Below are 107,687 nucleotides of genomic sequence, written 5' to 3' on the forward strand. Positions count from 1 at the left end.
GGACATGTACGGCACCCCCGGCCCGTACGAGGACGCCGTCCAGGGCCAGCCCGTCTTCGAGGAGAACGGGCCGGACGACTTCAAGGGCGTCGACATCATGCGCACCGTCCGCAGCTTCGACCCCTGCCTGCCGTGCGGTGTGCACATGTACGTCGGCAAGGGCAAGACGCTGACCACCCTGCACTCGCCCACCTACGGAGCGAACCATGGCTGAGGCCGCCGGAACACGGCTGGCCGACCCGGACGTCGAGGCCCGGCTCGCCCGGCTCGACGAGGTGCTGGAAGGCCTCGAACCCCTCCCCGGCGCCGCCACGGAGGCGGTCCGGCTGCTGACCGAGGTCTACGGCGAGGCCCTGGCCCGCGTCCTGGACGAGGCGGACCAGCAGCTCGCGGAGCGCCTGGCCGACGACGAGCTGCTGGGCCACCTGCTGGTGCTGCACGACATCCACCCCGAGCCCCCCGAGCGCCGGGCGGCCCGCGCGGTCGAACGGCTGCGGCCCGCAGTACGGGAACGGGGCGGCGACGTGGAATGGGCCGGTATGGAAGGGCAGGTCGGCCGGGTGCGCCTGAAAACGGGCGGCGGCTGCGGCTCCGGCTGCGGCGGTGGAGGCTCCGACGTCACCGACGCGGTACGTGAGGCGGTGCTCGCCGTCGCTCCCGACCTGACGGCGGTGGAGCCGCTGCCGAGCGCGCCGGCTCCCGCGTTCGTCCCCCTGACCACGCTGACGCACCGAGGCGCACGGTGACCACCGATGGGGCGCTGGCCCGGCTCATCCGCTCCGCGGCCGACCGCACGACGGCGGCCGTGGCGGAGGTGTGCGACCTGTGCGCCGCACCCGTCGCCGACGAGCACGCCCATCTCTACGACATCGGGCAGGACGAGGTGCGCTGCGTCTGCGGCCCCTGCTCGGTGCTGTTCGCCGGGGCCGGGGCGGGCGCCGGGCACTACCGGCTCGTGCCCCGGCGCCGGGTCCGGCTGCCCCACGTCGACACGACGGTACTGGGCGTCCCGGTCGGCCTGGTCTTCTTCGTGCCCCGGATGGACGGCACGGTCACCGCGCAGGGCCCGAGCCCGGCCGGAGCCATGAGGTGGGAGGTGGACGCGGCGGCCTGGCAGGAGCTGGCCGGGACGTGTCCGCAGCTCGCCACCGTGGAACCCGAGGTGGAGGCCCTGCTGGTGAACACCGTCCACGGCCTCGACCACCACTGGATCGTGCCGATCGACGACTGCTACCGGATGGTCGCCGTCGTACGAAGTGAGTGGCGCGGACTGTCCGGCGGAGGCCGGGTCTGGCCGGCCGTCGAGCGGTTCTTCGAGGAGCTCACCGAGCGGCCATGAACACGCACTCCGCAGGTCGGAGGCGAGGAAGGAGAACACCCCATGGGCAGCATCAGAGTGGGCCGTGCCCAGGCGAAGCCCGACACCCCCGCGCACGTCGCCGGGATGCACCAGGGCAACAAGGGACGGTACGACGAGCAGAAGGGGCACCACGAGGACGGCACCGCTGACGCGCGCCGCTCCACGGGGATCCACTGGAAGCGGCATGACGCCCTCGCGGAGACCATGCCGAACATCTCGCCGGGATGAGAGCCGTGATGAGAGAGCAGGGAGTCGCCGCAATGAAGGTCCGACGAGCACGCAGACCCGTCGCGCGCAGGCGAGGCGGAATGAGCGGACAGCGGGTGCTGAAGGCCGAGGCCGCCCTGGTGGGCGGTGTGGCCCTGGCACTGTTGTGCTGGGAGTTTCCCAGCCTGAGGCGGGAGGTGCGGATCTGGCGGATGGCCGGCGGTTTCCGCGCCGGCCACCGCTACCCGTGAGCCGGCCGTGCACGAACTGTCGATCGCGACCGCGATCATCGAGCGCGCCGGCGAGCTGGCCCGGGCGGACGGGACGGGCGCCGTCTCGGCGGTGACCGTCCGGGTCGGCGAACTGGCGGGCGTCGTCCCCGACGCCCTGGACTTCGCCTTCGAGGTGGCCCGCGACGGCACCGCCCTCTCCGGGGCACGGCTCGTGGTCGAGCAGGTCTCCGCGCAGGCCTGGTGCGGTCCGTGCGCAAAGGAGTTCCCGGTGGGCATGCCCCCGTTCTTCTGGTGCCCGAGCTGCGACCAGCCCTCCAGCGACCTGCGCAGCGGCCGGGAGCTGGAGATCGCCGGGATCGAGCCGTCACCGGCCCCGGCATAGCGCGAGCGGACCCCGCCGAGCAGGTCGGCGGGGTCCCACTCGTGTCCGGACCGGATCAGCAGATACGCGGCAACTGCTCGCCGAGCGGCAGATCCACCACCCGCGTGCCGCCCAGGCCGGTGGCGGCCACGACCATGCCGGGATGATCGGCGACGCACTCGCCGATCCGCGTGGCCCCGGCACCCTGCGGGTGGTTGCGCATCGCCGCGAGGACCTCGTCCGCCGCCGACGGGGGCACGAAGGCGACGAGCCGCCCCTCGTTGGCGACGTAGAGGGGGTCGAGCCCGAGGAACCCGCAGGCGTTCGCCACCGCGTCCGGCACCGGAATGGCGCGCTCCTGAAGCCGGACCCCGGTCCCCGAGGCGCGGGCGATCTCGTTGAGGGACGCCGCCAGGCCGCCCCTGGTGGGGTCGCGCAGCACATGGATGTCGGAGGTGACGGCCAGCATCGCGGCCACCAGATCCGCAAGGGGCGCGGTGTCGCTGGCGACCTCGACCCCGAACTCCAGCCCCTCCCGTACGCTCATGATCGCCACCCCGTGCAGACCGATCGGCCCGCTGACGATCACGGCATCCCCGGGCCGCGCACGCTGGGGCCGGATGTCCACCTCGTCGGGGACGAGCCCGACACCGGCGGTGGTGACGTACACACCGTCGCCGTGCCCGGACTCCACCACCTTGGTGTCGCCCGTGGCGATGGTGACCCCGGCCGCCTCGGCCGCCGCCCCCATGGAGCGTGCGATCCGTTCGACGACCGTCAGCTCCACGCCCTCCTCCAGGACGAACGCGGCGGAGAGATACGCGGGCCGCGCACCGCTCATCGCCAGGTCGTTCACGGTGCCGTTGACCGCGAGGTCCCCCAGGCCCCCGCCGGGGAAGAACAGCGGCCGGACCACGTAGGAGTCGGTGGAGAAGGCCAGCCGCACGCCGCCCAGTTCGAGGACGGCGGAGTCGGCGAGACCGGCGAGCGTGGCATTGCCGTAGGCGGGGGTGAAGACCTGCTCCATCAGCTCCGCCGACAAGGATCCGCCCCCGCCGTGCCCCATCACCACGACACCCTGGTCGCGCAGTGGGGCGGGGCAGGTCCAGGCGGCCGGGTCGACCACACCGGCGCGTTGTTCAGGCAACGGGAGCCACCTCTTCCTGTGTGGCCCGGCCGGCTTGCGGCGTCGGGGCGTTCATCCGGCGGTACAGGTAGTAGGCCGCGCAGGCGCCCTCGCTCGAGACCATGGTGGCGCCGAGCGGGCTGCGCGGGGTGCAGGTGGTGCCGAACGCGGCGCACTCGGTCGGCTTGATCAGCCCCTGGAGCACCTCCCCGCTGCGGCACTCCGCCGGCTCCTCGGTACGGATCCCCGTGACGTCGAAGCGGTGCTCGGCGTCGTACGCGCGGAAGGCGTCGCGCAGCCGCCAGCCACTGGCCGGGATCCGCCCGATACCGCGCCAGGACCGGTCGGTGACCTCGAACACCTCCTCGATCATGCGCACGGCGGCCGGATTGCCCTCCTCGCGCACGGCACGCGGATACGCGTTCTCCACCCGGTGCTCGCCGCGTTCCAACTGGCGGACCGCCCGGCGGATGCCCTCCAGGATGTCCAGCGGCTCGAACCCGGTCACCACCATCGGCACACCGAACCGCTCGGCCAGCTCCGGGTACTCCGTCGTGCCCATCACGCTGCACACATGCCCGGCGGCCAGGAAACCCTGCACCCGGCAGGCCGGAGCCGTCATGATCGCCTCGACGGCCGGGGGCACCCGCACATGCGACACCAGCAGGCTGAAGTTGCTCAGACCCAGCCGGCGCGCCTGGTGCACGGCCATCGCGTTGGCCGGGGCCGTGGTCTCGAAGCCGATCGCGAAGAACACCACCTCCCGGTCGGGGTGGCGACGGGCCAGCTCCAGGGCGTCGAGCGGCGAGTAGACCACGCGCACGTCGCCGCCCTCGCCCTTGACCCGGAACAGGTCGCGGCCGGTGCCCGGCACCCGGAGCATGTCGCCGAAGGAACAGAAGATCACCCCGGGCCTCGAGGCGATCTCCAGCGCCTTGTCGATGACCTCCAGCGGTGTGACGCAGACGGGGCAGCCGGGGCCGTGGATCAACTCGACCTGCTCGGGGAGCAGTTGGTCGATGCCGTGCCGGATGATCGAGTGGGTCTGCCCGCCGCACACCTCCATCAGGGCCCACGGCCGGGTCACGGTGGCCTGGATCTCGTCCAGCAGCCGCCGCGCCAGATCCGGGTCGTTGAACTCGTCGATGTACTTCACGCCGTTCCCGCCTCCTTCGCCGCCTGCTCCCAGGCGTCGCCGAACTCCTCCTCCAGCAGCCCCAGTTCCTCGAACAGCTTCAGCGAGGCCAGGGCCGATTCCTCGTCCAGGCGCTGGAGCGCGAAGCCGACATGCACGATGACGTACTCGCCCACCCGCACGTCAGACACGTACTCCAGACACGCCTGTTTCCGCACTCCGCCGAAGTCGATCAGTCCGGTGAGCGGATCCGCGCTGTCGTCGATGGCCACGACCTTGCCGGGCACTGCCAAACACATGGGTCACTCCTCCTGTCGTCGGTGCGCCGCGACCACCAGCTGGCCGAGGGCCAATCCGCCGTCGTTCGGGGGGACTTCGCCGTGGCGGAGCACGGAGAAGCCGTCGTCGGCCAGCAGCCGTGTGCACTCCTCCTCCAGGAGCGCGTTGGCGAAGACCCCGCCGCTGAGGGCGACGGTGGCCAGGCCGGTGTCCCGGCGCGCACGCCGGCAGATCTCCGCGACGGCCCGTGCCACCGCGCGGTGGAAGCGGGCGGCGAGCACGGGGGCCGGGGTGCCGCGCCGCAGATCGGCGACCAGTGCGCCGAGCACGGGCGCCGGGTCGAGAGGGTCGGCGAAGGCGTACGCCGAGGTCTCGGCGTCCCAGGCCGAAGCGGCCGCGGCCTCCAGTTCCAGGGCGGCCTGGGCCTCGTACCCCGCGCGATGGCACACGCCGACGAGCGACGACACGGCGTCGAAGAGCCGGCCCATGCTGGAGGTCGCCACGCAGGCCAGGCCACGCTCCAACTGCCTTTGAAGAAGCGTCAGTTCATCAGGCGCACAGGCTTTGACGCAGGGCAGGCCCGGGTCCCACGGCAGGCCCGCCGCCCACAGCCGGGCCAGCGCCGAACGGCACGGGTTGGCCACTCCCGCGTCGCCGCCGGGCAGCGGGGCGGGGGCGAGGTGGGCGTAGCGCCGGAAGCCGCTGTAGTCGGCGAGCAGCATCTCGCCGCCCCAGACGGTGCCGTCGTCGCCGTAGCCCGTGCCGTCGAAGGCGACGCCGATCACGGGTGCGGTGCCGTCGAGGCCGTGCTCGGCCATCGCGGAGGCGATGTGCGCGTGGTGGTGCTGGACCAGCACAGGGGCGTGCCCGGCCAGTCGGGCGGCCCACCTCACCGAGTGGTATCCGGGGTGCCGGTCCGCGGCGACGACTTCTGGGGCGACGCCGGTCAGGCACCGCATGTGCGCCTCCGCCCGACTGGCCGCCTCCAGAGTGGTCAGATCGCCCATGTCGCCGATGTGCGGGCCGAACCAGGCGTGGTCGCCCTCGCCGAGACACAGGGCGTTCTTGAGATCACCGCCCACGGCGAGCGCGGGCCGCACCGGGACCGGCAGCCGCAGCGGGCGGGGCACGAACCCCCGGGAGCGGCGCAGCACCTGCTCGCTGCCGTCGGGGCGCACCCGCAGCAGGGAGTCGTCGCACGGCGAGGCGATGGGCCGGTCGTGGGCGAGCCACGCGTCGGCCAGCCCGGCGAGCCGGGTCAGTGCCTCGTCGTCGTCCGTGACGATCGGTTCGCCGGAGCGGTTGCCGCTCGTCATGACCAGCACACGCGGTCCCGGCGGATCTCCGGGCAGGCCGAACAGCAGGGTGTGCACGGGCGTGTAGGGCAGCATGACGCCGAGGTGGGGGCTGCCGGGGCAGACGCCGGGCGCGAGGCCCGCCTGCTCCGCCCGTCGGCGGAGCAGGACGATGGGGCGCCGGGGGCTGGTGAGGGCGGCCAGTTCGGGCGCGGAGAGCGCGGCGATCCGCCGTACGGCGTCCAGGTCCGCGCACATCACCGCGAACGGCTTGCCGCCGCGCGCCTTGCGGGTGCGCAGCGTCTCGACGGCCCGCGCGTCGGTCGCGTCGCACGCCAGGTGGTAGCCGCCGAGGCCTTTGACGGCGACGATCCGCCCGGCGGCCAGCAGTGCGCGTGCCGTCGCGAGTGCGTCGGCGTCCCGTGCCGGGCGGACGTCGCTCCCCGGCGTCGGCAGCAGGCGCAGCCGGGGACCGCAGCGGGGGCACGCCACGGGCTGGGCGTGGAAGCGCCGGTCGAGTGGATCGCCGTACTCCCGGGCGCAGTCGGCGCACATCGGGAAGCCGGCCATGGTGGTGACCGCCCGGTCGTACGGCATGCCCGTGGCGATGGTGAAGCGGGGCCCGCAGTGCGTGCAGGTGACGAACGGGTGCCGGTGCCGGCGGTCGGCCGGATCGGTCAGGTCCCGCAGACAGTCGGCGCAGGTCGCCGTGTCGGGCGGGAGGAGGGTGCGGCCGGGGGAGCGGTCGGTGGAGCGGATGGTGAAGGTGCCGTCGGCGCCGCTGACGGGCAGGTCCTCGAACCCGACACCGGTGAGGGCGGCCAACGGCGGAGGCTCGGTCGCCAGCCGGTCGCAGAAGTCGGCGACACGGTCCGGCGGACCCTCCACCTCGATGAGGACACCGTTCGCCGTGTTGCTCACGAACCCCGCGAGCGAGAGACCGGTGGCCAGGCGGTGCACGAAGGGCCGGAAGCCCACCCCCTGCACGGTGCCGCGCACGGTGACGCGGCGGCGCACCGCCTGTGTGGCGGGCGCTGTCACGAGACGAGGCCGGCTTCGGCGCCCTCATGGGTGTGGGTGTGCGGGCGGGGCGCCAGAGGAGGCCGGTGCACCGGGGCCCCGTCCCGTACGGCGAGCACCCGCTCCAGAAGAGCGTCGACGCCGGCGCCGGTGCGCGCGCAGGACCGCAGCACCTCCACCCCGGGGTTGACCCGCTGGACGTGGGCGTCGAAGGCGGTCTCGTCGAACCCGGCGGGTCCGGCCAGGTCGGTCTTGGTCAGCACCACCAGATGGGCGGACCCGAAGGCCGTCGGGTACTTCAGCGGCTTGTCCTCGCCCTCCGTCACCGCCATGAGCACGATCCGCAGACTCTCGCCGAGGTCGTAGGACGCCGGGCAGACGAGGTTGCCGACGTTCTCCACGAACAGCAGCGAGGTGTCCTCGGGCAGCCAGCTCTCCACATGGCCGCGCAGCTGCCGGGCCTCCAGATGACACAGCCCGTCGGTCAGCAGCTGCTTCACCGGGGCTCCCGAACGGGCCAGCCGGTCGGCGTCGTTCTCGGTCGCCAGGTCGGCGGTGAGCGCGGCCACCGCAAATCCCCGCTCCACCGCCCTGGCGAGCACCCGCCCGAGCAGTTCCGTCTTCCCGCTGCCCGGGCTGGACAGCAGATTGACCACGCTCACTCCCCGCCGGGCCAGCTCGTCGCGCAGGCCCGCGGCCAGACCGTCGTTCTTCGCCAGGACGGCTTGAGTGACCTCGTCCACGGAATCGCACATGGGCGCCGCTCCTCGCGGTCGGTGGGGAAATCGGTCCGCCACCGATCCTCGGTGCCGTCTCTCACGGTGCCCGGCAGCCCGGCGGGGACAGGGCGGGGGATTCGTCCGGGCGGCTCAACGGGGGCATGGCAGCCGGGTCGGCCAGCAGCACCGGAACCATGGCGTGCAGGGCCGCGGCGGCCCGCCCGACCGCCTCGCGCACCGTCGCGCTGATACCCGGGGCGATGTCCTCGTCGGCGGGTGCCCGCAGCTCGGGCTCGCAGGCCAGGACGAGGACGCGCGGCAGCGGCTCGTCACCCAGGTGGGCGGCCAGGGCGAGGACCTTCGCCGGGTCCATGCCGTGCGCCTCGGGCGGGGCGCCGACCGCGGCGCGGTCGGGCAGGTTCGGCTCGATCAGCGACAGGGTGCCCGGCTCGTGCCCCCGCACGGCGGCGTCGACCAGGACGGCCGTGTCGTAGCCGTCGAGCAGTGCGTACGCGAGGTCCATGCCGCGGATGCCGAAGTCCCGTACCCGCACCTCGGGCGGCAGCGGGCGCCGTCCCAGGGCGCGGATCACCTCGGGGCCGAAGGCGTCGTCCGCGAGGAAGATGTTGCCGACGCCCGCCACGAGGAGCCGCGCACTCATCGCGCACCTTCGGTCGCCAGCGGCCGGGCGGAGCCGCTCGGGACCTTGCGGACGAAGGCGGACCGCAGCGCGTGGTACGGGGCCTGCGGGTCGAAGAAGATGGCACGCATGCGGGCGAGTTCGGTCCGCCGGTACTCGGCGAGGGGGCGCTGGAGCTCGTCCGTGTGACGTGCCGTGGCCTTGGCGGTGATCCGGCGGTCGATGTCCGGGTCGCCGGCCACATCGGCAGCCAGGCGCTCGACCTCCGTGGCGAACTCCCGGGAAGGAACCTGCACCGGACGATCCACCAGCCCGATCCGCGCAGCCGTCGCGGCGCTCACCGGCAACGCCTCGCTCGTCAGCCGCTCGGCCGTCTCGGCTCCCACGCGGCGCGGCAGCGAGTACGTCCAGAACTCCGACCCGTACAGGCCCATGTTCCGGTAATGCGGGTTGAGGACGCTGCCCGTGCGGCACCACACCTCGTCGGCGGCCAGGGCGAGCATGACACCGCCTGCCGCCGCGTTGCCGCCGAGCGCCGCCACCACCAGCCGGTCGGTGGTGCGGAGCACGGCCTCGACCAGGTCGTTCATGGCGACGAGGTTGGACCAGGACTCGCCCGCCGGGTCGCTCGACGCCTCGATGACGTTGAGGTGGATGCCGTTGGAGAAGAAGTCGCGGGCGCCGCCGAGCACCAGCACCGAGGTGGAGCGGGTGAGCGCGTACCGGTAGGCGGCGAGCAGCCTGCGGCAGTGGTTGGTGCTCATCGCCCCGCCCGGGAACGAGAAGGACAGGAAGCCGATGTCGTCCCGCTGCCGGTAGCGGATGTCCGACCAGGTGGTGCGGTTCGGCGGCAGTTCGAGCGGGGCGGCGATCTCCGGCAGCCAGTACGGGCGGTCGTTCGAACCCGGCATGCCCGGGCCGCTGCCGGGCGGCGCCGGGAAGGAGGCGAGGACCGAAGCCGCCGGGCGGCGGAACGGCGCCGGGTCGCCGGAGTTCTTGCGGGGGCGCAGTTCCGGGATCCACACCGCGCCGTCGCGGGTGGCCCGGCAGAGAGCGCCGGACCGGGTGGCGAGCAGTTCGCCGGGCCGTCCGCGCAGCCGGTCCTCGGGGTGCCCGCCGTGCAGGAACACCTCCCGGCCGCACATCTCGTCCAGGACGCCGGGCTGCGAGTCGGCCCCGCGGAGCTTGCGCAGTACCGTTTCGGTGCTGTCTTTCTCCCAGTCGATCCGCCGCTGCTCCTGGCGGAAGAAGTCCCGCCACACCACACGGATCCCGGGATCGCTCTGCGGCCGCGGCTTGAACGATCCGTCGGCGAACCGCCGCACGGCCAGCAGCACCGCGCCCGCGGCGGCGTCGGCCACCTCGCCCCGGTACACGTCGCTCTTGCCGGCCGGCGGCACCGGGAAGGACGCGTCCGCCCAGATGTCCCCCGCGTCCATCGCCGCCTCGGCCTGGAGCACCGTCACGCCCCACTCGGGTGCCTCCTCGGCGATCGCCCAGTCCAGCGACGACGGGCCCCGGTCGCCGGGCGGTCCCGGGTGCACGATCAGGCAGGTGTGCTCCTGCCACACGTCCTCCGGCAGGGCCGACTTCAGCATCGGCGCGACGATCAGTTCCGGGCGCACCTCGCCCACGGCGGCCCGGACCGCGTCGGCGCCGTGCGAGGCCAGGACGACGTCCACGTGGTGCCCTTGGTCCGACAGTTCCGCGTACACACGCTGGGACAGGCTGTTGAACGCGCTGACGACGAGCAAGATGTCCATGACATGGCATGCTCGCCGGTCGGGGGAGGCCCGAGAAGAACCGCGGCGGCGTTTCGCCGGTCTTCACGGGCCCCTTGCTCCATCCGGATCGCCTGCGCGGTGCCCTGGCCGAGCGGTTCGTGTCGCAGCCGCCGCTCGCCGAGATGTTCGCGTGGTACGCCATCCAGTTCTCCGTGCCGTCCGGCGACTTGAAGAATCCGTTGTGGCCGGGGCGACGCTCGGCGTCTTGACGCGGCTCGTTTCCCTGCGTACGTATGACTCCGCAGTCCGCAGTCCGCAGTCCGCAGTCCGGCAGGACCCAGGAAGACACCCATGACGTCAGCAGGAGGACGGCCCGGCGGAACCGCGCCGCGCAGCCGGGACGTGGCCCGGCTGGCCGGCGTCTCGCAGAAGACGGGGTCGCGGGTCCACAACGGGGAGCGGTACGTCTCCGGCGAGGTGCGCCGGCGGTGCTGGACGCGGGCGGGGAACTCGGCTACCGGCTGAACACCGCGGCCAGGGCACTGGCCTCCGGGCGGACCCGCTCCATCGGCGTCGTCACCCTCGGCACCGCCCTCTACGGGCCCGCGTAGCTCCTGATCGGCGTCGGGCGGGCCACGCGGGGCGCGGGATACGCGCTCCGGGTGGTCAACACGCTCGAAGGCGACCCCGGAGGTGTCGTCGGCGCCGTGGAGTCGCTGCTGGAGCAGGGCGTGGACGGCATCGTCGTCTCCGAGCCCATCGCTGAGGGAGCGGTCTCCCTCAGCGTCGACGTGCCGGTCCTCGTCCTGGGAGTACCGGCGACCTTCGGCGGCACCCGGACCGTCGCCACCGGCGTCGGCGCCGAACTCCTCGCGCGCACGGCCACCGAACACCTGCTGGACCTCGGCCGCACGACGGTCCACCACCTCCCGGGCCCGAACGGTGGTTCGCCGCCCAGGACCGCCTGGAGGGCTGGCGCAGCGCACTCACCGCGCGGGGCCGGGAGCGGCCGACCGTGCTCGTCGGCGACTGGTCGGCCGCGTCGGGCTACGCGGCGGGCCGCGCACTCGCCGCCGACGGTGACGTCACCGCCGTGTTCGCCGCCGGCGACGACATGGCCATCGGCGTGATCCGCGCCCTGACGGAAGCCGGACGGCGCGTACCGGACGACGTCAGCGAGGTCGGCTTCGACGACATCCCCGTCACCGCGTACGTGAGCCCACCGCTGACCACGGTGCGCCAGCCGTTCGGCGCCGTGGCGCGCGAGGGACTCTGGCTCCTGGTGCGGGCCATCGAGAAGCCTGACGTGGAACCCGCACCGGCGAACGACCCCCCGGCCGAACTCGTGGTCCGCGCCTCGACCGCACCTCCGCCGTCCCGATAGACGCCCCTGGCCTTGCCCGTGCCGTACCGCTGACGCACGCTGGTCCTATGGGTGCGCAAGACGGCCCTACGCTCATCGGCTCCGTCCAGCGGGCCATGCGGCTGCTGGAGGCGGTGAGCGCACACCAGAACGGCGCGCCGGCGAAGCAGCTGGCGCGTGAGACCGGGCTGCCTCTGGCCACCGCCTACCACCTGCTGCGCACGCTGGTGCACGACGGCTACGTGCGGAAGCTGGACGACGGCGGGTTCGTCCTCGGCGACAAGTTGCAGAGCCTCCAGACCACGGGGCGGGCGCAGGCGCTGCTCAGCCGCGTCCGGCCCACGCTCGCCGCGCTGCGGGACGAACTCACGACCCCCGCCTATCTCACCTTCTACGAGGAGGGCGAGATCCGGGTCGCCGAGATCGTCGACGGCCCCGGGACGCCCCGCGTCGATCTCTGGGTGGGCTTCGAGGACGCGGGGCACGCGACCGCACTGGGCAAGTCCGTGCTCAGGGAACTGGGCGAGGAGGACCGCAAGGACTACCTCTCGCGCCACCACCTCGCCGACCTCACACCGCGGACGATCACCAGCCTGCCGGAACTGCTCCGGCGGCTGGAGACCTCGCCCCTGGCCCCGGCCGTCACGGACCTGGAGGAGTACGCCCTGGGCACGGTCTGCGTCGCCGTCCCTGTCTACAGCGGGGACACACTCGGCTCCCTCGGCGTGTCACTGCCTGCGAACCGGCTCTCCCGGCTGCCGGAGATCAGCGCGCGGCTGCTCCCGACCGCGAGCCGCGTGACGAGGAGCCTCTCGCTCACTATCTGAAAATCCGCTCCTTGCCGGTGTCCCTACTCACCCCGTTTTCTGGATGAAACAGACATTTCAGGGGTGCGCGCCCAGCCCGGCGCCCCGCTCACAGGTGAGGACCACGGATACAGACATGAGCCACCCCCGAGACCTTGGTGACGACCACTGGGCCGTACGGCCGTTCAGAAACCGAGTGGCCGGTACCCGGGCCTCGGCCCGCAGACGCGCATTCGCGCAGCTGGCCGCCGGTACGCCCGTCCTGCCCGTACTGATCGTCACCGTCATCGCGCTCGTCGACCTCGCCGGCGGAGCGGGGATGATCTGGCTGCCCCTGCTCGCGGCCGGTCCCGCCCTCGCGGCCACGACCAACGGGCCGCGCGGAGTCCTCTCGGTCGGGCTCCTCGCCGTCGCACTGGGCGCGACGCTCGGCATCCGGGACGGCATCCCGGGCCGCGAACTGGCCGCCGTACTGTCCGCCCTGGTGGCCGTCACCCTCGCGAGCGGCCTGGCCGGCGTCCTGCGGGGGCGCCGGGAACGGGTGCTCGCGGCCGTCCGCTCGGTCGCGGAGACAGCCCAGCACGCGCTGCTCAAGCCCGTTCCATCGACCGTCGGACCGTTCCAGGCGGCCGTCCGCTACAGCGCCGCGGCGGCCGAGGCCCGTATCGGCGGGGACCTCTACGCCCTGATACCCACCCCGCACGGGGTGCGGCTGATCGTCGGTGACGTGCGCGGCAAGGGGCTGCCCGCCGTGGGGACCGCCGCGCTGGTGCTCGGTGTCTTCCGCGAGGCCGCCCACGACGAGCCCGACCTCCTCGCCGTGGTCGACAGGATCGAGCGGAGCCTGGCGCGCAACCTCGGTCACGACGACTTCGTCACGGCCGTGGTCGCCGGGTACCCGCAGGCCGCCGGGCATCTGGAGGTGGTGAACTGCGGGCACACGCCTCCGCTGCTGGTGCGCGCCTGCGGTCGCGTCACGCCGGTGGAGCCCGTCCACCCGTCCCCGCCGCTCGGCCTGCGCGGCCTCGCCGGTCACGCGCCCAGCCTGCACGCGCTCCCGTTCGCCGACGGTGACCAGCTGCTGCTCTACACCGACGGGGTCACCGAAGCCCGCGACCACGGGCGGGCCTTCTATCCGCTCGCCGAAGGACTGGAGCGCCACGTGTCCCAGGAGCCGGCCCGCACCCTCGACGCGCTCCACGACGAGCTGCTGGCCCATGTGGGCGGCCGGCTGCACGACGACGCGGCACTGCTCCTGATCCGCAAACCGGCCGCGTCCGAATCAGGGGTGCCCGCCGAGGTGACCGCTCCCGGCGACGCTGCCGGGGCGCGGTGCTGCCCGTGAGGGCGGTGTCACCGCTCCTCGCGCAGGTCCTTGACCCGGCGGAGCTTGCCGACGGAGCGCTCCAGGGTCTCCGGTTCGACGATCGTCACGTCGACGGTGACACCGACTCCGTCCTTGACGTCCTTCGCGATCGCGCGGGCGGCGGCCTCGCGCCGCTCGGCGGGCGTGCCGGGGCGGGTTTCGACGCGGACGGTCATGTGGTCCATGCGGCCGCGCCGGGTGAGCTGGATCTGGAAGTGCGGGGCGACGCCGGGCGTGCGCAGCACGATCTCCTCGATCTGGCTGGGGAAGACGTTGACCCCACGCAGGATGATCATGTCGTCGCAGCGGCCGGTGATCTTCTGGATGCGGCGGAAAGCGGGCCGGGCCGTGCCGGGCAGCAGCCGGGTGAGGTCGCGGGTGCGGTAGCGGACGACCGGCAGGGCCTCCTTGGTGAGGGACGTGAAGACCAGCTCGCCCTCCTCGCCCTCGGGCAGCACCTCGCCCGTGACCGGGTCGACGACCTCGGGGTAGAAGTGGTCCTCCCACACGTGCAGCCCGTCCTTGGTCTCCACGCACTCCTGGGCGACACCCGGGCCGATCACCTCGGAGAGGCCGTATATGTCGACGGCGTGGATGTCCATGCGCTCCTCGATCTCGCGGCGCATCTCCTCCGTCCACGGCTCGGCGCCGAAGACGCCCACGCGCAGGCTGCTGTCGCGCGGGTCGATGCCCTGGCGTTCGAACTCGTCGAGAAGCGTGAGCAGGTAGGAGGGGGTGATCATGATGATCTCGGGCTGAAAGTCCTGGATGATCTGCACCTGGCGTGCGGTCATGCCTCCCGAGGCGGGGATGACGGTGCACCCGGCCCGCTCGGCTCCGCAGTGCGCGCCGAGGCCCCCGGTGAACAGCCCGTAGCCGTAGGAGATGTGCACCTTGTGCCCGGGGCGGCCACCCGCGGCGCGGATCGAGCGCGCGACCAGGTCCGCCCACATCGACAGGTCGTTCTCCGTGTAGCCGACCACGGTGGGGCGGCCGGTGGTGCCGCTGGAGGCGTGGACGCGCCGGACCTGGTCCATGGGGACGGCGAACATGCCGAACGGGTAGGTGTCGCGCAGATCCGCCTTGGTGGTGAAGGGGAAGCGGGACAGGTCCTCCAGTGAGCGGCAGTCGTCAGGTACGACGCCGGCGTCATCGAACTTCTTCCGGTACGTCTCCACGTTGTCATAGGCGTGCCGCAGGCTCCGGCGCAGCCGGTCGAGCTGGAGCTCGCGCAGCTCCTCGCGCGTCAGGCGCTCACCGTCGTCCAGCAGGTCGTGGGGGAGGGGCTCGCCCCGCCGCCGCCCAGCCGCCGGGGTCGTCGTGGCCGTCGTCTCGCTGGTCATCCCCACTCCTTCGACGTCGTGCCCCGGATGCTGCGGCTGCGGTCCCGGAACTCCGCGATCACCTCGTCACCCCGCAGGACCGTCACGTCGTAGAGGCCGCTGCAGCCGTTCCGCGTGCGCTCCTCGGTCCGCGCCACGAGGACGTCGCCCTCGTACGCCGGAGTCACGAAGGTGATGTCGGCCCCGGCCGGGGTCACGGTCATCCGGAGGACGGCGGTCCCCTCACCGCGCTCCAGCAGCTCGACGCCCAGGCCACAGGAGGCCTCGTCCGCAGCGAGCATCGCCTCCGCCGCCGGCGTCGTGTCAGCGGTATGGGTCACTTCTCGCACCACCTCGTGGATCGATCGCATCATCTTGTGACCCGACCGAACATTCGGTTAGCTTCGGCGTTGCCAAGTAATCCAGTCGCCCCGAGGCCTGTCAAGAGTTCGAGGGCTTACCAAGGCGCGCGGCGTCGTTCTATGATGGACCGAACGAATGGTCGGTTGGGAAGTGGGACGGATGGACACGACACACTCCAGCCCCCCGGGGGCGGACGGCGCCGAGCCGGTTCTCCAGCGGCATTTCGAGGCGACGATCGCGCGGGACCAGCGGATCGAGCCGCGTGACTGGATGCCGGAGGGCTACCGCAGGACACTCGTCCGGCAGATCGCGCAGCACGCGCACTCGGAGATCATCGGCATGCAGCCGGAGGGCGAGTGGATCACGCGTGCCCCGTCGCTGCGCCGCAAGGCCATTCTGTTCGCGAAGGTCCAGGACGAGGCCGGGCACGGGCTGTATCTGTACTCGGCGGCGGAGACGCTGGGCGCCGACCGCGCGGATCTGACCGAGCGGCTCATCGAGGGCCGCCAGAAGTACTCCTCGATCTTCAACTACCCCACGCTGAGCTTCGCGGACGTCGGGGTGATCGGCTGGTTCGTCGACGGGGCGGCGATCTGCAACCAGGTGCCGCTGTGCCGGTCGTCGTACGGGCCCTACGCGCGCGCGATGGTGCGGATCTGCAAGGAGGAGTCGTTCCACCAGCGGCAGGGCTACGAGCTGCTGATGACGATGATGCGCGGCACCAAGGAGCAGCGGGAGATGGTGCAGGACGCGGTGGACCGCTGGTGGTGGCCGTCGTTGATGATGTTCGGCCCGCCCGACGACGCCTCGCCCAACTCCGCGCAGTCCATGGCCTGGAAGATCAAGCGGCACAGCAACGACGAGCTGCGTCAGCGCTTCGTCGACATGACGGTCCCGCAGGCCGAGAAGCTCGGTGTGACGCTGCCCGACCCGGAACTGCGCTGGAACGAGGAGCGCGGGCACCACGACTTCGGCACCCCGGACTGGGACGAGCTGATGCGGGTCATCAAGGGCGACGGCCCGTGCAACGCCCAGCGGACGGAGCGGCGCCGGACGGCCCATGAGGAGGGTGCCTGGGTGCGTGAGGCGGCCACCGCCCACGCGGCCAAGCAGGCCGCCCGCGCGCAGAAGGGAGCGGTGGCATGACCGACGGGAAGCAGAACTGGCCGCTGTACGAGGTGTTCGTGCGCGGCAAGCGCGGGCTGAACCACGTCCATGTGGGCTCGCTGCACGCCGCCGACGACCGCATGGCGCTCACGCACGCCCGGGACCTGTACACCCGGCGCAACGAGGGCGTGAGCATCTGGGTGGTGCGCTCCGAGCACATCGCCGCCTCGACCCGCGACGAGAAGGACCCGTTCTTCGAGCCGAGCGCCGACAAGGTCTACCGGCACCCGACCTTCTACGACATCCCCGAAGACGTCCCGCACATCTAGTCCCACCGAGGCCATCGAGGAACAGGCATGAGCGACGACCACGTCTACATGACCCTCGCCGAGGGACACGAGGACGACACCCGCTGGGCCTACGGCACCGGCTTCGAGGACCCCCTGCAGGGCGTGGACACCGATGTCCCCGACGGCGTGGACGCCCAGGAACTGGCCGCCCTCTGCGTCACCCTGGCCGACGACGCCCTGGTCTCGGCCCAGCGGCTGGCCGAGTGGACCACCCGGGCGCCCGAGCTGGAGGAGGAGGTGGCGCTGGCGAACATCGGCCTCGACCTGCTCGGCCAGGCCCGCCTGCTGTACTCCCGCGCGGGCCAGGTCGACGGGACGGGCCGCGGTGAGGACGCCTACGCCTACTTCCGCGACGCCGGCGAGTTCCGCAACGTACGCCTGGCCGAACTCCCCAACGGGGACTTCGCGTTCTCGATCGTGCGGCTGCTGGTGTTCTCCAGCTGGCGCCTCGCGCACTTCGAGCGGCTCGCCGCCCACCGCGACCCGGTGCTCGCGGCGATCGCCGCCAAGGGCGTGAAGGAGCTGGCCTACCACCGGCAGTACGCGGCCGAGTGGGCGGTACGGCTGGGCGACGGCACCGAGGAGTCGCACCGCCGGACGCGCAGGGCGCTGGAACAGGTGGCGCCCTACCTCGGCGAGTTGTTCACGGCGTACGACGTACGGGACGAGGTCGTCGCCGTCCTGAGCCAGGTCACCGAGGCGGCCGGGCTGCCCATGCCCGTCTACCGGCCGCTGCCCGGCTCGGGCCGCGCCGGGGAGCACACCGAGCATCTCGCCCCGCTGCTGGCCGAGTTGCAGGGCGTGGCCCGCGCCCACCCGGAGGCGACATGGTGACCACGCTCCTGGACGCGCGACGGGCCCGGCGCATCGCCGAGCAGGTGCCCGACCCCGAACTGCCCATGCTCACCCTCGCCGACCTCGGAGTGCTGCGCGAGGTGTCCATGGATCCGGACGGGACGGTGGTCGCGAGCCTGACCCCGACCTACTCGGGCTGCCCCGCCATGGCCGAGATGCGCGCGGGCGTGGCCGCCCGGCTCAAGGACGCCGGCTACCCGCGCGTGGAAATCCGCACCGTCCTCGACCCACCGTGGACCAGCGACTGGATCACCCCGGAAGGCCGCCGCAAGCTCGCCGAACACGGCATCGCCCCGCCCGGGGCGGCCCCCGCGCGCGCTGCCGGACCGGTTCCGCTCGTGCTGTCGCCGATCCGCCGCTCCGTGACCTGCCCCCGCTGCGGCAGCGCGGACACCGAGGAGACCTCCCGCTTCGCCGCCACATCCTGCAAGGCGCTGTGGCGCTGCCTCGCCTGCCGCGAGCCGTTCGAGTACGTCAAGGAGATCTGATGGAGGACCTGATGGAGCCGGCCCCCGCCCCGGCGGCACGCGCGCGTGCCCGCCGCCGTCCGGTCTTCCACCCTCTGCGGGTCGCCGCCGTGCAGCCGCTGTGCGAGGACGCGGTGGCCGTCGGCTTCTACATCCCGGCCGAGCTGGCCGAGGAGTTCGCCTTCGCCCCCGGCCAGTCGCTCACCCTGCGGCGCGAGGTCGACGGCCGGGACGAGCGCCGTTCGTACTCGATCTGCTCACCCGTCGGCACGGCACCGCGCATCGGCGTCCGGGTCGTGCCCGGTGGCCTGTTCTCCTCCTGGCTGGTGCACGAGGTACGCCCCGGCGACACCGTCGAGGTGATGGCTCCCACCGGCGCCTTCACACCCGACCTCACCACCCCCGGCCACCACGTTCTGATCGCGGCCGGCTCGGGCATCACGCCCATGGTGTCCATCGCCGAGTCCGTCCTGGCCGCCGACTCCCGCTCGACGGTCGCGCTCCTCTACGGCAACCGCCGCACCGGCACGGTGATGTTCGCCGACGAGCTGGCCGACCTGAAGGACCTCTACCCGACGCGGTTCCAGCTCGCGCACGTCCTCTCCCGTGAGCCCCGTGAGGCCGAGGTGCTCTCCGGCCGCCTCGACGCCGACCGGCTGTCGGCGCTCATCGACGCGCTGGTCGACGTGGAGTCCGCCGACCACTGGTGGCTGTGCGGCCCGCACGGCATGGTCCGCGCCGCCCAAGAGGTCCTGGCCGGCCTCGGCGTACCGGGCGACCGCGTCCACCAGGAGCTGTTCTACGCCGACGACGAACCCGTACGCGAGGTCCACCACGCCGAGGCAGGCCCCTCCGGCCCGGTCAGCCAGGTCACCGTCACCCTCGACGGCCGCTCCACCACGTCCGCCCTGCCCCGCGAGCGGACCATCCTGGAAGGCGCCCAGCAGACCCGCCCCGACCTGCCGTTCGCCTGCAAGGGAGGAGTCTGCGGCACCTGCCGCGCCCTGGTCACCGACGGCAAGGCCGACATGCGCCGCAACTTCGCCCTCGAACCGGCCGAGGTCGACGCGGGCTACGTCCTCACCTGCCAGTCGTTCCCGGTCTCCGACGCGCTGACGGTGGACTTCGACACCTGAGTCAGCGTCAGGGCGTTCCCGCGCCGAGGTCTTCGAGTTCCTCCGCGCACGCCTCCGGCACGGCCACGTCCCCGACGATGACCGACTGGTACCCCGTGGTCGGCGACGGCCCGACCGCTTCCAGGTGCTCGCGCCTCGCCTCCGCCCGGGCCTGCGCGATGTGGTCGGCGATCTCCTGGCAGTCGACGGCATACGTGCCGGTCGGCGCCGGCTCCCCGGGGGAGCCCGAACCGCCCGTGGACGACCCGGTGTTGAGCGCATAGGTGCCGACGAGACCGGCCAGGCACACTCCTGCCCAGGCGGCGACGATCCGCCTGCGGGCACTCAACGGCCGGCCCTTCCGCAGTCGGCCCTTCCACTGCACGCGTCCTTCATCGAAACCCCTCCCTCGACAGATGGTGCCGGAGTCCGGACTGCGGCGCGACACCGCCCACAGACTCCCGTCTGACTGCACAGTCATACGATGCCGCCTACCGCGACGAGAACAACTACTTCTGCTTTGACCCCGTCACCGGCGTGCCCACACCGGATCCCGCGAACGACACCGCGCCGGACCCGCACGGCCAGATCCTCGTCCACAAGACCTGGGACGGACGCGCCGCCGGGTGGAACGAGCCCGCCGTGGACGGCGCGGGACACATCCAGGACGTGGGCGGCGGCAAGACGGAAACGACAACGCCGCCGGCACCTGGAACGTCGTCAGGACCGACGACGGTTACTGCAGGTTCCGGGCGGCGCAGAACCCGGACCTGTTCCTGACCGGTGCGTCCCGAGGGGCGCCGCTGACCCTCCAGAGCGAGGCTGCGGACGGCTCGCAGGAGTGGCGGCCGGCCGGCAGGCGGGGCCTCGGCCCGACTGATGCTCACCCGGCGCGCAGCACGCGCAACGCCGAGAGCGCCACGTGGAGCTCGGTGCGCCGTTCACCGGATTCGAGGTCGGTGTCGAGGAGGCGTTCGATGGTGCGCAGACGCTGGTACATGGTCTCCCGGGACAGGCCGCCGCGGCGGGCCGCGGTGGTCTTGTTGCCGGCGGCGTCGAGGTAGTGGCCGAGCGTCGTCAGCAGGTCGGTGCCGTGCCGGGTGTCGTGGTCGATGAGCCGGCCGAGCCGCCGTTCGGTGAAGTCCTGGATCCGGGTGTCCTCGCGCAGGGCGTACAGCAGGCGGCGCAGGTCGATGTCCGGCAGCTCGTGGAAGGAGCGGTCCGGGGGAAGGGGCTGGCCGGGCGGGGTGGCCTCTATGACGCGGGCCGCCTCCCGGAAGGAACGGGGGATGTCGGCGAGGTCCGCCACCTCCGAGCCGACACTCACGAGCGCCTCCGGGGACAGCCCCAGCGCTGTGCGGCTCAGACGCTCGGCCACCGGACGCCAGGGCTGGTCGGCGCGCAGGGCCGGCAGGACACCGAGGCGGCCGGGGGAGAGCTCCCCGACCAGCGCCGGGATTCCCGCCGCCCTGAGCTCCCGGTGCAGTCGGGACTCCGGCTCGGTCCCCGACGCACCAGGGCCCAGGTCGACGAGGAGCGCCAGGTATCGGCTGTCCTCGGTGGGCAGGCCCAGCGCGGCGCAGCGGGCACGGGCGTCCGCGGGGGAGTGGTGGCGCTGTTCCGCCAGTTCCCGCAGGGCGTTGCGGTGGGCCGTGTGTTCCCACGGAGTGGCGTGGATGAGGCGGGCGACGGTCAGCGCCATCGCCGTCCTCTCCAGGACGGTGACGTGCTCCGGCCCGAAGGCCGGCCCGTCGTCGGGAGCCCGGAGCATGGCCAGACGGCCCCAGCGTTCGCCCTGGTAGGAGACCGGCGCGGTGAGCCAGCCCTCCGGTCCGCCCACCTCGGTGTGGTCGCCCGGCTCGGTGGCCCGGGACCGCTGTTCCCAGCCCGTGAGCGCCTCCTGCACGGTGCTCCCCGACGGCTCGCAGATCAGTGCCTGGTGCGCCAGGTTCTCCAGGACGACCGTGCGGCCGCTCATCTCCGCCGCCGCGTGCACCACCTCCTCCGGCCCCGCGCCGCGCAGCGTCAGCGCGGTGAACGCCTCGTGGATCCGCTGGGTCCGGCGCATTGCGTCGGCCTGGTTGCCGAGGATGAGCGCGTGGACGACCTGGGTGACCTCCAGGAAGTTGACGTCCCGGGCGAGGGTGACCAGCGGGAGCCCCCGGGCGCGGCAGGCCTGCACGAGGGCGTCGGGTGGACGGTGGTAGCGCCGTACCAGCTCGATGACCAGGGCGGCCGCTCCCACCTCGGTGAGTTCGTCGACGTACCGGCGGACCCCCGCGGCGTCCTCGGGCAGCGGCATGCCCGTCGTCAGGACCAGCTCCCCGCCCTTGAGGAAGGACGCCGGATCCGTCAGCTCGGTGATGTGCACCCAGCGCACCGGCCGGTCCAGATGCGGCAGCCCGGTGACGACCTGGGGCTGTCCGGCGGCCAGGACGGGCAGGGCCAGTACGTCGGCGACGGTCGGCGCGCGGCCGGCCGGGGCCTTCGGGTCGTTCTCGTTCACGGTGACTCCCTGCTCGCCCGGTCACTCTGACAAGCGGCACTGACCTGCGCAAGAGCTGTCCACGGCAGGGGAAGGCGGGACCCGAGGGGTTCGGAGGTTGACACAACGTCCGAACAACGCGTTCCGGCTGGACACATCACGCGTTGTCGCCCCTCGCGGGGGCTTGGATGCTCGGTTACCGGAGCTGAGCCAAGCAACCACACCTCGACGTACGGCCGGGAGACACCATGACCGCACTGTCACCGCACCTTCGCCAGGCCACACCCGTGGTGGCGGCTCGGGGCGAAGGCGTCCACCTCTACGGTGAGGACGGCCGCCGCTACCTCGACTTCACCGCCGGCATCGGCGTCACCAGCACCGGGCACTGTCACCCCAAGGTCGTGGCGGCGGCGCAGGAGCAGGTGGGCACGCTGATCCACGGCCAGTACACCACCGTCATGCACGAGCCGCTGCGCCGGCTCGTCGACAAGCTGGGCGAGGTACTGCCGGCCGGCCTCGACAGCCTGTTCTTCACCAACTCGGGCAGCGAGGCCGTCGAGGCGGCACTGCGGCTGGCCCGCCAGGCCACCGGTCGGCCCAACGTCATCGTCTGTCACGGCGGCTTCCACGGCCGTACCGTCGCCGCCGCCTCCATGACGACCTCCGGCATCCGCTTCCGGTCCGGTTTCTCCCCGCTGATGAGCGGCGTGGTCGTCACTCCGTTCCCGACGCCCTTCCGGTACGGCTGGGACGAGGAGACCGCCACCCGCTTCGCCCTCAAGGAGCTCGACTACACCCTCCAGACGATCTCGTCGCCCGCCGACACGGCCGCGATCATCGTCGAGCCGGTGCTCGGCGAGGGCGGCTACGTGCCCGCGAACCGCGCCTTCATCGAAGGGCTGCGCGAGCGGGCGGACCGGCACGGCTTCCTGCTGATCTTCGACGAGGTGCAGACCGGCGTCGGCCGCACCGGACGCTTCTGGGGACACGACCACTTCGGCGTCGCCCCGGACATCCTCGTCACCGCCAAGGGCCTGGCCAGCGGCTTCCCCCTCTCCGGTATCGCCGCCTCCGAGGAGCTGATGGCCAAGGCGTGGCCCGGCTCGCAGGGCGGCACGTACGGCGCCAACGCCGTCGCCTGCGCCGCGGCCTGCGCGACCCTCGACGTCGTGCGCGACGAGAAGCTCGTCGAGAACGCCGAGGCGATGGGCAAGCGGCTGCGCCACGGCCTGGAGGCGGTGGCCGACCGGACCCCGGGCATCGGCGACGTCCGCGGCCTCGGACTCATGCTCGCCACCGAGTTCGTCACCGAGGACGGCAGCCCCGACCCCGAGACCGCCGCTCAAGTGCAGCGCGCCGCCATCGACGAGGGCCTGCTCCTGCTGCTGTGCGGCGCCTGGAACCAGGTGGTCCGCATGATCCCGGCGCTCGTCATCGACGAGGCGGGTGTGGACGAGGGCCTCCAGGCCTGGGCGAACGCCGTCGAGGCCGGCACCTCGGGAGCGGTGGACCGATGACCACCGCCACCCGCGACCTGGCGGGTCTGACGGCCCGGATCGCCGAGATCGCGCCCGGTCTGCGGGTGGAGACCGGCCCGGGGGCGACGGGCCCCTACGCCTACGACGCCTCCAACTACCGTGTGCTGCCACGGGCCGTTGCCTTCCCGCGCACCGCCGACGACGTGGTCGCGGTGCTGCGGGCCTGCCGGGAGGCGGGTGTTCCGGTCACGGCCCGGGGTGGTGGCACCAGCATGGCGGGCAACGCCGTCGGCCTCGGAGTCGTCCTGGACTTCTCCCGGTACATGAACCGGATCCTGGACATCGACGTCGAGGCGCGCACCGCGCGCGTGGAGGCCGGTGTCGTCCTCGACACGCTACGTGGCGCGACCGCCCTGCACGGGCTCGACTTCGGTCCGGACCCGTCCTCGCACAGCCGCTGCACCCTCGGCGGCATGATCGGCAACGACGCGTGCGGCAACCGGTCGGTGCGTGACGGGCGGACCAGCGGCCACGTCGAGGCCCTGGAGATCGTGACGGCCGACGGCGTGCGGGCCGTCGCCGACCACTCCGGGCTGCGGGCCGCAGAGCCGGGCGACGCGGAGGCCGTGCGGCGCGTCGCCCGGCTCGAATCCGGCCTCAGGCGGCTGGTCGAGGACAACCTGGCGCTGATCCGCACCGAGCTGGGCCGGATCCCGCGTCAGGTCTCCGGCTTCCAGCTGCACCACCTGCTGCCGGAGAACGGGTTCGACCTGGTCCGTGCTCTGGTGGGCACCGAGGGCACCTGTGCGGTCGTCACCGCCGCGACGGTCCGCCTGGTGGCGACCGCACAGGCCTCCACGCTGCTGACACTCGGCTACGAGGACGTGGTCCAGGCGGCCGAGGACGTGCCGGAGATCCTGCGCTTCTCGCCCAGCGCGGTGGAGGGCATGGACGAGGCGATCGTCGCCACCATGCGCGCCCGCCGCGGTGCGGCCTCGGTCACCGGCCTGCCCGAGGGGCGGGCCTGGCTGTACGTCGAACTCGAAGGCGACGACCAGGCTGCGGTGAACGCCCGCGCCGCTGAACTGCTCGACGCTCTCAAGGCCCAGGGGCGGATGACCGGCGGCAGGGTCGTGGAGAGCCCGGCCGAGCGGCGTTCGCTGTGGCGGGTGCGTGAGGACGGGGCAGGGCTGGCAGCCCGGCTGGTGGACGGCGGGGAGTCCTGGCCCGGCTGGGAGGACGCGGCCGTGGCGCCCGAGAACCTGGCCGCCTACCTGCGCGACTTCCGCAAACTGCTGACCACCCACGACCTGACCGGCGTGCTCTACGGGCACTTCGGCGCGGGATGCGTCCACGTACGCATCGACTTCGACCTGGCCACCGAGGCCGGCCGGACGGTCATGCGCCGCTTCCTGACCGAGGCGGCCGCGCTGGTCGTCGGGCACGGCGGCACGCTGTCGGGTGAGCACGGTGACGGGCGGGCGCGCAGCGAGCTGCTGGAGGTCATGTACAGCCACCGCATGATCGCCGCGTTCGCCGCGTTCAAGAAGACCTTCGACCCCGAGAGGCTGCTCAACCCCGGTGTGATCGTCGATCCGGCCCCGCTGGACGCCGACCTCGCGCTGCGTGAACTCCCGCTGCTGGAGACGACGTTCGGCTTCCCGCACGACGAGGACGGCTTCGCGGGCGCCGTGCGCCGCTGCGTCGGTGTCGGCCGTTGCCGCAGTGACACGGGCGGCGTGATGTGTCCGAGCTACCGGGCCACGGGCGAGGAGAACGACTCCACCCGCGGCCGGGCCCGCATGCTCCAGGAGATGGTGCGCGGCGAGGCCGTCACCGACGGCTGGCGCTCGACCGAGGTCAAGGACGCCCTCGATCTGTGCCTGTCGTGCAAGGCCTGCTCCAATGACTGCCCGGTCGGCGTCGACATGGCCACGTACAAGGCCGAATTCCTCCACCAGCACTACAAGGGCCGCCTGCGCCCCCGTTCCCACTACTCACTCGGCTGGCTGCCCAGGACCTCCGCCCTGGCCGGATACGCCGCCCGGCCGATCAACGCACTGCTGCGCGGGCCGGTCGGGCGGCTGCTCGCCCGCCTCGGCGGCGTCACGACGAAGCGCACCATCCCCGCCTTCGCCTCCCGCCGCACCCTGCGCAAGACCCTGCGCGCGGCCAGAACCGCGGAGCCGGCGAAGGCCGTGCTCTTCGTCGACAGCTTCACCCGCGCCTTCCGTCCCGAGGTCGCGGGAGCCGCGAGCCGTGTGCTCGCCGACGCCGGTGTCTCCTGCGCGCCGAAGGACGGACTGTGCTGCGGCCTGACCTGGGTCAGCACCGGACAGCTGAACGTCGCCCGCAAGATCATGGCCCGCACGGTCGCCGCGCTCGACGACGGTGACGACAGGCCGATCATCGTCGCCGAGCCGAGCTGTGCAGCCGCGTTGAAGCGTGACGTCCCCGAACTGCTCGGCACCGAGGCCGCCCAGCGCGTAGCGAGCCGCGTCCAGACCTTCACCGGGGCCCTGGCCGACCTCGCCGACCAGGACTGGAGCCCGCCGCCGCTGCCCGAGAGCGTCGTGCTCCAGACCCACTGCCACGAGTACGCCACCTTCAAGAGCAGCCGCCCCGCCGACCTCCTGCGCCGGCTCGGCGTACGCAGCGTCGACGAGGCCGAGGGCTGCTGCGGACTCGCCGGGAACTTCGGCTTCGAGGCAGAGCACTACGACACCTCCATGGCCGTCGCCGATCTCGCCCTCAAACCCCGCATCGACAACCTCGACGGACGCACCGTCGTGGCCGACGGCTTCAGCTGCGCCACCCAGATCGACCACCTCGCCGGTGAACGGGACATCCGCGCCCTGCACCTCGCGGAACTCCTCGACCCCGCCGCCGATCACACAGGAGAGACATCATGACCGAGGTACTGACCCAGTTGTTCATCGGCGGTGCCTGGGTGGACGCCGCGGACGGCGCCACCATGCCCGTCGACGACCCCGCGACCGGCGAGATCCTCTGTCACGTCGCCGACGCCGGTCCGAAGGACGCCAAGCTCGCGGAGGAAGCGGCCGTTCAGGCCCAGGCCGAGTGGGCACGTACCGCGCCCCGGGCCCGCAGCGAGATCCTGCGCCGCGCCTACGAGCTCATCCTCGAGCGCACGGACGAGCTCGCCCACCTGATGACGTCCGAGATGGGCAAGCCGCTCGCCGAGGCCAGGGGAGAGGTGGCGTACGCCGCCGAGTTCTTCCGCTGGTTCTCCGAGGAAGCCGTCCGCATCGACGGCGGCTGCGGCACGCTGCCCGACGGACGCAACCGCATGCTGCTCTCCCGCCGCCCGGTCGGCCCCTGCCTGCTGATCACGCCGTGGAACTTCCCGCTGGCCATGGGCACCCGCAAGATCGGCCCGGCCATCGCGGCGGGCTGCACGATGATCCTCAAGCCGGCCCCGCAGACCCCGCTGTCCAGTCTCGCCCTGGCCGGGATCCTCAAGGAGGCCGGGCTGCCGGACGGTGTGCTGAACGTCGTCACCACCTCCCGCGCCGGCGAGGTCTGCGAACCGCTGCTGCGCGGCGGCCGGATCCGCAAGCTGTCCTTCACCGGCTCCACGGGCGTCGGCCGCATCCTGCTCGCCCAGTGCGCCGACACCGTCGTACGGACGTCGATGGAGCTGGGCGGCAACGCGCCGTTCATCGTCTTCGACGACGCCGACCTGGACGTGGCCGTGGACGGCGCGATGGTCGCCAAGATGCGCAACATGGGCGAGGCGTGCACCGCCGCCAACCGCTTCTTCGTGCACCGGTCGGTCGCGGAGGAGTTCGGCCGGCGGCTCGCCGAGCGCATGGGTGCGCTCGTCGTGGGCCCCGGTACCCGCGACGGAGTCGATGTCGGCCCGCTGATCGACAGGACCGGACGCGGCAAGGTCGAGGAACTCGTCGCCGATGCGGTGGAGCGCGGCGCCCGGGTCCTCGTGGGCGGCCGTACGCCCGAAGGGCCGGGCTGTTTCTACCCGCCGACCGTGCTCACGGATGTCTCCCCCGAGAGCCGCCTGATGGACACGGAGATCTTCGGTCCCGTCGCGGCGATCCTCACCTTCGACGACGAGGACGAGGTCCTGCGCCGCGCCAACGACACGCCCTGGGGTCTGGTCGGTTACGTCTTCACCCAGGGTCTGGACCGAGGGCTGCGCGTCAGCGAGGGTCTGGAGGTGGGCATGGTCGGCCTGAACACCGGCCTCGTCTCCAACCCGGCCGCGCCGTTCGGCGGGGTCAAGCAGTCCGGCCTCGGCCGCGAGGGCGGCCGGGTCGGGATCGACGAGTTCCTGGAGTACCAGTACGTCGCGGTGCCCGTGCGATGACCGTGTTCTCGCCCTGACACACACCCCGTCGCGCACCGCGCGGGCAGCCCCCGCGTGCGGCCCACCCCCCGGGGCGCACGCGGGTCGCCCCGTGCCCGGCCTCCCTCTCCCCCCGGCCGGGCACGGGGCTTACGGCCGACACGCCCGGTGCGAGGGCGCGTGCACGGTGATCCGCTGTGCCGGGCTCTCACGCACCCAGTCGGCGGTCGCTGATGCCGGACGCCGTGTCGGCGACCAGGCGGCCCCACTCGGGGAGCCGGTCCGCGTCGTAGCGGGAGTCCGGCATGGAGACGGCCACCGAGGCGAGCGGTGTGCCGTCCTCGTCCAGGACGGGTGCGGCGATCGCGCAGACATCGGGGCGGTACTGGTTGCGGTTGACGGCGTAGCCGTCCGTGCGCACCCGCTTCAGCTCGGCGCGCAGCTCGGCCGGGTCGACCGTCGTCGCGTCGCTGTAGCGCTCCAGCCTGTGCGCGACCAGTTCGTCCACGTCGGCGGGCGGCAGGTGGGCCAGGATCGCGCGCCCGGTGGCCGTGGCGTGCAGGGGAGAGGTGTCGCCGATCGCGTAGTACGTCCGCACCGCGTGAGCGCAGTCCACCCGGTCGACTACCACCATGCACTGCAACGCGTCAGGCACCGACAGGTGGATCGTCTCGTTCAGCGCGTCCCGCAGCCGGATCATGGGCTCCCTCGCCGCCGCGAACAGGCTGGAGCCCTGAAGAGCCGCCGGACGCACGGCGAGCACCCGGGCGCCGATCTCCCAGCGGGTGGTGTCCTGGCGGTTCGCCCGCAGCCATCCCGCTTCGTTCAGGCTGACCAATGTGCGCTGCACCGTCGACTTGGGCAGGCCGAAGAGCTTCGTCAACTCGCCCACCGTCACGGGCTGGTGGTGCGCGACCGCCTCCAGGATGCGCAGCGACCTGGTCACGCTCTTCATTTCCATCGGGGCCCCGTCAGTTCTCGTTCGCCGGTCTCACCTCTTGACTCCCTCCCGGAGTCGCGGGGATGATCGTGCCGGATTCTAGCATAGCGTGCCACGATACGGCACGATTGCGGGATCCCAGTACCTCGCGGTGATGGACGGTGGTAGCGCCCTGACTGCGCCTGCCGCCCGCGAGGCAGCCCCCTGCGCCCGGCCTTCCCCCGGGCCGGGCGCAGGGTGGTGGCTGTTGCCCGACGTGGGAAAGGGGCCGGCCCCCACGCCGGTGCGTGGGGGCCGGCCCTTTGCCGGTGCTCGTTCAGGCGCCCTGGCGGCGCCCCGTGATCTCCGCCGCCGCGTCGGCGACCAGGCGGCCCCACTCGGGCAGCCGGTCCGCGTCGTAGCGCGAGTCGGGCATGGAGATGGCCACGGTGGCCAGCGGTGTGCCCTCCTCGTCGAGGATGGGTGCGGCGATCGCGCAGACGTCCGGCCGGAACTGGTTGCGGTTGACCGCGTATCCGTCGGTGCGGATCCGGTCCAGCTCGGCACGCAGTTCGTCCGGGTCGGTGGGCGTCGCGTCGCTGTAGCGCTCCAGCCCCTGCGCGATGAACTCCTCGACGTCCTGCTTCGGCAGATGCGCCAGAACGGCGCGCCCGGTCGCGGTGGCGTGCAGGGGTGAGGTGTCGCCGACGGTGTGGAACGTCCGTACGGCGTGACTGCAGTCCACGCGGTCCACCACGACCATGCACTGCAACGCGTCCGGCACCGACAGGTGGATCGTCTCGTTCACCGCGTCCCTCAGGCGGACCATGGGCTCGCGTGCGGCCGCGAACAGGCTGGACCCCTGAAGGGCGGCGGGCCGTACGGCCAGGACGCGGGCGCCGATCTCCCAGCGGGTGGTGTCCTTGCGGTTGGCCCGCAGCCAGCCCGCCTCGGCCAGCGTGACCAGGGTGCGCTGCACGGTCGACTTCGGAAGGCCGAAGAGCTTCGTCAGTTCCCCCACGGTGACCGGCTGATGCTGGGCGACCGCCTCCAGGATGCGCAGCGACCTGGTGACGCTCTTCATTTCCATCCGGTTTCCCCCTGTTAATCCTCAGAATCTCTTGTGGACACCTCTTGACTCCCCTGGGAGCCACTGTCATTCTCTGTGCCAGATACTAGCACAGCATTCCACAATGTGGCACGGCTCGCCGGAAGATCCCGAGGACGCAGCCGGAACTCCGAGACAGGGCGTTCGTGAGCCGAGGTCCCCCGAAGGACCCGCCCCCTCCGCCCAAACCGCCTCGAATCGAACAGCCTCACGCAGGGGCTCAGCATGCGCCCCGGCGAAACGAAAGGAAAGCCCCGTGTCAGCTGCCAGGAAGCGAGTCGCCGTCGTCGGCGTGGGAACCATGGGCAGCCAGGCCGCCTGGCGCCTCGCGGCCCGTGGCGCGGAGGTCGTCGCCTACGACCGCTTCGCCCCCGGCCACGACCGCAGCGCCGCCGGCGGCGAGACCCGCATCTTCCGCAGCGCGCACTTCGAGGACTCCCGGTACGTCCCGCTCCTCAAGCACGCCGACACCCTGTGGGAGCAGCTCCAGCAGGAGACCGGCCGCGAGCTGCGCCGCCTGACCGGATGCCTGCTGATGGGATCCACCGAGCACCAGCAGATGGCCACGGTCCTGGAGTCCATCGCCGAGCACGGCCTCGACCACGAGGTGCTCGACGCCGAGGCCGTGGCCAAGCGCTTCCCGCAGTACCGGCTGGAGGACGGCGACGCGGCCGTGCTCGACCGCCGGGCCGGCTTCATCCGGCCCGAGCTGACCGTCCAGACCGCGGCCCGCCGCGCCGAGCAGCTGGGTGCCCGCATCGAGCGCTACACGCCGGTCCGCGAGATCACCCCGGCCGGCGGCGGGGTGGAGGTGCGCACCGACTCCGGCAGCGAGCGCTTCGACGCGGTCGTCGTCACCGTCGGCCCCTGGGTGAACGACCTGCTTCCCGACCTGCCGTGGGAGGTGGACATCCGCCGGCTGATCAGCGCCTGGTACGTCCCCACCACCGACGCCTGGTTCGGTGAGGAGCGCCCCGCGTTCATCCGCACGACCCCTACGCACTGCTACGGACTGCCCTCCCCGGACGGCGTCTCCGTCAAGATCGGTCTCTCGCGCGACCTGCATGCTCCGGCCGGTGACCCCAACGCGCTCGACCGCACCGTCCGGCCGGAGGAACTGGAGATCTTCACCGAGCTCGTCCGCCGCCACCTGCCGGACCTGCACCCGGACCCGACCCGCCTGGCCGTCTACATGGAGGGCTACACCGAGAGCAGCCGTCCGCTGATCGGCCCGCTGCCCGGCGCCGAGAACGTCGTACTGCTCGCGGGCTTCTCCGGCCACGGCTTCAAACTCTCGCCGGCCTTCGGTGACATCGCCGCCGACCTGGCGCTGGACGGCACGTCCTCCCAGCCCATCGACTTCCTGTCGACCGTCGGCCGCACCACGGCCTGAACGGGCCCCGACCACCATCCGGCACACCCGGCACACCGGCACACCCGGCACACCGTCACATCCGGCAAGGAGAACCACATGGCGAGGAAACGCGTCGCGGTCGTCGGCACCGGCACGGTCGGCAGCCAGGCCGCTTGGCGGCTCGCGGCCCGCGGAGCCGAGGTCGTCGCCTACGACCGCTTCGCCCCCGGCCACGACCGCAGCGCCGCCGGCGGTGAGACCCGGGTCTTCCGCAGCGTGCAGACCGACGACGGCCGGTACGTGCCGCTCGTGCGGCACGCCGACGCGCTCTGGAAGCAGCTTCAGGCGGAGACCGGCCGGGAGCTGCGCAGGCTCACGGGTTGCCTGTTCATGGGGCCGGCCGACGACTCCGAGATGCGTACCGTCATGGGCATCGTCGCCGAGCACGGCCTGGACCACGAGGTCATCGACGCCGAGGCGGTGGCGAAACGTTTCCCCCAGTTCCGCCTCGACCACGGCGACCTGGCGGTCCTCGACCGGCGCGCGGGTTTCGTCCGCCCGGAGCTGACGGTCCAGACCGCGGCCCGCCGGGCCGAGGAACTGGGCGCGCGGATCCGCCGCTACACCCCCGTGAGGGAGGTCAGCCCCGTCGCCGGGGGAGGAGTCGAGGTCCGTACGGACTCCGGCACGGAGCGGTTCGACGCCGCGGTGGTCACCCCCGGGCCGTGGGTGGGCGACCTGCTACCGGACCTGCCGTGGGAAGTGGGTGTCTACCGTGCGGTCAGCGCCTGGTTCCTGCCCGACGAGGACCACCAGGCCGGCGAGGAGCGCCCCGCCTTCATCCGCAGGGGCGGTGCCGTCCCCTTCTACGGGATCCCGTCCCCGGACGGCCTCTCCGTCAAGCTCGGCGTGTCCCAGGCCCACCACCGGCCCGTGGACGACCCGAACCGGCTGGAGAGGACCGTCGCGCCGGAGGAACTGGAGATGTTCAGCGAGATCGTGCGGCGCCACCTGCCCGGTCTGAACCCCGACCCGGTACGGCTCGGCGTCTTCATGGAGGGCTACACCGACAGCACCCGCCCGCTGGTCGGCCCCCTGCCGGGCTCCGACGACATCATCCTGCTGGCCGGCTTCTCCGGCCAGGGCTTCAAACTCTCGCCCGCCATGGGCGACATCGCCGCGGACCTCGCCCTGGAAGGCCGCACCACCCAGCCGATCGACTTCATCAGCACGCTCGGCCGCACCGCGGCCTGAACGAGGAACGACATGACACTGACCATCGGGCCGCTCCAGGCCCAACCGGGCCGCAAGACCCGGGGCACGATCCCCGTGGACCTCGGCATCACGACCGTCGAGATCCCCCTCGTCCTCGTCAACGGCTCCCGCCCCGGGCCCCGGGTCGTCATCACCGGCGGCGTCCACGGCGGCGAGTTCGTCGGCACCGACGCAGCCGCACGACTCGGCGGACTGCTGGAGCCGGAAGAGGTCGCCGGCCAGGTGGTCATCTGCCCCGTCGCCAACCCGCCCGCCGTCTACGACGGCCGCCTCGGCAAGTCCCCGCTGGACGACGTCAACATCAACCGCGTCTTCCCCGGCGACAAGGACGGAGGCCCCACCGAGCGGCTGGCCGCCTGGCTCTTCGAGAACGTCGTCTCAGGCGCCGACGCCTACGCCGACCTGCACAGCGGCGGCATCGACGAGACCCTGCTCGACTTCGTCGGCTACCGTCTGACCTCGGACGACGAGCTGGACGCGAAGACGCGGGGCATGGCTCACGCCGTCGGCTACGAGCGTGTACTGTTCGGCCGCAACGCCCAGGGCGGAAACAGCCACGCCGCGGCCGCACGGCAGGGCATCCCCGCCATCCTCATCGAGACCGGCCAGCTCGGCGACCGGGACCCCGCCCAGGCGAGGACCCTGCTGGACGGCCTCCACCGGCTCCTGCACCACCTCGGCGTCATCGAGGCGCCCCAGCACGTCGCCCCGGTGACCGTCCCGCCGCGCGACTGGGTCTGGACCGGCTCCGTTGTCTCCCCGGCCACCGGCCTCTGGTACCCGGACGCGGCCACCGGCGACGAGGTGACCGAGGGGCAGTCCATCGGCCGCGTCATCGACCCGGCGGACGGCAGCGAGCGCAAGGTCACCGCCACCGCCACCGGACAGATCCTCTACGGCATGAACGGGCTCACCGTCGCCCCCGGCGCCGAGCTCGCCGCCATCGCGGTGCCGCACGACTGACCGGCATCACCCACAGACCCGCCCCCCCGAACCACCACGCACCCCGAACAGCTGGTCCCCACGCGCTAATTTCAGGAGATTTGTCATGAGTGATCCCATGATCGGTCGCAGAGCGCTCCTGCGCGGAGCAGGCGGCCTCGCCGCCCTCGCCGCCGTGCCCTCCCTCGCCGCCTGCGGCACCGGCACCAGCCGGGCCTCGTCCGGCAGCGCCAAGGGCGGCGGCAAGTCGGTGGTCGTCCGCGACAGCGGCGGTTCCTTCGGCGCGGCCCTCCAGAAGGCGATCTACACGCCGTTCACCCAGGAGACCGGCATCAATGTCCAGGTCGTGAACCTCCAGGGCACCCAGATGCTGGCCCAGATCAAGCAGGGCCGCCCCCAGTTCGACCTGATCAACAACTCGATGATGGACCACACCAAGTTCGTGGCCCAGGACGCACTGGAGCGGCTCGACACCGACCGGATCAAGAGCCTGAAGGCCGCCAAGATCCCTGCGAACCAGATCACCGACCATGCCGTCGCCAACGGCTTCTACGGCGCGTGTATCGCGTACCGCACCGACGCCTTCGGAGGCAAGAAGCCCGAGTCGTGGGCGGACTTCTGGGACACCAAGGCATTCCAGGGCAGCCGCTCGATGTGCAACCCGGACGCCGACCTGCCCGAGCTTGAATTCGCGCTGCTGGCCGACGGCGTCCCGATGGACAAGCTGTACCCGCTCGATGTGGACCGCGCTTTCAAGGTGCTGACCCGGCTGCGGGGCGACATCAAGAAGTTCTGGGACAGCGGCCCGCTCCCCGGTGTGCTCCTCAGCCGCCAGGAGGTCACGATGTCCACCGTCTGGGACGGCCGGATCGCCGATCTGCAGAAGCAGGGCGTCCCTGTCGCGCGGCAGCTCAACGGCATGCGCCGCCAGTTCCAGGGCTACGCCATCGCCAAGGGCGCGGCCCACGTGGACGCCGCCTACCAGCTCATGGACTTCGCGCTGCGTCCCGAGGTCCAGGCCGCCCTGGCCAAGGCCTTCCCGTCGAACCCGTCTTCCCCGGTGGCCTACGAGAAGCTCACCAAGGAGGAGCGCAACGCGCTCGCCGGTGCGCCGCAGTACTACGACAAGGGCTTCGACGCGAACCTCGACTGGTGGATCAAGAACGAAGCCACCGTCACCAAGCGCTGGCTGGAGTGGGCTCGTGGCTGAATTCGGAGTAGTCACACCGTCCGTCGAGGTGGCCGGTGTCAAGCAGCCCACCGCGACCGGCAAAGCGCTGTCGGTAGTGGCCTTGCGCAAGACGTACGGGGACGTCGTCGCGGTCGACGAGGCGTCCATGGAGATCGCGGCCGGGGAGTTCGTCACCTTCCTCGGCGCCTCCGGGTCAGGCAAGACCACGACCCTGATGATGATCGCCGGTTTCTGCGAACCGGACTCCGGCACCATCACCGTCGGGGACCGCGACGTCACGAAGCTCGCCCCGCAGAAGCGCAACCTCGGGTTCGTGTTCCAGCAGTACCTGCTGTTCCCGCACATGACGGTCAGTGAGAACGTCGCCTTCCCGCTCACGCTGCGCGGGGTGCCGAAGGACGAGATCCGCCGCCGGGTGGGGGAGACCCTGGAGATCGCCGGCCTGTCCGGCTTCGGCAGTCGTCGCCCCCGGGAACTGTCCGGCGGACAGCAGCAGCGCGTCGCCCTGTGCCGCGCGCTGGTCTACCGCCCGCCGGTCATCCTCATGGACGAGCCGCTCGGCGCCCTGGACAAAAAGCTCCGCGACCAGCTCCAGATCGAGATCAAGACGATCCAGCAGGAACTCGGCTTGACCGTCATCTACGTGACCCACGACCAGGAAGAAGCACTGGTCCTGTCGGACCGCATCGCGGTGATGCGCAACGGCCTGATCGAGCAGTTCGACACGCCCAGGGAACTCTTCGAACGCCCCAGGACTCCCTTCGTCGCGGACTTCCTCGGCGCGGCCAACTTCCTGCCCGGCCGGGTTCTGCAGAACACCGACGCGCACACCGTGGTGCGCCTGGACCAGTCCGGCGGCCTGCTGAAGGCACGGCGCCACGACCTGGCCTCCGGCACCCCGGTCAAGGTCGCCGTCCAGCCGGGCCGGCTGCGGGCCTGCGCCCCGGACGACGGTTTCTGTACCGGCACGGTCGAGATCGCCACGTACGTCGGCACCCTGGTCCGCGCGGGCGTGCGCATCGACGGCGGTGACGCGCCACTGCTGCGCCTGGAGGTACCGGCCGGCCGCGGCCCCGTCACCGGCGAGCGGGTCGGCATCACCGTCGACCCGGAGGACGTCAACCTCTTCCCCACCGAACAGGGCGGGTGAGCCATGGCCGCCACCCTGACCGCCCACGCGCCCGCCCGTCCGCGCAAGCTCCTGGCCTCGCGCAAGACCCGCGTCGGGATCCTCTACGCGCTGCCGGTCGTCGTCTACCTGCTGGTGCTGTTCGTCTACCCGATCTTCAGCACGCTGTTCCTCAGCCTGAAGAACACCGACGGCTCGCTGACGCTGCACTGGTACGTCGACGCGCTGACCGGCGTCAACCTGTCCGTGCTGTTCACGACGCTGCGGATCTCCGCGGAGACGGCGCTGTTCAGCCTCGTCTTCGGGTTCATCCTGGCGAACGCGATATCCCGGCTGAAGCCCCTGTGGGCGGGCGTGGCCATGCTGATCGTGGTCGTGCCGCACTTCATCAGCGCCCTGGTGCGCACCTACGGCTGGATCATCCTGCTCGGCGACAAGGGCCTGGTGAACCAGGCCATGGCCGACCTGTGGGTCCCCGGGGCGCCGTACCAACTGCTCTACAACGAGATCGGCGTGGTCATCGGCACGACCTCGGTGATGCTGCCCTACACCGTGCTGCTGTTGTACGGCGTGATGCGCGGCGTGGACCGCCGGCTGCTGGCCGCCGCGGCCAGCATGGGCGCCGGACGCCTGACCATCTTCCGCCGGGTCTACCTGCCGCTGGTCACCCCCGGGCTGGCCAGTGCCGGACTGCTCAGCTTCATTCTCTCGCTGGGCTACTACATCACCCCGGCCCTGATGGGCGGCCCGAAGCAGACGATGATCGCCTCCCTCATCAACCAGCAGGTGATGAAACAGAACCAGTGGAACGGGGCCGCTGCCGAGGGCGTCATCCTGCTGCTGCTCACCTTCGCCGGACTGCTGCTGGTCAAGGTCATCACCTCGCTCGGCGCGAGCCGTAAGAAGAGGAGCGCGTCATGATGGAGCTGCGCAGAACCCTCGCCGGGCGGATCGCCCTGACCGTCATCGCCACCATGATCATGCTGTTCCTGGCGCTGCCGATCATCGTCATCATCGTCACCTCCTTCAGCAACAACGCCTTCGCCGCGTTCCCGCCGGACTCCTGGACGCTCGGCTGGTACAAGGCGCTGTTCGCCGACGGCAGCAAATGGCCGGCCGCGCTCTCACTGAGCGCACTGGTCGCCGCCCTGAGCACCGTGTTCTCGCTGATCATCGGCGTGACCGCGGCGACCGCCCTGACCCGCAGCGAACTGCCGCTGCGCTCGGCGGTCTACGCTCTGGTCCTCGGGCCGCTGCTCATCCCGCAGATCGTCACCGCGCTGGGCCTGTTCCTGCTCTTCGAACCGGCCTCGATGCTGGGCAGCCCGCTCGCCATCGCCCTCGGGCACACTGTGCTGGCCTCGCCGATCGCGGTGCTGATCCTGGTGGCGACTCTGCGCGGGATCGACGAACGGCTGGAGGACGCCGCCGCCAGCATGGGCGCCGGCCGCCTGACCGTCGCCCGGCGGATCACGTTCCCCCTGGCTGCCCCCGGGATGATCGCGGCGGCGATCTTCTCCTTCATCACCAGCTTCGACGAGTTCTACATCTCGCAGTTCCTGTCCTCGGTCGACACCGTCACCCTGCCGGTGCAGGTCTACAACTCCCTGACGTTCGACATCGATCCCAGCGTGACCGCGATCAGCGCGATCCTGATCGCCTTCGCGATCCTCGCCCTCGCCCTGGTGGCCCTGGTGCGCTGGCTCGGCTCCGGACGGCAGGACTCCCTGCTGTCGGTCGAGAACACGGCAGGGATCGCCGCCCCCGGAGGTGAGGCCGTATGACCGCCACCGCTCAGCGGCACCTGCTGCTGAACATGACCGCCAACGGATCGCTCGCGAAGCCCGGCAAGGACCTCTTCGTCGTGCGCCACGGCGAGGGCCCGTACGTCGACGACGCGGCCGGCAACCGCTACATCGACGGCCTGTCCGGGCTGTACTGCTGTCAGATCGGCTACTCCTACGCCGACGAGATCGCCGAAGCGGCCCAGAAGCAGCTGCGCGAACTCTGCTACAGCCCCCTGTGGTCGGATTCCGCGCACCCCACCGGCCTGGCTCTCGCGGAGCGTCTCGCCGCCCTGGCCCCCGACGGCATCGAGCACGTCTTCTTCAGCGGCGGCGGCGCCGAGGCGGTGGAGACCGCCTGGAAGATCGCCCGCAGGTACCACACCCTGCGCGGCGAGGCGGGCCGGATCAAGGCGATCGCCCGGCGCGGCGCCTACCACGGCCTGACCCTCGGGGCGCTGTCCTTCACGGACGACCCCGGCCTCACCGAGCCGTACGGGCCGCCCGCCGTGGAGACTCACTTCGTCGCCAACACCAACCGGACCGCCCTGCAACAGCCCCTCGACGAGGCGGCCTTCACCGCGTACCTGCTCGACGACGTGGAGGCCACGGTCCTCGCCGCGGGACCGGAGAGCGTCGCCATGCTCATCGCCGAGCCGGTGCAGAACCGGGGCGGCTGCATCACCCCGCCCACCGGCTACTGGGAGGGTCTGCGCCGACTGGCCGACCGGTACGGCTTCCTGCTGGTCGCCGACGAGGTCATCACCGCCTTCGGACGGCTCGGAGAGTGGTTCGGCGGCGAGTGCTACGGCGCCCGGCCGGACATCGTCACCGTCGCCAAGGGCATCACCGCGGGCTACGCCCCGATGGGCGCGACCCTGGTCTCGGACCGCGTCGCCGAGGTGATCAACCAGCCCGGCGAGGTCCTCAACCACGGCTACACCTTCAGCGGCCACCCGCTGAGCGCGGCCATCGCCCTGCGCAGCCTGGAGATCATGGAGCGGGACCGGATCCTGGAGAACGTCCGCGGCCACCAGGGCCACCTGGCCCGGCGCATGGCCTCCCTCGGCGAGCTGCCGATCGTGGGTGACGTCCGCGGCGCCGGATACTTCTACGCCCTCGAACTCGTCGGCGACCTCGACGGCGGCGGCTTCAGCGACACCGCCCGCGCCGCGCTCGTCGCCGACCTGATCCCGCGCCGGCTGCGCGAGGCCGGGCTGCTCGCCCGCGTCTACAACCGAGCCGCCCCGCTGGTGCAGATCGCGCCTCCGCTGATCAGCGACCGCGCACTGCTGGACCGTATCGCCGACATCATCGCGGACACCCTCGCCGAGGCCTCCGCCCGCCTCTGATCGACCATTTCGAAAGGAACGACATGTACTCCATCGGCCCCCTGACCGTCGCCCCCGGCGAGCGCGCCCAGGGTCTGATCCCGGTCGGCACCAGCAGCTACGGCGTGGAGCTCGGCATCCCGCTGATCGTCGTCAACGGCACCGAGGACGGCCCGGTCCTGTGCGTGGACGCCGGTGTCCACGGTGACGAGTACGACGGCCAGGAGGCCATCCGCCGCGTCCTCGCCGCGATCGACCCGGCCGGCCTGCGCGGCACCCTCGTCGGCATCCCCTGCATGAACACCCCCGCCTTCGAGGCGGCGGCCCGCACCAGCGGCCTGGACTACCTGAACCTCAACCGGATCTTCCCGGGTGACGCGGACGGCTCGTACTCGCTGCGCCTGGCCGCCACCTTCGTCGAGCAGGTCGTCCCCGCCATCGACGCCCTGGTCGACCTGCACACGGGCGGCACGTTCGGCGAGATCGCCCCGCTCGTCATCCTCCAGGGCGGCTACGAGGACCTGGCGACGGACCTCGCCCTCGCGGCCGGGCACGAGCTGGTCTGGAAGGGCGGCAAGTGGGGCGGCACGGTCCGCCACCCCACCCTCGCGGCCGGCAAGCCCGCCGTCACCATCGAGGCGGGCGGCGGCACCTACCGCGAGCAGAACGTCGCCCTGCACGTCCACTCGATCCGCAACATCATGCGCCGGCTCGGCATGATCGACGGCGAGGCGGAGCTGCGTGACAGCTACACGACCGTCTCCGGCACCTTCGCCCGGTCCGCCGCGGGCGGCTTCTTCCTCGGCCACGCCGAGCCCGGCGAGACCTGCAAGGAAGGCGACCTGATCGCCCAGATCGTCGACCACTACGGCAACACGCTGGAGGAGGTCCGCGCCCCGCAGGACGGCATCGTGCTCTGGGTGCGCCGGATCCGCACCGTGCGGCCGGGCGACGAGGTGGTCATCTTCGGTGAGGTGCAGGGAGAGATCCAGCCATGAGCGGTGAACTCCCGCTGACCGAGCTGCTGCTGATCGACGGCAAGCGGGCTCCCGCCGCCGACGGCCGGAGCTTCACGGTCCTCGACCCGTCGGACGGCACGGCCCTCGCCGAGGTCTCCCACGCCGGCCCGGCCGACGTCGACCAGGCGGTGGCGGCGGCGCGCGCGGCGTTCACCTCCCCCGAGTGGGCGCGGATGCGCGCCGCGGACCGGGGCAGGCTCCTCCTGCGCATCGCGGAGGCGATCCGGCGCGAGGGCGAGTGGCTGGCGCGTCTGGAGTGCCAGGACGTCGGCAAGCCGCTCAGCCAGGCGAAGGCCGATGTCGAGTCCGCCGCCCGCTACTTCGAGTTCTACGCGGGCATCGCCGACAAGCTCGGCGGCTCCACGATCCCCCTCGGATCCGGTCTGATCGACTACACCGTGCGCGAGCCGATCGGGGTCTCCGGCCAGATCATCCCGTTCAACTACCCGCTCCAGAACACCGCGCGGGGCTCCGCGCCGGCACTGGCCGCGGGCTGCACGGTGGTGCTCAAGCCCTCCCCGGAGGCGCCGCTCACCCCGCTGGAGATCGGCCGTATCGCACTGGAGTGCGGGCTGCCGCCGGGCGTGCTGAACGTCGTACCCGGCGACGGCGAGACCGGCGCCGCCCTCGCCGGGCACCCCGGCATCGACCAGGTCACCTTCACCGGCTCGGTGCCGACCGGCATCAAGGTCGCCCAGGCGGCCGCCGCCAACGTGGTGCCCTCGGTGACCGAACTGGGCGGGAAGTCGCCGTTCGTCGTCTTCGCGGACGCCGACTTCGACCTGGCGCTGAAGGCCGTCCTGGGCGCGTCGTTCAGCAACGCCGGGCAGATGTGCTCGGCGGGCACCCGGCTGCTGCTCCAGCGCGGCGCCGAGGAGTTCCTGGACCGCCTGGTCGAGAAGATCGCGGGCCTGCGCGTCGGGCCGGGTCTCACGGACCCGGACATCGGCCCGCTGGTCGCCGCCCGCCAGCGCGACCGGGTCCTCGGATACCTGGAACTGGCCCGGCAGGAAGGCGCCGTGGCGCGGGTCGGGGGAGGCGCCCCGGCGGCCCCCGAACTCGCCGACGGCTACTACGTCGAGCCGACCGTCCTCACCGGCCTGACCAACCAGGCCCGGTGCGCCCGCGAGGAGATCTTCGGCCCCGTCGTCACCGTCATCGAGTTCGACGACGCGGACGAGGCGCTGGACATCGCCAACGACAGCCCGTACGGCCTGTCCTCCTACGTCTGGACCCGCGACATCGACAAGGCGATGCGCCTCGCGGAGGGCATCCGCGCCGGCCAGGTCTACGTCAACGCCACCGGCGTCGGCACCGGCGTCGAGCTGCCCTTCGGCGGCTACAAGCACAGTGGCTGGGGCCGCGAGAAGGGCCTCGAAGCGCTGGCGAGCTACACGCAGACGAAGAACGTCTGCATCGGATTCGGAGACCGGTCATGAGGTATCGCACGCTGGGCGAACGCGGCCCGGCCGTCTCCGTGGTCGGCGTCGGCGGCAACAACTTCGGCTCCCGCCTCGACGAGGACGGCACGAAGGCCGTCGTCCACGCGGCCCTCGACGCGGGGATCACCCTGTTCGACACCGCCGACATGTACGGCGGGTTCGGCGAGAGCGGCGGTGCCCGCGGCGACGGTGAACGCCTCCTCGGCGCCGCTCTCAAGGGCCGTCGTGACGACGTCGTCCTCGCCACCAAGTTCGGCATGGAGATGGGCCCCGAGGCCGACCTGTACGGCCGGCGCGGAGCCCGCCCCTACATCCGGTACGCCGTCGAGTCCTCCTTGCGCCGGCTCGGCACCGACCGGATCGACCTGTACCAGTACCACGAGCCGGACGGCGTCACCCCGCTGGAGGAGACGGTCGCCGCCCTGCGGGAACTCGTGGCCGAGGGCAAGATCGGGTACATCGGCTGCTCCAACCTCCCGGCCGGGCAGCTCACCGACGCCTTCGTCAGCACCCAGGCCCGCTACCACCTGCTCGACCGCAGCGTGGAGAACGACCTGATCCCGGCCTGCCTGCGCCACGGCATGGGTCTCCTGCCGTACTACCCGCTGGCCAACGGCCTGCTCAGCGGCAAGTACCGGCGCGGTCAGCAGCCCCCGCCCGGCAGCCGGCTGTCCTGGCGTGAGGGCTGGCTCACCGACGCGGCCCTCGACCGCGTCGAGGCACTCACCGCGTACGCCGCCGAGCGCGGCCTGACCCTCCTCCAGGTCGCCGTGGGCGGACTGGCCGCACTCCCCGCGGTCGGCTCGGTCATCTGCGGCGCCATGAACCCAGCCCAGGTCACCGCCAACGCGGCGGCGGCCGACTGGATCCCCGACGCGGCCGACCTGGCCGCCCTCGACGCGATCGTCACGCCCGGCGAACGCGTCGTCTGAAGCCACCCCGTCCCCTTCTGAATCCGCGAATTGAGGCTAGACACCATGCGAGAGATCGTCACCTTCGACGCCTATGCCACCCTGGTCGACTTCCAGCTCGGCCCCACCACCCTGAAGGCCTTGGAGGACCGGCTGGATCTGGACAACCTCGATGTCGACGAGTTCCTCGACGACTTCCGCGTCATGCGCTTCCAGGCCGTCCTGGAGGCCTACCGCCCTTACCACGAGATCCTGCACTCCAGCCTGCGCAACGCCATGCGCCTGCACGGCCTGGAGTACCGGAAGTCCGACGGCGACGCTCTCGTGGAGGCCGTCCCCACCTTCGGCCCGTTCCCGGAGGTCCCGGACGCCCTGCGGCAGCTCAAGACCAAGTACGAGATCGCCATCATCTCCAACACCGACGACAACCTGATCGCGCGCAACGTCGAGAACATCGGCGTCGAGTTCGACTACGTCATCACCGCTCAGCAGGCCGGCGCCTACAAGCCGGACCGGCAGACCTTCGAGCACGCCTTCAAGACCATGGGCGTCGAGCCGTCCCAGGTCATCCACACCGCCCAGGGCTGGGAGTACGACCACATCCCGACGCGCGACCTCGGCCTGAAGCGCCGGGTGTGGATCAACCGCTACGGCCGCAAGGGCAGCGCCGACTACCAGCCGTACGACGAACTGCCCGACATGACGGGTCTGCCGAAGCTGCTCGGCTGCTGACAGCCCGGCGACACGGCGACACAGGACCGAGAACACGACAGGACGCACGCCATGAAGCAGATCCCCTACTGGCTCGACACCGCTCCCGCCCTGCCCGACCGTTCCGGCAAGGACCTGCCCGACGAGGCGGACGTGGTGGTCATCGGCGGCGGCCTCACCGGCCTGTCCACCGCCTACCACGCCGCCCGCAAGGGCGCCCGGGTCGTCCTCGTCGAGAAGGACAAGGTCGGCTCGGGCGCCTCCGGGCGCAACGGCAGCATGTGCACCCAGGGCCTCACCATCAGCCCCGGCGAGGCCCGCAAGCGCTACGGCCAGGAGCGCGCCCGCGAGCTGTACGACTCCTTCCGCGAGGCGGTCGACGTGGTCGAGGAGATCACGCGGACGGAGGAGATCGACTGCGACTTCCACCGGGCGGGCCGGCTCGGAGTGGCCTTCAAGCCGCAGCACTTCGAGTCGATGCGGGCCACCCAACGCGATCTGGCCGACAACTTCGGCCACGAGACGCAGCTCCTGACCCGCGATGAGCTGAAGTCGGAGCTGGGCTCGGACTACTACCACGGCGCCCTGCTCGACCCGCTGAGCGCCGCCCTGCACGTCGGCAAGTACGTCCACGGACTGGCAGAGGCCGCCGAACGGGCCGGTGCGGAGATCCACGAGCGGAACGCGGCCACCGGCCTCACCCGCCTGCCGGGCGGCGGTTTCGTGGTCGAGACCCTGAACGGCACGATCCGTGCCAAGCAGGTCATGGCCGCCACCGACGCCTACACCGACAAGGCGCTGCCGTGGTTCCGCAAGCGGCTCATCAACGTGGGCAGCTTCATCATCGTCACGGAGCCGCTCGGCGAGGCACGCGCCAAGGCGCTGATCCCGAACGGCCGCTTGGTGGTCGACTCCAAGAACATCGGCCACTACATCCGCCTCACGCCCGACAACCGTCTCGCCTTCGGCGGCCGGGCCCGCTTCGCCCCCTCCGACCCGGCCTCCGACGTCAAGAGCGGCGACATCCTCAAGCGGGAGATGACCGAGATCTTCCCGCAGCTCGCCGGGGTGCGGATCGACTACGTGTGGGGCGGCATGGTCGGCTTCTCCTGGGACCGCCTCCCGCACGCGGGCGAGGCCAACGGCCTGTACTACTCCATGGGGTACTGCGGCCATGGTGTCCAGATGGCCACCTACATGGGCCGCGCGGTCGCCGAGATGATGGACGGCCGCCCGGAGGCCAACCCGCTGCGCGGCCTCGGCTTCCCGAAGGTGCCGGTCCCCTTCTACAACGGCACCCCCTGGTTCCTGCCGTTCGGCGGCGCCTACTACAAGGCGAAGGACCGCCTGCGCTGAACAGCTCCGACACGGGGGACACAGCGGGGGCTTTCCTCCCAGCAGGGCGGGAGGCCCCCACGGTGTCCGCGTCTGACGCCCGGGTGTGGATCGATGTCAACTGATGACCCGCCAGTAGGTCACCTGTCCCGGGCCCTTGACTCGTGACACGGCAGTGGCCATTCTCGTCGCAGCTTTGGGCGAGGTCATGACAACCCGGCTCGTTCCCCGGCCTACGGGCCCCGGACGGCCGGTACGTCGTCCCCCGCCATCCCGCCGACCGAGGGACGTGGGCTGTGACCAGTGCCGGACGCCTGTACCGCGGACGCAAGAACGTCACCCTTGCGTCGCTCCTCCTGCTCGTGCTGGCCGTCGCGTTGGGCCCGACGCCGAGTTCGGCGGCCGGAGACGACTGGTGGAACCCGACCGCACGGCCCGCGCCGGACTCGCAGGTCAACGTCACGGGCGAGCCCTTCACCGGCACCGACGCCAAGGGCGAAGTGCGCGGCTTCGTCGACGCCCATGACCACATTTTCTCCAACGAGGCCTTCGGCGGTCGTCTGATCTGCGGAAAGCCGTTCTCCGAGCAGGGCGTCGCCGACGCGCTCAAGGACTGCCCCGAGCACTACCCGGACGGCTCGCTCGCGGTCTTCGACTTCATCACCAAGGGCGGCGACGGCAAACACGACCCGGTCGGCTGGCCCACCTTCAAGGACTGGCCGGCCCACGACTCGCTGACCCACCAGCAGAACTACTACGCCTGGGTGGAGCGGGCCTGGCGCGGCGGCCAGCGGGTGCTGGTCAACGACCTCGTCACCAACGGCGTCATCTGCTCCGTCTACTTCTTCAAGGACCGTGGCTGCGACGAGATGACGTCCATCCGGCTCCAGGCCAAGCTGACGTACGACATGCAGTCCTTCGTCGACAAGATGTACGGCGGGCCCGGCAAGGGCTGGTTCCGGATCGTCACCGACAGCGCGCAGGCCCGTGAGGTCATCGAGCAGGGCAAGCTGGCGGTCGTCCTCGGCGTCGAGACCTCCGAGCCCTTCGGCTGCAAGCAGATCCTGGACATCGCGCAGTGCAGCAGGGCCGACATCGACAAGGGCTTGGACGAGCTGTACGCGCTGGGCGTGCGCAGCATGTTCCTGTGCCACAAGTTCGACAACGCGCTGTGCGGTGTCCGCTTCGACTCGGGTGCGCTCGGAACGGCCATCAACGTCGGCCAGTTCCTGTCGACGGGCACCTTCTGGAAGACGGAGAAGTGCACCGGGCCCCAGCGCGACAATCCCATCGGCAACGCCTCGGCGCCCGAAGCCGAGAAGAGGCTCCCGGCGGGCCGGGAGGTCCCCTCGTACAGCGCTGACCCCCAGTGCAACGTCCGAGGACTCACCGAACTCGGCGAGTACGCCGTCCGCGGCATGATGCGGCGCGGGATGATGCTCGAGATCGACCACATGAGCGTCAAGGCCACTGGCCGGGTGCTCGACATCTTCGAGGCCAAGTCCTACCCCGGCGTGCTCTCCTCGCACAGCTGGATGGACATGGACTGGACCGAGCGGGTCTACGGCCTCGGCGGCTTCATCGCCCAGTACATGCATGGCTCCGAGGGCTTCGTCTCGGAGGCGAAGCGCACGGACGCCCTGCGCGACAAGTACGGCGTGGGCTACGGCTACGGCACCGACATGAACGGCGTCGGCGGCTGGCCGGCCCCGCGCGGCGCGGACGCCCCCGACAAGGTCACGTACCCCTTCAAGAGCGTCGACGGCGGCTCCGTCATCGACCGGCAGACCACCGGCGAGCGCACCTGGAACCTGAACACAGACGGAGCCGCCCACTACGGCCTCGTCCCGGACTGGATCGAGGACATCCGCCGGGTCGGTGGCCAGGACGTGGTGGACGACCTCTTCCGCGGCGCCGAGTCCTACCTCGACACCTGGGGGGCCGCCGAGAACCACGAGGCCCCGGGCAATCTCGCGAACGGCTCCGCCGCGTCGGCCAGTTCCTCGGAGTGGAGCCTGTTCACGAGCTACAAGCCGCAGCGGGCCGTCGACGGCGACGGTGGTACTCGCTGGGCGAGCGACTGGAGCGACGACCAGTGGTACCAGCTCGACCTCGGGTCCCCGCAGCTCGTCAAGCGGGTCACCCTTGACTGGGAGCGCGCCTACGCGAAGTCGTACCGTATCGAGCTCTCCACCGACGGAGTGAACTGGCGAACCGCCTCGTCCACGACAGCGGGCGACGGTGGTCTGGACACCGCGAGATTCGCCGGCACACCGGCCAGGTATGTGCGCATCCAGGGGCTGGAACGCGGCACCGACTGGGGCTACTCCCTCTGTGAGGTCGGTGTGCACACCGGCTGACGCCCATGAGCGGGGCTTCTGCTTCGGTTCCGAGCAGGAGCTGCCACGAATGAACACATGAATCACTCTTCATCTGTTCCTGTATGGTGGGAAGGCACGCGCCCCCGCCTGAAGGACCCCCGATGACCTCCACGCTCACGCCACAACCGGTCGAACGGGCCAAGCCCGCCCGCACCGGGGCCGCGCCCCGGCGGCGTACCCGTGTCCTCGCGCTCCCCGAGGCGCGCTGGGCCACTGCCGCCACCGTCTTCTTCCTGCTCGCGCTGCCCTTGCAGTTGACCGGCGCCCCCGCCTGGACTTGGGGCCCGCTCTACGCCCTGTCGTACGTCACGGGCGGCTGGGAGCCGGGCTGGGAAGGGCTCAAGGCGCTGAAGGAGCGCACCCTCGACGTCGACCTGCTGATGGTCGTCGCCGCACTGGGCGCGGCGTCGATCGGGCAGGTCATGGACGGCGCCCTGCTCATCGTCATCTTCGCCACCTCCGGCGCGCTGGAGGCGCTGGCCACCGCCCGCACCGCCGACTCCGTCCGCGGCCTGCTCGGTCTCGCCCCCGCCACGGCCACCCGGCTGACTCCGGACGGCGGTGAAGAGACCGTCCCCGTGGAGGAGCTGGCGGTCGGCGACACCGTCCTCGTCCGCCCCGGTGAGCGCGTCGGCGCCGACGGCCGCGTGCTGGACGGGGCGAGCGACGTGGACCAGGCGACCATCACCGGCGAGCCGCTCCCCGCGGCCAAGGAGCCGGGCGACGAGGTCTTCGCAGGCACCCTCAACGGCACCGGCGCCCTGCGGATCCGGGTCGAGCGCGACGCGTCCGACTCGGTGATCGCCCGGATCGTCCGGATGGTGGAGGAGGCGTCCGAGACCAAGGCGCCCACGCAGCTTTTCATCGAGAAGGTCGAACAGCGCTACTCGCTGGGCATGGTGGCCGCGACCCTGGCCGTCTTCCTGGTGCCGCTCGCCTTCGGCGAGCAGCTCACCGAGGCGCTGCTGCGCGCCATGACGTTCATGATCGTGGCCTCTCCGTGCGCGGTCGTGCTGGCCACCATGCCGCCCCTGCTGTCGGCCATCGCCAACGCCGGACGGCACGGCGTGCTGGTGAAGTCGGCCGTGGTGATGGAGCGGCTCGGCCAGGTGGACGCGGTCGCGCTGGACAAGACGGGCACGCTGACCGAGGGAAGCCCGCGCGTCACCGACGTCCGGCCGCTGCCCGGATCCGGCCTCGGCGAAGCCGAGTTGCTGACGCTGGCGGCGGCGGCCGAGCGGCCCAGTGAGCATCCGCTGGCACGGGCGGTCGTGGACGCGGCCCGCGAGCGCGGTCTCGACCTGCCGGGCGCGCAGGACTTCACCTCCGCGCCCGGCGTGGGAGTGACCGCCGTCGTGAACGGCCGAGGGGTCGCCGTCGGTGCCCCGGCCCGCCTGCTGGACGGCACCGGCAGCACGGTCACCGCCGTCGCCGGGGAACTGGAGGAGTCCGGCCGTACCGCCGTCCTGGTCCTGGTCGACGGCGCCCCCGCTGGGCTGCTCGGCATCGCCGACCGGCTGCGCCCGGACGCCGCCGCCACCGTCGCCGCGCTCACCACGCTCACCGGCACCGCCCCGACGCTGCTCACCGGCGACAACCCCCGGGCCGCCGCGCACCTCGCCGCCGAGGCCGGCATCGACGACGTGCGCGCCGGGCTGCTGCCGCAGGACAAGCTGACGGCCGTCCAGGAGATGGAGCGGGCGGGCCGCAAGGTGCTGGTCGTCGGGGACGGCGTCAACGACGCTCCCGCCCTGGCCGCCGCGCACACCGGCGTCGCCATGGGCCGGGCGGGCTCCGACCTCGCCCTGGAGACCGCCGACGCCGTGATCGTGCGCGACGAACTCGCGGCCGTCCCCACCACCGTCGCCCTGTCCCAGCGCGCGCGCAGGCTGGTCGTCCAGAACCTCGTCATCGCCGGTGTGTTCATCGCCGGCCTCGTCGTCTGGGACCTGGCCGGAAACCTGCCGCTGCCGCTGGGCGTCGCCGGCCACGAGGGCTCCACGGTCCTGGTCGGTCTGAACGGCCTGCGTCTGCTGCGGGAGGCGGCCTGGCAGCGGGCGGCCGCCGAGGGCACCGGCTGAGCTGTGGGCGGCCGTCCGTCAGCGTCCCCGCGGCGGGCCGCTGCTGGCACGCACGACCAGGTCCACGGGGACGAGCGTGTCGACTCGGGGCGGTGCTCCGGGGCCGTCGATGCGGTCCAGGAGGAGCCGCAGGGAACGGGTGCCGATCTCGGCGAAGTCGGTGCGGACGGTGGTCAGCGGCGGCAGGAGATGCGCGGCCTCGGGGATGTCGTCGTAGCCGACGACGCTGACGTCCCCGGGGACGGCCCGCCCGGACTCGTGCAGGGCGTGCAGCAGGCCCAGGGCCATCTGGTCGTTCGAGGCGAACACCGCCGTCACCTCCGGCCGCCGGGCCAGCCGGCGGCCCAGGTCGTAGCCGGAGTCGGCGCTCCAGTCCCCGGCGAGCGGGGCCGGGATGTCCGCACCGGCCGCCTGGAGCGTCGACTGCCAGCTCGCCAGGCGGTGGTCGGCGGAGGTCCAGCCCGCGGGGCCCGCGATGTGCCAGACCGTGGCGTGCCCGAGGCCGAGGAGGTGCTCGGTGGCCTTGCGGGCGCCGGTGCGGGAGTCGCCGGTGACCAGGGGCGTGCTGTCGTCGAGGGCGCTCTCCAGCACCACCAGGGGAGTCCCCACGTCGGTCTCCGCCAGGGCCCGGCCCACCCACTGCTGCGGGGCGATCGCGATGACGCCGTCCGCGCCCTCGGCCGACAGCCGGTTCACGGCCTCCACGACGGTGTCGCGGTCGGCCGTGTCGAGCGCGATGGAGCTCACCAGGTAACCGGCCTCCTGCGCCGCGGTGTTGATGGCCGTCAGGATGGAGGCGGGCCCGTACCGGGCGGCGTCGAAGGAGATGACCCCCAGCATCCGCGTCCGACCGCTGGCCAGCGACCGCGCGCTGCGGCTGGGCCGGTAGCCGAGCGTGCGCATGGCGTCCAGGACCGCCTCGCGCGTCTCGGGCCGGACGGCCGGATGGTCGTTGAGCACCCGGGAGACGGTCTGCTTGGAGACGCCCGCCAGCCGGGCCACGTCGGCCATCACCGGCCGCGCCCCCGCGAAGTTGCGCCTGCTGCGGCCCTTGGGGACAGGGCTGTCGGTGGCGCTCGGTGTCATGACGGGTGATTCCTCGGCGTCGGTTACGGCGGTCCTGACCCCGCCCGGCAGGAGCACAGCATAGGCCGGGCGGGGCCCGCGGGGTTCTCAGCCGGCCCGCACCGCCCACGAGCGCGTGACCACCCACTCGGCGTGCCGCACCCCGGCCGCCCGCCAGTCGTCACCCGCCTGCCCCGGCACATGCACTGGAGCGTCCGCGGCCAGCGGCAGCACCCTCAGCCGCAGGCCCCGCGCCCGCACCTCCTCCACCGGCAGCCGGTCCAGGCCGATGTCCCAGACCCGGCCCGAGTAGAACTGGTCGGCGACCAGGACGTCCCCCACGTAGGCCCGGGCCAGGTCTCCCGTCCAGCGCAGCCGCAGCAGGACACCGGCGGGCGCCCGAAGCAGGTCCTCCGGTACGTCGACGTGGTACTCGGCGGCCACCGTCTCCACGTACTTGTCCGCCGGCACGCTCGCCCGCCCCTGCACGCCGGTCACCGGCTCGGGCGCCGGACCGGCGGGCCTGACCAGGGTGACGGGCACCGCGGTGTCCGCGAGGGGCGCGGCCTCGATCGTGTAGCGGGTGAACACGCCGTCCGCAGCCACCCGCAGCTGTGCCTCCGCCACCCCGGGGACGGAATCCGGCGCGGGCAGCACCGCGAACGACGGCTCGGCGGCCGCACTGCGCAGCCGCACCTCGTCACCGTCGAAGACGACACCGTCCCCGCACAGCACCAGCCGCTCGGCTCCCCACGCGTCACCCCGGTAGACGGTACGGGCCGTGGCCGCGTCCAGGACCAGCAGCCCGACGCGTGAACCGTCGGCGGTGTCCACCTCGACCAGGGCGTCGGTGCCGGGCCGCACTCCGCTGACCAGGATCCGGCCGGCGATCGGCGTGACCTCCCCGGACGGTGTCGCGACGGACGCCACCGTGTCCGCGTCCAAGGCGAGTTCGGGTGCGATGCCGTCGGTCGCGGCCAACACCAGGACCGTACGTCCGCCCGCCTCGACGGTGCACACCGGCTGCGCGGTCGCCCACTCCAGCCGCAGCGCGGCCACGTCCAGCCGCAGGGGCCAGCAGAAGAAGGCGCCGGAGGGCACGGTGACGGGAGCGCTCGGCAGCGTCAGCGGCGGTGCGTCCGGGAAGTCGACCGTGAAGGCCGTGTCAGGGTGGTCGGGCAGCGGCTCGTGCGGCTGGTGGTTGGTCACGAACAGGAAGCCCGAGGTGCCGTCGGTGCGGACGGCCCAGCGCAGCGTGTCCCGGTCGTGCTGTCCGGCCGGCAGCCGCTCGGGCAGCACGGACTCCATGGGCGCGATCCGGTGCCCGAAGTCGGCCAGCAGCAGGTGCTGGAGACGCAGTTCGTGGTACGAGGGCCGCACCTGGCCGTACTCGCCGAGCGGGGCCTGGAAGTCGTAGGTCAGGACGGGCAGGTCGTTGGGGTAGCCGGTGGCGTGTGATTCCTGAAGGGACGTCAGCTCGCCGGGCGGGTTCGTGCCGCCGTGGAACATGTAGTAGCCCTGCCAGACCGAACCGCAGCCGATCTTGGTGAGCCCGAGTGCGCCCACGTCGGCGGCCTCGACCCGGGGGCGCCGGTGGTAGGCCACCGCCATGCCGCCGCCCAACTCGCAGGTGGCCCAGGGGAATCGGTCCGCCGGTAACGGGTCGGCGCCGCGCACGGTCGTGGGCCGCAGGTCGGCGCCGATGCCCTCGTCGTCGCGCTCGTGGGTGAAGAAGAAGTGCTTGCGGCAGGTGTCGGGCCAGCCGCCGTCCGCCTCCGTCCAGAACGCCTCCGGATAGCCGCCGTACAGCGGAAGCAGTTCCTCGCCCGGGAGCTGGACCCCGCCCCAGGCGGTCGACGTCCACAGCGGCGCGCTCAGTCCGGCCTCCTGGGCCAGGCGCTTCAGGGTGCGCAGATGGCCCGGCTGGTCGTAGAGCTCGTTCTCGATCTGGATCGCGACGATCGGGCCGCCGTGCGCCCGGTCGAGGCCGCGCAACTGACCGGCGATTTCCGTGAACCAGGTGCGCACGGGCTCCAGATAGGCCGGATCGTCGGTGCGCGGTGTGCAGTCGCGGGCGAGCAGCCAGTCGGGCAGGCCGCCGTTGCGCACCTCGGCGTGGCACCACGGGCCGATGCGCGGGACGAAGTCCAGGCCGTGGCGGGCGCACAGCTCGGCGAAGCGACGCAGGTCGCGGTCGCCGTCGAAGCGGATCCGTCCCTCGATCTCCTCGTGGTGGATCCAGATCACGTAGGACGCAATGGTGGTCACCCCGCCCGCCTTCATCTTCAGCAGCTCCTCCTCCCACTCCCAGGCCGGGTAGCGGGAGTAGTGGAACTCGCCGGAAACCGGGAACCAGGGGCGGCCGCCACGGGTGAGCCAGCGGCTCGTGACCCCGATCGGGTCGGGTACGCCCGGCGCGTCCGCGAAGGGCAGGTGGCCGGTCAGCGGGGGAGCGGAGGACTTGGGAACGCGCAGCCGGTGCGGGGTCACCACGTGTTCTCCGGGCCGAGGTCGGGCGTGTCGGTGAGCTGGGCGCTCGTGACGGTCGTGCCGTGCAGTTCCAGCAGGACCAGCTCGTTGCCGCCCGGCCGCAGCACCGGCGCGGGGATGTACAGCGTGTGCTGTGGGCCGCGGTTCCAGTAGCGGCCCAGAGGGAAGCCGTTGACCCAGGCCTGCCCCTTCGTCCAGCCGGGCAGGGAGAGAAAGGCGTCGGCGGGCGTGTCCACCTCGAAAGTGCCGCGGTGGAAGGCGGGCACGGTGACCGCCGCCCCGTCGCCCGGGGTGAACGGCACCGCGTCCAGGTCGTCCAGCGGCAGCGCGTGGCAGTCCCAGCCGCGCAGGACGGTGCCGTTGACGGAGACGGGCCCGAGCAGGCCCTTCGGGGCGCCGATGCGGGGCCCGTAGTTGACGCCGCCCATGTTCTCGACGAGCACCTCCAGCCTGGCTCCCGCGTGCGGGACGCGCACCGGCAGCGTCTCGTCGTGGCGCTCGCGCTCCAGGACACCGACGGGTGCGCCGTCGACGAAGACCTGGGCCCGGTCGCCGACGCCGCCGGCGAAGTGCAGCAGGCCGTCACCGGACGCGGGAAGGACGGTGCGGTAGAGCGCGTAGCCGGTGTGCTGCCCGAGCTCGCCCATCGTCACCGGGTCGTCGGTGCGGACGGGAGCGGCGAGCGCGCCGGCGAGGGAAAGCAGGGGGGCACGGCCGTCCAACTCGACCCCGACCGGCGGCAGTTTGGGCCCGGGAGCCGGGGCGGGCTCGTCGGGGACACCGACATGGCGGGCGATGACCTCGCGGAAGGCGTGGTACTTCGGGCCCGGGTCACCGTACTCGGTGAGCGCGGCGTCGTAGTCGTACGACGTGACGGTGGGTTCGTAGGCGTGCTTGTGGTTGGCGCCGTTGGTGAAGCCGAAGTTGGTGCCGCCGTGGAACATGTAGATGTTGACGGACGCCCCGGCGGACAGCAGCCGGTCCAGATCGGCGGCGGCGTCGGCCGCGTCCCGTACGTGGTGCGGCCCGCCCCAGTGGTCGAACCAACCGATCCAGAACTCCGCGCAGAACAGCGGGCCTTCGCTCCGGTGCTCGCGCAGCCGCCCGAGGTTCTGCTCGACGCGGCTGCCGAAGGTGCCGGCGGTCAGCACGCCCGGCAGGCTCCCGGCGGCCAGGTGCTCGGGGTCGGCCTGGTCGCAGGTGAACAGCAGCTCCTCGACGCCCCGGGAGCGGAACGCGTCGGCCAGGTGCTTCAGATACGCGCTGTCGTCGCCGTAGGCCCCGTACTCGTTCTCCACCTGCACGGCGATGACCGGACCGCCCGCCCCGGCCAGGTGCGGCCGGAGCGCGGGCAGCAGCAGGTCGAGGTAGCGGTCGACGGCCCCGGTGAAACGCGGATCGCTGGACCGCAGCCGGATGTCCGGGTCCGACGTCAGCCAGTCGGGCAGGCCGCCGCCGTCCCACTCGGCACAGATGAACGGACCGGGACGCAGCAGCACGTGCAGCCCCTCGTCCTGGGCGAGTCGGAGGAACCGGGGCAGGTCGAGGAAGCCGTCGAGCACGAGGGGCCCGTCGGGATCGGGCTGGTGGTGGTTCCACGGGATGTACGTCTCCACCGTGTTGAGACCCATCAGCCGCGCCTTGCGCAGCCGGTCGGACCACAGGCCGGGGTGGACACGGAAGTAGTGCAGCGCACCGGAGATGATCCGGAACGGCTCGCCGTGCAGCAGGAATCCGTCGGACGTCGTCGTCAGGGCGGGCATGCGGAGGCTTCCCTTCGGTATGCGGGCGGAAGTCGGCGGGAATCGGTGGGAGTCGATGGGGTGTTTCAGTGGGAGCGGGTGACGCGGATCAGCCAGAGCGTCGCGGCCAGGCACAGCGCCGAGACACCGCACAGCAGCAGGGGCACCGCGCGGACATCCGACCACTCGATGGCCTTGCCCAGCGCCGGACCCGCCACGACACCGCCGACCATGGACGCGGCGATGACGAGGGCACCGGCTCTGCGAGCCCGCGGGGCGGCCCGGTTCAGCCAGGGCAGCCCGGTGGGGAAGATCGGCGCGATGAACAGACCGACACCGGCGTACGCGTACGGCGCCAGCGCGGGCACGGACGCGGCGAGCAGACACACCGTCATGCCCGCGCAGGACACGGTGATGATCGCCTGGGCGGAGAAGCGCAGCGCGAGCGGCGCGACCAGGAAGCGGCCCACGGTCATCATCAGCCAGTACACGGAGGTGGCGGTGGCGGCGACGCCCGCGCCGTAGCCGACGGTCTCCAGATGCGTGGGCTCCCAGCCGCCGACACCGGCCTCGATGCCGACGTGCAGGACGTAGAGCGCCACGAAGACGGCGAGCACCGAGGCGAGGCTCCGCCGGAGGACCGCCCCACCGCTCGTCTCGCCACCGGTAGGAACGGGCGCGTCGTTCCGTACGCCCCTCAGACACAGCAGCAACGGCAGGTTGGCCAGGGCGAATCCGAGAAAGACGGCCGGGTAGTGCTCGGAGCCGACCACGCCGATCAGGGCGGGGCTGAGGATCGCGCCGATGCCGAAGTGGGCGTGGAGGATGTTCAGCATCGCGGTCGAACGGTGGCCGAAGCCCACGGCGAAGAGTTGGTTGAGCCCGTAGTCGATGCCGCCGAAACCGAGCCCGGCGAGCAGGGCCGCAGCCAGGGCGGTGGGCCAGCCGGGGGCCAGCGCGAAACCCGCCGCGCCGACCGCCATCAGCAGGTAGGAACTGCCGAGGAGGTGCCGGTTGCCGACCCGCCCGTAGAGCCGGTCGAACAACAGGACGCCGGCCACGCCACCGACGAAGTGGGCACTGAGCCCCAGCCCGGCGGCGGACGGCGAGAGCCCGAACTCCGCACGGAAGCCGGGGATCGCGGGCCCGTACAGGGCCTGCAACGCACCCATGAGCACGAAGCCCACGCAGGAGGCGACCGCGGCGGACCGGCTGAAGACCGGGGTGGACGGAGCGGGGGAGAGGGTGGTTGCGCGCTGTGCGGCGGGCTGGTCGGTCACGCGGACTCCGGGGTACGGCCGACGGCAGGGAATGGTGATGTTACCGGTAACATCCGGTCGGTCGACACCCTTTGGCGGCGCGAATGAGAAGCTCCGCGCAAGTTCCCCGCTGCTGTGACCACTCCTGTAATCGCGTGGTCAAGCTGGTGCGACGGCTGATCTAATGCGCGCGTGGAGACCTCCAGGAGCGACGAAACGCGTCCCGCCGCCGACCCCTGGGCCGGATACTTCGCCGAACGCGGACACCCGGAGGCCCGCCGTATCGGCGCCGGCGTCGAGGGTGTCGTCTACGGGCTGGGCGCCGGCCGGGTCGCCAAGGTGTGGACCGGCAGACCGCCGACCGAGCTCACCCGCCAGGTCTACGCGGACATCGCGGCACACCGCCTGCCCTTCGCCACCCCCGAGATCCTCGACGTCCAAGAGCACCAGGGCATCGTGGTGACGTACGAGCGTGAGCTGCCCGGTGTCCCGCTGCGGGGCGACTCGGCCCATGAGGAGTACGAGCGCGAACTGCCCGTCCGGCACAAGAACACGCTGCTCGCCGTCCTGCGCGGTCTGGCCTCGGTGCCGGGCACGGACGCGATGCGCCGGCTGACCGTCCAGGGCGACGACCGGCCCCTCTGGCAGGGCCACGACCGCTTTCAGGACGCGCTCGCGGCCCTGGTCGCCCGGGCCGCGGCCCGGCACGGCGCCGCCCTCGCTGCGCGGGTGCCCGACTTCGACGCCGGGGTCGAGCGCGCGCTGAACGCGCTGCGGTCGCTGCCCGACGCCCCGGTCACCGCGATCCACGGCGATCTCGTGCCGCCCAACATCCACGTCGACACGGCCGGCCGACCCGTCGCCGTACTCGACTTCGGCTTCTACACGACCGCGGGCGACCCGGCCTTCGAGGCGGCCGTCACCGCCGCCGTCTGCGACATGTACGGCCCGCACGCCCAGGAGCACACCGCGGAACTCACCCGGCTCTTCGCGCAGGAGCTCGGCTATTCACCCGCCGCCCTCACCGCCTATCAAGCCGCCTACGCCCTCACCACCTACGACCTGTTCGGCCTGGACGACAGCGACGGACACTTCCGGTGGTGTGCCGGGCAGTTGCGTCGCAACCGTGTATTCGGGCCGGCGTAACGGAAGGAAACATTCGACATGGCCGTCATCCACTCCACCTCGCTCCAACCGACCAAGCTGGAACTGCTCACCTCCTGGCTGCCCTCCCGCCCGTGGTACCGCGGTGGCGCGGCCGAACCGAGGCTCGCCAAGGCCGGCGGGTTCCGGCTGGACGACCCGCAGGGCGAGGTCGGGATCGAGTTCATCGTCGTCACCGACGCCTCCGGCCCTGACCCGACGACCTACCTGGTGCCGCTCACCTATCGCGGCGCCCCGCTCGACGGGGCGGAGCATGCCCTGGTGGGCACCATGGAGCACGGCGTGCTCGGGCGGCGCTGGGCCTACGACGGCTGTCACGACCCCGTGCTGCTCGCCCAGTTGGCGGCCTTGATCGAGGGGCGGGCGCAGGCGCAGGATCAGAACATCAGCGATGCCCACGACCGGGAGGTCGCCGCGTCCTACACGGGCGAAGGCCCCATCCCCACGGACTTCGTCACCACCGACGACCAGGACGGCACTCGGCTGACCGCCCCGCACGGCACGACCCTCCGCTTGCACAGGGTCCTGCGACCTGCCCCGGACGACCCGTTTCCGCCCTCCCGGGGAGCGACCGGCCAGGTCACCGGCTCCTGGCAGCTCCCGGACGGCACTCGCGCTCGCGGAGTGTTCGCCGTCTTGCACAACGGCCCCGGGCACAACCTCTGAGTCAGGAAGGCACCGCCATGGCCGTCGAACCCCCGCAGCGCCTCGCCCTCCTCGGCGGCGGCTTCTCCACCGACGACGACGGCCTCCTGGACGACTGGGTACTGTCCCGGGCACGCGCTTCCCGCCCCAAGGCGTGCTTCGTGCCCACGGCCAGCGGGGACGCGCCGGCCTACATCGAACAGTTCCGTACGGCGTTCCGGAGCCGCCCCGCCTGCGAACCCTCCGTCCTGCACCTGTTCCGCCGAGAGCTGGACGACGACGCGCTGCGCTCCTTGCTGCTCGCCCAGGACGTCGTCTATGTGGGCGGTGGCAACACGGCCAACCTCCTCGCGGTATGGCGAACCCACGGCGTGGACCGGCTGCTGAGGGAGGCCTACGACCACGGCACGCTGCTGTGCGGCATCAGTGCCGGCGCCAACTGCTGGGCCGAGGGCTCGCACACCGATTCCTTCGGGCCGTTGACGTACCTCTCCGACGGCCTGGGGCTGCTTCCCGGCTCCGTCTGCCCGCACTACGACAGCGAACCCGGTCGTCGACCCTCCTACCGCGCGGCCGTGGCAGCGGGACAGCTGCCGTCGGGCTGGGCGGTGGAGGACGGGGCCGGAGTGCTCTTCACGGCCGGTGTGCCGACGGAAGCCGTCACCCGGGCGCCGGGAGCCGGGGTGTACCGGGTGGAACCGGTCGGGGGCGGTGGCGTGAGCGAGCGTGCACTGCCGTGTCGGTTGCTCGGGGCTTCCCCGTAGGCGTTCCTGCACGCCGGCCGCATGGCCTGGGACGTCCTCGCCGGCCCGGCGGGTCGGCTGCGCCCGGCTCGGACTGCCCCACGGCCGCATCCCGCTGATCCCCTGAACCTCGGAATCAACAGGATTGCCTCGGGCACGATCGGGTACGCGAGCAGGACCGCGCCCGGGCCGGATCTTGTCCCGGGTGGGCCGCACGACCGCCGCTACCAGGGAATCTGCCATGGAGACACCCGCAAACGACCCCACGCCCACGCCCGCCCAGCGGGCTCTGGACGTCCTCGCCGACAACACCGAGGACGCGGCGGCTCTGGACGCGCTCGCCAACAGCGACGTGCTCATCCCCGTGCCCGACGACGCGAACGACGCCGACGCCGCCAACCCCTCGGCGGTGGCACTGCCGGTGCTGGAGCAGCCGGGCGGCGAGCCGGTGGTGCCCGTGTTCACCTCCGAGGTGGAGATGGCCGGGCTGCTGCCGTTCGTCTCCCGTTACCGCCTGGTGCCGCTCGGCGCCCTGGCCGCCCAGTGGCCGGCCGACGACCTGTCGCTCACCATAGACGGCAGCTCGGAGCACCGCCTGACGCTCACCTCGGAGGGAGTACGCACCCTGCTCGCACGTCCGTAAGCCGAGTGGGCCGGGCCCGGGCCCGGGCGGCTTACGCGCCCAGCGTCCGGGCCAGCGCGGCCCGCTGCACCGGCAGTACCTCCGCGTGCAGGTCACGGCCCTTGGAAGTCAGGGCCACCCACACGCCGCGCCGGTCCTCCATGCACACCGAACGCGTCACCAGCCCGTCCTTCTCCAGCCGGGCGATGAGCCGGGACAGCGCGCTCTGGCTCAGATGAACGCGCCCGGCCAGGTTCTGCACCCGGCACTGCTCGCCCTCCTCGGGCGCCGCGGTCGCAAGGATGTCCAGGACTTCGAAGTCGGACGCGCCGAGGCCGTGCGGATGCAGCACGCGGTCGATCTCGCACATCGTGCGCGCGTGCGCCGACAGGATGTCCCGCCACCGTTCCTCAAGCCGCGCACCAGCCGTTTTCGACGCCATATGTGAACGGTAACACCGGTGCGGTGTTCCATGACTGTGCATGAAGTACGCGTCCCTCGCCGGGGAGCGGGAGCTTACGTCGACTCCCGTTTGACCAGTTCCGTCGGCAGGATCACCGCCGCCGGATCCTCGCCCCCGATCTGCGCGAGCAGCACCCGTACCATCTCGGCGCTGATGCGGTCGTAGGGCTGCCGGATGGTGGTGAGCTGGGGCCGGGCGGCGAGCGCGGCGGAGGAGTCGTCGAAGCCGCCGACCGCGACGTCCTGCGGCACGCGCCGCCCCGCCCGCTCCAGCGCCGTCAGGACGCCCTGAGCCATCAGGTCGGAAGCGACGAACACCGCGTCCATGTCGGGCGCCCGGGCGAGCAGCCGCTCGGCGCCCGCCTCGCCGCTGGCCCGGCTGTAGTCGCCGGAGACGATGAGCCTCTCGTCGATCGCGAGGCCGGCCTCGGTGAGGATCTCCTTGTAGCCGGCGAGGCGGTCGACACCGCCGGGGGAGTCCAGCGGACCGGTCACGATCCCGATGCGGCGGCGGCCCAGCGACAGCAGGTGGCGCACCATGTCGCGGGCGCCGTCCCGGTCGTCCGCAGCCACGTAACTCACCTTGGAGCCGCGCCCCATGGGCTTGCCGCACTGGACGAGGGGTACCCCCGCCTCGCGCAGTTCCTCGGCGACGGGATCCGCGGAGTGGCTGGAGACCAGCAGCACCCCGTCGACGTGCCCGGCGGTGATGTACCGCGCGATGCGCCGCCGTTCGTCCTCGGTGCCCGCCAGCATCAGCAGCAGCGGGATGTCGTGCGCGGCGAGCGCCTGGGTGCAGCCGCGCAGCAGGACGTTGAAGTTGGGGTCCTCGAAGAACCGCTCCTGCGGCTCGGTGAGCAGGAAGCCGATCGAGTCTGACCGCCCGGTGATCAGGGAGCGGGCGTGCCGGTTGACGACGTAACCCGTCCTGCGGATGGCCGCGTTCACCGCCTCCTGGGCGGCGGGGCTGACGTAGTGGCCGCCGTTGAGCACACGCGAGACGGTGCCGCGCGAGACCCCCGCCTCGCGCGCCACGTCGTGGATCGTGGGCGGCCTGCGCCTGCCCCCCGCAGCGTTCATGGTCATGACTTTACGGCTCCGGAGAGCAGATCCAGACTCCAGAACCGCTGGATGACCAGGAACAGCGCGACCAGCGGGAGCACCGCGAGGAACGCGCCCGTGATCACCAGCGTGTACAGCGCCGGAGTGTTGGCGCCCTGCTCCAGCAACGTGAACAGGCCGAGGGTGATCGGGAACTTCTCGTCGTCGCTGAGCATGATGTACGGCAGCAGGAAGTTGTTCCAGATCGCCACGAACTGGAACAGGAACACCGTCACCATGCCGGGGATCATCATCGGCAGCGCGATCCGCGTGAAGATCCGCCACTCGCTCGCCCCGTCCATCCGGCCGGCCTCGACCACGTCGGCGGGCACCGCGGCGGCGGCGTAGATCCGCGCGAGGTAGACGCCGTACGGCGACAGGATCTGCGGCAGCAGCACGGACAGGTAGGAGTCCGTGAGGTCGGCCTTCGCCAGCAGCAGGTACTGCGGGATGGCGAGGATCACCGGCGGCATCAGCACGCCCGCCAGCAGCACGTTGAAGATCGTCTCGCGGCCCCGGAAGCGGTAGATCGCCAGCGCGTAGCCGCTGATCGCGGACACGCACGTCGACAACAGGGCGCCCAGACCGGCGTACAGGGCGGAGTTGCCCATCCACGACCAGTAGACGCCGTCGCGGTAGGCGCTCAGGTCCCGGAAGTTGTCGGCGAAGCCCGTGCCGGGCAGGAACGTGAACGTGGAGAACAGCTCACGGCCGGACTTGGTGGCGGCGATGACCACCCAGGCCACCGGCAGCAGGCAGTAGATCGCGCCCAGGAGCAGCGTGGCCGTCGGGATCAGGGCGATCCGGCGGCGCAGCGGCGGGCGGCCCTGGGCGGTACCGGGCGCGGTGCCCGCCACGGGCTGGGAAACGGTAAGGGAACTCATCGAGCTGCCTCCTGCTTCTGACGACGGTTCGCGGCTCGCAGGAAGCCGAAGGACAGCAGGAGGGTGGCGAACGCGATGATCACGGCCTGCGCCGCGGCGCCGTAGATGTCACCCTCGCCGAACGCGTCCCGGTACACCTTCATCAGCGGACTCCACGTCGTGGACACGGAGTTGGTGAGCGGCTTGAGGGTGGTCGGCTCGTTGAACACCTGGATCGTCGCGATGATCGAGAAGAAGAAGGTCAGCACCAGCGAGGGCGCCACCATCGGGATCTTGATCCGCAGCGCGATCTGCAGCGGGGTGGCGCCGTCCAGCTTCGCCGCCTCGTGCACCTCCGCCGGGATCGCCTGGAGCGAGGTGTAGATGACGATCATGTTGAAGCCGGTGCCGCCCCAGACCGCGATGTTCGACAGGGCCAGATACAGCGGCCCGCCGTCCAGCAGGTCCGGCTGCGGCAGCCCCAGCTTGTCGAGCACGAAGTAGAAGGGGCTGACGTCCGGCAGGTACAGGAAGCCCCACAGCAGCGCCGCCACCACACCGGGGATGGCGTACGGCAGGAAGATCGCGAGCCGGGTGAAGGGGGCCAGCCGCACCTTCTCGGAGTCCAGCATCAGCGCGAACAGCAGGGCGAGGCCGAGCATGACCGGGACGACGATGCAGCCGTAGCCCAGCACGCGCAGCGCCCCGTTCACCAGCTCGCTGTCGGTGAGAGCGTCGGTGTAGTTCTCCAGGCCGGCCCAGACCTCCTTGCGGGCGCCGGAGCCGAGGCCGAGGCCGGAGACCTTCACCTTGCGGAAGCTGAGCCAGAGCGCGTAGCCGATGGGCAGTGCGAAGAACAGTGCGAACAGGATCGTCGCGGGGAGGAGGAAGCCGTACGGGGCCCCCTTGACCCCGTACGACTGCCGGCGTGCCGTGCTTTTCACTCCGCGACCTCGAAGCCCTGCTTCTTCATGTCGGCCACGGTGTCGTCCTGCATCTTGTCGAGCGCGGCGCCGAAGTCCGACTTGTTCTTCGCGGCAGCGCCGAAGGCGTCCTTGAACGTGGTGTAGGCGACGTTCACGTTGGGGCCCCAGGCGGACGGCGCGGTGGTCTCCGCGATGTCGGCGGCCTTGGAGTAGAAGTCGGCCTGGTGGGAGAAGTAGGCCGGCGGCTTGAGGAAGGCGCCGCTGGTCTGGGCGTTCTTGGCGGCCGGGTAGATGCCGCTCTCCTTGGCCAGCGCGTTGAGGGCGTCGCTGTCGGTGTTCAGCCAGGCGGCGAACTTGGCGGCGGCCTCCTGGTGCTCGGAGTCCGTGGTGACGGCGGTGGAGGAGCCGCCCCAGCTGCCGGTGCGGTTCTCGCTCGCGGACCACTGGGGGAGCGGGGCCATGGCCCACTTGCCCTTGGTGTCGGGGGCCGCCGTGGTCAGCGTGCCCGGGGCCCACACGGCGCTGACCCAGGCGATCTGCTTTCCGGTGTTGAGCGCCTTGTTCCAGGCCGGGGTGTACATCGGCTGGTTGTCGATGGCGCCTTCCTTGACCAGGCCGCCCCAGAACTTGGCGACCTTCTGCGTCGCCGCGTCGTTGATGGCGACCTTCCACTGGTCGCCGGAGGTCGTCCACCACTTGGCGCCCGCCTGCTGGGCGAGGCCCGCGAAGAGGCCGGAGTCGTTGGCGGAGAAGGTCGTGAGGTCCTTGTCGGGGGCGGCCTTCTTCAGCTCGCGCGCGGTCTTCGCGAACTCGTCCCAGGTCGTCGGCACCGTCAGGCCGTACTCCTTGAACAGGTCCTCGCGGTAGTAGAACATCATCGGCCCGATGTCCTGGGGGACCGCGTAGACCGCGTCCGTGCCGAGCGTCGTCTGCTGCCAGACGCCGTCGGCGAACCTGTCCTTCGCCTCGCCCACGTTCTTCGAGATGTCCGCCAGGGCGTCGTTGCTGACGAGCGTGGGCAGCGCCTGGTACTCCGCCTGCACCAGGTCGGGCGCCTTGCCCGCCTTGTGCGCGGTGAGGATCTTGGTGACGAGGGTGTCGCCGGACGCCTGCTTCTTCACCGTGACGGTGATCTGGTCCTTCTTGCCCGGCCCCTTGTTCCACAGGTCCACGACCTTGTCCATGCCGGGCGTCCAGGTCCAGTACGTCAGCGAGACCGGCCCCGACTCGGTCTCGCTGTCCCCGGAATCCGAGCCGCAGGCGGCGAGGGCGGTGGCGCCGAGCGCTATGGCGACGGCGGATGTCACGAGGCGGCGGCGCTTCGTGTACGGCATGGATCTCTCCCCTGACCTGGGGTCCTCGCCTGCTGCGAGAACCTGCCATGCTTCTGTGAGCGTTCACAGTAGAGAAACATCCCGGACACTTGTCAATGGTTGTTGCTGTGCGGTTATGTTGGGCTCCGCACTGCGCCGCTGTGTGTGCACGTTCCCATTTTGATCGACCGACCGGGAGACCATCCATGCCGGAGACCACCCCCAGGGGCCTCACCAGGCTCGCCTTCGGTGGGGACTACAACCCCGAGCAGTGGCCGGAGAGCGTCTGGCAGGAGGACGTCCGGCTGATGCGGGAGGCCGGCGTCACCATGGTGAGCGTCGGGATCTTCTCCTGGGCGCTGCTGGAGCCCTCACCCGGCCGTCACGACTTCGGCTGGCTCGACCGGCTCCTGGACCTGCTGCACGACAACGGTGTCCGCGTCGACCTCGGCACCCCCACCGTCGTCCCGCCCGCCTGGTTCTACCGGGCCCACCCCGAGGCGCTGCCCGTGACCGCCGAGGGCGTGCGCTACGAGTTCGGCTCCCGTGCCGCGATCTGCCACAGCAACGCGGACTACCGTGCGGCCGCCGCGGCCATCACCACGAAGCTCGCCGAGCGCTACGGCGACCACCCGGCCCTGGCGATGTGGCACGTGCACAACGAGTACGGCGTCCCCGTCTCGGCCTGCTACTGCGACTCCTGCGCCGCACACTTCCGCCGCTGGCTGGCGACGACGTACGGCACGGTCGACGCGGTCAACGAGGCCTGGGGCACGGCCTTCTGGGGCCAGCGCTACGCGGACCTCGACCAGATCAACCCGCCCCGGCTCACCCCCGCGGCCGTCAACCCGGGCCAGGCGCTGGACTACAAGCGGTTCGCCGACGCCACCATGCGCGAGAACTTCGTGACGGAGCGGGACATCCTGCACCGCCTCTCGCCGGGCGTCCCGGTCACCACCAACTTCATGACCGCGCTGAGCCAGTGCGACTCCGTCGACTACTGGGCCTGGGGCCGCGAGGTCGACATCGTCACCAACGACCACTACCTGATCACCGACGGCCGCCGCACCCACGTCAACCTGGCGATGGCCGCCGACCTCACCCGCTCCGTCGCGGGCGGCGCCCCCTGGCTGCTGCTGGAACACTCCACCTCGGGCGTCAACTGGCAGCCCCGCAACCCGGCCAAGGCCCCCGGCCAGATGGCCCGCAACTCCCTCACGCACGTGGCGCGCGGCTCCGACGGCGCCATGTTCTTCCAGTGGCGCCAGTCCCGGCGCGGCGCCGAGAAGTTCCACTCGGCGATGGTCCCGCACGGCGGCACCGACACCCGCGTGTGGCGCGAAGTCGTCGAACTCGGCGCCGCCGTTGACGCGTTGAGCGAGATCCGCGGCACCCGCACCGAGGCCGACGTGGCCGTGCTGTGGGACTGGCACTCCTGGTGGGCGCAGAACCTCGACTGGCGCCCCAGCGTCGACCACGACGCCCGCGAACGCGCCGACGCCTTCTACGAAACCCTCTACGACCGCCATCTCACCGTCGACTTCGCCCATCCGGAAGCCGACTTGTCGAGGTATCCCCTTGTCGTCGTACCGGCCCTGTACCTGATGACGGAGGCAGCCGGGCGCAACCTGAAGGCCTACGTCGAGAACGGCGGCACGCTGGTCGTCTCGTACTTCTCCGGCATCGTCGACGAGCACGACGCCGTCCACGAGGGCGCCTACCCGGGCCCGCTGCGGGACGTCCTCGGCCTCACCGTCGAGGAGCTCTCACCGCTGCTGCCCGGTGAACGGGTGAGCGTCACCGGCCCCGACGGATCCGAGCTGGGCGCCGACGTGTGGACGGAGTTCGTGGTGCCGCGCGGCGCCGAGACCGTCCTGACGTACGCCGACGGGCTGACCGCCGGGCGGCCCGCCGTCACCCGGAACCGCCTGGGCGAGGGCACCGCCTGGTACGTCTCCACCCGGCTCGGCGCCGACGGCCTCGACGCGCTGCTCGGCTGGGCGGCCGAGGACGCGCGGCTCGCCCCGCGCGCCGACCTGCCCCGGGACGTCGAAGTGGTGCGCCGCACCGGCGAGTCGGGCACGTACCTGTTCGCCGTCAACCACACCGGCTCGGACGCCAAGGTGCCGCTGGAAGCCGACGGCACCGAACTGCTGACCGGTGAACGCGCCGCGGGCCGGCTGGCGGTCCCGGCCGGAGCCGTCCGGGTCGTCCGGCTCGACGGCTGAAACGACTCCCTCCGCCCGTGCGAGCCGCACGAGCCGCGGGCGGAGGGGCCCCTCACCCGCCTCCTGGTGAGGGGCACCCCCAACCTCCACGTCGAAGGGACGACGGACGACGATGTTCCATCCCAGACGCACACTCAGAACCCTGCTGCTCCCACTCGCGGCGGGGCTCGCCCTCACGGCCCTGCCCGCCACGAGCGCACACGCCGCGAGCACCCTCACCAACGGCGGCTTCGAGGCCGACGGTGCGGGCGCGGCCGCCCCCAGCGGGTGGTCCGAGTACGGCTCGACCGGCGCCTCGTTCGTGGAGGCCGGCGGCCACGGCGGCAGCTACCGCCTCAGCCACTGGGCCTCCGCCGCCTACAAGGTGGAGACGTACCAGTACCTGTCCGGTCTCACCAACGGCGCCTACAAGCTCACTGCCTGGGTGCGCTCCGGCGGCGGGCAGAAGTCCGCGTACATAGCGCTGAAGAACTGCGGGGGCGCCGAGCAGCGCACCGACCTGCCGGTCTCGGCCAGTGGGTGGATCCGGATCGTCGTGCCGGTCAATGTGACCAACAACCAATGCACGATCAGTGTCAACAGTGACGCGAACGCCGACAACTGGATCAATGTCGACGACCTGACCTTCACGTCGGGCACGTCCGGTACGTCGATCAAGGGTGCCGACATCTCGTCCCTGCCCAAGAGCGAGGCCAAGGGCGGCGTCTACCGGAACAGCTCCGGCACGTCCGGCGACGCCCTGGCGATCCTCAAGTCGTCCGGCATGAACTACGCACGCGTCAAGGTCTGGGTGAACCCGGCCGATGGCTACAACAACAAGGCGCACGTCCTGGCCCTGGCCAAGCGCGTCAAGGCGCAGGGCATGAAGCTGCTGGTCGACTTCCACTATTCGGACTTCTGGGCCGACCCGGGCCGCCAGGACAAGCCCGCCGCCTGGGCCGGACACTCGTACAGTCAACTCAAGACGGACGTGTACAACCACACGTACGACGTGTTGAACGCCTTGAAGGCGCAGGGCACCACCGCCGACATGGTCCAGGTCGGCAACGAGATCAACGGCGGCATGCTGTGGAACGAGGGATCGACGTCCAACTGGTCCCAGCTGGCCGGTCTGCTCAACTCCGGCTACGACGCGGTCAAGGCGGTCAACTCGTCCACCACCGTCGCCCTGCACCTCGCCAAGGGCGGTGACCTCGCCGGCACCCGCTGGTGGTTCGACAGCGCGCGTTCCAACGGCGTGAAGTTCGACGCGATCGGCCTGTCGTACTACGGCTACTGGCACGGCACGCTGGCCGACTTCCAGACGACCCTCGACGACGCGGCCTCCCGCTACGGCAAGCCGGTCTTCGTCGCCGAGACCGCCTACCCGTTCCGCCTCGACAGCGATGACTCCCACGAGAACATCATCGACACCAGTGCCGAGCTGGTCTCCGGCTATCCGGCGAGCGTGGCCGGCCAGACCCGGTGGATGAACGACGTGGCGAGCATCGTGGAGGCCGTCCCGAACGGCCGTGGCCTCGGCATCTTCTACTGGGAGGCGACCTGGACCGCGGTGAACGGCAACGGCTGGGACCCCACCGACCCGTCCTCCGGCAACGCCTGGGAGAACCAGGCGCTGTTCGGCTACGACGACCGGGCTCTCTCGTCGATGTCCTGGTTCCGCCACCGCTGACCGCACGAGGGGAGGGGGCCCGGCCGCACGCACGCGGCCGGGCCCTCACCCGTTTCCGAACTCACTTGTGACATAAGGCAGTTCGGTATCGGTCAACGATGCCGAGTCCCGGACGCGGGGAGTTCAGCTGCGCAACAGTGGGAAGAGGCGGTAAGAGGACGAGAGCCGCGAGGCAGGGGTACGACATGCTGAGGACTCCCACGGACGAGACGCGCCTGCGCATCCTGGCCTGGCTGAAGGAACCCGGCCCCGCCGCGGCCGGCGTCACCGCGGACGCCGTCGCGGAGAGGTTCTCGATGCCCCACCCGGTCGCCGTCACCCACCTCCGGCTGCTCCAGGCCACCGGCATGCTGCGCACCAGCCGGTCCGAGGGCCGCGTGCACTACCACCGCGACGAGATGCGCATCGCCGAGGTCGCCCGAATGTTCGAGAAGGGCTGGTAGGCCACCCAGTACACCCCAGTACGACCCGGTGCAGCGGGATCCCCTCGAGGTGAAGGACACGCGCGATGAACCGCCCCACGGCACTCGTCCCACGCCACTACCTCGCGGTGGGCCACGGCCCCGAGGACGTGGTCGCCGATCCGCGCGGCCGGGTGCTGACCGGCCTGGCGGACGGCCGCATCCTGCGCCTGGAGGGCATAGCGGACCCGGTGACGACCCGTACCGAGGTGATCGCCGAAACCGGCGGCAGGCCGCTCGGGCTCGAACTCCTCCCGGACGGCGACCTGCTGGTGTGCGACGCCGAACGCGGACTGCTGCGCGTCGACACCGGCGACGGCACGGTCCGCATCCTCGCCGACGCGGTGGCGGGGGAGCGGCTGCGGTTCGCCAGTAACGTCGTGTCCCTCTCCGACGGCAGCATGTACTTCACCGTCTCCAGCCGCCGCCACCCCCTGGGCCACTGGATCGGCGACATCGTCGAACACACCGGAACGGGACGGCTGCTGCGCCTCGCCCCCGGCGCGGACAGCCCCGAGGTGGTGCTGGACGGCCTCCAGTTCGCCAACGGGCTCGCCGCCGGAGCCGACGAGTCCTTCCTCGTCGTCGCCGAGACCGGCGCCCGCCGGCTCACCCGCTACCGGCTCACCGGACCCGGGGCCGGCCGCAGCGAGCCCTTCGCCGAGAACCTCCCGGGCATGCCCGACAACCTCTGGCGCGGCACCCCGGACGGACCGATCTGGGTCGCGCTGGCCGGACCCCGTGTCCCCGCCCTCGACCTGCTCCACCGCAGCACGCCCGCGGTCCGCCGCGCCGCCGCCCGCGTGGCCGTACGCGCCCCCTTCCGCCCCACCGGCACGATCGCCGTCCTGGCCTTCGACGACGAAGGCCGCGTCGTCCACCACCTGGCCCGCCGCCACTCCGGCTACCGGATGGTCACCAGCGTCTGCGAAGCGGACGGGCACCTGGTCCTGGGCAGCCTCTGGGAGCCGGGCGTGGCGGTCTGCGAGCCGCCCGCCCCGACGTGACGCCGGTTCGCCACCGGGGTTAACCTGAACCCCGGCCGCGACACCACTCGCGGCGCGGCGGTGGGGCCCGCCGTACCCGAACCGCGGCACGGACGCCGCCAACGGTCCCTACTTGCGACGGCACGCGCCCGCACGACCCCGGGCCCCGGCGAGTAGGAGACGTACGACCATGACGGCCCCCGAGGCGGAAAGCCTCCGCATCCAGCCCTCTTCCCCGCACCCGCCCGCCTGGCGTGCCCAGGCGCCGGTCGTCGCGGTGGTGGCGCTCGGCGGGGGAGCGGGGGCCGCGGCCCGGTACGCGGCGTCCCTGTGGTGGCCCTCGTACCCGGGAGGCTTCCCCTGGACGACCTTCTGGGTCAACGTCGCCGGCTGTGCCGTGATCGGCGTGTTCATGGTGGTCATCACCGAGGTCCGGGCCGCCCACCGTCTGGTCCGCCCCTTCTTCGGCACCGGCGTCCTCGGGGGTTTCACGACCTTCTCGACCTACGCCGTCGACATCCAGAAGCTGGCCGACGGAGGCCACCTCCGCACCGGTCTGACCTACCTCGCCGCGACCCCGCTCGCGGCGCTCACGGCGGTGTGGCTCGCGGCCTGGTCGACCCGCCGTGCCCTGAAGTGGAGGCAGCGATGACGCGGCTGACCGGCAGGGCCCTGCGCCTGACCGTCTTCGTCGGCGAGAACGACACCTGGCACCACAAGCCCCTCTACTCGGAGATCGTCCACCGGGCGCACGCGGCGGGCCTCGCGGGCGCCAGCGTCTTCCGGGGCGTCGAGGGCTTCGGCGCATCCTCGCTGATCCACACCTCGCGGTTGCTGTCCCTGAGCGAGGACCTGCCGGTCGCCGTCGTGATAGTCGACACCGAGCCACGGGTCCGGGCCTTCCTGCCCCAGCTCGACGAACTCGTCACCGAGGGCCTGGTGACCCTCGACGACTGCGAGGTCATCCTCCCCCAGTCTCGGCTTCGCTCGACCGGGGGCACCCCCACCACCGGCCGGGATGACATCCCGGGCGAAACGGACGCGAAGGGTAAGAGGTCGTTGTGAACTGGTTGCTGGTCGTCGGGGGCGCGATGGTCGGCGCGCCGCTGCGCTACCTCACCGACCGCGCGGTGCAGTCCCGGCACGACTCCGTCTTCCCCTGGGGCACCTTCGCGGTGAACGTCACCGGCTGCCTGATCCTCGGCCTGGTCACCGGAGCCGCGGCCGCCGGTGCCGCGAGTTCCCACCTCCAGCTTCTGCTCGGCACCGGCCTGTGCGGGGCCCTGACGACGTACTCCACCTTCTCCTACGAGACGTTGCGGCTGGTGGAGACGGGTGCCCGCGGCTACGCCGTCCTCAATGTGACGGCCGGCCTGGCTGCCGGACTGGCGGCGGCGTTCGCAGGGGTCGCGCTCGCCGGAGGGTGAGACCGGCTCTCGCCCGGGTGTAGTAGGACTGGCCCCCACCGGTCCCGCCTCTCCCCGCACAGAACTGGATCCCATGAGCGTCATCAGCGTCGGTCAGGCCGTCGTCCTCGGAGCCGTCGAGGGGGTGACCGAGTTCCTGCCCGTCTCCTCCACCGGCCATCTGAAGATCGCCGAAGGGCTCATGGGCATCCCCGTCGACGACAACGCCGTGATCGGGTTCTCGGCCGTCATCCAGGTCGGCGCGATCGCCGCGGTGCTCGTGTACTTCTTCAAGGACATCGTGCGGATCGTCTCCGCCTGGGGACGGGGTCTGGTCGACCGCGAGGAGCGCCACCACCACGACTACAAGTTCGCCTGGTGGGTCATCTGCGCGACCGTCCCGATCGTCGCCGTCGGACTCGCCGCCAAGCCGCTCATCGAGGGCCCGCTCGCCTCGCTGTGGGTGGTGGCCGGCTCGCTGATCGTCGGCAGCGGGGTGATGTGGGCAGCGGACCAGATGGGCCGGCACAAGCGCGGCGAGGACGACACCTCGTTCAAGGACGCCATGCTCGTCGGCAGCTCCCAGATCCTCGCCCTGCTCTTCCCCGGCTTCTCCCGCTCCGGCGCGACCATGTCCACGGCGCTGATCCTCGACCTGGACCGCGTCGCCGCCACCCGGCTCTCCTTCTTCCTCGGCATCCCCGCCCTGACCGGCGCCGGCCTCTACGAACTCAAGGACGCCCTGGGCACCGGCGTGGGCGCGGCCCCGCTCGCCGTCGGCACGATCGTGTCCTTCGTGGTGGCCTACGGCTCCATCGCCTGGCTGCTGAGGTACGTCGCCAAGCACTCCTTCAACGCCTTCGTGATCTACCGGATCGTCGTGGGAGTGCTGCTGTTCGGCCTGCTCGGAGCGGGTGCGCTGCACAGCTGACCGGTGGCAGGGGCCAGGGGGCCCAAAGCGTGAACGCGCGCTTCCGGCTCCCTGAACCCTTCCTTTCGGGCCCTTGACAGGTGCCTGCCGCGCCCCCCAGGATCACCACCGTGAACCTGTCAGACAGCCGGACAGCCGGACAGCCCGTGCGTCGCGTCAGCGCCATGGAGGCGGTGCTGGCGCATCTGCGCGACGCCATCGAGCGCGGCGACTACGCGATCGGCGACAAGCTCCCCTCCGAGGCGGAACTGTGCCGCACCCTGGAGGTCTCCCGGCCCGTGCTGCGCGAGGCGCTCAGGGCGCTGCAGACCATGGGCCTGACCGTCTCCAAGACGGGCAAGGGCACCTTCGTCGTCGCCAGCACCGTCGAGGACCCCACCTTCGGCGACTACTCGGCCAGCGACCTGCTGGAGGTGCGCCGCCACGTCGAGATCCCGGTCGCCGGGTACGCGGCCCGGCGCCGCACCCCGGAGAACCTCGACCATCTGGCCCACCTCCTGGACCGGATGGAACAGGAGACGGACACCACCGCCTGGGTGGCGATGGACACGCTGTTCCACCTCGCCGTGGCCGAGGCGGCCCAGAACCCGGTCTTCCGCCGGGTCATCGAGGAGATCCGGGACGCGCTGGCCCGCCAGTCCGCCTTCCTCAACGAGCTGGGCGGCCGCCGCGAGCAGTCCAACCGCGAGCACCGGGCGATCGTCGAGGCGCTGATCGACGGTTCCGAGAACGACGCGGTGGAGGCCATGGCCCACCACCTCGACCGGGTCGAGACGACCCTCACCGACATCGTGCGTTCCCCGCGCACGGAGACCCCCACGGAAGGCGGACCCGAGGCGTGAGCGAGCAGTCCCTGCACGAAGGCGTGCAGAAACGTTCCGGCCATGTCGATGCAGGAGACGCGGGCTACAGCAAGTCCCTGAAGTCCCGGCACGTCAACATGATCGCCATCGGCGGCGCCATCGGCACCGGCCTCTTCCTCGGCGCCGGCGGCCGCCTCGCCGACGCCGGCCCCTCCCTCTTCATCGCCTACGCGGTCTGCGGCCTCTTCGCCTTCCTCGTCGTGCGCGCCCTCGGCGAACTCGTGCTGTACCGGCCCTCCTCCGGCGCCTTCGTCTCGTACGCCCGCGAGTTCATGGGGGAGAAGGGCGCCTACACCGCCGGCTGGATGTACTTCCTGAACTGGGCGACCACCGGTATCGCCGACATCACCGCCGTCGCCACCTACACCCACTACTGGGGCATGTTCTCCGACATCCCGCAGTGGGTGATCGCGCTCATCGCGCTGGCGGTCGTGCTCACCGTGAACCTGATCTCGGTGAAGATCTTCGGCGAGCTGGAGTTCTGGTTCGCGATCATCAAGGTCGGCGCGCTCGTCGTCTTCATGTGCATAGGCATCTTCCTGCTGGTCACCCAGCACCCCGTCGACGGCCACCACCCGGGCCCGTCCCTGATCAGCGACAGCGGCGGCGTCTTCCCGCACGGCCTGCTGCCCATGCTGCTGATCATCCAGGGCGTCGTCTTCGCCTACGCCTCCGTCGAGCTGGTCGGCGTCGCGGCCGGTGAGACCGAGAACCCCGAGAAGATCATGCCGAAGGCGATCAACTCGATCATGTGGCGCGTGGGTGTGTTCTACGTCGGCTCGGTCGTCCTGCTGTCGATGCTGCTGCCGTGGAACAAGTACACGTCGGGGGAGAGCCCCTTCGTCACGGTGCTGTCCAACATCGGTGTCCCCGCGGCCGGCGGCGTGATGAACCTCGTCGTCCTGACCGCCGCGATGTCCTCCCTCAACTCCGGCCTGTACTCCACCGGCCGCATCCTGCGCTCCATGGCCATGGCCGGATCCGCGCCGAAGTTCACCTCCGTGATGAGCCGCAGTCAGGTGCCGTACGGCGGCATCCTGCTCACCAGCGCCATCTGCGTCCTGGGCGTCGGCCTCAACTTCGTCGTGCCCGCCGAGGCGTTCGAGATCGTGCTGAACTTCGCGGCGATCGGTATCCTCGCCACCTGGGGCATGATCATGATCTGTCACCTCCTCTTCTGGCAGAAGACCGAGAAGGGCGAGCTGACCCGCCCGGGCTACCGGCTGCCGGGCTCCCCCTGGACCGAGATCGTGACGCTGGCGTTCCTCGCCTCCGTCCTGGTCCTCATGTACGCCGACGGCGGCGCGGGACGCACCACCGTGCTGTGCCTGCCGCTGATCGTCGGGGCACTGGTCGCCGGATGGTTCGCCGTCCGGGGCCGTGTCGCCCGCAAGTCCACGACCGGAGCCGACGCGTGACAGACGCGCCGCTCCACGAGAAGCAGGCAGTGATGTACAGCAGTTCCCTCGCGGACGCACCCCTGGTCCGTGAACCCGTCCACGCCCCCGTCGCCCACCTCATACGCGGCGGAATCGTCGAAGGCATCCACTACGGCTCCGTCGTCGTCCTCGGCGCCGAGGGAGAGGTCCAGCTCCAGATCGGAGACATCGAGGCCGCCTTCTACCCCCGCTCCGCGCTCAAGCCCGTCCAGGCCGTGGCCATGGTCCGGGCCGGGCTCCCGCTCGACGGCGAGCTCCTCTCCCTCACCGCGGCCAGCCACTCCGGCGAGGAACGCCACCTCGCCGGTGCCCGGCGCATCCTCGAACTCGCCGGGCTCACCGAGGACCACCTGCGCAACGTCCCGGACCTGCCGTTCGACCCGGTCGTCCGGGACGCCTGGGTGCGCGAGGGGCGGCTGCCCTCACGGCTCGCGCAGAACTGCTCCGGCAAGCACGCGGCCATGCTCTACACCTGCATGCTCAACGGCTGGTCGCTGGAGGACTATCTCGACCCCGGCCACCCGCTCCAGCAGGCCATCGCCGAGATCGTCGAGGACCTCACCGGGCAGCGCATCGCCGGGGTGACCGTCGACGGCTGCGGCGCGCCCCTGTTCTCCCTCTCCCTGCACGGCCTCGCCCGGGCCGCCGCGCGGATCGCCACGGCCGCGCCGGGCACGCCCGAGGCCCGCGTCGCCGACGCGATGCGGGAGCACGCGGAGATGGCTTCCGGCTCCGGCCGGGATGTCGCCGCGCTGATGCGGGCCGTGCCCGGGCTGCTGACCAAGGACGGCTTCGAGGGCGTGCAGGTCGCTGCGCTGCCGGATGGCCGGGCCGTGGCGGTGAAGATCGCCGATGGTGCGAATCGGGCGCGTGTGCCGGTGGCTGCCGCCGCGTTGGCCCGGGCGGGCGTCGATCCGGGGCTGCTCACGGAGTTCGCAGGCGAGCCGCTTCTCGGAGGCGGCCGGGAGGTCGGGCGTGTGCGGCCGGTGCGTGCGCTGGATCCGGTTCCGTCTGTGGCCTCCGCGTAGCGCTGCGCCGAACCGATGGGGGGACTGCGGGTTGTCGCCGGGCTGACGGCCGTCTGTGGTTGATCGCGCAGTTCCCCGTGCCCCTTGGGGCATTCACCCTCACCCCCTCAGAAGAAGAGGACCCTCACCCTCATGACCGCCGCCACCCGCTCCGAACACGACCTGCTCGGCGACCGTGATGTTCCCGCCGAGGTCTACTGGGGTGTGCACACCCTGCGGGCCACGGAGAACTTCCCCATCACGGGCATGCCCATCTCCGCCTACCCGCACCTGATCGACGCACTGGCCGCCGTCAAGGAGGCCGCCGCCCTCGCCAACGAGGAACTCGGCCTGCTGGACCCGAAGAAGGCCGCCGCGATCGTCGCCGCCTGCCGGGAGATCCGCGACGGCGAGCTGCACGACCAGTTCGTGGTCGACGTGATCCAGGGCGGCGCCGGCACCTCCACCAACATGAACGCCAACGAGGTCGTGGCGAACCGGGCGCTGGAACTGCTCGGTCACGCCAAGGGCGAGTATCGGTACCTGCACCCGAACGAGGACGTCAACCTCGGCCAGTCCACGAACGACGTCTACCCGACCGCTGTCAAGATCGCGACGGTGTTCGCGGTGCGCGGGTTGCTCGACGCGATGTCCGTCCTCCAGGACGCCTTCGCCCGCAAGGCCGTCGAGTTCCGCGACGTGCTCAAGATGGGCCGTACACAGTTGCAGGACGCGGTACCCATGACGCTGGGTCAAGAGTTCTCCGCGTACGCCGTCATGATTGACGAGGACCGGTCCCGTCTTGCCGAGGCCGTCCAGTTGATCCATGAGATCAACCTCGGCGCCACGGCGATCGGCACCGGCCTCAACGCCCCCGCCGGATACGCCGAGTCGGCCCGCCGCCACCTCGCGGCCATCACCGGCCTGCCGCTGGTGACGGCGGCCAACCTGGTCGAGGCCACCCAGGACTGCGGCGCCTTCGTCCAGATGTCCGGCGTGCTCAAGCGCATCGCGGTCAAGCTCTCCAAGAGCTGCAACGACCTGCGGCTGCTGTCCTCCGGCCCGCGCGCCGGGCTCGGCGAGATCAACCTGCCGCCGGTCCAGGCCGGTTCGTCCATCATGCCCGGCAAGGTCAACCCGGTGATCCCCGAGGTCGTCAACCAGGTCGCCTTCGAGGTGATCGGCAACGACGTCACCATCACCATGGCCGCCGAGGCCGGACAGCTCCAGCTCAACGCCTTCGAGCCGATCATCCTGCACTCGCTGTCGGAGTCCATCACGCACCTGCGTGCCGCCTGCCTCACCCTCGCGGAGCGCTGCGTGGACGGCATCACCGCCAACACCGAGGCGTTGCGCGCGAGTGTCGAGAACTCCATCGGCCTGGTCACCGCCCTCAACCCGCACATCGGCTACACGGCCGCCACCGACATCGCCAAGGAGGCCCTCGCCACCGGCCGGGGCGTGGCCGAACTCGTCCTGGAGAAGGGCCTGCTGCCCGCCGAGACGCTCGCCGGCCTGCTGCGCCCGGAGGTCCTGGCCGGCAGCGGCCCGGCTCCGGCGGCCTGACGTACGCGAGCGCACCGGGACCGGCACGGAGGGACAATCGGGATCATGACGTCGTCGACCACCTTCCAGCCGGTCCTGGAGCGCATCGCCGAGGAGATCGAGCGGACTCCCGGCCGTGGCCGGGCCGCCGACTACATCCCGGCGCTCGCCGCCCGCGACCCGCGCAGCTTCGGCATGGCCGTCGCCGAGCCGGACGGCACGGTGTACGGCGTGGGGGAGTGGCGGCGGCCGTTCTCCGCGCAGTCCATCACCAAGGTCTTCACCCTCGCCCTCGTCCTGGCCCGCGAGGGCGACGCCCTGTGGGAACACGTGGGCCGCGAGCCCTCCGGCAACCCCTTCAACTCCCTGGTGCAGCTGGAGTACGAGAACGGCATCCCGCGCAACCCGTTCATCAACGCGGGCGCCCTCGTCGTCACCGACCGGCTGCACACCCGGACCGGCGACGCGTCGGGCGAACTGCTGGCGTTCCTGCGGGCGGAGAGCGGCAACGAGGACCTCACCTTCGACAAGGAGGTCGCGGCCTCCGAATCCGCGCACGGCGACCGCAACGCCGCGCTCGGCCACTTCATGGCGTCCTACGGCAACATCGACAACCCCGTACCCGTCCTGCTCGACCAGTACTTCCGGCAGTGCTCGATCGCGGCGTCCTGCGCCGACCTCGCCCTCGCCACCGCCTTCCTCGCCCGGCACGGCATCCGCGCCGACGGCACCCGTCTGCTCAGCCTCAGCCAGGCCAAGCAGATCAACGCGATCATGCTGACCTGCGGCACGTACGACGCGGCGGGCGACTTCGCCTACCGCGTGGGCCTGCCCGGCAAGAGCGGCGTGGGCGGCGGCATCATCGCGGTCGTCCCGGGCCGCTGCACACTGTGCGTGTGGAGCCCGGGCCTGGACGAACGGGGCAACTCGGTGGCGGGCGTGGCGGCCCTGGACAGATTCACGACACTGACCGGACTGTCGGTGTTCTGACAGGAATTCCCGTCCGCACATCACCGAACCGGGCAGATGCTCTCCGGCCCCCGCCGGCCCTCACCTGATCACCGCCCGGTCACACTCCCGCTTCCCTCCAGAGGGCTCCACGTCGCCGTGAAGCCACCCCGCGTTGACACGCTGCCCGAGTGTTGGCCATGGCTTTCCCCGTCGATCTCCGCCGCTGCCAGATACTCGGTCTGGCCGGTACCGCCTTCCTCGCGGCAGGCGGTGAGACGGCCGGAGCCCTGCCCGTACGGGACCTCCTCCACCCGGCCTCCGCGCGCGCCGCCCTCGGCCTGGTGGGGGTGTACTTCGGACTCGTCCTGCTGATCGCGGCCTGGGCGCTGCTGGGCCGGCTGGTCCGTGGACCGAGACCGCCCGCTCCCCGCGCCCTGCTGCTCGTCCTCGCCGTCTGGGCCGCCCCGCTGCTGCTCGCCCCGCCGCTGTTCAGCCGGGACGTGTACAGCTACCTCGCCCAGGGGGCTATGGTCGACGCACACATGGACGTGTACGCGCACGGCCCGTCCCGCCTCGGCGGCCCGCTCGCCGACGAGGTCGCCCCGCTCTGGCGGCACACCGGCGCCCCGTACGGCCCGGTGTTCCTCACCGTCGCGGCGGCCCTGTCGGCGCTGACGCGCGATCAAGTGCCGGCCGGACTGTTCGGAATGAGGCTCGTCGCCCTCGCCGGCGTGGCCCTGATGGCGGCCGCGCTGCCCCGCCTCGCCCGCCACAGCGGTGCCGACCCGGCCGCCGCGCTGTGGCTGGGCGCCCTCAACCCGCTCGTCCTGCTGCACCTGGTCGCGGGCGCCCACAACGACGCCGTCATGCTGGGGCTGCTCGGCATCGGCCTGGTGGCGGCGCTCGGCCGGTGGCCGTTCCTCGGCGCCATCCTCGTCACGCTCGCCGCGCTGGTCAAGGCGCCCGCCGTGCTCGGTCTTGCCGCGGTCGTCGTCCTCCAGGTCCGCGCGGGCCGCGATACGGCGAAGGCCCTCGTGACGACCGCCGTCGCGGCCGCGGGGACGACCGTCGCGGCCACGGCCGCGGCGGGCACCGGATACGGCTGGATCGGCGCCCTGACCACCCCCGTCTCACCCCAGAACTGGGCCCTGACCACCCTGCTCGGCCGCGCCACCCGGGCCCTGCTGGAACACCTCGGCAGCGATCTCGCGCCCCTGGCGATCCCCGCCTGGCACACGCTGGGCGTCGTGGCGGCCGGGGTCGCGATCGTCCTGATATGGCTCCGGCTGCGCCCGCGACCGGTGTACGCGCTGGGCCTGAGCCTGGCGGCGGTGGCCGCGCTCGGCCCGGCGATCCGCCCCTGGTACGCCCTGTGGGGCCTGTTCCTCATCGCCGCCGCCGCGCCCAGCACCTCCGTACGCCATCGCATGGCGGCCGTGACCGGCGTGCTCGCGCTCTGCGTGCTGCCCAGCGGCGGCCCGGCCGACACCGGGCAGCTCGTGCTGGCCGTCTCCGGCGGCGCACTCGCGGTCGTCGTGCTGTGGCAGGCCCACCAGGCCGAGCTGGCCCCGGCGCTGGGACGCACGGCATGACCCCGGCCCCGCCGCGCACCGACCGCGGACGACTGCTGCTCGTGCTCGCCCTCGCCACGCTGGTGACGGTCTTCACCGCGACCGTGCCGCTGCTGCGCGACTGGTTCGATCTGCGCGTCTACTACGGAAGCATCGACAACTGGGTCCACCACGGCGGCCGCATCTACGACTACCGGGTCCCCGGCACGCCGTACGGCTTCACCTACCCGCCGTTCGCCGCCGTCGTCATGCTGCCGATGGCCCTGCTGGACCTCCATACCGCGATCGCCGCCGCCCTGCTGCTCAACCTGGCGGCCCTGGTGCTGGTCGTGCGGCTGCTCGCGGGGCCGGCCTGGCGGCGCCACGGCTGGTACGGCTGGGCCCTGACCGCCTGTGCCCTCGCGCTGTTCGAACCGCTCCGCGACACCCTCAGCTTCGGCCAGGTGAACCTGCTGCTGCTGGCTCTCGTGCTCACCGACGCGGCACTGCTCGCCACCGGACGCACACGCTGGGCGGGCATCGGCATCGGGCTCGCGGCCGCGATCAAGCTGACGCCGGCGTTGTTCATCGGTCTGCTGCTGGTGGCCAGGAGGTGGCGCGCGGCGGCCGTCGCCACGGTCGTCGCGCTCGGTGCCACGGCCCTCGCGGCATCGGCGGACCCCGACGCCTCACGCTTCTACTGGACCGAGGCGCTGTGGGACACCAACCGGGTGGGCCGCCTCGGCTACGTCTCGAACCAGTCGGTGCAGGGCATCTTGGCCCGGCTGGGCGAACCGGACCGGGCGGTGTGGGCGGCGGCGGTTGTGCTGCTCCTCGGCGTGTGGGCACTACGGGCCCGCCGGGCCGTCGCCGCGGGGGACTGGACGGCGGCGTTCGCCCTGACCGGCCTCGCCGCCTGTCTCGTCAGCCCGATCACCTGGGTGCACCACCTGGTGTGGCTGCTGCCGTCCTTCGCCGTGCTGATCCGCACCGGGCACGTCCGGATCGCGGCCGCTCTGTACGCGGTGCTGTGCACCAGCGTGGTGTGGCTGTGGTTCGACGACGCGTCCGGCGTCGACGGGTTCCTGGGCAGCAACGCCTACGCCTGGATCACCCTGGGCCTGCTGCTGTGGCTGCCGGCCGGTCAGCAGCCTCCGGACCGGCGGACCGGCAGCCGCAGCACGAGCACCACGACCGCCGCACCCAGCCCGGCGGCACCCGCGATCAGCCCCGCGTTCGTCCAGCCGGAGCCGGCCTCCTCCGGCACGGCGGCCGCGACGGCGGGCGGAGTCTTCGCCGCCGGTGGGGCGGCAGCCCTCGACGCGTCGAGCGAACCCACGGGATCGACCCGGCTGCCCGCCTTGAACCCCCAGTCGAGCAGCGAGCGGGCCTCCTCGTACACGGCGGAGCCGCCGCCCTCCTGAGGGTTCATCACCGTCACGACGAGGGTGCGCCCCTCCCGCCGCGCCGCCGCGACGAGCGTGCTGCCCGCCTTGCTGGTGTAGCCGTTCTTGATGCCGATCAGCCCCCGGTACGGCTTCACACCACGGGCGCCGCTCAGCAGCCGGTTGGTGTTGCGGATCGGGTACGACCAGCCTCCGCCGCCCGGGAACCGGGCCTCGACGGTGGCGCAGTACCGCGCGAAGTCGGGGTTGCGCAGCCCGACCCGGCCGAAGACCGCCAGATCGAACGCCGACGACACCTGGCCCGGCGCGTCGTAGCCGTCCGGGGAGACCACGCGCGTGTCGCGGGCGCCGAGGGACCGGGCCTTGGCCTGCATGCGCTCAGCCGTGGCCCGCCAGCCGCCGTTGAGTTCGGCCAGGACGCGCACGGCGTCGTTGCCGGAGTTGAGGAAGACCCCCCGCCACAGGTCGTCGACGCGGTAGGTACGGCCCTCGGTGAGCCCGACCAGGCTGCTGCCGGCTCCGATGCCCCGGAGTTCCTCCTCGCGGACCGTGTGCCGGATGCCTGCCGGCAGCGTGTGCAGCACCGTGAGGGCGAAGAGGGTCTTCAGGGTGCTGGCCGGGGGCAGCCTGCGGTGCGCGTTGTGGGCGGCGAGCACCTCGCCGGTGCGGGCGTCGGCCACCAGCCAGGACAGCGCTGAGGTCTCCGGGAGGCGGGGCGCCCCGGCGCGCGGGCGGACCTGCGTGCCGGGCCGGTACAGCAGCGAGGGGTGCGGGGCCGCCGCCCTCGGCCCGGCCGGCGGACTGGGTTCCGCCCGGCCGGAACTGGCCGCCGCGGCGGGCATCAGGGCCAGAAGCCCTGCCGCACAGAGCGCACAGGCGGACACGGCCACCCGGGAAGAGAATCCGATGATCATACGATCAACGTAGAAACGGATGTGCTCCGTGCCGCGACGACCGGGCCGGACACCACGCGCGAGCACCCGGATGCCGCACGTGCGGCCGGCGGTGGCCGTGATGATCGCGACGCCGGCGCAGGCGGAGATGAACGTCCGGGCGGGTGGCGGAGCCGGCCGACGTGACAGCCGCGCCTCAGCCCGAGGGCAGCGTCGGCTGGATGCGCCGCAGGAACGTCGCGTTGTCCGGAGTGTCGCGCAGGCGTTCCAGGAGGGTCTCCAGGGCGCCCTGCCCGTCCCGGTTCTGGAGCACGCGCCGCAGTCCGTGCACGGCCGTCAACTCGGCCGGGGGCAGCAGGAGTTCCTCGCGACGGGTGCCGGAGGGAATGATGTCGACGGCGGGGAACACGCGGCGGGAGGCCGGCTCGCGGCTCAGGCGGAGCTCCATGTTGCCCGTGCTCTTCAGCTCCTCGAAGTAGAAGTCGTCGGCCCGGGAGCCGGTCTCCACCAGTGCCGTCGCGAGGACCGTGAGGGAACCGCCCTCCTCGGCCGACCGGGCGGCGCCGAAGAACCGCTTGGGGCCGGTCAGCGCGGACGCGTCGACGCCCCCGGTGAGGATGCGCCCTCCGGAGGCGGCCGCGTTGTTGTGCGCCCGGCACAGCCGGGTGAGGGAGTCGAGGAGGATCACGACGTCCTCGCCCGCCTCGACGAGCCGCTTGGCCCGCTCGATCACGAGCTCGGCGAGCGCGATGTGCTGCTTGGCGCTCCGGTCGAAGGTCGAGGCGTACACCTCGCCCCGCACGCTGCGCCGCATGTCGGTGACCTCCTCGGGCCGCTCGTCGAGCAGCAGCACCATCAGCCGGCACTCGGGATGGTTGCCGGTGACGGCGGCCGCGAGCTGCTGGAGGATGACGGTCTTGCCGGTCTTGGGCGGGGCCACGAGAAGCCCGCGCTGGCCCTTGCCGACCGGTGTCATCAGGTCGACGACCCGACCGGCCAGTCCGGCGGCCGGGTGTTCGAGGCGGAGGCGCTCGTGCGGATGCAGGGGCGTCAGATCCCGGAAGTGCCGACGGCCGCGCAGTTCAGCGGGCGTACGGCCGTCGACCCGTGCGACGTCGGTGAGACCGCGCCGGTCGCCCAGGGCGCCCTCGACGAGGTCGCCCTTGCGCAGGCCGTGGCGGCGGATCAGGGCGGGGGAGACCGCGGGGTCGCTGGGTGCGGGCAGGCAGTTCTCGCCGCGCAGGTGACCCTTCCCGCTCGCGTCGATGTCGAGGACGCCGAGGGCGGTCCGGGGCTCGGTCTGCTGCTGGGCTGGGGTGTCGAGTGTGGTGGTCATGGTGATGTGTCCTTTCACGGACGGCAGGCATGGGACATGCGAAGGGAAGGGGAGAGAGCCGCGAGGGGAGGGGCCTGGGGCACGCCTCCGGCGGCGGGGAACAGCACCTGGGATACGACAGAGCACGTCAGGTGCTGGAAACGATGGAGAGAAAGGGAGAACCGCACCGGCGCCCACAGAAGGGGCGTACACAAGTGCTGTCCGCAGGCTACCACCCGACGGTGCGCCGGGGGAGAGAGATGCGCGTCAGCGCGTGGCCAGCAGGCCGTACAGCAGCGGGATCCGCGGCGCGGTCAGCCGCCACCAGCCGGACTCCGTACGGACCATCTGCGGCCAGCGCGGCCAGGGAAGTTCGTCGCTTTCCCGCAGCCGCCGAACGGCCAGTCCCGCTGCCGTCAACGCGTTGACGACCTCTCCTGTTCCGTGCATCCACTCGTAACTGTCCGTGGCGCCCTCGACGGCCGGTCCGTCCGTGTAGGTGTGGGTCGCGTCCCGGTGCACGGGACCGCCGCCGCCCAGGTAGTCGTGGCGCAGGAGCAGCTCGGGGCCCTCGCCCGGAGCGGGCTTCGGGCCGAGCGAGTTGAGCAGCGGATGGAACTCGACGACGTACAACAGCCCGCCGGGACGCAGGAGCCGGCCGATGACCTCCGCCCACCGGTTCAGGTCGGGCAGATAACACAGGGCGCCCTTGCCGGTGTAGACGATGTCGAACCGCCGCCCGTCCAGGTCCTCGTCGGCGTCGTACACGTTCGCCCGCACGTACGTCACGTCCACGCCGGCCTTCGCGGCGATGCCGGTCGCGGCCGCCACGGACGCCTCGGAGAAGTCGAGGCCGACGGCCCGGGCGCCGCGCCGCGCGAAGGCGATCGTCTCCGTGCCGAGGTGACACTGGAGATGCAGCACGTCACGGCCGGCCGGCTCGCCCAGGTCCTCCCACTCCCAGGGAGCGAACCAGCGCTCGGGGTCGGGGTCCCGGTCGAGGCCGTAGAACCGGCTGGAGAGATGGACGGGCGTGCGGGCGTCCCAGTTCGCCTGGTTGGCCCGCATCAGCCGGTCGTGCTCGGCGGACGTCATGGGGCCATCCAACCGCGAACGGGCCGCGGGATGCGGCAGATCGGGGGAACGGACCGCCGGACGTGTCGCTCACACCGAGCGCGCCCGCGCCTCCTCGGCGATCCGCTCGAACTGCGCGCCCATGGCCGCTGCCAGGGCCTGCGCCGCCGACAACGGGCGCACCATCACGGTCAGTTCGTCGATGAGCCCGTCCTCGTCGACGTGAATGAAGTCGCAGCCGTTGATCTCCCGGTCACCCACCCGCGCGGTGAAGACCAGGGCGTGGTCACGGCCGTTCACGTCGTTGATCTCGCGCACGTAGCGGAAGTCCTCGAAGACACCGGAGACGGCCCGCAGGATCGCCGCCGTGATCGGCTTTCCGGTGTACGGCTTGAACACGACCGGGCTGGTGAAGACGACGTCCTGCGCCAGCAGCGCCTCGGCGGCGTCGAGGTCGAGAGCCTCGACCGCCTCACGGAAAGCACGCATCGGACCGTCCTTAGTCAAATTATTGAATAGGTGTGGGTTAGATTAATCAACCATTGATACTGTGTCCACATGTCTCTCAAGTACGCCGTGCTGGCCGCCCTCCTGGAGGGCGAGGCCTCGGGCTACGAGCTGTCCAAGGTGTTCGACGTGTCACTCGCGAACTTCTGGGCCGCGACCCCGCAGCAGCTCTACCGGGAGCTGGAGCGTCTCGCGCAGGACGGGCTGATCGAGGCCAGGGTGGTACGCCAGGAACGGCGGCCCGACAAGCGGATGTTCACGCTCACCGAGGCGGGCCGCCAGGACCTGCGTGCCTTCGCCGTCACACCGCCCCGCCGGCCCACCGCCATCCGCGACGAACTCCTCATCAAGATCCAGGCCATGGACGGTGCGGACCCCGAGGCCACCCGTGCACTGGTCGAGGAGCGCGAGGCGTGGTCGCGCGGCAAGCTCGCCCGCTACGAGCGTGTCCGCGAACGCCTCCTGGCCGGCCGCAGCGAGGAGGAGTACCTGCGGGAGGCCGACCGCATCGGCCCGTACCTCACGCTCATGGGAGGCATCGCCTTCGAGGAGGAGAACCTCCGCTGGTGCGCGCGCGTACTGACGATCCTCGAGCAGCGCGCTCCCCTAGGCTGAGCCGATGTTCAGCCCCGAAGGCCCCAGTCTGCGCGAGCTCGCCGTCCAGGCGCTGTCGTCCGTCCAGCGTGGCTACGACCTCCTCGCACCGAAGTTCGACCACACCCCCTTCCGGACGCCCGACGCGGTCCTCGACGCCGTCGAGTCGGCCCTGCGGCGGACGGGACCCTTCGACACCGGACTCGACCTGTGCTGCGGCACCGGCGCGGGTGTCGGCGTGCTGGCAGGGGTGTGCCGGGAGCGGGTCGTCGGTGTCGACTTCAGCGCCGGCATGCTCGACGTGGCCCGGGAGCGGGTCCGGCCGGCGGGGCCGCCGGTCTCCTTCGTGCGTGCGGATGCCCGCGCCCTGCCCTTCGGGCCCGCCTTCGACCTGGTGGTGAGCTTCGGGGCCTTCGGGCACTTCCTGCCTCGCGAGCTGCCCGGACTGTTCGCGCAGGTCCGCTCCGTCCTGCGGCCGGGCGGCTGCTTCGCGTTTCCGCTGGTGGCCCCGCCCCGCCCGGGCTCGCTCGGCTACTGGATGCTGCTCGGCTTCGACACGGTGATGCGGGTGCGCAACGCGCTGTGGCGGCCTCCGTTCGTCATGTACTACCGCACGTTCCGCTTCGGGGACGTACGCCGTGAGCTCACCAGGGCCGGCTTCCGGGTGGAACTCCACGCGCTGCCGGAGTTCGGGCGGCGACGGGACGGCAGCCCGCGGGTGCGCCTGGTCGTCGCCCGGACGCCGGACTAGTCAGTCCGGACGCCGGACTAGTCAGTCCGGACGCCGGACTGGTCAGCCGCGCAGGAAGTTCAGCAGATCGTCGTTGAACGCCTTCTCGAAGTCGTCCACCAGACCGTGCGGGGCGCCCGGGTACACCTTCAGCGTCGCGTCCTTGACGAACTGGGCGGTCCGCTGGGCCGAGGCGCCGATCGGCACGATTTGGTCCTCGTCGCCGTGCGCGACCAGCGTCGGCACGTCGATCCGCCGCAGATCCTCGGTGAAGTCGGTCTCCGAGAACTGGGCGACGCAGTCGTAGGCGCCCTTCAGCCCCGCCTGCATGCTCCACATCCAGAACGCCCGCCGCACGCCCTCCGACGGGGCGGCCCCGGGCCGGTTGAAGCTGTAGAAGCTCTCGCTCACTCCCAGTAGAACTGCGAGCGGTCCGCCGCCACGGCCGCGCGGATCCTGTCGAAGGCGTCCTTCGGAGTCCCCTCCGGATCGGCCTCCGTCCGCAGCATCAGCGGCGGCACCGCGCCCAGCAGCACGGCCTTGGCGACCCGCGCGGTCCCGTGCCGCCCGATGTAACGGGCCACCTCCGCCGCCGGTCGAATGGCCCACCAGGGCGGCGTCGTTGAGGTCCAGCGTCTCGATCAGCTCGGCCAGGTCGTCGGCGTACCGGTCCATGTGGTTGCCCTGCTACAGCTGACCCGAGCGGCCGTGCCCGCGGCGGTCGTGCGCGATCGCCCGGAACCCGTGCTCGGCGACCAGACGGGCCTGACCGTCCCAGGCGTCCGCGTTGAGGGGCCAGCCGTGGCTGAACACCACGGGCTGCCCCTCGCCCCAGTCCTTGTAGTGATCTCGGTTCCGTCGGACGTGGTGAACGTGCTCATGAAGCATCCTCTCGGTGGGGCATCGGGGTGTGATCCCGAGCTTCCTCTCGATGATCTCCGTGATCCCGGGCTCGCGCCGGCGGTGCCCGTAGGGGACCGGCCCCGCCCGGCGGGAATCCGCGTGAGCGGCCCGCCGAACGAGTGACCGATGGCCCTCGACGGCGCGGGGGCCGTCGGGCCGGGGCAGCGGGGCCGGGGCGTACCCGGTCCGGGGTCTGAACGACCCTGGCCGCTTCACGCGCCGCTCGGCGTCGGCGTCCGGCCCGGCACGGTGAACTCGTAGACCAGAGCGTCCTGTTGGGCGTCCACCACCAGGTCGGTGATCTCCAGCGGACGCGCGTACTGGTCGTGCACGCGCCGCGTGACCCGCACCGACGGCGTGCTTGTGAGGCGGGTGATGGCGTCGCGGTGGTGCAGGGTCAGACCGGCCCGGCGCATCCAGTCGTAGGCCCGCCGCAGGTGCGCGGCGGCGGTGCCGTCGGCGCGGTCGCGGTAGCGGGCCAGCTCCTCCACCTCCGCGAGCGCCACGGCCGAGAAGGACGTGACGGCCGTACGCAGACCGTGTCCGTCGGCCGTCGCGTACCGGTAGCGGTGGATCAGGGTCGGCCGGCCCGGGGCCAGTCCCAGGGCCTCGGCGTGGTCCGGCGGGGGCGGCTCCCAGGCGACGGTGGCGCGGGCGACCGTGCCCGGGGTCGCGGCCCGGGCGCCGACCGGGAAGGTGAGCGAGGCCGGGGTCCCGACCGGCAGGCCCGGCAGCGTGGTGTGGCTGCCGCGCCGGTCGGTGGCGACGAGACCGTCGCGGCGCAGCAGCTCCAGCGCCTGCCGTACGGTCTCCCGGCTGACCCCGAAGTGCCCGGCCAGCCGCCGCTCGCCCGGGAGCCGTTCGCCGGGCGGCACGGTGCCGTCGCGCAGTTCGCCGAGCAACTCCGTGGCGATCCGCCGGTACAGGGGCTCTCCTTCGGCGGGCGGGTGGTCGTGCGGGGTGGTGCGGGCCATGCCCCACCTCCTGTTGGTGACGTTCGGTAGCCGTGCGGGCTCGGTGCGCCACCACATCTAGCATTGGTCTAAACCAGCGGGGAAGGGCGGTCGGGCGGTTCGGCCGAAACCGGCCCCGCCCGCGCCCACTGTCACAGCGCGCTGTAGACGGCGTCGACCAGCGCCGTCTTCCGCGGGTCGTCCGCGATATGAGGCCCCATACGGTTCATCACGTACCCCAGCGACACCTCCGCCTCCGGGTCCGCGAGCCCGCAGGATCCGCCGAAGCCGTCGTGACCGAAAGCGTGCGGGTTGGGTCCGTAGGAGCAGTTGGAACCGCTGAGCCACAGCCCGAGCCCCGCCTCCGTCTCGCCCAACCCTGCGCCGAGCACCAGATCCCGGCAACTGCCCTGTCCCTCGCGCACCCGCTCGGCCGCCTCGGGTGACAGGACGCGCCGGCCGCCGTACGAGCCGCGCCCCGCGAGGACGCCGTAGAGCTCCGCGACCGCACGCGCGGTGCCGTGCCCGTTCGCCGCGGGTATCTCGGCGGACCGCCACCCGGGCGTGCCGGCCGCGGCGGCGGACACCGGGGGGTTGGTCAGCGCGGCGATCGCCGCGGGTGCCAACTGGGCGAAGACGGCGGCCTGTTCACTGTTCGTGGTGACTGGCGGCTGGTCCAGCTCGGCCGCCCGCCCGTAGTCCTTCTCCGGCAGGCCGATGCGGAAGTCGATGCCGAGCGGCCCGGTCACCTCCCGCTCCAGGAAGGCGCCCGGCATCAGCCCCGACACCCGTCGTACGACCTCGCCGACCAGATGGCCGTAGGTCAGCGCGTGGTAGCCGGACGTGGTTCCCGGTTCCCACCAGGGCTGCGTCGCCGCGAGCCGCTGTGTGGTCAGCTCCCAGTCGCAGAGCTGCTCCAGCGAGTGCGGTTCACGCAGCCCGGCCAGACCGGCGCGGTGGGACAGCAGATGCCGGACGAGGACCTTCTCCTTGCCCGCCGCGGCGAACTCCGGCCAGTACGCGGCCACCGGCGCGTCCAGATCCAGCAGCCCCCGGTCGGCGAGGATGTGCGCGCACAGTGCCACCGGTCCCTTGGTCGTGGACCACACGTTGACCAGCGTGTCCCGTTCCCACGGCCGGGTGTGTGCCGCGTCGGCCCAGCCGCCCCACAGGTCCACCACCGTCCTGCCGCCGACGGTGACGGCCACCGCGGCACCGAGCTCGCCCCGTTCCCGGAAGTTCTCCTCGAACGCCCTGCGTACCGCCGTGAAACGCGCGTCGCAGTGACCGTGCACCTGTGCCTCATTCTCGGACATGGCCCCTCCACCACCTCGCCGGGCCGGGCCGCCGAGGAGCGGCCCGGGCGCGAAGAACGTACCGACTGGTCGGACTTGGTGGAAGCCTGCGCCTGCGAAACGGCCGGATCAGTCGCAGGCCGGCGGCGGGATCAGATGCGGGATCAGATGTACGAGCGCATCCAGCGCAGCTTGGCCGCCTCCTGGAAGGGGCCGCCGCCCTCGTGGTCGTTGAAGTCGTACACCTCGATCGCCTTGTCCTCGTGGCTCCAGGCGTTGAAGGCCGCGAAGACGGTGGAGGGCGGGCAGGTCTGGTCCTCCAGGGCGGCCGAGAAGAGCGCGGGAGCCCCGCCGCGGGTGGCGAAGTGGACACCGTCGAAGTAGGAGAGCGTGCGCAGCGCCTGCTCGGTGCGGCCGCGGTGCGTCTTGAGGTACAGGCCGATCTCCCGGTACGGGTGACGGTCCGTGAGCGTCGCGGCGCGCGGGTAGTCGCACAGGAACGGCACGTCCGGCGCGAGGCCCGCCAGGTCCGGTATCAGGCCGCCCACCGCGATCGTGATGCCGCCGCCCTGGCTGCCGCCCACAGCGACCGTGCGCGTCGAGTCGGTGAGCGGATGCGAGCGGGCCGCCTCCACGGCACGCACGGCGTCCGTGAACACCCGGCGGTAGTAGTAGTTCTCCGGCGCGTCGATACCGCGCGTCATGAAACCGGGGTACGCGGGCGTGCCGCCCACCGGGTCCGCCGTGCCGCCGCCCCCTCCCCAGGCGCTGCCCTGCCCGCGGGTGTCCATCACGAAGTGCGCCCGGCCCGTGGACGCCCACAGCAGATGCTCGTGCGGCAGCCCGCGTCCTCCGCCGTAGCCGATGAACTCCACGACCAGCGGCAGCGGGCCGTCCGCCCCCGCCGGCAGTATCAGCCAGCCCTTGACCGGGTGACCGCCGAACCCGGCGAACGTCACGTCGAAGACCTGCACGGTGGACAGTCCCGTGTCGACCGGTTCGAAGCGGGCGTCCAGGTCGTACTCGCGCGCCTCCTGGAGCGTCTTGGACCAGAACGCGTCGAAGTCCTCGGGCTCGGTCGACGCGCTGCGGTACTCGCGGAGTTCGTCGAGAGGAAGGTCGAACAGGGCCATGTAGGACCGCCTTGGGTGAGGAACGGCTGCGGAGACAGTGCGGATGATCACACTACGTGAGTGGTCGGAGGACTCGCCAGGCCTTTTGCCGCGACCCGTTCACCTGCCGTTTGCGGGGTCGCGTCACGCGTCGCGACGCGTCCACTCCGGTTCCGTACGGGCCCACTCCCGCTCCCACTCGGCCAGCCGGCGGCGCATGGCGACCCGGCGGACGACGGAGTGGCCGAAGAGCACCACGAGCACCTCGCCGACCGCGGCGCACGTGCCCATGGTGAGGGTGTGCTGCCAGACGCCGGTGCCGTCCACCGGCGGGGGCACACTTCGCCCCCGGGAGTCGAACCACACGTCCACGACCTCACCCGGCCGGGTGCTTCCGGGAACCCGTGCCGTCGCGGTGCGCGTGCCCTCGCCCGGCTCGTTCCAGCGCACGGTGGCCCGGTACGCGTGCTGCCCGTCGGCCTGCACCGACGGCAGCGAGTCGCCGTTCCTGCCGACCACCTCGGCTCGGACGCGGTGACGCTCGGCCTGCTGCTCCGCCGAGACCGACCGCGCCTCGCCATGGGCCCACCAGGCTGCGGCCGCCCCCACCACAGGCGCGCCCACGAGTATCAGGACGGCGACCACCAGCACCGTCCACGCCTCGACGACATCCGACCGGCGCCGCAGCGGACTGCGCCGCCAGCGCCAGCCGCGCACCCGGGTTCGCATGTCGACCTCCTCGCCGTCACCGTGGCCGGAGGGCCGGACCGGCCGTGCGGTGGCGGCGTCGCCGCTCCCCCCGCGTCACGTCACGCGTGCGAGTGCCCACACGGGTCAGGTACCCCTCCGACACACATCGATCGCTCGGCACGGCCCGGGTTGCCGCATGCCGGAGCCCTCCGGCCGGAGTGCCCGGGCCGGCCGCGGCGAAACACCGGGCCGCGCACACGACGGACCGCGTCCAGCGCCCTGCTGGCGAGCCCTACGCCACCCCAGTGACACCACCGGAGGAGGGCCGCCGTCGAGATCAGCCGAACCGCTCGATCCGGATGCGCTCCACCGGCTGACCGGCCGTCACGAGCAGCCGGGAGGCGTGCTCGGCGAAGGAGTTGGAGCCGCACACATAGGCCTCCCACCCACCGGAAGGCTGCTCGGCCAGGAGCGGCGCCACATGTGTGGCCGCCATACGTCCCACCGCCACACCCTCCGGCGCGCTCCGCGTGAACACGGGCGTCGTCTCGGCGCCGAACTCCCGCGCGTAGATGAGCTCCTCGGGACTGCGCGCGGACACCAGCAGCCGCAGCGGCACGGTCAGGTTCCGCGCCCGGTGGTGCCGGACCATCGACATCAGCGGCACGACGCCGGAACCGGCGCCGACCAGCAGCGCGGGCCGGTCGCCGGGCCAGGCGAAGAAGCCGCTCACCGGGCCTCGCACCTCGACCTGGTCGCCGGGCCGGGCGACGGTGTGGAACCAGCCCGAGACCTCGCCGCCCTCGACGTGATCCAGGGTCAGCTCGACGTGCCCGGAGTCGTCCGGCGCGGACGCGATCGAGTAGTGGCGCTGGGCCACGTAGCCGTCCTCGGCGGTCAGCCGCACCATCAGGTGCTGGCCGGGCAGGTGCCCCGGCCAGCCGGGCACGGCGAACCGGAAGGTGGTGGCACGCGCGGTCTCGCGGCGGATCCCGGTCAGCGTGGCGGTCTGCCACACGGAGGCGGCCTGCTCGCTCACGGCGATGCGCCCGGGCACGGCGAACCGCGTGGGAGGCACGAACGTCTCAGTCACCGGAGTACCTCTGCTCCTGCCAGGGGTTGCCCCGCTCGTGATAGCCGTTCCGCTCCCAGAAACCCGGCTCGTCGTGGTCGAGGATCCGCAGCCCCGCTATCCACTTGGCGCTCTTCCAGAAGTACAGGTGCGGCACCAGCAGCCGCGCCGGGCCGCCGTGCTCGGGGGCGAGCGGCCTGCCGTCGTACTCCCACGCGATCCAGGCGCGCCCGCCGGTCAGGTCGGCGAGCGGGAGGTTCGTGGTGTAGCCGGTGTGCGAGTAGGCGACGGCATGGGTCGCCGACCCATGGGGCCGGACCACATCCCAGAACGCGTCCAGGGACACCCCCGCGAACCGCACCCCGAACTTCGACCAGCTCGTCACACAGTGGATGGCGCCCTCGTACGCCGACGGCGGCAGCCGGTGCGCCTCCTCCCAGTCCCAGGTGCGGGGCTCCTCCACGAGACCGTCGATACGGAACGTCCAGTCGGCGGGTGCGAGGTCGGGAGTGACCTCGGCGGACAGCACGGGCCAGTCGTCGCCCGCGTCGTACTGGCCGGGCGGCAGACCGGGGTCGGCCACGCGTGGGCGCCCGGTGAAGCCTCGGGTGATGTGCATGCGGTGTGCCTCCGGGCCGGTTCCGGCGGTGCCCCGCCGGGCCGGCGTGATCAGTGATTGCGTATTCAACCGTACGTGGATCGTGCTCACGTGCCGCGCCCATGGTCGTACCGACCGGAACCAGGGCCCGCGTTGTAGCGCACGAGGTAGGCGGCGAATCGCGACAGGTCCTCGGCCGGCCAGTCCGCCAGCCGCTCCCGGAAGGCCGCCCGGCGGCTCTCGGTGACCCGGGCCAGGATGCGCCGCCCGGCCTCCGTCAGGTGCAGCACCTGGACGCGCTGGTCCTGCGCGTGGGGGCGGCGTTCGATGAGACCGGCGCGTTCCAGCGCGGTCACCTGGCGGCTGACGGTGGACTTGTCCAGGGCGTAGTGGGCGGCCAGGTCGGTGGCACGGCACCCGCCGCTCTCCTCCAGGTGCCCGAGCAGGGTGTACGACACCAGCGACAGCTCCGGGTGCATCCGCCCCGCCGCCGCACGGGCACGGCGGGCGAAGACCGTCATCTCCCGCTGGATGGTCTCCACGGCATCGGCCGGCTGCACCGGACCTCCCTCACCACGTCGTTGTCCGGTCCTCCATGGTTGCATAGGCCAACGACCTGTCCAACCGCCTGCCGGCGGAGGCGGCGGACCGCCGCGCCGTACCGGTCGGCAGGCCCGTCGGGTAGTGTTGCCGCCGGCCGCGGACGGACCCGGCCGTCGCCGAACCGAGGAGGTGAGACCCATTACCGCTGTGTCAGCTTGGGTGCTCTCTCCTCGATGTCGCGCGGATCGCCGGCCGTAGGCGACCGCAGGAGCGCCCTTCGCATCTCGAAAGGCTCCTGGCTTCCATGCCCTCCGCGTCTCCCGTCCCACCGTCGTCCCGTGACTCCGTCGTCGTCGCCCTGCGCACCGCGGGCTGCGTCTTCGCCGAGGACGAGGCCGAGTTGATCCTCGCCACCGCCCGCACGCCGGCCGAAGCCGCCGAAATGGTCGAACGCCGCGTCGCGGGTCTGCCCCTCGAACTCGTCGTCGGCTGGGCCGAGTTCCGGGGCCTGCGCATCACCGTCGACCCGGGTGTCTTCGTGCCGCGCCGCCGCACCGAGTTCCTGGTCGAACAGGCCCTGGCCCGGGGGCCCGGCGCCGGCGTCGTCGTCGACCTGTGCTGCGGCTCCGGCGCCGTCGGCGCGGCGCTGGCCGCCGGACTCGGCCGCGTCGAACTGCACGCCGCCGACATCGACCCCGCCGCGGTGCGCTGCGCCCGCGGCAACGTCGCCGCCGCCGGCGGTCACGTCCACCAGGGCGACCTGTTCGACGCGCTGCCCGGTGACCTGCGGGGCCGCGTCGGCATCCTCGCGGCCAACGTGCCGTACGTACCGAGCGACGAGATCGCCCTGCTGCCGCTGGAGGCCCGCGCGCACGAGCCGCTGGTCGCCCTCGACGGCGGTGCGGACGGCCTCGACGTCCTGCGCCGGGTCGCGGCCGAGGCGGCCCGCTGGCTCGCGCCCGGCGGCTGCGTCCTGGTGGAGACGAGCCGTCACCAGGCACCGACCGCCCTCGACGCCTTCGAACGCAACGGCCTGACGGCGCACCTGGCCGTCTCGGAGGAGCTGTACGCCCATGTGGTGATCGGCGTCGCGCCCTGACGGCCCGAGCGCCGGCCGAACGCCGGCGGCGGCCCCTCAGTCCGGTGCCGTCGCCCGCGCGATGAGCAGCGCCACGTCGTCGAAGTTGTCCGGCTCGTGCAGCGTGCGCAGCAGCAGGTCGCAGACCTCCTCCAGCGGGCGGTCGGGCCCTTCGAGCAGGGACAGCAGCGTGTCGAGCCGGTCGTCGAGCGAGTCGCGCCGGGTCTCGACGAGGCCGTCGGTGTAGAACACCAGCCGGTCGCCCGGCTCCAGGTCGACGGTCGTCGTGAAGAAGGCGACACCCCCGACGCCGAGCGGCACCCCGGTCGGCAGGTCGAGCAGCTCGGGAGGCCGCCCGGCCCGCAGGCGCACCGGCGGCAGATGCCCGGCGTTGGCGATCCGGCACTGGCGCAGCCGCGGGTCGTGGACGGCGTAGACGCAGGTGGCGATGGACTGTTCCAGCCCTGCGGTGATCTTGTCGAGGTGTTCCAGGAGCAGGGCCGGATCGAGGTCGAGGGAGGCCAGCGTGTTGGTCGCCGTACGCAGCCGCCCCATGGCCGCTGCCGCGGGGATGCCGCTGCCCATCACGTCACCCACGACGAGCGCGGTCTTGCCGCCGTCCAGGCCGATCACGTCGAACCAGTCGCCGCCCACCTCGCTCGTGGCCCCGGCCGGCTGGTAGCGGGAGGCGACCTCCAGCCCGCCCGTCACGGGCGGGTGGCTGGGCAGCAGGCTGCGCTGGAGGGTGAGCGCGGTGTCGCGGGCGCTCTGGTACCAGCGGGCGTTGTCGATCTGCACGGCGGCCCGCGCGGCCAGCTCACGGGCCAGCAGCAGGTCGTCCTCCGTGAACGGCAGCGGGTTGCGGGTGCGCTTGAGGTCCAGGGCGCCCAGCACCTCGCCGCGCGCGATCAGCGGCACCGCCAGATACGAGTGCACCCCGGCGCGGCCCAGCAGCTCGGCCGCCTCCGGGGACCGGGCGATGCGCGGCAGGTCCTCGTCCTTGACCTCCGGCAGCATCACGGCACTGGCCGTGCGCACGCACTCGGTGACGAGCCGGTCGGGCGCGTACCGGGCCACCTGCCCGGGCGGGTCGGCCGCCTCCAGCGCCTCGGCGGAGTCGTACCCCTGGACCGCCAGCGCGCGGATCACGGCCGCCTCGGCCGGGCCGAGGCTGGTGCGCCGGCCCCGCACCACCGCGTCCAGCAGGTCGACGGCCGCGACGTCGGCGAGTTCGGGCACGGCCACGTCGGCGAGCTCACGGGCCGTGCGGTCCAGGTCCAGCGTGGTGCCGATACGGCCGGAGGCGTCGGCGATCACGGCCAGTCGGCGCCGCGCGGCCTCGGCCTCGATGCCCGCGCGGTACTGCTCGGTGACGTCCACGATCGAGAAGGCCACGCCCAGCACGGTCCCGAAGGCGTTCTCCAGCCGGTACAGCGAGATCGACCAGGCGTGGTCCTGGTGCGGGTCGGCCGGGGTGCGGCCGATCGTGGACTGGTCGACGACCGGCTGACCGGTGTCCAGGACCCGGCGCGCCGCGGCCTCCAGGGCGTCGACGTCCATCCGCGGCACCACCTCGCGGACCGTCCGGCCCAGGTGCTCCTCGGCCGGCACGCCGTTGAGCTCCTCCAACGCCGGATTGACCGAGACATACCGCAGATCGGTGTCCAGCACGGCCAGCCCGATCGGGGACTGGGCGATCATCCGCGTCGACAGCGCCACCTCGCGCTCCAGCCGGTGCACGGTCGACTGGTCGGCACACAGACCGAGCGCGTAGACGTCCCCCTGGTCGTCCAGCAGCCGCATGTTGCGGAACTCCACGAGCCGCGTGGTGCCGTCCTTGCGGCGGACGGGGAAGGCCCCGGCCCAGCTCTGCCCGGTGCCCATGACGTCCGCGAACAGCTTGACCACGAGGTCGACGTGCTGCTCGTGGACCATGATCCGGGCGGCGTACTGCCCCAGCGCCTCCCGCGCCTCGTACCCGAACAGCTCCTCGGCCTGGGGGCTCCACAGCACGATGCGGCCCTCGGTGTCCAGGACCACCGAGGCCACGCGCAGGACGTCGAGCAGCCCGCTCGGCCGCGCCGGCGCGCGCACGGGCTCGTCGCCCTCGGCCATGGGGGACCCGCCTGCACTCATCCCACGCCCCGCCTTCGCCGATCTCGCGGCACGCCGTCACGGTGCCGACACACCATGTTCTACCGCGCGGAGCCGTCGTTCCGAGGCCCCTTCCGTCACCTTCCACCATCTCCCAGCACGGAGCCACCCGCTCCGTAAAACGGTCATCACGGCAGGGGTACCGCCGGTAGTGCTCCGCAGAAGGTGGTGCTTTGCTGGGGTAGGGGCGGATACGCCGCGAGAGGAGCGATCACGATGGACCGTGAGCAACCGCATCCCCACAACGTCTCGGTGGAGATCAGCGGGTGTAGCAAGCAGGACGCCCGGATCGTGTTCGACACACTCTGCGCCTGCTTCGAATCCGACCGGTGCGCCGACGACGTACCGGAGGATCTGCACGAGACCCGCCCGACCGTGTGGCTCGGCACCTTCGACGTCGCCGACACGCACGAGGGCGCGCGACCGGCCCGGCTGTCGTCCTCCGTCGACGCCGACCTGCACGGCGGTTACTGGGCGATCGAGCAGTTCCGCAGGAGGCTGGACTCGCTGTTCGCCGTGCGGGACCTGAGCGCGGCCTCCGGCGACCAGGAGAAGGAACTGCACGTGCGCCTCGAAAGCCGGTGATCGTCCCTCATGGGCCGGTGATCGTCCCTCGCGCCCCCAGCAGGTCGAGGACGGCCCGCCGGTAGACGGCGTGCACCACGGGCAGGTCCGCGAGGTGCACGCGTTCGTCCACGCCGTGCAGGCCTTCGTACGGCAGCCCGAAGCCGGCCGTGGCCGGGATGCCCTCGGCCGCCAGCAGATTGCCGATGTTCGACGGGCCCGCCGTCTTGGCCCGCACCCGCAGTCCCTCACCCGCCGCCGCACCCAGGAGCGCGGCGGCGGGCTGCTCGTCCTCGGCCAGCCGGTACGGCGGCCAGGCCGCGACCGCGGTGACCTCGGTCGGGCGCGGAGCGGGCGACCGCTCGTCCAGCTCGCTCACCGCCGCCCGGACCAGGGCCTCGGCCGCTCGGGCGCCGAAGCCGGGTGTCGTGCGGATGTCGACGCCGACCTCGCACAGGTCCGGGACGACGGAGAAGCCCTCGCCGCCGTGGCAGAAGGTCACCGTCAGCTTCGGCGGCAGCGGGAACTCCCCGCTCACGCCGGGCAGCGGGGCCTCGTCCAGCAGCCGTACGAGATGCGCCGCACGGGAGACCGCACCGATCGTCGCCCGGCTCGACCCGGAATGCCCTGACGTCGCCTGCACGGCGATCCTGGCCCGCCACAGCCCGCGCCCGCCGACCACGACCTCCTCCAGTCCCGGGTAGCCGATCATCACTCCGGCCGGGCGGGCCGCTGCCGGGTCGGCGAGATACGCCCGGGCACCCCCGAAGCCGCCGGTGTGCTCATCGGCGTCCAGCAGTACCGCGAGCCCGCCGCGCAGCTCACCGGCCCGGCCGTGCAGCTCGGCCGCGATGTGGCAGAACAGGGCCGCGGCGAGTTTCGAGTCGGCGGCGCCCCTGCCCCGCAGCCGGCCGTCGACGACGTCCCCGGCGTCGGGCGGGAAGGACCAGGACGACTCGTCGCCGTACGGCGCGGTGTCCACGCAGGCGTCCAGCGCCCACCAGGGCCCGGGCCGGCCGCCCGCGATCTCCACCAGCAGTGCGACCGGGCGGTGAGCGTCGTCGTGGAGACGCCGGTGCGGCAGTCCCCGGCCGCCGAGCCAGTCCTCCAGGACGGCCAGGACGGGCTCGTGGTCGTCGATGCCGGCGCGGCTCGGGCGGCGAATGAGCTCGCCGGCGAGCTCCACCACGGAGGAGGAAGGGCCAAGATCCCTGGTCATGGACCTACTGTGCCCTCCAACACCTTGTGCAACTAGTTGCATAAACCGTGGGCGGTCCTCTACAACTACAGACACGACACCGCGCACGGAGGGCCCGATGAGCCGTTACCCGCACCTGCTGACCCCCCTCGACCTGGGCTTCACGACCCTGCCCAACCGGGTCCTCATGGGCTCCATGCACGTCGGTCTGGAGGAGGCCGAGGGCGGATTCGCCCGCATGGCCGCCTTCTACGCCGCCCGCGCCCGCGGGGGAGTGGGCCTGATCGTCACCGGCGGCATCGCGCCCAACGACGAGGGACGCCCGTACGAGGGCGGCGCGAAGCTCACCACCGAGGCGGAGGCCGAGCAGCACCGGGTCATCACCGACGCCGTGCACCGCGAGGGCGGGCGGATCGCGATGCAGATCCTGCACTTCGGCCGGTACGCCTACCACCGGGACCTGGTCGCGCCCAGCCCGCTCCAGGCGCCCATCAGCCCMTTCCCGCCCCGCGAACTCACCGACGCCGACATCGAGCGGACGATCGAGGACTACGCCCGCGCCGCCCGCCTGGCCCGGCACGCGGGCTACGACGGCGTCGAGATCATGGGCTCCGAGGGCTACCTCATCAACGAGTTCATCGCCCGGCAGACCAACCACCGCACCGACCGCTGGGGCGGCTCGTACGAGAACCGCATGCGCTTCCCCCTGGAGATCGTGCGGCGGGTGCGCGAGGCGGTCGGCGAGGACTTCATCGTCGTCTACCGGCTGTCCATGCTCGACCTCGTCCCGGGCGGTTCGACGCTCGACGAGGTGATCACCCTCGCCAAGGCCGTCGAGGCCGCCGGGGCGACGATCATCAACACGGGCATCGGCTGGCACGAGGCCCGCATCCCCACCATCGCGACCTCCGTGCCGCGCGGCGCGTACACGTGGGTCACCAAGCGGCTCATGGGCGAGGTGTCCGTCCCGCTCGTCACCACCAACCGCATCAACACCCCCGAACTCGCCGAGCAGCTGCTCGCCGAGGGCGCGGCCGACATGGTGTCGATGGCCCGCCCGATGCTCGCCGATCCCGACTTCGTCATCAAGGCCGCCGCCGGCCGGCCCGAGGCGATCAACACCTGCATCGGCTGCAACCAGGCCTGCCTCGACCACACCTTCAGCGGCCAGATCACCTCCTGCCTGGTCAACCCGCGCGCCTGCCACGAGACCGAACTGGTGCTCTCCCCGACCCGGCTGCGCAAGCGCGTCGCGGTCGTCGGCGCCGGCCCGGCCGGGCTGGCCTGCGCGGTCTCCGCCGCCGAACGAGGGCACGAGGTGACGCTGTTCGACGCGGCGAGCGAGATCGGCGGCCAGCTCAACGTCGCCCGTAAGGTGCCCGGCAAGCAGGAGTTCGACGAGACGATCCGCTACTTCCGCACCCAGCTCGACTGGCACGGCGTCGACATACGGCTGAACACGCCCGTCACGGCCGGCGACGTCGACGACTTCGACGAGGTCGTCGTCGCCACCGGCGTCACGCCGCGCACCCCCGACATCCCCGGCGTGGACCACCCGAGCGTCCTGGGCTACCTCGACGTCCTGCGCGACGGCGCCCCCGTCGGCGACCGGGTCGCGATCCTCGGCGCGGGTGGCATCGGGTTCGACGTCGCCGAGTACCTCACGGACAGCGGCGACAAGGCGCACGAGAACCCGCAGACGTACTTCCGCCAGTGGGGCGTCGACCTGGACTACCGCGCCCCCGGCGGCCTCGCCGCGCCCGAGCGGCCCGCCCCGCCGCGCACCGTCCACCTGCTCCAGCGCAAGACCTCCAAGGTCGGCGCCGGACTCGGCAAGACCACCGGCTGGATCCACCGCACCGAACTCAAGCACCGCGGCGTCACCATGGTCCCGGGCGTCGGCTACGACCGGATCGACGACGCCGGACTGCACATCACGATCGACGGCGAGAGCACCCTGCTGGAGGTCGACACGATCGTGCTGTGCACCGGCCAGGAGCCGCGCCGCGGCCTGTACGAGGAACTGATCGCGGCCGGGCGCAGCGCGCACCTCATCGGCGGCGCCGACGTGGCCGCGGAACTGGACGCCAAGCGCGCCATCAAGCAGGGCACCGAGCTGGCGGCCGCCCTGTAGTGCGCGAACGCGTCCCTAGGATGAGGCCATGTCACTCCCGCACGCGATCCTCACCGCCCTGCTCGAGAAGCCGTCGTCCGGGCTGGAGCTGACCCGCCGGTTCGACCGGTCGATCGGGTACTTCTGGTCGGCGACGCACCAGCAGATCTATCGCGAGCTGGGAAAGCTGGAGACCGACGGCCTGATCCGGGCGCTGCCCGCCGAGCAGCCGTCCCGCGGGCAGAAGAAGAGCTACGAGGTCCTGCCGGCGGGCCGCGCCGAACTGGCCCGCTGGACCGCCGCCTCCCAGGACCCCAAGCCGCACCGCGACGCGCTGCTGCTGCGGCTGAGGGCGGCGGCCGTGGTCGGCACCGCGGGTCTGGAGGCCGATCTGCGACGCCACCTGGAGCTGCACCAGCGGCAGCTCGCGGAGTACCGGGAGATCGAGAAGCGGGACTTCCCGCCCGGCCGGGACGGCACCGAGGACCGGCTGCGGCATCTGGTGCTCCAGGCCGGCATCGACCTGGAGACGTTCTGGACCCAGTGGCTCGGGCGCGCCCTGGCCGACGTCGCCGCACTCCCGGGCGGCGAGCCGACCCGCCCGGCCTGACCCGGACATGACGGCGGCCCGCCCGGACCGGAGCGCTTCGGGAGGGCGGGTCGCCATGCGTACCGGATCAGAGCCGGTACGGCCTGTTGCGCCGGCGCAGGTACCAGGCCGTCGCGAGGAGGCCGGTCCCGACCAGCGTGCCGCCCGCCACGAGCGTGACGGTGCCGTAGTCCGTGGCGCTCCCGCCGACCCCGCCCATGACACCGCGGGACGGCGAGGCCGAGGGGGACGGCGACCTCGTGGGGGAGGCCGTGGGGGAGACGACGACGGACTGCGTGCCCGCGGTGGTGCCGTCGGAGCAGATGACGATGACGGTGTACGTCCCCGAGGTGACGTTCGACCAGGCAGCGGACTGACTGGTCGGCGTCCCCGACAGGGTCACCTGGCGCCCCTGGGCGAAGCTGCCCTGACTGCTGGTGAGAAGTGAGGCGGTGCCCCAGCTGCCGTTGATCTGGGTGCACGCGCTGGTAGTGACCGAAACCGTGGAACCCGTGGTGCTCACGGAGATGCCCGGGCCCGCGGCAGCGGGCACCGCGGCCAGGGCGAGGGGCAGCGCGGCGGCGGCTGCCACGGTCAGGCCGGAGCGGAGAACTGGCGATGAGTTGCGCATGTGGACTGCCCTCCGGCGGCACGGTTGGCGGTACATCCCTTGCGCCGCCGAGGATCGGGGAACGCCCGTGCTGCCTCAGGGGTCAGCCAAAGCGAACCAGGCCCCGGCCGCACTCCGGGTGCCGCCGTGCAGGTGACGCGTTGCCACGGCCGGACCAAGCCGAGGAGCGCGTCAGCGCCCCGGACCCGTCGTCACCGTCCGCTCCGCCGAGAAGCCTCCCCAGGTGCCGTCCGGCAGCATCGCGCGGACCCGGACCCGGTGGCTGACACCGGCGTCCCGTCCCGCGTAGAAGCTGTACGTGGCCAGGTCGCGCGGCGCGTCCCCGCCGTACACCAGAGAGGTGGCGGGCCGGCCGTCCAGATGGATCTGGTACTCGATGACCTCACCGTCCACGCGCGGCGGCACCCAGCTCAGGTCGACGTAGTACGCCCCGTCCGCGCGGTGGCTCGTCGCCCGGAAGCCGGTGGGGGCCGTCGCACGGCCGTCGTCCGTGCCCGGCGTGGTGACACGGACGGCGGGAGCGGCGGGGGAGACGTTCCCGGCCGCGTCCCTGGCCCGGACGGTGAACGAGTAGGCCGTGCCGGGCCGCAGACCCGTGACCACGGCGGCCGTCCGGGACCCGCTCACGCTGTGGATCTTCGTGTCCCTCTGATGGATGTCGTACGACACCACGTCACGGTCGTCCGTCGAGGCGGACCAGGACAGCTGGACCGCCCGGCTGCCGGCCGCCCGGCCGTGCGGCGCCGACGGGCGGGTGGGTGCGGAGCGGTCGTCCGCGACGGTCGCGGGCGTCCTCGCCCGGACCTCCCGGCTGCGGGGGCCTGCCCGCCCCTCGGCGTCCCGCGCCCGCACGGTGAAGACATACAGGGTGGAGGGCCGGAGCCTGGTGACGTCCACCATGTGCTTCGAGCCCGGCACTTCTTTGACCTTCGTGGTGCCGCGATACACCTCGTACACATCGGCCCGGGCGGTCGAGTTCCACATGACGTGCACGCTCGTCGCCGTGCCCGCGGTCGCGGTGACGCCTGTCGGCGCGCCGGGCGGAGAGCCGCCGTCCCCTTCGCCCGTGCCGGTCCAGCCGCAGGAGGCGACCAGGACGACAGCCACGCAGAGCGCGAGGCGACCGAGGTAGGAGGGGGGAGAGGAAAGACCTCGCACGACACTGCCTCCCGGGGCGGCACTCGGGAATGGTCCGGACCAATATGGCGCGGCTGGTGCGATCACATCAAGAGGGCGGGTGCAGGGAGCCCTCTGTCAGGGCGTCACCTCCCGCCGTTCGTGACCACCCGGGAGAGTTACGTATGCTGAGGTACCTCGCGGCCGAACTCCTGGCGGACACCAGGGAGTTCGGACCTGTCGCGCGGAACGCTGTCGTCGCAGATCCCGCGCCGGCGCGGGTGGCCGGGCAGGCCTGGGTCCTTACGCGGACTCAGGCCCCCGGCCCCTGTCGGAGGTTGGGACCGTGCACCGTCCGGCCCCCCATCGGTGGCCGGGTGATCGCCCCCGGGGCCAGATTGGGCTGAGTGCCCGTCAGTTCCCCACGAGAGGCTCCTCCATCGTGCGTGTCCAGTCGCTCACCTTGGCCGCGGCCAGCGCCGCCCTGCTCGCCCCGACGACACCCCCCGCCCCTCCGCCCCAGTTGGCGTGGCGCGGGAACCCCGTCAGCGCCGCCGACCTGCTGGCCGAGGTGCGGGACTGCACTCCGGTCTCCCGCGGCCGGTACCGCAGCGACAGCGGCACACCCGCGAACATCCCGGTCTGCGGCACCCGCGACGCCGTGTTCTGGAAAGCCGACATGGACATCGACTGTGACGGCCGCCCCGGCCCCCGCTGCAACCGCCGCACGGACCCGCACTTTTCCGGCAGCACCGCCTACGCGCAGTCCGACGGCCGCCCCTTGAGTGCCGAACGCCTCCCTTTCATCGTCGTGCCCGCCCCGAGCCGCATCTGGGACTACCGGGAGCACGGTGTGGGCGGCGGTTCGGTCGCGGCCGTCGTCCACCGGAACCGTGTGCAGTACGCGGTCGTCGGCGACACGGGACCGCAGGACATCATCGGAGAGGCGTCCTACGCGACCGCCAAGGCCCTCGGTATCCGCGCCGACCCACAGGGCGGCGGCACATCGTCGGGCGTCACCTACATCGTCTTCAAGGACGCCCGCGTATCCCCCATCGAGGACCACGCGGCGGCCGTGACGGCGGGGGAGCGGCTGGCGAGGCAATTCGTCGGCGCCCGGTAAGCGGTTTGACGGAGCGTCAGGGAAGCCTCTCCCGCCCGGCGCCCCGCCGGCCCTTGCGCGCCTGCAAGGGCGTCGTCGCCGCGGCGCTCTCCTCGGCGGCGGTGCGAGAGCGCCGCGAACGAGTCGCCCAGCGCGTCCATCGCGGGCACGCCGCTCTGGCGGCGTGCCCGGCCCGGTCTCACACCTTCCGGTACGTGTACGCCTCCGCGGCGGCCGACTCCACCGCCGCCAGGTCGGCTCCGGTGGCCGCCGTGACGACCGCGGCCACGGCTCCCTCCACGAACGGAGCGTCCACCAGCCGCGTCTGCTCCGGGAGTTCGTCACCCTCCGCGAGCAGCGCCTTCACGGTCAGCACCGCACTGCCCAGGTCGGTCAGCACGGCGACGCCGGCACCCCGGTCGACGGCCGCGGCGGCCGCGGCGATCAGTTCGGCGCTGGTGCCGAGCCCGCCGCCCTCGGTGCCGCCCGCCGGGGCGACGGGCACCGCCGGGCCGCCGCCCGCGAGCCCCTTCGCCAGCTCGGCGACCGACGTGGCCACCTCCGCGCTGTGCGACACCAGCACGATCCCCACGAGCCGCTCGTCACTCACCGGCGGCCTCCGCGAGTCCGGCGACGAGCAGCGCCGCCGACGTGGCACCCGGGTCCTGGTGCCCGATGCTGCGCTCGCCCAGGTAGCTCGCCCGGCCCTTGCGCGCCTGCAAGGGCGTCGTCGCCACGGCGCCCTCCTCGGCGGCGGTGCGCGCCGTCGCGAACGAGTCGCCCAGCGCGTCCACCGCGGGCACCAGCGCGTCGATCATGGTCTTGTCGCCCGGGGCGGCACCGCCCAGCGTCATGACCGCGTCCACCCCGGCCCGCAGCGCCTCGGCCAGCTGCTCCGCACTGACCTCGGCGGCATCCCCGAGCGCCTTGCCGGTACGGCGCAGCAGCGTCCCGTACAGCGGCCCCGAGGCGCCGCCGACCGTCGAGATCAGCTGGCGCCCGGCCAGCGTCAGGACCCCGCCGGGCGTGCCGGGAGCCTCCTTCTCCAGGGCCGCCGTCACGGCCGTGAAACCGCGATGGAGGTTGCTGCCGTGGTCGGCGTCCCCGATGGGGGAGTCGAGAGCGGTGAGCCGTTCCGCCTCGCGGTCCACGGACGCGGCGGTCACCGTCATCCAACGGCGGAAGAAATCGGCGTCGAGCACTGGATCTCCTTGCCTGGTAGGTACGTGGTGATCCTCTACCCCTTCCGCGTCACACACCCCAGCGCAGACCCGGCGTCTTCACCGGCGCGTCCCACAGCCGCAGCATCTCCTCGTCGACCTGGCACAGGGTGAGGGAGGCACCCGCCATGTCCAGGGAGGTGACGTAGTTGCCCACGAGAACGCGGGCGACGGGGACGCCGCGGGCGGCGAGCACCCGGTGCACCTCGGCGTTGAAGCCGTACAGCTCGAGCAGGGGCGTCGCGCCCATGCCGTTGACCAGGACCAGCACGGGATTGCGCGGCCTCAGGTCCTCCACCACCGCCTCGACGGCGACCTCGGCGATCTCGCCGGACGTCATCATCGCCCGCCGCTCCCGGCCGGGTTCGCCGTGGATGCCGATGCCCAACTCCAGCTCGCCGGGCGGCAGATCGAAGGTGGGGCTGCCCTTGGCCGGTGTGCTGCACGCGCTCAGCGCGACACCGAAACTGCGGGAGTTCTCGTTGACCTGCCGGGCGATGGCCTCCACCCGCTCCAGCGGCATGCCCTCGTCAGCGGCGGCGCCCGCGATCTTCTCCACGAACAGGGTCGCGCCGGTACCGCGCCGCCCCGCCGTGTACAGGCTGTCGGTCACCGCCACGTCATCGTTGACCAGCACCTTCGCGACCTGAATGCCCTCGTCCTCGGCCAGCTCGGCGGCCATGTCGAAGTTGAGCACGTCACCGGTGTAGTTCTTCACGATGAACAGGACCCCGGCCCCGCTGTCCACGGCGGCGGCCGCGCGCAGCATCTGGTCGGGCACCGGGGAGGTGAACACTTCGCCGGGACAGGCCGCCGACAGCATGCCGGGCCCTACGAAACCCCCGTGCAGCGGCTCGTGCCCCGAGCCACCGCCCGAGACCAGCCCCACTTTTCCGGCCACGGGAGCGTCCCGCCGCACGATCACCCGGTTCTCCACGTCCACGGTCAGCTCCGGGTGGGCAGCCGCCAGACCACGCAGCGCGTCCGCGACCACGGTCTCCGGGACGTTGATCAGCATCTTCACGGGAACCTCCTGATGAGACTAGCATCTGGGCCTCTGACCCATCCTCGCAGGTCAGATTAGGGTTGACCAGTTTTCGATCTTGGCGGTTCGTAGCCCTCCGTAGCGGGTCGCAGCGTTACTGATGCTGACTCGATGCCGACTTCTGTGACGGGCCGTCAGGTGTGGATGGCCGTCCCTTGTGAGCTGGCTGGTGATCCTGTAGTTGGCAGTATCGACCTTGTGGAACCGAAGGTCACGCTGATGGTGCTTGAAGGTCGACCGTGGGGTGGCCGGGCATCGTCTCACCGTCCAGTCTCTTGGTTCCCGCTCTGGGAGGCTGGGATGTCTTCCCGCTGCCGACCTGCGATGTCCCAGGAAAAAGGGATGCCGTGCGGGAGGTGGGCGGGCAGCGTCCGCCTTCCGGGGCGCGGCCGGGCGGCCCGGCCGCGCCCCGGAAGCGGAATCAGAGAGAACCCGCGTCCGGGGCCCCACGGTCCCGGACCGCCCCCTGGATCCGTGCCGTCAGGAGATGCGGATGTCCGACCAGTTCGTGGTCTTGCCGACCTGGGACCGGCCGTCGAAACCGCCCTTGCCGTTGCCCCGGTTCAGCCAGGCTCGGCCGTCCTTGTCGAGTGAGACCAGGTCGGCCCTGCCGTCGCCGGACAGGTCGAGTCCGCCGACCACGTCCTTGTAGGAGGTGCCCCAGTCCTTGAAGACCAGCGACCGAGGCTTGAAGGTGCCGGCGCCGGTCCCGTTGAACCGCCACAGCTCGTTCGACGCGTCGATGGCCAGCAGGTCGTTCTTGCCGTCGCCGTTGAGGTCCCCCGCGGCGATCAGCCTCTTGTAGCCGCCGAAGCCGGACCCGGCGAGCGCTCGGGCCTTGAAGCCGCCCGCACCGTTGTTCGCGTACACGTACAGCTTCCCGGTCGAGGCGGACCGGGTCAGCAGGTCGGCCCTGCCGTCGCCCGTCACGTCGCCGGACGAGACGACCGCGTTGTACGCGCTCCAGTCCGAGGAGACCTTCACGGAGAACGACTGCTGGTCGGGCAGCCCGCCGCCGCAGATCGTCGGGTGGACGCGGGCCTCGCCCTTCGGGGAGCGGACGAACACGTCGTTGCAGCGGTCGCCGTCGAGGTCGCCGAAGGGCAGGACGAGCGTGCCCGTCGGCCAGCCGCTCGCGCGCTGCCCCGCGGTCAGCTTCGTCGCGTCACCCGCGTACACCTTGAGCCCGGCGCTGCCCCGGCCGAACAGGTCGGCCTTGCCGTCGTCCGTGTGGTCACGCCACTTGGGCAGCGCGCGGCCGGTGGTGGTGGCCTGGTACACGCCGTCCAGGACGAGGCTGTTCGTCTCGCTCCGCAGGTACTCGTCCCACATCACGACGGGCCGGCCGAGCGCGTCGGCGGCCACCCGCGGTGCCCCGGTGAACAGGGCGCTCTTCGCGCTCAGCCGCCGCGGGGTGGACCAGGTGCCGCCCTTGAAGACGGCGGCCATCGTGTACTCCTCGTACTCGTAGCCCTCCCGCCACGTCACCGTGACCGTGCCGCCCGAGGTGGCGGCCGCGGCGACATGACGCACCTTCTGGTGGGTGGAGAAGCGCTGCGAGTACGGCAGCCAGCGGCCGGTGGCCGCCGAACGCACCGCGTACCAGGGGGTGGTGGGACCGCCGGCCACGAAGAGGTCGCCGTTGGGCAGGTGGACGGGCGCCGTCATCCTGTACGTGCTGCCCTGGCTGTCGGCGGACTGCGGGGTGCTCCACTGCGTGGCGCCGGCGGGGCGGCGGGAGTGCATGAGGTGCGCGAGGTCGTCGTAGAAGACGTCGAAGCCGCCCTGCGGAACGGCGAACACCTTCGGGCGCGCGAGATCCTTGCTCGGGACCGGGAAGCCCTGGACCGCGGTCCAGGCGGACGCGCCGGGGGCCTTCTCCAGGGCGACGACGGCCTTGCTCGCCTGCCACTGCCACACCAGCAGGGCGGTGCCGTCCTCGGCGACCGCGAGGTCCATGTTGGCGATGTTCCGGCTGCCGGACGGCGGCTGCTCGTTGAGGTCGGCCGGAGCGGTCCACGCGGCCTGCGGGCCGGTCTTCTCGGCGGCCCTCACGACACCGGAGACCGACCACACGGCGACCAAGCGGCCGTCGGGGGCCGCCGCCAGGTGGTGGTAGCCCTTCTCGGGGACCGCGGCGACGTACTCGGGCTCGGAGAAAGCGGTCGCGCCGGGCGTGAGGGTGGCGACCTTCAGCCAGTGGTTGCCGTGGTCGTCAGCGCGCTTGGCCCGCCACGCCAGACGCACGGAGCCGTCGCCGAGCGAGACCAACTCGGTGCTGTACGAGCCGGCGTCCGGCCAGGATTGCGGGGTTAGCCAGCGGGTGCTGCCGGCGGGCCGGATCCGGGTGGAACGCCCGTCGTGGGTGAGGGAGACGAGGGCGCCGTCCCCGGCCGACACCAGGGTGTTCAGCCCGCCCGAGGCGGTACCGGGGTGGGGGCCCGGGGCGTGGAGGGCGCGGGTGCCCCACGGGCCCGGCGCACGCGTCTCGACGGTGGCCGCAGCGGTGCCGGCGGCCGCGGCGGTGGCCGTGGCGGTGGTGGCGGTGCTAGTGGCAGTGGTGGCGGTGGCAGTGGTGGTGTGGGCGGCGGCCGGATCGGTGGCCGCCAGAGCGAAGACGGGAGTGAGCGCGATGCCGAGCACCGCGCGGGACTGCGAAGTCATGGGAATGCCCCCCCGGGCAGGACGAATCGGTTGGCACGGATTCGCCGAACTGTTCGAACAAGTCAGGCGCAGCGTATATCAACCAAGATCGTCCGGCGTGGGGGAATTCACAACCCGTGCCCGGAGGGGGCGGCTGATCCGGACAGACGATGAGCTGCTCGCGGAACTTCGGTCCGAGTTCAGCCTCGTCTGGCGGCTGAGGTTCGCAGTGTCTCCCGGAATCGACACCGCCCTGATCACTCGGTCACCGTCGCTGTGACAAACCGGTGTGTTCAGCGCGCGCCCATGAGGCGATCCAGCGACGGCGCCAGGACCGGGGTGAGTGCCTCGGCGTACGCCTCCGAGAGGTGGCTGTCGTCGCGGTAGACGGCGGTGTCGGCGACGACCACGGGGCAGAGGCCGGTGCGGGGGGCGCAGAGCCAGGGGGTGGGGTCGATGACTGTGGTGGCCGTTGTAGATGCGGCGGTGCGGACGGCTGCACCGCGGGTCGCGTCGCGGGTCGCGTCCGGCAAGTGGTGTGCTCAGGCGCGCAGTTGCAGGGAGTTCCTGGCGGCGCAGTCGATCGGGTCGCCCTTGGGCCATGGGGTGTCGAGCAGGGCGGCGACCCGGGCGCCGGAGGTGCCCAGGTCGCGGAAGGTGTTCTCGAAGCCGGTGGTCCACTGGTGGAGGGGGTGGGC

The 107,687-nt window shown here is 72.0% G+C and carries 99 protein-coding genes and 4 pseudogenes; 59 read left to right on the plus strand and 44 right to left on the minus strand.

Annotation, left to right across the window (positions count from 1 at the left end):
- From CA983_RS00005 to hypA, 6 genes are all read left to right on the plus strand, one after another.
- The coding region (locus tag CA983_RS00005; RefSeq protein ID WP_143645426.1) for a nickel-dependent hydrogenase large subunit at window positions 1-214 on the plus strand (214 nt) is incomplete at its 5' end.
- Complete coding sequence (locus CA983_RS00010; protein ID WP_086598766.1) at window positions 207-746, plus strand: NifU family protein; 540 nt, start codon at window positions 207-209, stop codon at window positions 744-746. The genes CA983_RS00005 and CA983_RS00010, both read left to right, overlap by 8 nt.
- Entirely contained in the window at window positions 743-1,339 is a 597-nt protein-coding gene (locus tag CA983_RS00015) for a DUF5947 family protein (RefSeq protein WP_086598767.1), read from the plus strand. Before CA983_RS00010 ends, CA983_RS00015 begins: the two co-directional genes overlap by 4 nt.
- 42 nt (window positions 1,340-1,381) lie before the next feature.
- A complete protein-coding gene (locus tag CA983_RS00020; protein WP_086598768.1) occupies window positions 1,382-1,588 on the plus strand; it encodes a hypothetical protein in 207 nt (68 codons plus the stop codon).
- An 80-nt stretch (window positions 1,589-1,668) separates the two neighbouring features.
- Window positions 1,669-1,818 carry a hypothetical protein gene (locus CA983_RS46580; RefSeq protein WP_167407310.1) on the plus strand — a complete coding sequence of 50 codons (150 nt, stop codon included), beginning with the start codon at window positions 1,669-1,671 and terminating at the stop codon, window positions 1,816-1,818.
- Between the two features lie 7 nt (window positions 1,819-1,825).
- Window positions 1,826-2,182 (plus strand): hydrogenase maturation nickel metallochaperone HypA, encoded by a 357-nt coding sequence (hypA, locus tag CA983_RS00025; protein WP_086598769.1) that lies wholly within the window; start codon window positions 1,826-1,828, stop codon window positions 2,180-2,182.
- A 55-nt stretch (window positions 2,183-2,237) separates the two neighbouring features.
- Here hypA and hypE read toward each other — a convergent pair whose 3' ends face one another.
- The 7 genes and pseudogenes from hypE to CA983_RS00060 form a co-directional block, all read right to left on the minus strand.
- The gene (gene hypE, locus CA983_RS00030; protein WP_086598770.1) at window positions 2,238-3,308 is read right to left on the minus strand and encodes a hydrogenase expression/formation protein HypE; all 1,071 of its coding nucleotides are present in this window, start codon (window positions 3,306-3,308) and stop codon (window positions 2,238-2,240) included.
- Window positions 3,301-4,443 carry a hydrogenase formation protein HypD gene (hypD, locus tag CA983_RS00035; protein WP_086598771.1) on the minus strand — a complete coding sequence of 381 codons (1,143 nt, stop codon included), beginning with the start codon at window positions 4,441-4,443 and terminating at the stop codon, window positions 3,301-3,303. The genes hypE and hypD overlap by 8 nt, the downstream gene beginning before the upstream one ends.
- Window positions 4,440-4,721, minus strand: a complete 282-nt coding sequence (locus tag CA983_RS00040; RefSeq protein WP_086598772.1) for a HypC/HybG/HupF family hydrogenase formation chaperone — start codon at window positions 4,719-4,721, stop codon at window positions 4,440-4,442. The genes hypD and CA983_RS00040 overlap by 4 nt, the downstream gene beginning before the upstream one ends.
- Window positions 4,722-4,724: 3 nt before the next feature.
- The gene (gene hypF, locus CA983_RS00045) at window positions 4,725-7,037 is read right to left on the minus strand and encodes a carbamoyltransferase HypF (protein WP_086598773.1); all 2,313 of its coding nucleotides are present in this window, start codon (window positions 7,035-7,037) and stop codon (window positions 4,725-4,727) included.
- Window positions 7,034-7,771, minus strand: a complete 738-nt coding sequence (gene hypB / locus CA983_RS00050) for a hydrogenase nickel incorporation protein HypB (protein ID WP_086598774.1) — start codon at window positions 7,769-7,771, stop codon at window positions 7,034-7,036. Before hypB ends, hypF begins: the two co-directional genes overlap by 4 nt.
- A gap of 41 nt (window positions 7,772-7,812) precedes the next feature.
- A pseudogene (locus CA983_RS00055) lies at window positions 7,813-8,396 on the minus strand (hydrogenase maturation protease); the annotation flags it as partial.
- The gene (locus CA983_RS00060; protein WP_086598775.1) at window positions 8,393-10,138 is read right to left on the minus strand and encodes an enoyl-CoA hydratase-related protein; all 1,746 of its coding nucleotides are present in this window, start codon (window positions 10,136-10,138) and stop codon (window positions 8,393-8,395) included. The pseudogene CA983_RS00055 and the gene CA983_RS00060, both read right to left, overlap by 4 nt.
- An 8-nt stretch (window positions 10,139-10,146) precedes the next feature.
- On the opposite strand from CA983_RS00060, the gene CA983_RS00065 reads away from it, so the two are divergent.
- From CA983_RS00065 to CA983_RS00080, 4 genes and pseudogenes are all read left to right on the plus strand, one after another.
- Window positions 10,147-10,368: a hypothetical protein gene (locus CA983_RS00065; RefSeq protein WP_086598776.1), complete on the plus strand. Its 222-nt coding sequence runs from the start codon at window positions 10,147-10,149 to the stop codon at window positions 10,366-10,368.
- An 82-nt stretch (window positions 10,369-10,450) separates the two neighbouring features.
- Window positions 10,451-11,483: pseudogene (locus CA983_RS00070) on the plus strand (LacI family DNA-binding transcriptional regulator).
- A 47-nt stretch (window positions 11,484-11,530) separates the two neighbouring features.
- Window positions 11,531-12,289 carry an IclR family transcriptional regulator gene (locus CA983_RS00075; protein WP_086598777.1) on the plus strand — a complete coding sequence of 253 codons (759 nt, stop codon included), beginning with the start codon at window positions 11,531-11,533 and terminating at the stop codon, window positions 12,287-12,289.
- A gap of 115 nt (window positions 12,290-12,404) precedes the next feature.
- On the plus strand, window positions 12,405-13,613 hold the full coding sequence (locus CA983_RS00080) for a PP2C family protein-serine/threonine phosphatase (protein WP_244206519.1): 1,209 nt from the start codon (window positions 12,405-12,407) through the stop codon (window positions 13,611-13,613).
- An 8-nt stretch (window positions 13,614-13,621) separates the two neighbouring features.
- Here CA983_RS00080 and paaK read toward each other — a convergent pair whose 3' ends face one another.
- Together paaK and CA983_RS00090 are read right to left on the minus strand one after the other, a co-directional pair.
- Entirely contained in the window at window positions 13,622-14,977 is a 1,356-nt protein-coding gene (gene paaK / locus CA983_RS00085) for a phenylacetate--CoA ligase PaaK (protein WP_086598778.1), read from the minus strand.
- Window positions 14,974-15,297, minus strand: coding sequence for a phenylacetic acid degradation protein PaaD (locus CA983_RS00090; protein ID WP_425276405.1), 324 nt, complete (start codon window positions 15,295-15,297; stop codon window positions 14,974-14,976). Before CA983_RS00090 ends, paaK begins: the two co-directional genes overlap by 4 nt.
- Window positions 15,298-15,478: 181 nt before the next feature.
- On the opposite strand from CA983_RS00090, the gene paaA reads away from it, so the two are divergent.
- Genes paaA through paaE form a run of 5 tightly spaced genes read left to right on the plus strand, consistent with a single transcriptional unit; the run spans window position 15,479 to window position 19,234 of the window.
- The gene (paaA, locus tag CA983_RS00095; RefSeq protein WP_086598779.1) at window positions 15,479-16,465 is read left to right on the plus strand and encodes a 1,2-phenylacetyl-CoA epoxidase subunit PaaA; all 987 of its coding nucleotides are present in this window, start codon (window positions 15,479-15,481) and stop codon (window positions 16,463-16,465) included.
- On the plus strand, window positions 16,462-16,755 hold the full coding sequence (paaB, locus tag CA983_RS00100; RefSeq protein WP_086598780.1) for a 1,2-phenylacetyl-CoA epoxidase subunit PaaB: 294 nt from the start codon (window positions 16,462-16,464) through the stop codon (window positions 16,753-16,755). The genes paaA and paaB overlap by 4 nt, the downstream gene beginning before the upstream one ends.
- A 27-nt stretch (window positions 16,756-16,782) precedes the next feature.
- A complete protein-coding gene (gene paaC / locus CA983_RS00105) occupies window positions 16,783-17,610 on the plus strand; it encodes a 1,2-phenylacetyl-CoA epoxidase subunit PaaC (protein WP_086598781.1) in 828 nt (275 codons plus the stop codon).
- A complete protein-coding gene (paaD, locus tag CA983_RS00110; protein WP_086598782.1) occupies window positions 17,604-18,119 on the plus strand; it encodes a 1,2-phenylacetyl-CoA epoxidase subunit PaaD in 516 nt (171 codons plus the stop codon). The genes paaC and paaD overlap by 7 nt, the downstream gene beginning before the upstream one ends.
- Complete coding sequence (paaE, locus tag CA983_RS00115; RefSeq protein WP_244206520.1) at window positions 18,119-19,234, plus strand: 1,2-phenylacetyl-CoA epoxidase subunit PaaE; 1,116 nt, start codon at window positions 18,119-18,121, stop codon at window positions 19,232-19,234. Before paaD ends, paaE begins: the two co-directional genes overlap by 1 nt.
- 7 nt (window positions 19,235-19,241) lie before the next feature.
- Here paaE and CA983_RS00120 read toward each other — a convergent pair whose 3' ends face one another.
- Entirely contained in the window at window positions 19,242-19,562 is a 321-nt protein-coding gene (locus CA983_RS00120) for a hypothetical protein (RefSeq protein WP_143645427.1), read from the minus strand.
- 534 nt (window positions 19,563-20,096) lie between these two features.
- Entirely contained in the window at window positions 20,097-21,719 is a 1,623-nt protein-coding gene (locus CA983_RS00130; RefSeq protein ID WP_086598784.1) for a PucR family transcriptional regulator, read from the minus strand.
- A 227-nt stretch (window positions 21,720-21,946) separates the two neighbouring features.
- Between CA983_RS00130 and CA983_RS00135 the strand changes: the two genes are divergently transcribed.
- Genes CA983_RS00135 through CA983_RS00145 form a run of 3 tightly spaced genes read left to right on the plus strand, consistent with a single transcriptional unit; the run spans window position 21,947 to window position 27,524 of the window.
- Window positions 21,947-23,215 carry an aspartate aminotransferase family protein gene (locus tag CA983_RS00135; RefSeq protein WP_086598785.1) on the plus strand — a complete coding sequence of 423 codons (1,269 nt, stop codon included), beginning with the start codon at window positions 21,947-21,949 and terminating at the stop codon, window positions 23,213-23,215.
- Window positions 23,212-26,088 (plus strand): FAD-binding and (Fe-S)-binding domain-containing protein, encoded by a 2,877-nt coding sequence (locus CA983_RS00140; protein ID WP_086598786.1) that lies wholly within the window; start codon window positions 23,212-23,214, stop codon window positions 26,086-26,088. Before CA983_RS00135 ends, CA983_RS00140 begins: the two co-directional genes overlap by 4 nt.
- Window positions 26,085-27,524 carry an NAD-dependent succinate-semialdehyde dehydrogenase gene (locus tag CA983_RS00145; RefSeq protein ID WP_086598787.1) on the plus strand — a complete coding sequence of 480 codons (1,440 nt, stop codon included), beginning with the start codon at window positions 26,085-26,087 and terminating at the stop codon, window positions 27,522-27,524. The genes CA983_RS00140 and CA983_RS00145 overlap by 4 nt, the downstream gene beginning before the upstream one ends.
- Before the next feature lie 187 nt (window positions 27,525-27,711).
- Here the strand turns inward: CA983_RS00145 and CA983_RS00150 are convergent, their stop codons facing one another.
- The gene (locus CA983_RS00150) at window positions 27,712-28,458 is read right to left on the minus strand and encodes an IclR family transcriptional regulator (RefSeq protein ID WP_086598788.1); all 747 of its coding nucleotides are present in this window, start codon (window positions 28,456-28,458) and stop codon (window positions 27,712-27,714) included.
- 301 nt (window positions 28,459-28,759) lie between these two features.
- The gene (locus tag CA983_RS00155) at window positions 28,760-29,506 is read right to left on the minus strand and encodes an IclR family transcriptional regulator (RefSeq protein WP_086598789.1); all 747 of its coding nucleotides are present in this window, start codon (window positions 29,504-29,506) and stop codon (window positions 28,760-28,762) included.
- 109 nt (window positions 29,507-29,615) lie between these two features.
- On the opposite strand from CA983_RS00155, the gene solA (CA983_RS00160) reads away from it, so the two are divergent.
- The 15 genes and pseudogenes from solA (CA983_RS00160) to CA983_RS00230 all read left to right on the plus strand — a co-directional run bounded on the left by solA (CA983_RS00160) (window position 29,616) and on the right by CA983_RS00230 (window position 48,417).
- A complete protein-coding gene (gene solA / locus CA983_RS00160; protein WP_341866623.1) occupies window positions 29,616-30,923 on the plus strand; it encodes an N-methyl-L-tryptophan oxidase in 1,308 nt (435 codons plus the stop codon).
- Window positions 30,924-30,998: 75 nt separating this feature from the next.
- Window positions 30,999-32,138: pseudogene (gene solA, locus CA983_RS00165) on the plus strand (N-methyl-L-tryptophan oxidase); the annotation flags it as partial.
- Between the two features lie 12 nt (window positions 32,139-32,150).
- Window positions 32,151-33,122: a succinylglutamate desuccinylase/aspartoacylase family protein gene (locus CA983_RS00170; RefSeq protein WP_086598792.1), complete on the plus strand. Its 972-nt coding sequence runs from the start codon at window positions 32,151-32,153 to the stop codon at window positions 33,120-33,122.
- A gap of 85 nt (window positions 33,123-33,207) precedes the next feature.
- The gene (locus tag CA983_RS00175) at window positions 33,208-34,311 is read left to right on the plus strand and encodes an ABC transporter substrate-binding protein (RefSeq protein ID WP_086598793.1); all 1,104 of its coding nucleotides are present in this window, start codon (window positions 33,208-33,210) and stop codon (window positions 34,309-34,311) included.
- Window positions 34,304-35,443, plus strand: a complete 1,140-nt coding sequence (locus tag CA983_RS00180; protein WP_086598794.1) for an ABC transporter ATP-binding protein — start codon at window positions 34,304-34,306, stop codon at window positions 35,441-35,443. The genes CA983_RS00175 and CA983_RS00180 overlap by 8 nt, the downstream gene beginning before the upstream one ends.
- A gap of 3 nt (window positions 35,444-35,446) precedes the next feature.
- Window positions 35,447-36,343, plus strand: coding sequence for an ABC transporter permease (locus CA983_RS00185; RefSeq protein ID WP_086598795.1), 897 nt, complete (start codon window positions 35,447-35,449; stop codon window positions 36,341-36,343).
- Window positions 36,340-37,206 carry an ABC transporter permease gene (locus CA983_RS00190; RefSeq protein ID WP_086598796.1) on the plus strand — a complete coding sequence of 289 codons (867 nt, stop codon included), beginning with the start codon at window positions 36,340-36,342 and terminating at the stop codon, window positions 37,204-37,206. Before CA983_RS00185 ends, CA983_RS00190 begins: the two co-directional genes overlap by 4 nt.
- Window positions 37,203-38,558 carry an aminotransferase class III-fold pyridoxal phosphate-dependent enzyme gene (locus CA983_RS00195; RefSeq protein WP_086598797.1) on the plus strand — a complete coding sequence of 452 codons (1,356 nt, stop codon included), beginning with the start codon at window positions 37,203-37,205 and terminating at the stop codon, window positions 38,556-38,558. Before CA983_RS00190 ends, CA983_RS00195 begins: the two co-directional genes overlap by 4 nt.
- A gap of 23 nt (window positions 38,559-38,581) precedes the next feature.
- Window positions 38,582-39,535 carry a succinylglutamate desuccinylase/aspartoacylase family protein gene (locus CA983_RS00200; protein WP_086598798.1) on the plus strand — a complete coding sequence of 318 codons (954 nt, stop codon included), beginning with the start codon at window positions 38,582-38,584 and terminating at the stop codon, window positions 39,533-39,535.
- Window positions 39,532-40,995 (plus strand): aldehyde dehydrogenase family protein, encoded by a 1,464-nt coding sequence (locus CA983_RS00205; RefSeq protein WP_086598799.1) that lies wholly within the window; start codon window positions 39,532-39,534, stop codon window positions 40,993-40,995. The genes CA983_RS00200 and CA983_RS00205 overlap by 4 nt, the downstream gene beginning before the upstream one ends.
- The gene (locus CA983_RS00210; protein ID WP_086598800.1) at window positions 40,992-41,930 is read left to right on the plus strand and encodes an aldo/keto reductase; all 939 of its coding nucleotides are present in this window, start codon (window positions 40,992-40,994) and stop codon (window positions 41,928-41,930) included. The genes CA983_RS00205 and CA983_RS00210 overlap by 4 nt, the downstream gene beginning before the upstream one ends.
- Before the next feature lie 45 nt (window positions 41,931-41,975).
- Window positions 41,976-42,641 (plus strand): haloacid dehalogenase type II, encoded by a 666-nt coding sequence (locus CA983_RS00215; RefSeq protein ID WP_086598801.1) that lies wholly within the window; start codon window positions 41,976-41,978, stop codon window positions 42,639-42,641.
- A 51-nt stretch (window positions 42,642-42,692) separates the two neighbouring features.
- Window positions 42,693-43,976 (plus strand): NAD(P)/FAD-dependent oxidoreductase, encoded by a 1,284-nt coding sequence (locus tag CA983_RS00220; protein ID WP_086598802.1) that lies wholly within the window; start codon window positions 42,693-42,695, stop codon window positions 43,974-43,976.
- 275 nt (window positions 43,977-44,251) lie between these two features.
- Window positions 44,252-46,315 (plus strand): discoidin domain-containing protein, encoded by a 2,064-nt coding sequence (locus tag CA983_RS00225; protein WP_086598803.1) that lies wholly within the window; start codon window positions 44,252-44,254, stop codon window positions 46,313-46,315.
- Between the two features lie 122 nt (window positions 46,316-46,437).
- A complete protein-coding gene (locus tag CA983_RS00230) occupies window positions 46,438-48,417 on the plus strand; it encodes a heavy metal translocating P-type ATPase (RefSeq protein ID WP_086598804.1) in 1,980 nt (659 codons plus the stop codon).
- A gap of 18 nt (window positions 48,418-48,435) precedes the next feature.
- Here CA983_RS00230 and CA983_RS00235 read toward each other — a convergent pair whose 3' ends face one another.
- The 4 genes from CA983_RS00235 to CA983_RS00250 all read right to left on the minus strand — a co-directional run bounded on the left by CA983_RS00235 (window position 48,436) and on the right by CA983_RS00250 (window position 54,994).
- Window positions 48,436-49,503 carry a LacI family DNA-binding transcriptional regulator gene (locus CA983_RS00235; RefSeq protein ID WP_086598805.1) on the minus strand — a complete coding sequence of 356 codons (1,068 nt, stop codon included), beginning with the start codon at window positions 49,501-49,503 and terminating at the stop codon, window positions 48,436-48,438.
- 87 nt (window positions 49,504-49,590) lie between these two features.
- Window positions 49,591-51,975: a beta-galactosidase gene (locus tag CA983_RS00240; protein WP_086598806.1), complete on the minus strand. Its 2,385-nt coding sequence runs from the start codon at window positions 51,973-51,975 to the stop codon at window positions 49,591-49,593.
- Complete coding sequence (locus CA983_RS00245) at window positions 51,969-53,735, minus strand: beta-galactosidase (protein ID WP_086598807.1); 1,767 nt, start codon at window positions 53,733-53,735, stop codon at window positions 51,969-51,971. Before CA983_RS00245 ends, CA983_RS00240 begins: the two co-directional genes overlap by 7 nt.
- Window positions 53,736-53,800: 65 nt before the next feature.
- Window positions 53,801-54,994: an MFS transporter gene (locus CA983_RS00250; protein WP_208636849.1), complete on the minus strand. Its 1,194-nt coding sequence runs from the start codon at window positions 54,992-54,994 to the stop codon at window positions 53,801-53,803.
- 171 nt (window positions 54,995-55,165) lie between these two features.
- On the opposite strand from CA983_RS00250, the gene CA983_RS00255 reads away from it, so the two are divergent.
- From CA983_RS00255 to CA983_RS00270, 4 genes are all read left to right on the plus strand, one after another.
- Window positions 55,166-56,119 carry an aminoglycoside phosphotransferase family protein gene (locus tag CA983_RS00255; RefSeq protein WP_086598808.1) on the plus strand — a complete coding sequence of 318 codons (954 nt, stop codon included), beginning with the start codon at window positions 55,166-55,168 and terminating at the stop codon, window positions 56,117-56,119.
- Between the two features lie 18 nt (window positions 56,120-56,137).
- A complete protein-coding gene (locus tag CA983_RS00260; RefSeq protein ID WP_086598809.1) occupies window positions 56,138-56,803 on the plus strand; it encodes a maltokinase N-terminal cap-like domain-containing protein in 666 nt (221 codons plus the stop codon).
- A gap of 17 nt (window positions 56,804-56,820) precedes the next feature.
- The gene (locus tag CA983_RS00265; RefSeq protein WP_086598810.1) at window positions 56,821-57,546 is read left to right on the plus strand and encodes a Type 1 glutamine amidotransferase-like domain-containing protein; all 726 of its coding nucleotides are present in this window, start codon (window positions 56,821-56,823) and stop codon (window positions 57,544-57,546) included.
- Between the two features lie 220 nt (window positions 57,547-57,766).
- Window positions 57,767-58,168 carry an SseB family protein gene (locus tag CA983_RS00270; RefSeq protein ID WP_086598811.1) on the plus strand — a complete coding sequence of 134 codons (402 nt, stop codon included), beginning with the start codon at window positions 57,767-57,769 and terminating at the stop codon, window positions 58,166-58,168.
- 31 nt (window positions 58,169-58,199) lie between these two features.
- On the opposite strand, the gene CA983_RS00275 is transcribed toward CA983_RS00270, so the two are convergent.
- From CA983_RS00275 to CA983_RS00295, 5 genes are all read right to left on the minus strand, one after another.
- A complete protein-coding gene (locus CA983_RS00275; protein ID WP_086598812.1) occupies window positions 58,200-58,589 on the minus strand; it encodes a MarR family winged helix-turn-helix transcriptional regulator in 390 nt (129 codons plus the stop codon).
- A 74-nt stretch (window positions 58,590-58,663) separates the two neighbouring features.
- Window positions 58,664-59,695 carry a LacI family DNA-binding transcriptional regulator gene (locus CA983_RS00280; protein ID WP_086598813.1) on the minus strand — a complete coding sequence of 344 codons (1,032 nt, stop codon included), beginning with the start codon at window positions 59,693-59,695 and terminating at the stop codon, window positions 58,664-58,666.
- A complete protein-coding gene (locus tag CA983_RS00285) occupies window positions 59,692-60,594 on the minus strand; it encodes a carbohydrate ABC transporter permease (RefSeq protein WP_086598814.1) in 903 nt (300 codons plus the stop codon). The genes CA983_RS00280 and CA983_RS00285 overlap by 4 nt, the downstream gene beginning before the upstream one ends.
- Entirely contained in the window at window positions 60,591-61,517 is a 927-nt protein-coding gene (locus tag CA983_RS00290) for a carbohydrate ABC transporter permease (RefSeq protein ID WP_086598815.1), read from the minus strand. Before CA983_RS00290 ends, CA983_RS00285 begins: the two co-directional genes overlap by 4 nt.
- Entirely contained in the window at window positions 61,514-62,833 is a 1,320-nt protein-coding gene (locus tag CA983_RS00295) for an ABC transporter substrate-binding protein (RefSeq protein ID WP_086598816.1), read from the minus strand. Before CA983_RS00295 ends, CA983_RS00290 begins: the two co-directional genes overlap by 4 nt.
- A 185-nt stretch (window positions 62,834-63,018) precedes the next feature.
- Between CA983_RS00295 and CA983_RS00300 the strand changes: the two genes are divergently transcribed.
- From CA983_RS00300 to CA983_RS49070, 15 genes are all read left to right on the plus strand, one after another.
- Window positions 63,019-65,040 carry a beta-galactosidase gene (locus CA983_RS00300; protein ID WP_086598817.1) on the plus strand — a complete coding sequence of 674 codons (2,022 nt, stop codon included), beginning with the start codon at window positions 63,019-63,021 and terminating at the stop codon, window positions 65,038-65,040.
- 112 nt (window positions 65,041-65,152) lie between these two features.
- Window positions 65,153-66,712, plus strand: coding sequence for a glycoside hydrolase family 53 protein (locus CA983_RS00305; protein ID WP_086598818.1), 1,560 nt, complete (start codon window positions 65,153-65,155; stop codon window positions 66,710-66,712).
- Window positions 66,713-66,897: 185 nt separating this feature from the next.
- Window positions 66,898-67,155, plus strand: a complete 258-nt coding sequence (locus tag CA983_RS00310; RefSeq protein ID WP_086598819.1) for an ArsR/SmtB family transcription factor — start codon at window positions 66,898-66,900, stop codon at window positions 67,153-67,155.
- A gap of 65 nt (window positions 67,156-67,220) precedes the next feature.
- Complete coding sequence (locus CA983_RS00315) at window positions 67,221-68,180, plus strand: SMP-30/gluconolactonase/LRE family protein (RefSeq protein WP_086598820.1); 960 nt, start codon at window positions 67,221-67,223, stop codon at window positions 68,178-68,180.
- A gap of 169 nt (window positions 68,181-68,349) precedes the next feature.
- Window positions 68,350-68,811, plus strand: coding sequence for a fluoride efflux transporter CrcB (gene crcB, locus CA983_RS00320; protein ID WP_086598821.1), 462 nt, complete (start codon window positions 68,350-68,352; stop codon window positions 68,809-68,811).
- The gene (locus CA983_RS00325) at window positions 68,808-69,224 is read left to right on the plus strand and encodes a DUF190 domain-containing protein (RefSeq protein WP_086598822.1); all 417 of its coding nucleotides are present in this window, start codon (window positions 68,808-68,810) and stop codon (window positions 69,222-69,224) included. Before crcB (CA983_RS00320) ends, CA983_RS00325 begins: the two co-directional genes overlap by 4 nt.
- Window positions 69,221-69,586 carry a fluoride efflux transporter CrcB gene (gene crcB / locus CA983_RS00330; RefSeq protein WP_086598823.1) on the plus strand — a complete coding sequence of 122 codons (366 nt, stop codon included), beginning with the start codon at window positions 69,221-69,223 and terminating at the stop codon, window positions 69,584-69,586. Before CA983_RS00325 ends, crcB (CA983_RS00330) begins: the two co-directional genes overlap by 4 nt.
- Window positions 69,587-69,659: 73 nt before the next feature.
- Window positions 69,660-70,496, plus strand: coding sequence for an undecaprenyl-diphosphate phosphatase (locus tag CA983_RS00335; protein WP_086598824.1), 837 nt, complete (start codon window positions 69,660-69,662; stop codon window positions 70,494-70,496).
- Window positions 70,497-70,660: 164 nt separating this feature from the next.
- Window positions 70,661-71,338 carry a FadR/GntR family transcriptional regulator gene (locus tag CA983_RS00340; RefSeq protein ID WP_086598825.1) on the plus strand — a complete coding sequence of 226 codons (678 nt, stop codon included), beginning with the start codon at window positions 70,661-70,663 and terminating at the stop codon, window positions 71,336-71,338.
- Window positions 71,335-72,777, plus strand: coding sequence for an amino acid permease (locus CA983_RS00345; protein ID WP_086598826.1), 1,443 nt, complete (start codon window positions 71,335-71,337; stop codon window positions 72,775-72,777). Before CA983_RS00340 ends, CA983_RS00345 begins: the two co-directional genes overlap by 4 nt.
- A 32-nt stretch (window positions 72,778-72,809) precedes the next feature.
- The gene (locus CA983_RS00350) at window positions 72,810-73,826 is read left to right on the plus strand and encodes an asparaginase (RefSeq protein WP_086598862.1); all 1,017 of its coding nucleotides are present in this window, start codon (window positions 72,810-72,812) and stop codon (window positions 73,824-73,826) included.
- 132 nt (window positions 73,827-73,958) lie between these two features.
- Complete coding sequence (gene aspA, locus CA983_RS00355) at window positions 73,959-75,371, plus strand: aspartate ammonia-lyase (protein WP_086598827.1); 1,413 nt, start codon at window positions 73,959-73,961, stop codon at window positions 75,369-75,371.
- A 45-nt stretch (window positions 75,372-75,416) separates the two neighbouring features.
- On the plus strand, window positions 75,417-76,340 hold the full coding sequence (locus CA983_RS00360; RefSeq protein ID WP_086598828.1) for a glutaminase: 924 nt from the start codon (window positions 75,417-75,419) through the stop codon (window positions 76,338-76,340).
- A gap of 158 nt (window positions 76,341-76,498) precedes the next feature.
- Window positions 76,499-77,893: a polyprenol phosphomannose-dependent alpha 1,6 mannosyltransferase MptB gene (mptB, locus tag CA983_RS00365; protein WP_086598829.1), complete on the plus strand. Its 1,395-nt coding sequence runs from the start codon at window positions 76,499-76,501 to the stop codon at window positions 77,891-77,893.
- Window positions 77,890-79,275, plus strand: coding sequence for a glycosyltransferase 87 family protein (locus CA983_RS49070; RefSeq protein ID WP_086598830.1), 1,386 nt, complete (start codon window positions 77,890-77,892; stop codon window positions 79,273-79,275). Before mptB ends, CA983_RS49070 begins: the two co-directional genes overlap by 4 nt.
- A 59-nt stretch (window positions 79,276-79,334) precedes the next feature.
- On the opposite strand, the pseudogene CA983_RS00375 reads toward CA983_RS49070, so the two are convergent.
- The 4 genes and pseudogenes from CA983_RS00375 to CA983_RS00390 all read right to left on the minus strand — a co-directional run.
- A pseudogene (locus tag CA983_RS00375) lies at window positions 79,335-80,171 on the minus strand (D-alanyl-D-alanine carboxypeptidase family protein); the annotation flags it as partial.
- Between the two features lie 175 nt (window positions 80,172-80,346).
- Entirely contained in the window at window positions 80,347-81,486 is a 1,140-nt protein-coding gene (gene rho / locus CA983_RS00380) for a transcription termination factor Rho (protein ID WP_086598832.1), read from the minus strand.
- Between the two features lie 246 nt (window positions 81,487-81,732).
- Window positions 81,733-82,560 (minus strand): class I SAM-dependent methyltransferase, encoded by an 828-nt coding sequence (locus CA983_RS00385; protein WP_086598833.1) that lies wholly within the window; start codon window positions 82,558-82,560, stop codon window positions 81,733-81,735.
- Window positions 82,561-82,629: 69 nt separating this feature from the next.
- Complete coding sequence (locus CA983_RS00390; protein WP_086598834.1) at window positions 82,630-83,028, minus strand: nuclear transport factor 2 family protein; 399 nt, start codon at window positions 83,026-83,028, stop codon at window positions 82,630-82,632.
- A 69-nt stretch (window positions 83,029-83,097) separates the two neighbouring features.
- Between CA983_RS00390 and CA983_RS00395 the strand changes: the two genes are divergently transcribed.
- Together CA983_RS00395 and CA983_RS00400 are read left to right on the plus strand one after the other, a co-directional pair.
- Window positions 83,098-83,661, plus strand: coding sequence for a PadR family transcriptional regulator (locus tag CA983_RS00395; RefSeq protein WP_086598835.1), 564 nt, complete (start codon window positions 83,098-83,100; stop codon window positions 83,659-83,661).
- Window positions 83,662-83,665: 4 nt separating this feature from the next.
- The gene (locus CA983_RS00400) at window positions 83,666-84,391 is read left to right on the plus strand and encodes a class I SAM-dependent methyltransferase (RefSeq protein ID WP_086598836.1); all 726 of its coding nucleotides are present in this window, start codon (window positions 83,666-83,668) and stop codon (window positions 84,389-84,391) included.
- Window positions 84,392-84,433: 42 nt separating this feature from the next.
- Here CA983_RS00400 and CA983_RS00405 read toward each other — a convergent pair whose 3' ends face one another.
- From CA983_RS00405 to CA983_RS00440, 9 genes are all read right to left on the minus strand, one after another.
- Window positions 84,434-85,045 (minus strand): alpha/beta fold hydrolase, encoded by a 612-nt coding sequence (locus CA983_RS00405; RefSeq protein WP_341866624.1) that lies wholly within the window; start codon window positions 85,043-85,045, stop codon window positions 84,434-84,436.
- Between the two features lie 12 nt (window positions 85,046-85,057).
- Window positions 85,058-85,186, minus strand: coding sequence for an alpha/beta fold hydrolase (locus tag CA983_RS49075; protein ID WP_341866625.1), 129 nt, complete (start codon window positions 85,184-85,186; stop codon window positions 85,058-85,060).
- Window positions 85,187-85,485: 299 nt separating this feature from the next.
- Entirely contained in the window at window positions 85,486-86,247 is a 762-nt protein-coding gene (locus CA983_RS00410; RefSeq protein ID WP_086598837.1) for a GntR family transcriptional regulator, read from the minus strand.
- A 131-nt stretch (window positions 86,248-86,378) separates the two neighbouring features.
- On the minus strand, window positions 86,379-87,542 hold the full coding sequence (locus tag CA983_RS00415) for a serine hydrolase domain-containing protein (protein ID WP_086598838.1): 1,164 nt from the start codon (window positions 87,540-87,542) through the stop codon (window positions 86,379-86,381).
- Window positions 87,543-87,685: 143 nt separating this feature from the next.
- On the minus strand, window positions 87,686-88,654 hold the full coding sequence (locus CA983_RS00420) for an acetylxylan esterase (RefSeq protein WP_086598839.1): 969 nt from the start codon (window positions 88,652-88,654) through the stop codon (window positions 87,686-87,688).
- Window positions 88,655-88,777: 123 nt separating this feature from the next.
- Window positions 88,778-89,362, minus strand: coding sequence for an Rv1733c family protein (locus CA983_RS00425; protein WP_086598840.1), 585 nt, complete (start codon window positions 89,360-89,362; stop codon window positions 88,778-88,780).
- 298 nt (window positions 89,363-89,660) lie between these two features.
- Window positions 89,661-90,416 carry a ferredoxin reductase gene (locus CA983_RS00430; RefSeq protein WP_086598841.1) on the minus strand — a complete coding sequence of 252 codons (756 nt, stop codon included), beginning with the start codon at window positions 90,414-90,416 and terminating at the stop codon, window positions 89,661-89,663.
- Window positions 90,409-91,014: a sulfite oxidase-like oxidoreductase gene (locus tag CA983_RS00435; protein ID WP_086598842.1), complete on the minus strand. Its 606-nt coding sequence runs from the start codon at window positions 91,012-91,014 to the stop codon at window positions 90,409-90,411. The genes CA983_RS00430 and CA983_RS00435 overlap by 8 nt, the downstream gene beginning before the upstream one ends.
- Before the next feature lie 86 nt (window positions 91,015-91,100).
- Window positions 91,101-91,553: a MarR family winged helix-turn-helix transcriptional regulator gene (locus tag CA983_RS00440; RefSeq protein WP_086598843.1), complete on the minus strand. Its 453-nt coding sequence runs from the start codon at window positions 91,551-91,553 to the stop codon at window positions 91,101-91,103.
- 287 nt (window positions 91,554-91,840) lie between these two features.
- Between CA983_RS00440 and CA983_RS00445 the strand changes: the two genes are divergently transcribed.
- Entirely contained in the window at window positions 91,841-92,635 is a 795-nt protein-coding gene (locus CA983_RS00445) for a putative protein N(5)-glutamine methyltransferase (RefSeq protein WP_086598844.1), read from the plus strand.
- Between the two features lie 36 nt (window positions 92,636-92,671).
- Here CA983_RS00445 and CA983_RS00450 read toward each other — a convergent pair whose 3' ends face one another.
- A complete protein-coding gene (locus tag CA983_RS00450; RefSeq protein ID WP_086598845.1) occupies window positions 92,672-94,750 on the minus strand; it encodes a SpoIIE family protein phosphatase in 2,079 nt (692 codons plus the stop codon).
- Between the two features lie 234 nt (window positions 94,751-94,984).
- Here CA983_RS00450 and CA983_RS00455 point away from each other — a divergent pair, with 234 nt between their 5' ends.
- Window positions 94,985-95,353 (plus strand): hypothetical protein, encoded by a 369-nt coding sequence (locus tag CA983_RS00455; protein ID WP_086598846.1) that lies wholly within the window; start codon window positions 94,985-94,987, stop codon window positions 95,351-95,353.
- A gap of 7 nt (window positions 95,354-95,360) precedes the next feature.
- Here CA983_RS00455 and CA983_RS00460 read toward each other — a convergent pair whose 3' ends face one another.
- A complete protein-coding gene (locus CA983_RS00460) occupies window positions 95,361-96,551 on the minus strand; it encodes a M20 family metallopeptidase (protein ID WP_086598847.1) in 1,191 nt (396 codons plus the stop codon).
- A 97-nt stretch (window positions 96,552-96,648) separates the two neighbouring features.
- On the opposite strand from CA983_RS00460, the gene CA983_RS00465 reads away from it, so the two are divergent.
- Entirely contained in the window at window positions 96,649-98,664 is a 2,016-nt protein-coding gene (locus tag CA983_RS00465; protein WP_086598848.1) for an FAD-dependent oxidoreductase, read from the plus strand.
- A 28-nt stretch (window positions 98,665-98,692) separates the two neighbouring features.
- On the plus strand, window positions 98,693-99,253 hold the full coding sequence (locus CA983_RS00470) for a PadR family transcriptional regulator (RefSeq protein ID WP_086598849.1): 561 nt from the start codon (window positions 98,693-98,695) through the stop codon (window positions 99,251-99,253).
- A gap of 67 nt (window positions 99,254-99,320) precedes the next feature.
- Here CA983_RS00470 and CA983_RS00475 read toward each other — a convergent pair whose 3' ends face one another.
- Complete coding sequence (locus CA983_RS00475) at window positions 99,321-99,863, minus strand: hypothetical protein (protein ID WP_086598850.1); 543 nt, start codon at window positions 99,861-99,863, stop codon at window positions 99,321-99,323.
- A gap of 171 nt (window positions 99,864-100,034) precedes the next feature.
- Window positions 100,035-101,021 (minus strand): fibronectin type III domain-containing protein, encoded by a 987-nt coding sequence (locus CA983_RS00480; protein WP_086598851.1) that lies wholly within the window; start codon window positions 101,019-101,021, stop codon window positions 100,035-100,037.
- 400 nt (window positions 101,022-101,421) lie between these two features.
- Between CA983_RS00480 and CA983_RS00485 the strand changes: the two genes are divergently transcribed.
- Entirely contained in the window at window positions 101,422-102,102 is a 681-nt protein-coding gene (locus CA983_RS00485; protein ID WP_086598852.1) for a glycoside hydrolase family 75 protein, read from the plus strand.
- 178 nt (window positions 102,103-102,280) lie between these two features.
- Here the strand turns inward: CA983_RS00485 and CA983_RS00490 are convergent, their stop codons facing one another.
- The 5 genes from CA983_RS00490 to CA983_RS00515 all read right to left on the minus strand — a co-directional run bounded on the left by CA983_RS00490 (window position 102,281) and on the right by CA983_RS00515 (window position 107,522).
- Window positions 102,281-102,691, minus strand: a complete 411-nt coding sequence (locus CA983_RS00490) for a PTS-dependent dihydroxyacetone kinase phosphotransferase subunit DhaM (RefSeq protein ID WP_086598853.1) — start codon at window positions 102,689-102,691, stop codon at window positions 102,281-102,283.
- Entirely contained in the window at window positions 102,684-103,283 is a 600-nt protein-coding gene (gene dhaL, locus CA983_RS00495) for a dihydroxyacetone kinase subunit DhaL (RefSeq protein ID WP_086598854.1), read from the minus strand. The genes CA983_RS00490 and dhaL overlap by 8 nt, the downstream gene beginning before the upstream one ends.
- Window positions 103,284-103,332: 49 nt before the next feature.
- Window positions 103,333-104,325, minus strand: coding sequence for a dihydroxyacetone kinase subunit DhaK (gene dhaK, locus CA983_RS00500; protein ID WP_086598855.1), 993 nt, complete (start codon window positions 104,323-104,325; stop codon window positions 103,333-103,335).
- Between the two features lie 501 nt (window positions 104,326-104,826).
- Window positions 104,827-107,010, minus strand: coding sequence for an FG-GAP repeat domain-containing protein (locus tag CA983_RS48820; RefSeq protein WP_158101811.1), 2,184 nt, complete (start codon window positions 107,008-107,010; stop codon window positions 104,827-104,829).
- Window positions 107,011-107,282: 272 nt separating this feature from the next.
- Complete coding sequence (locus CA983_RS00515) at window positions 107,283-107,522, minus strand: SGNH hydrolase domain-containing protein (RefSeq protein ID WP_086598857.1); 240 nt, start codon at window positions 107,520-107,522, stop codon at window positions 107,283-107,285.
- Between the last annotated feature and the right edge of the window lie 165 nt (window positions 107,523-107,687).

Origin of the sequence: Streptomyces swartbergensis, assembly GCF_002148965.1 — a bacterium.
Lineage (GTDB): Bacteria > Actinomycetota > Actinomycetes > Streptomycetales > Streptomycetaceae > Streptomyces > Streptomyces swartbergensis.

Bases quoted from the DNA above. Each gene is read 5' to 3' on its own strand.
- paaA (WP_086598779.1), top strand. From the start codon at position 15,479: ATGGACACGACACACTCCAGCCCCCCGGGGGCGGACGGCGCCGAGCCG.
- paaE (WP_244206520.1), top strand. From the start codon at position 18,119: ATGGAGGACCTGATGGAGCCGGCCCCCGCCCCGGCGGCACGCGCGCGT.
- CA983_RS00260 (WP_086598809.1), top strand. From the start codon at position 56,138: ATGGCCGTCATCCACTCCACCTCGCTCCAACCGACCAAGCTGGAACTG.
- CA983_RS00425 (WP_086598840.1), bottom strand. From the start codon at position 89,362: ATGCGAACCCGGGTGCGCGGCTGGCGCTGGCGGCGCAGTCCGCTGCGG.
- CA983_RS00150 (WP_086598788.1), bottom strand. From the start codon at position 28,458: ATGAAGAGCGTGACCAGGTCGCTGCGCATCCTGGAGGCGGTCGCGCAC.
- CA983_RS00405 (WP_341866624.1), bottom strand. From the start codon at position 85,045: ATGGACCGGTACGCCGACGACCTGGCCGAGCTGATCGAGACGCTGGAC.
- CA983_RS00075 (WP_086598777.1), top strand. From the start codon at position 11,531: ATGGGTGCGCAAGACGGCCCTACGCTCATCGGCTCCGTCCAGCGGGCC.
- CA983_RS00210 (WP_086598800.1), top strand. From the start codon at position 40,992: ATGAGGTATCGCACGCTGGGCGAACGCGGCCCGGCCGTCTCCGTGGTC.
- CA983_RS00450 (WP_086598845.1), bottom strand. From the start codon at position 94,750: ATGAGTGCAGGCGGGTCCCCCATGGCCGAGGGCGACGAGCCCGTGCGC.
- CA983_RS00285 (WP_086598814.1), bottom strand. From the start codon at position 60,594: ATGAGTTCCCTTACCGTTTCCCAGCCCGTGGCGGGCACCGCGCCCGGT.
- CA983_RS00080 (WP_244206519.1), top strand. From the start codon at position 12,405: ATGAGCCACCCCCGAGACCTTGGTGACGACCACTGGGCCGTACGGCCG.
- CA983_RS00065 (WP_086598776.1), top strand. From the start codon at position 10,147: ATGCTCGCCGGTCGGGGGAGGCCCGAGAAGAACCGCGGCGGCGTTTCG.
- CA983_RS00270 (WP_086598811.1), top strand. From the start codon at position 57,767: ATGGAGACACCCGCAAACGACCCCACGCCCACGCCCGCCCAGCGGGCT.
- CA983_RS00135 (WP_086598785.1), top strand. From the start codon at position 21,947: ATGACCGCACTGTCACCGCACCTTCGCCAGGCCACACCCGTGGTGGCG.
- rho (WP_086598832.1), bottom strand. From the start codon at position 81,486: ATGACCACCACACTCGACACCCCAGCCCAGCAGCAGACCGAGCCCCGG.
- CA983_RS00275 (WP_086598812.1), bottom strand. From the start codon at position 58,589: ATGGCGTCGAAAACGGCTGGTGCGCGGCTTGAGGAACGGTGGCGGGAC.
- CA983_RS00445 (WP_086598844.1), top strand. From the start codon at position 91,841: ATGCCCTCCGCGTCTCCCGTCCCACCGTCGTCCCGTGACTCCGTCGTC.
- CA983_RS00215 (WP_086598801.1), top strand. From the start codon at position 41,976: ATGCGAGAGATCGTCACCTTCGACGCCTATGCCACCCTGGTCGACTTC.
- CA983_RS00145 (WP_086598787.1), top strand. From the start codon at position 26,085: ATGACCGAGGTACTGACCCAGTTGTTCATCGGCGGTGCCTGGGTGGAC.
- paaC (WP_086598781.1), top strand. From the start codon at position 16,783: ATGAGCGACGACCACGTCTACATGACCCTCGCCGAGGGACACGAGGAC.
- CA983_RS00325 (WP_086598822.1), top strand. From the start codon at position 68,808: ATGACGCGGCTGACCGGCAGGGCCCTGCGCCTGACCGTCTTCGTCGGC.
- solA (WP_341866623.1), top strand. From the start codon at position 29,616: ATGTGGCACGGCTCGCCGGAAGATCCCGAGGACGCAGCCGGAACTCCG.
- CA983_RS00460 (WP_086598847.1), bottom strand. From the start codon at position 96,551: ATGACCAGGGATCTTGGCCCTTCCTCCTCCGTGGTGGAGCTCGCCGGC.
- CA983_RS00010 (WP_086598766.1), top strand. From the start codon at position 207: ATGGCTGAGGCCGCCGGAACACGGCTGGCCGACCCGGACGTCGAGGCC.
- CA983_RS00395 (WP_086598835.1), top strand. From the start codon at position 83,098: ATGTCTCTCAAGTACGCCGTGCTGGCCGCCCTCCTGGAGGGCGAGGCC.
- paaB (WP_086598780.1), top strand. From the start codon at position 16,462: ATGACCGACGGGAAGCAGAACTGGCCGCTGTACGAGGTGTTCGTGCGC.
- CA983_RS00400 (WP_086598836.1), top strand. From the start codon at position 83,666: ATGTTCAGCCCCGAAGGCCCCAGTCTGCGCGAGCTCGCCGTCCAGGCG.
- CA983_RS00245 (WP_086598807.1), bottom strand. From the start codon at position 53,735: ATGCCCGCCCTGACGACGACGTCCGACGGATTCCTGCTGCACGGCGAG.
- CA983_RS00185 (WP_086598795.1), top strand. From the start codon at position 35,447: ATGGCCGCCACCCTGACCGCCCACGCGCCCGCCCGTCCGCGCAAGCTC.
- CA983_RS00205 (WP_086598799.1), top strand. From the start codon at position 39,532: ATGAGCGGTGAACTCCCGCTGACCGAGCTGCTGCTGATCGACGGCAAG.
- CA983_RS00220 (WP_086598802.1), top strand. From the start codon at position 42,693: ATGAAGCAGATCCCCTACTGGCTCGACACCGCTCCCGCCCTGCCCGAC.
- paaD (WP_086598782.1), top strand. From the start codon at position 17,604: ATGGTGACCACGCTCCTGGACGCGCGACGGGCCCGGCGCATCGCCGAG.
- CA983_RS00410 (WP_086598837.1), bottom strand. From the start codon at position 86,247: ATGGCCCGCACCACCCCGCACGACCACCCGCCCGCCGAAGGAGAGCCC.
- CA983_RS00360 (WP_086598828.1), top strand. From the start codon at position 75,417: ATGACGTCGTCGACCACCTTCCAGCCGGTCCTGGAGCGCATCGCCGAG.
- CA983_RS46580 (WP_167407310.1), top strand. From the start codon at position 1,669: ATGAGCGGACAGCGGGTGCTGAAGGCCGAGGCCGCCCTGGTGGGCGGT.
- CA983_RS00340 (WP_086598825.1), top strand. From the start codon at position 70,661: ATGGAGGCGGTGCTGGCGCATCTGCGCGACGCCATCGAGCGCGGCGAC.
- CA983_RS00235 (WP_086598805.1), bottom strand. From the start codon at position 49,503: ATGACACCGAGCGCCACCGACAGCCCTGTCCCCAAGGGCCGCAGCAGG.
- CA983_RS00310 (WP_086598819.1), top strand. From the start codon at position 66,898: ATGCTGAGGACTCCCACGGACGAGACGCGCCTGCGCATCCTGGCCTGG.
- CA983_RS00305 (WP_086598818.1), top strand. From the start codon at position 65,153: ATGTTCCATCCCAGACGCACACTCAGAACCCTGCTGCTCCCACTCGCG.
- CA983_RS00280 (WP_086598813.1), bottom strand. From the start codon at position 59,695: ATGACCATGAACGCTGCGGGGGGCAGGCGCAGGCCGCCCACGATCCAC.
- CA983_RS00140 (WP_086598786.1), top strand. From the start codon at position 23,212: ATGACCACCGCCACCCGCGACCTGGCGGGTCTGACGGCCCGGATCGCC.
- CA983_RS00170 (WP_086598792.1), top strand. From the start codon at position 32,151: ATGACACTGACCATCGGGCCGCTCCAGGCCCAACCGGGCCGCAAGACC.
- CA983_RS00435 (WP_086598842.1), bottom strand. From the start codon at position 91,014: ATGCACATCACCCGAGGCTTCACCGGGCGCCCACGCGTGGCCGACCCC.
- CA983_RS00385 (WP_086598833.1), bottom strand. From the start codon at position 82,560: ATGACGTCCGCCGAGCACGACCGGCTGATGCGGGCCAACCAGGCGAAC.
- CA983_RS00190 (WP_086598796.1), top strand. From the start codon at position 36,340: ATGATGGAGCTGCGCAGAACCCTCGCCGGGCGGATCGCCCTGACCGTC.
- CA983_RS00475 (WP_086598850.1), bottom strand. From the start codon at position 99,863: ATGCGCAACTCATCGCCAGTTCTCCGCTCCGGCCTGACCGTGGCAGCC.
- CA983_RS48820 (WP_158101811.1), bottom strand. From the start codon at position 107,010: ATGACTTCGCAGTCCCGCGCGGTGCTCGGCATCGCGCTCACTCCCGTC.
- mptB (WP_086598829.1), top strand. From the start codon at position 76,499: ATGGCTTTCCCCGTCGATCTCCGCCGCTGCCAGATACTCGGTCTGGCC.
- CA983_RS00040 (WP_086598772.1), bottom strand. From the start codon at position 4,721: ATGTGTTTGGCAGTGCCCGGCAAGGTCGTGGCCATCGACGACAGCGCG.
- CA983_RS00265 (WP_086598810.1), top strand. From the start codon at position 56,821: ATGGCCGTCGAACCCCCGCAGCGCCTCGCCCTCCTCGGCGGCGGCTTC.
- CA983_RS00415 (WP_086598838.1), bottom strand. From the start codon at position 87,542: ATGTCCGAGAATGAGGCACAGGTGCACGGTCACTGCGACGCGCGTTTC.
- CA983_RS00200 (WP_086598798.1), top strand. From the start codon at position 38,582: ATGTACTCCATCGGCCCCCTGACCGTCGCCCCCGGCGAGCGCGCCCAG.
- aspA (WP_086598827.1), top strand. From the start codon at position 73,959: ATGACCGCCGCCACCCGCTCCGAACACGACCTGCTCGGCGACCGTGAT.
- CA983_RS00175 (WP_086598793.1), top strand. From the start codon at position 33,208: ATGAGTGATCCCATGATCGGTCGCAGAGCGCTCCTGCGCGGAGCAGGC.
- CA983_RS00315 (WP_086598820.1), top strand. From the start codon at position 67,221: ATGAACCGCCCCACGGCACTCGTCCCACGCCACTACCTCGCGGTGGGC.
- CA983_RS00300 (WP_086598817.1), top strand. From the start codon at position 63,019: ATGCCGGAGACCACCCCCAGGGGCCTCACCAGGCTCGCCTTCGGTGGG.
- CA983_RS00455 (WP_086598846.1), top strand. From the start codon at position 94,985: ATGGACCGTGAGCAACCGCATCCCCACAACGTCTCGGTGGAGATCAGC.
- CA983_RS00230 (WP_086598804.1), top strand. From the start codon at position 46,438: ATGACCTCCACGCTCACGCCACAACCGGTCGAACGGGCCAAGCCCGCC.
- CA983_RS49070 (WP_086598830.1), top strand. From the start codon at position 77,890: ATGACCCCGGCCCCGCCGCGCACCGACCGCGGACGACTGCTGCTCGTG.
- CA983_RS00390 (WP_086598834.1), bottom strand. From the start codon at position 83,028: ATGCGTGCTTTCCGTGAGGCGGTCGAGGCTCTCGACCTCGACGCCGCC.
- CA983_RS00060 (WP_086598775.1), bottom strand. From the start codon at position 10,138: ATGGACATCTTGCTCGTCGTCAGCGCGTTCAACAGCCTGTCCCAGCGT.
- hypB (WP_086598774.1), bottom strand. From the start codon at position 7,771: ATGTGCGATTCCGTGGACGAGGTCACTCAAGCCGTCCTGGCGAAGAAC.
- CA983_RS00335 (WP_086598824.1), top strand. From the start codon at position 69,660: ATGAGCGTCATCAGCGTCGGTCAGGCCGTCGTCCTCGGAGCCGTCGAG.
- CA983_RS00295 (WP_086598816.1), bottom strand. From the start codon at position 62,833: ATGCCGTACACGAAGCGCCGCCGCCTCGTGACATCCGCCGTCGCCATA.
- paaK (WP_086598778.1), bottom strand. From the start codon at position 14,977: ATGACCAGCGAGACGACGGCCACGACGACCCCGGCGGCTGGGCGGCGG.
- CA983_RS00020 (WP_086598768.1), top strand. From the start codon at position 1,382: ATGGGCAGCATCAGAGTGGGCCGTGCCCAGGCGAAGCCCGACACCCCC.
- CA983_RS00420 (WP_086598839.1), bottom strand. From the start codon at position 88,654: ATGGCCCTGTTCGACCTTCCTCTCGACGAACTCCGCGAGTACCGCAGC.
- CA983_RS00195 (WP_086598797.1), top strand. From the start codon at position 37,203: ATGACCGCCACCGCTCAGCGGCACCTGCTGCTGAACATGACCGCCAAC.
- CA983_RS00350 (WP_086598862.1), top strand. From the start codon at position 72,810: ATGTACAGCAGTTCCCTCGCGGACGCACCCCTGGTCCGTGAACCCGTC.
- CA983_RS00470 (WP_086598849.1), top strand. From the start codon at position 98,693: ATGTCACTCCCGCACGCGATCCTCACCGCCCTGCTCGAGAAGCCGTCG.
- CA983_RS00155 (WP_086598789.1), bottom strand. From the start codon at position 29,506: ATGAAGAGCGTCACCAGGTCGCTGCGCATCCTGGAGGCGGTCGCCCAG.
- crcB (WP_086598821.1), top strand. From the start codon at position 68,350: ATGACGGCCCCCGAGGCGGAAAGCCTCCGCATCCAGCCCTCTTCCCCG.